This is a genomic window from Escherichia sp. E4702 (genome assembly GCF_963883545.1).
Taxonomy (GTDB): Bacteria; Pseudomonadota; Gammaproteobacteria; order Enterobacterales; family Enterobacteriaceae; genus Escherichia.
In genome coordinates, this window is the sequence record NZ_CAWORF010000017.1 from 113875 (window position 1) to 229217 (window position 115343).

The window sequence follows — 115343 nt, forward strand, 5'->3', positions numbered from 1 at the left end:
ACGATCACTTCGTGCCGTGGTGGGTAACTCTGGCGCGTCATAACCTGGAAAAAGAAGCGCCGAACGGCGTTGCTACTGAAATGCTCGACGAAGGTCTGGTGCGCGAAGATCTGACTGCACTGGATTTTGTCACCATCGATAGCGCCAGCACGGAAGATATGGATGACGCCCTCTTCGCGAAGGCGCTCCCGGATGACAAACTGCAACTGATCGTGGCGATTGCCGATCCAACCGCGTGGATTGCAGAAGGTAGTAAACTGGACAAAGCGGCAAAAGTTCGTGCATTCACCAACTATCTGCCAGGTTTCAACATCCCAATGCTGCCGCGTGAGCTTTCCGACGATCTCTGCTCACTGCGCGCCAATGAAGTTCGCCCGGTACTGGCGTGTCGGATGACGCTCTCCGCAGATGGCACCATTGAAGACAATATCGAGTTCTTTGCCGCAACCATCGAGTCCAAAGCGAAACTGGTTTATGACCAGGTTTCCGACTGGCTGGAAAACACCGGCGACTGGCAGCCAGAAAATGAGGCCATTGCCGAACAAATTCGCCTCCTGGCGCAAATTTGTCAGCGTCGCGGTGAGTGGCGCCATAACCATGCACTGGTGTTTAAAGATCGCCCGGATTACCGTTTTATTCTCGGTGAAAAAGGTGAAGTGCTGGATATCGTCGCCGAGCCTCGTCGCATTGCCAACCGTATTGTCGAAGAAGCGATGATCGCCGCTAACATTTGTGCGGCCCGCGTACTGCGCGATAAGCTCGGTTTTGGCATCTATAACGTGCATATGGGCTTTGATCCGGCAAATGCTGAAGCGCTGGCAGCATTGCTAAAAACGCACGGTCTGCATGTCGATGCTGAAGAAGTGCTCACGCTGGATGGTTTCTGCAAACTGCGTCGCGAACTGGATGCGCAACCGACCGGTTTCCTCGACAGCCGTATTCGTCGTTTCCAGTCCTTTGCCGAAATCAGCATTGAACCAGGCCCTCATTTTGGCCTCGGCCTGGAAGCGTATGCCACCTGGACCTCACCGATCCGTAAATATGGCGATATGATCAACCATCGTCTGCTAAAAGCGATCATTAAAGGCGAAACAGCGACGCGTCCGCAGGATGAAATCACCGTCCAAATGGCAGAGCGTCGTCGTCTCAACCGGATGGCGGAACGTGATGTCGGTGATTGGTTATACGCACGCTTCCTGAAAGACAAAGCCGGGACCGACACCCGTTTTGCGGCGGAAATTGTCGATATCAGCCGTGGCGGCATGCGTGTGCGTCTGGTTGATAACGGCGCTATCGCTTTTATTCCTGCGCCTTTCTTACACGCTGTGCGTGATGAACTGGTTTGCAGTCAGGAAAATGGCACCGTGCAAATTAAAGGTGAAACGGTTTACAAGGTAACCGATGTTATCGACGTCACTATTGCCGAAGTTCGTATGGAAACTCGCAGCATTATTGCTCGTCCGGTAGCGTAATATTCTTTTGCGGCCCATTCATTACGGATGGGCCGTTTACTTGACTCGTCTCCGCATTCATTTTTATCCCCCCAGATTTTTTTCACAGACTTTCGTTTGTAAACTGGCGTTTTTCCAAAACTGGATTACAAATAAATATATAAATAAAACAATACGTTTAGCCGTCGCTAATTTTATGTAATTCATGTTGGACCTTTCTTTTAATCGCGAACTCCGCTGTTAACCGGAAGACACGCTTCATGAAAACAGTTAGGGAGTCCACAACGTTGTACAACTTTCTCGGATCGCACAATCCATACTGGCGTTTATCGGAAAGCAGCGATGTTTTGCGCTTTTCCACCACCGAAACCACAGAACCTGAACGTACTTTGCAGTTATCTGCCGAACAGGCTGCTCGCATCAGGGAAATGACGGTCATCACTTCCAGCTTGATGATGAGTCTGACCGTCAATGAGAGCGATCTTTCTGTGCATCTGGTTGGACGAAAAATCAATAAGCGCGAATGGGGCGGCAACGCGTCTGCATGGCATGACACACTTGCAGTAGCCCGCGATTTATCGCATGGGCTTTCTTTTGCTGAACAGGTAGTGTCTGAAGCTCATTCCGCGATAGTCATTCTTGACAGCCGGGGAAATATCCAACGGTTTAACCGATTATGTGAAGAATACACAGGTTTCAAAGAGCACGATGTCATTGGGCAAAGCGTATTTAAGCTGTTTATGAGCCGTCGTGAAGCTGCAGCATCCAGCCGCAATAACCGCGGCTTTTTTCGCAGTGGTAACGCTTATGAAATTGAGCTCTGGATACCAACGCGCAAAGGTCAACGGCTATTTCTGTTTCGCAACAAATTTGTGCACAGCGGTAGCGGCAAAAATGAGATCTATTTAATCTGTTCCGGCACCGATATTACCGAAGAGCGTCGCGCCCAGGAACGACTTCGCATACTGGCAAATACCGACAGCATCACTGGACTACCGAATCGTAACGCCATGCAGGCGTTAATCGATCATGCCATTGATCAAGCTAACGACTGTAAGGTTGGTGTTGTATATCTTGATTTAGACAATTTTAAAAAGGTAAACGACGCTTACGGGCATTTATTTGGCGACCAGTTATTACGTGAGGTGTCACTGGCCATTTTAAGCTGCCTTGAACAGGATCAGGTGCTGGCGCGTCCTGGCGGGGATGAGTTTCTGGTACTGGCACCCAATACATCACAAAGCGCACTGGAAGCGATGGCATCGCGTATTTTAACCCGGCTTCGCCAACCCTTCCGCATTGGTTTAATTGAAGTCTATACTGGCTGTTCCGTCGGTATTTCACTTTCGCCACAACATGGTATGGACAGCGCAGCCATTATTCGCCATGCCGACACCGCAATGTACACCGCAAAAGAAGGTGGGCGCGGACAGTTCTGTGTTTTTTCGCCAGAAATGAACCAACGTGTTTTCGAATATCTTTGGCTTGATACCAACCTGCGTAAGGCGCTGGAAAACGATCAGTTAGTGATTCATTATCAACCGAAAATCACCTGGCGCGGTGAAGTTCGAAGCCTGGAAGCGTTGGTGCGCTGGCAGTCGCCTGAACGCGGACTCATTCCCCCGTTAGACTTTATTTCCTATGCCGAAGAGTCTGGGCTAATTGTTCCATTAGGACGTTGGGTGATTCTCGATGTGGTGCGTCAGGTGGCGAAATGGCGTGATAAAGGCATTAATCTGCGGGTAGCGGTGAACATCTCTGCTCGCCAGTTTGCCGATCAAACTCTTTTTACCGATCTGAAGCAGGTTCTTCAAGAACTGAATTTTGAATACTGCCCTATTGATATCGAGTTAACTGAAAGCTGTCTGATAGAAAATGATGAACTCGCCCTCTCCGTCATTCAGCAATTTAGTCAGTTAGGCGCGCAAGTGCATTTGGATGATTTTGGCACCGGCTACTCTTCGCTTTCGCAACTGGCCCGTTTTCCCATCGATGCGATTAAACTTGACCAGGCTTTTGTCCGTAATATTCACAAACAACCTGTCTCGCAGTCATTAGTGCGCGCGATTGTCGCCGTCGCACAGGCATTGAATCTGCAAGTCATCGCCGAGAGGCGTGGAAAGCACAAAAGAAGATGCCTTTTTAACCAAGAACGGCATCAATGAGAGGCAAGGATTTTTGTTTGCCAAACCAATGCCTGCTGTGGCCTTTGAACGTTGGTTTAAACGTTACCTGAAACGCTTATAAAGAGACGAATGTATATAATTAGCGATATATAATCTTATCACATATCATTTTCTCGAATGAAAATTGGCCTTTGCCACTATACGCTTCTCTTTTAGTGGCAATTTTTGCATTATTCATTTTTGCCTTTATTTGCCATAAGGATGCCCTCATGTCTGAATTTGATGCCCAGCGCGTTGCCGAACGTATTGATATTGTGTTAGATATCCTTGTGGCGGGCGATCACCACTCTGCGATCCATAATCTCGAGATACTAAAAGCAGAACTCTTGCGCCAGGTTGCTGCATCTACGCCAGACATCCCGAAGGCACCGTGGGAGATTTAACAGTCGTGCTTTCAGGCTTTCCATTTAGCAGAAAAGGATGCCAGGCGCGTCAGCTTTTTTATTAAATATTATAACGTTATAAGAATTACAGCGATGAATTCCCGACAACAAACAATTCTACAGATGGTCATTGACCAGGGTCAGGTTAGCGTAACCGAACTGGCAAAAGCCACGGGTGTTTCTGAAGTTACTATTCGCCAGGATCTCAACACCCTCGAAAAACTGAGTTATCTACGCCGCGCGCATGGTTTTGCAGTTTCGCTTGATAGCGATGATGTTGAAACCCGGATGATGAGTAATTATACGTTGAAGCGTGAACTTGCCGAGTTTGCGGCCTCTCTGGTTCAGTCAGGTGAAACTATCTTTATTGAAAATGGCAGCAGCAATGCCCTTCTGGCTCGCACGTTAGGCGAACAGAAGAAAGATGTTACCATCATTACGGTTAGCAGCTACATTGCGCATTTGTTGAAAGACGCGCCCTGTGAAGTCATTCTACTTGGTGGCGTGTACCAGAAAAAAAGCGAAAGCATGGTTGGCCCTCTGACACGTCAGTGTATCCAGCAGGTTCATTTCAGTAAGGCATTTATTGGTATTGATGGCTGGCAATCTGAAACTGGATTTACTGGACGCGATATGATGCGTACCGACGTAGTCAATGCAGTGTTGGAAAAAGAGTGCGAAGCAATCGTTCTGACGGACAGCTCAAAATTTGGTGCCGTACATTCTTACTCCATCGGCCCTGTTGAGAAAATCAAACGGGTCATTACCGACTCGAAGATACCTGCCAGCCACCTGTTGCATCTTGAGCATAATAGACTGACGGTTCACGTCATCAACAATTAATGTCCCCTCCTCTACGGATGATTTGCACTTTCGCAAATCATCCGCTCTAAGATGATTCCTGGTTGTTAATTAAGACTATTTACCTGTCCTTAAAACTTCAAAGTTGTAAACTTAACATTAGCGATATAACAGGAAGTGACTGTCACCTGCGTGATATAACCCTGCGCGAGAGGATTTCACGGAAAATAACTTTTTCAGAAAGCGTCTTAACTATTATAGTTAAAGAGAGCTTACTTCCGTGAATCATAAATTCAGGAGAGAGTATTATGTTTGTAACGAGCAAAAAAATGACCGCGGCTGTTCTGGCGATTACGCTGGCTATGTCTCTGAGTGCCTGTTCTAACTGGTCTAAACGAGATCGTAATACCGCAATCGGTGCGGGTGCAGGTGCTTTAGGTGGCGCAGTACTAACTGATGGCAGCACGCTGGGTACGTTAGGCGGTGCAGCAGTCGGTGGTATTATCGGTCACCAGGTCGGTAAATAATCGTAAATAAATGTCGATTAGCGACTCGCAATTATAATACGCTTAACTCTGTTCAGTACGAAATAACTGAATAATACACACAGTAAAATAAACGAAAGCCACGGAATATTTTCGTGGCTTTTTTTGTTAACCGCCTGCGAGTTTTACCTTCATGCCTTTCGCTTCGAGCATTGATTTTAATAAATCACGCTTATCACCCTGAATTTCGATAATTCCTTCTTTTACTGACCCTCCGCAGCCGCATTTTTTCTTCAGTTCTGCCGCTAGCTTTATCAGTTCAGCTTCATCGAGATCAACACCTGTAATCAGGCAAACACCCTTACCTTTGCGGCCGCTGGTTTGACGTTGAATACGCACAACGCCATCACCTTTAGGGCGTACAGGGGCTACTTTCGGTTCATCGATACGTCCAGTCTCCGTTGAATAGACCAGACGGCTGTTGGAATCACTCATTATGCACTCCGCTGTAACGAGGCGTTGATCGCTTTCAGCGTTTGCGCTGGATCCGCAGATTGCGTCACCGGGCGACCAATCACCATATAATCAACTCCAGCTGCCAGCGCCTGTTCTGGCGTCATAATACGGCGCTGGTCGCCAGCATCACTCCCCTGCGGACGAATACCCGGCGTAACCAGTTTGAAGTCCTGACCAAACGCTTGTTTAAAACGAACGGCTTCCTGGGCAGAACACACCACGCCATCAAGACCACATTTTTGTGTCAGCGCCGCCAGACGCTCTGCATAATCCGCAGGTGACAGTGTCACGTCGAGATCCGCCAGATCGCTTGATTCCATGCTAGTCAGCACAGTTACCGCTATTAACAACGGCGCGTCTTTGCCAAACGGAACCAGCGCCTCACGAGCAGCGGTCATCATACGCGCCCCGCCAGAGGCATGAACATTCACCATCCACACACCTAAGTCAGCCGCTGCGGCCACGGCGTGCGCTGCTGTGTTGGGAATGTCGTGAAATTTCAGGTCAAGGAAGATATCAAAACCACGCTCTTGCAGTTCACGGACAAACTGTGGCCCAAACAGCGTAAACATCTCTTTGCCAACTTTCAGACGACAATCGCGTGGGTCGATTTTGTCGACAAATGCCAGCGCAGCATCACGATTATTATAATCAAGGGCAACAACGACGGGAGAACGCGTAACAGCGCGGGAAGAAGATGAAGCAGTTAACGTCATGACCAGACCTTCTTGATGATGGGCACCGGAAGTGGCGCGAAAAAGGTAAACGGCGTGCATTCTACCCGTGGAAATAAAAAATTAACAGTTGCGATTTCTCCCCTGTCAGGCTTTTCCATGCAGGAGTTACCGAAGCACATTTGTTGATAACAACCATTAGTATGTTGTAACTAAAGTCGATTTTTTTTAAAACTACAGGCCATCCAGACCACGAATTGGTTTAATGGTCGACCAGGCCCGACAGGACGGACAATGCCAGTAGAGGGTATAAGCGGTAAAACCACACTTCTGGCAGCGATAACGCGGCTTACTGCGTACCTTCTCACCAACCATATCGCGCAACACCATCAGGCTCTCTTTTGCACGCCCTTCTTCCGCTTCATTGAGGTGGTAATCCATCAATTTGTGGAACACGCGCATGGTTGGGTGACGTTGCAACTGGCGCGTAATATAAACCTGAACTGCATCGCTCCCGTCACGCGATTCAATGATGTCTGCAAGCATCAGTTCAGCATCAGCACCCGTATTTTCTTCCACCGCTCGCTGGAGAAACTCTGCCCATTCGGCAGTTTTACCCAGTTGCTGATAGCAGGTTTGCAGCATTTCCAGCGTTTCGCTGACCAGTTCTCTGTCCTGAGAAATAACGCGTTGCAGGCTTTCGACGGCTTTGCCGTACTCGCCTTTGGCCATAAACACACGCCCCATCATGATGGATACGCGCGCGCTGTTTTTGTCGGCCGCCGCCCCTTTTTTCAGCAACGTCATGGCACGATCGAGATCGTCGCTGGCAATGTATTGAAGAGCTAATTCACAATAGAAATGAGCTATTTCGACCCGCTGTTTATCTTTACCCAGTTTAACCAAACGTTCGGCGACATCGATCGCCTTTTGCCATTCACTGGTGGCCTGGTAGATTTGCAGGAGTTGTTGCAAAGCGCCAACACGGAAGTCAGTTTCATCAGTCAATTGATTAAACATATCTTCCGCACGATCGTACAATCCGGCAGCCATGTAATCACGCCCCAGTTGCTGAATTGCCAACAGGCGCTGTTCATAGGTCAGCGAGGCGCTTTCCATTAAAGTTTGGTGGATGCGAATTGCGCGATCGACTTCGCCACGGGATCGGAACAAGTTTCCGAGCGTAAGGTGAGCTTCAACGGTGCCGGTATCCTCTTTGAGCATATCGAGGAACAGGTCCACCGCCTTATCTTGTTGATTGCTAAGCAGAAAGTTAACCCCCGCCACGTAATCACGTGACAGGCGATTGGCTTCATCTTGCTTGTTTTGTTGCGCACTTCTGCGGCCCATATACCAGCCATAGGCAGCGGCTACAGGCAAAAGCAGAAACAACAACTCCAGCATAGAAGGTTATTCCTTCGCCACTGACGCATGCGGCGCTACCGCCACATCAGTCGCGGGTGAAAGCTGGTTTTCCAGTCGCTTTATTTTACGTTCAGCACGCGCCAGAGAAACACGAACTCGCAGCCAGAACAGTCCGCAAATTAACCAACCGATAGCAAAGCCCGCAGCAAACAATACCGCCAGCAAAGTAGAGATACGATACTCCCCTTGCGCTAACAGATAGTTAAACGTCACCTGTTGATCGTTCTGCGCACCTAACGTGACCGAAATCACGAAAATCGCCAACACCAATAAGAAAATGAGTAAATATTTCACATTACTTCCCGTTATGTGGTTAGAGCGCATAAATTATGGTCAACTTACCGCAATAGCCCTTTAAAGTACCATTTTCACGCCGACTGCGAAATGGCAACTACGTGCATTGTTGGTGATTTAAGGGCGAAAATCAGAAAATCAACCAGCGTTAACTTTCTTCTTCTCGTTGCGCTATCTCACGATTTTCTTCCGGAGGTGGTGTTAATGGCCCACAAATTCGTTGTGCAAGCCAGGTTGCCACCGCCACCAGCGCCCACGAAATCAATGTAGCCACCACCAAATCACGCGGCCAATGCATCCCGAGCAGTAGGCGGCTTCCCATGACTCCCGTGGCCCAAACCAGCAAGAGTGCAATGGTGAAAGTTCGCCGACGCGGCCACAGTAACCCAACGGCCAGCAGCGCCCAACTGGCAGCAAACATCGTGTGACCGGAAGGAAAGGCAAAACCCGTCTCTTTCTGCCAGTGAGAGCGTAAATAGCCCGGTATATTATTTTCTGCAGCCAACTGTTCTTTCACTAAACTTCCGCGTTCCGCACGTTTTAAATTGTAGAACTCCTCAACCGGAATATGATGTGTTTTTTCCAGCCATATCACAAAGGGGCGCGGCTCCTGAACTTTATCTTTTATCCAGGATTTCACGCCTTGTCCAATGAGGATCGCCGCAGCCAGAATGGTAAACAGCATAATTGCGGCTTTGAGGCGAAAACGCAGACACCAGAGAAACCAAGCGAATAAAATCAGATGTGTAATGACGCCCCAAGGCTGAGTAACGGTTTCAGTGATCCAAAAGGCCGCTTTTAACAGCCAACTTTGATCTCCTGGTTGCCAACGCCAGCCAGAAATCCATACAGCTACCGGCATTACAAGTAATAGTGCAGCTCCCACTGCGGTACGTCTGGCAATCGAACGCATGACCTCTCCTTTTTATAATTCCCACAATCATAACTGAAAATGCCTGCTCCAGTAAAAATTGACAGATTTGTGCCATTCAGTGAACGATTGGCGCGTCGTGATTAGGAGAACCCCTTCGCGTTATGGCAAAATAAGCCAATACAGAACCAGCATTATCTGGAGAATTTCATGCAGCTTAAACGTGTGGCAGAAGCCAAACTGCCAACCCCCTGGGGCGATTTCCTGATGGTGGGATTTGAAGAACTGGCAACCGGACACGATCATGTCGCGTTAGTTTATGGCGACATTTCAGGACATACTCCTGTCCTGGCACGCGTCCATTCTGAGTGTCTGACCGGTGATGCCCTGTTCAGCTTGCGCTGCGATTGCGGCTTCCAGCTTGAAGCGGCACTGACGCATATTGCCGAAGAAGGCCGTGGTATTTTGCTGTACCACCGTCAGGAAGGACGTAACATCGGTTTGTTGAATAAAATCCGTGCTTATGCGTTACAGGATCAAGGTTACGATACTGTAGAGGCCAATCATCAGTTAGGTTTCGCCGCTGATGAACGTGATTTCACCCTCTGCGCCGACATGTTCAAGTTACTGGGCGTTAATGAAGTCCGTCTGTTAACCAACAACCCCAAAAAAGTCGAAATTCTGACCGAAGCAGGTATCAACATTGTTGAGCGCGTGCCGTTGATTGTTGGCCGTAACCCAAATAACGAACACTATCTCGATACTAAAGCCGAGAAAATGGGCCATTTGTTCAACAAATAACCCTGTTCGCTACAGACTTAATATATTTGCCGGATGATCCACATCCGGCAAATAAAGCTGAATTACTTCAACATATTACGAATGACATAATGCAAAATACCGTCGTTCTGGTAATAGGTTAATTCTGTTGCAGTGTCGATACGACAACGGCACGGCACAACGTCCTGCACACCATCAGCTCGCGTTAGTGTCACAGGAACCGTAGCGCCAGGTTGCAGATTTTGCAGATCGGCAATATCAATCTTCTCTTCCCCCGTCAGCCCTAACGATTTACGCGTCACACCTTGCGGGAACTCCAGCGGCAAAATACCCATGCCGATTAAATTCGAACGGTGAATACGTTCAAACGATTCTGCAATCACCACGCGAATACCGAGCAGACGCGGGCCTTTTGCCGCCCAGTCTCGACTCGAACCTGACCCATATTCTTTCCCGGCAATTACCGCCAGCGGTGTTTTCTCTTGCTGATAGCGCATCGCCGCATCATAAATAGAGATAACATCATTGCCTGGTAGATGGCGCGTCATCCCCCCTTCAACACCAGGCACCATTTCGTTACGAATGCGAATATTGGCGAACGTGCCGCGCATCATCACTTCATGGTTACCACGACGCGAACCGTAGGAGTTAAAATCTTTACGCTCAACACCACGACCTTGTAGATATCGACCCGCGGGGCTATCAGGCTTAATGCTGCCTGCCGGAGAGATATGGTCAGTGGTAACCGAATCACCCAGCATTGCCAGAATTCGCGCGCCGTGAATATCTTCCACTGGCGCAGGGGTTGCCTGCATTTCATCAAAGAAAGGCGATAAGCGAATGTAGGTCGAATCATCCTGCCATCCGTAGGTATCTGATCGTACAACCTTAATCTCCTTCCACTCCGCAGTCCCTTCGAAAACTTCCGCGTACTCCTTACGGAACATTTCAGTGGAGACTTGCGCAACAGCGCGAGCAATCTCTTGAGTCGATGGCCAGATATCTTTCAGATATACCGGATCGCCTTTACGATCATGGCCCAGAGGTTCGGAAGCCAGGTTGATATTCATATTGCCCGCCAGTGCATAGGCAACCACCAGCGGCGGCGAAGCCAACCAGTTGGTTTTAACCAGCGGATGAATACGTCCTTCAAAGTTACGGTTGCCAGACAGTACCGCGCCAACGGTTAAATCGCCCTTTTTGATCGCGGTTTCGATAGGATCGGGCAACGGACCAGAGTTACCAATACAGGTGGTACAACCATAGCCCACAAGGTTAAAGCCCAGTTCATCAAGATACGGCGTCAGTTTGGCTTTTGCCAGATAGTCAGAAACCACTTTCGAGCCTGGCGCGAGAGACGCTTTGACCCACGGTTGTCGTTTCAGCCCCAGGGTGACGGCTTTTTTCGCCAGTAATCCGGCCGCCATCAGCACGCTGGGGTTAGAGGTATTGGTACACGACGTTATCGCAGCAATAACCACTGCACCATCAGGCAACTGATACTGATGCCCGTTCATAACATAATCGACCGGCTGGCGATCTTTATGCGTGGCGTTGACTTCCAGTTCGTTACTGGCGGCAAAAGCTTTTGGCACATCAGGCAGCGCAACACGATCTTGTGGACGCTTTGGACCGGCAAGACTAGCGACTACGTCGTTCATATCCAATTCAAGCGTACTGGTAAACACCGGTTCATCACCTGCGTTCCGCCACATCCCCTGCGCTTTAGCATATTTCTCAACCAGTTCAACCTGGTCTTCACTACGGCCGCTTAACCGCATGTAATCGAGAGTGACAGCATCGATTGGGAAGAAGCCGCAGGTCGCACCATATTCCGGCGACATATTGGCAATGGTTGCACGATCCGCCAGTGGCAGTGAATCCAGACCATCACCGTAAAATTCGACGAATTTACCTACTACGCCATGTTTACGTAGCATCTGAGTAACGGTCAGCACCAGGTCGGTGGCGGTAATACCTTCACGCAGTTTACCGGTGAGTTTAAAGCCCACCACATCAGGAATAAGCATGGAAACTGGCTGACCTAACATCGCCGCTTCCGCTTCGATTCCACCAACGCCCCAGCCCAACACACCAAGACCGTTAATCATGGTCGTGTGCGAGTCGGTGCCGACGAGCGTATCCGGATAAGCAATCCATTCCCCCTCCTGCAATTCACTCCACACCGCTTTGCCGAGATATTCAAGGTTCACCTGGTGGCAAATCCCAGTGCCTGGTGGCACAACGCTAAAACGACTGAACGCCTGTTGCCCCCATTTCAGAAACACATAACGCTCGTGGTTGCGCTCCATTTCCAGGCGTACGTTTTCCTCAAATGCCTCATCATCGCCAAAGCGATCGACGGTAACCGAGTGGTCAATCACCAGATCGACCGGTGAGAGCGGATTCACCTTCGCGGTATCGCCACCGAGACGTTTTACTGCTTCCCGCATCGCCGCAAGATCAACAACAGCAGGTACGCCGGTAAAATCCTGCATCAGCACCCTGGCTGGACGGTAGGCAATTTCGCGATCGGCATGGGCATTTTTCAGCCATCCTGCCAGCGCATGAATATCTTCTTCGGTGACCGAATTGCCATCCTGCCAGCGCAGCAGGTTTTCGAGCAGAACTTTGAGTGACTTAGGCAGACGGGTGATATCGCCCAGTGATTTGGCAGCAAGCGGCAGGCTGTAGTAGTGGTAAGTTTTATCTTTGGCCTGCAACGTGTCCTTACTGGCTTCTCGTAGGGTTGACGACATAGCTCCTCCTTAATAACAGGGTTGCGATGCCCTGATTCTCTTCAGGGTGAATATTAAAGATAACACAAACACCGCGTAACGATTTGATAACAACCCAAATTGATAAAAGAGGAGAAACCTCGTGGCAAGGCAAAAGAAAACCCCGCCGCAGCGGGGTCAGGGATCAGTGAGTAACGATCCAGAGGAGTTCGGCCCAGAAGAGCATCGACAGAGAAAATGCGCCCATCCAGGACCAGTATTTCGTATTTGTAGTGATCATAGGCTACACCCTTAACTGTTATTACTTTATGTTGAGATAACTCAACCTGTTATTGCTGTGGTGTATTAAAAGCCGTTATATTCATTAAAATATTGGGTAACAAGAATGATGATAATTATTGTTTCTGCTGATCATCTTCAGCAAACATCTCTATAAAGGCTTGCTGTTGCGGTGTTAGTTTCCAGCTATGGGGTATAACGACTGAACAATCCCGTTTCGTTTCCGTTGCATTGTCATTCTGCTGACATAATGGTGACGGTTCCTGATGTTGCTCCTGAACGACCATAGTTATCCCCACACTTTCCAAATCAGCAGTGCGACAACCACCCAAAAGAGCGCAGAACCAAGAAATACCGCAAGCCAGGCTTTGCGTTTTAATTCAGGGTCCCGGCGGGGGGCCTGATTTCCAGAAGGCATTGCTAACCTCATATAATCGCCATCACTTATCAGCAAGACGCTAAACGATTGGTATAATTAATCAAATGATAGGACAAATCCTAATGAAACTTTAGTCAAAAATCCAGCGAATTTACGAATCGTTTCCAGTGAATAATTCAATCTTTTGACCTGAAATAGATATTTGAAGAGTGGAGTTTGCAACGCGGATAAATAGACACTACTTTATGCTCGATTTGCCATAAAAATTTTGTGGATATTTATATTGTGAGCGACTAACAAATAAAAAGGAATAGAGAATATATTCCGGCACCTTTGTCACATAAAAAGATGCCGGAAATAACGTGGGTAATTATTTTTCTGGCAATTTGATATCTTTGAACATGACTTCAATTTCTTCATTGGAACGCAGTGCAACGGCGGCATCAACGACGTCTCGCGTTAAATGCGGCGCAAAACGCTGAATGAAATCATACATATAGCTGCGTAAAAACGTACTACGGCGAAAACCAATTTTAGTTGTGCTGTGGCTGAAGATATCATGTGCATCGACACGCACCAGATCGGGGTCTGAAACCGGATCGACCGCCATGCTGGCAATGACCCCTACTCCCAGCCCAAGACGAACGTAGGTTTTAATGACGTCAGCATCAGTTGCTGTGAAGACAATTCGCGGCGTAAGCCCTGCGCGGTTAAAGGCTGTGTCCAGTTCGGAACGGCCGGTAAAGCCGAAGGTATACGTTACTAGCGGATACTGCGCCAGTTCCTCAATCGTGATTTCCTTTTTACCCGCCAGAGGATGATCCGGGGTTACCACAATAGCCCGGTTCCAGTGGTAGCACGGCAACATCACTAAATCTTCATATAAATGCAGGGCTTCCGTGGCAATTGCGAAATCAGCATTACCTTTAGAGACTGCATCAGCAATTTGTGTCGGAGAGCCCTGATGCATATGCAAAGAAACGCGAGGATAACGCTCGATAAAGCCTTTAATGACATTTGGCAGCGCATAACGAGCCTGAGTATGGGTAGTGGCAATATATAGCGAACCTTTATCAGGCCAGGTGTGTTCACCGGCTACCGATTTAATGGCGTCGACCTTTGACAACACTTCACGAGCAATACGAATAATTTCCTGCCCTGCGGGGGTTGACCTGCGTCAGGTGCTTACCGCTACGGGAAAAAATTTGAATGCCCAGTTCATCTTCCAACATTCTGACTTGCTTACTGATCCCGGGTTGTGATGTGTAAAGTCCTTCAGCCGTTGAGGAGACATTCAGGTTATGATTGACTACCTCAACAATATAGCGAAGTTGTTGTAATTTCATGTTAAACCATCCAATTAGACGCCATCAGAACATCGTTTTTTCGCCACACCTGGCGGGTGACTAATACGATTTAATAATAAAAAAAGTGATAACTATAACCACTATATCATTTATAGCTTTAGTGTATAGGTGTGTAGAAAAAATAATATGCAATGAAAAAGGGCCGCTTTTGCGACCCTTTGTTTATAAAAACCTGACAGACTTAAAGGTTATTTTTTCCCTTCAACCCATTTGCCATCAACATAAAATGCTGACCAGCCAGTTGCCTTTCCGTCTTTTTCCGAAGAGACATATTGCTGTTTGGTTTTACGGCTAAAGCGAACCATTGTCTTATTACCGTCTGGATCTTGCTGCGGAGCCTCCGCCAGATAACGCAGTTTTTCCGGCAGACGGTCGCGGAAGCGATAAAGCTCTTCAACCAGCGGCGCACGCGTTTCACGAGATTTCGGGAAGGTGTTGGCAGCCAGGAACACTCCAGCAGCGCCGTCACGCAGCACGAAATAAGCATCCGATTTTTCGCACGCTAATTCTGGCAGCGGAACCGGATCTTCTTTCGGTGGCGCCACTTCGCCGTTACGTAAAATCTTACGCGTGTTTTTACACTCTTCGTTGGTGCAGGCCATGTATTTACCGAAACGCCCCATTTTCAGGTGCATTTCAGAGCCACATTTTTCACACTCAACGATCGGGCCGTCATAACCTTTAATGCGGAATTCGCCCTCTTCAATCTCGTAACCATCGCAGGTTGGGTTATTACCACAAACATGCAACTTACGTTTTGGATCGATGAGATAGCTGTCCATCGCCGTGCCGCATTTCGGGCAACGACGTTTGGCGCGCAGGGCGTTAGTTTCAGCGTCTTCGCCTTCCAGTACGTTCAGTACTTCGTTTTCCGGCACCAGGTTAATGGTGGTTTTGCAACGCTCTTTCGGCGGCAGCGCATAGCCAGAACAGCCAAGGAATACCCCGGTGCTCGCTGTACGAATACCCATTTTGCGACCACAAGTCGGGCAGTCAATGCTGGTCAGAACCATCTGGTTCGGGCGCATACCGCCCTCTTCCGGATCTTTTTCCGCTTTATCAAGCTGCTGGGTGAAATCCGAGAAGAAGTGATCCAGTACGGCTTTCCATTCCGCTTCGTGATTTGCCACCTGGTCGAGACTGTTTTCCATCTGCGCTGTGAAGTCGTAATTCATTAATTCGCGGAAATTTTCTTCCAGGCGATCGGTTACGATTTCACCCATTTTTTCCGCATAGAATCGACGGTTTTCCACACGCACATAGCCACGATCCTGAATGGTCGAAATAATCGACGCATAGGTAGACGGACGACCAATACCGCGTTTTTCCAGTTCTTTAACCAGCGAGGCTTCGCTGAAACGGGCTGGCGGCTTGGTAAAGTGCTGTGCCGGAGTCAGTTCAACAAGCGACAGGGAGTCGCCTTTATCGACTGCCGGTAAAATACGATCTTCATCGCCTTTACGCAGCGCAGGCATTACTTTCGTCCAGCCATCAAAGCGCAGAATACGTCCGCGTGCTTTCAGGCGGAAATCACCTGCACCAACGGTCAGCGTGGTGGAATCATATTTCGCCGGGGTCATCTGACAGGCAACAAACTGACGCCAGATTAACTGGTAAAGTTTCTGTGCGTCCGCTTCCATATCCTTCAGCGATTCCGCCATCACATTGACGTCAGAAGGACGAATCGCTTCGTGCGCTTCCTGTGAGTTTTCTTTGCTGGCGTACTGATTCGGACTTTCTGGCAGATATTTATTACCAAAGTTATCGCTGATATAACCGCGAACCATATTTACCGCGTCCTGACTCAGGTTAGTGGAGTCGGTACGCATGTAAGTGATATAGCCTGCTTCATACAGACGCTGCGCCATCATCATGGTCTTTTTCACGCCAAAACCAAGACGGGTGCTGGCAGCCTGTTGCAGCGTAGAGGTAATAAAAGGAGCGCCAGGTTTACTGGTGGTCGGTTTGTCTTCACGTTCCAGCACGCTATAGCGCGCTTTTTCCAGCAGACTTACCGCAGCCTGAGTTTGTTCTTTATTGACCGGACGGAACGGTTTGTCATTCTGATGGGTCACCTGCAAAGCCAATGCCTCGCCGGATGGCGTGGTCGTGCTGGCATCCACTTCCCAGAACTCTTCCGGTACGAACGCTTTAATTTCACGCTCACGTTCAACCACCAGGCGGACCGCCACCGACTGCACACGCCCGGCAGACAGACCACGAGCAATTTTTTTCCACAGCAGCGGAGAAACCATATACCCCACCACGCGGTCCATAAAGCGACGCGCCTGCTGGGCATTAACACGATCGATATTCAGCTCACCTGGCTTGTTAAATGCCTGACGAATCGCGTTTTTCGTAATTTCGTTAAATACCACTCGGCTATAGCGCGCATCATCACCACCGATCACTTCCCGCAGGTGCCATGCAATGGCTTCCCCTTCGCGGTCAAGGTCGGTTGCGAGATAGATGTGGTCGGCTTTTTCAGCCAGTTGTTTCAGTTCAGAGACGACCTTCTCTTTACCTGGCAACACTTCATAGTGCGCCTCCCAATTGTGCCACGGGTCAACCCCCATACGGTTGACGAGAGCGCCACGTTCATCCTTTTTAGGCTTTTTAGCCGTCTTGGTGGAGGTAGAGTCGGCACTCTTTTTGGCAGCTGAGCCACTGGTCGGCAAATCGCGGATGTGACCGACGCTGGATTTCACCACGTAGTCACTACCCAGATACTTGTTGATCGTTTTGGCTTTTGCCGGGGACTCAACGATGACAAGAGCTTTACCCATATTCACCTTACCTAATTTGATTCTTCCAGGAATGCGTCGCACATTGATAAACCTTCCACTGGCAACGAGTTACCGATATGGACTCGCTCTCTGCGGATATCAACCCCTTGTCGTGACTCTGTTCACGATAATTCAGGTGACTGAGTTAACAGGTCTTGGCCTACAGGCGCTATAGCACGACGTAATTTTGGTCGAATGTCAAGCAAATCTATTGCCAGATTGACGAAAGCGTCACACTGTACCTGATAAAATCCGTTACGCAACTTTATTAGCATGCAAAATCCAAAGTTGCCAGTAAGGCGCTCTTGCCGTCAGCGTGGTATATTTGTCTGCAAGCCATGCCTGGCGTAGACTAATGTCCTTGTTTAAGGAGTAAATAATGAACAAAGAGACACAACCCATCGACCGCGAAACGCTGTTGAAAGAGGCTAACAAAATCATACGTGAGCATGAGGATACGCTCGCAGGGATTGAAGCCACCGGCGTCACGCAGCGTAATGGCGTGCTGGTGTTTAGCGGCGATTATTTTTTAGATGAACAAGGATTGCCGACAGCGAAAAGCACCGCGGTGTTTAATATGTTCAAACACCTGGCCCATGTACTCTCGGAAAAATACCATCTGGTCGATTAAAGATAAACGCGAGGTTTTACCCTCGCGTTTATCTTTTACATCAACGGTTTTTGCCCGCGTTGCCACCAGCGTAGCAACAACCGGTCGGCGCTCTCTGCCGCGCTGCCAGTGAATCGATCGATCAACCGTTTACGCTGCATATAGCGTACATTGACCACTTCACGACCTTCCATCAGGCTAAGGATCACTTCATCACTGGTGTTGATTTCGTCAACCAGCCCTTTCTCCACCGCCTGTTGTCCGTACCAGTGTTCACCGGTTGCCACCATTTCAATGTCCAGAGACGGACGCATACGCTTCACAAAATCTTTAAATAACTGATGCGTTTCGTTCAGTTCTTCGCGGAATTTCTCGCGCCCTTCTTCGGTGTTTTCACCCAGCACTGTCAGCGTGCGCTTATACTGCCCGGCAGTGTGCAGTTCGATATCAATATCTTTGCTTTTCAGGAAGCGGTTAAAGTTGGGCATTTGCGCCACAACACCAATAGAGCCAACAATTGCAAACGGCGCTGAAACAATTTTATCCGCCACACAGGCCATCATGTAACCGCCGCTGGCAGCCACTTTGTCTACCGTAACGGTTAAAGGAATATTTTTATCGCGCAGGCGCTGCAACTGTGAAGCCGCCAGGCCGTAACCATGTACCATGCCACCGGGGCTTTCCAGACGCAGAACGACCTGATCCTGCGGTTTAAATGCCGCGAGTACCGCAGTGACCTCTTCACGTAGCGCGTTCACTTCATGGGCGTCCATGCTGCCTTTGAAATCCAGCACCCAGACTCGAGGCTTGCTTTCGGCTGCCGCCTCGCCCAGTTTGGTTTTTGCTTTCGCTGCCTTCGCTTCTTGCTTGTGCTTTTTCTTCTGCGCTTTGTGCCACTGTTTTTGCTGATGTGGATCCATCAGCGCCGCAACCAGTTCTTCTTTCATCTCCTTATACTGTTCGCTGAGATTGTTGACCCGTAACTCGCCACGCTGGCGTTTATTACGTTGAGCAACATTGACAATAATGGCGGCAATAGCCGCAATCGCCACCACAACGGTGACGATTTTCGCCAAAAACAAACCATATTCAGACAACAATTCCACGAGTCCCACCTTGGTTAAACAACGCTTTGGCTCACAGTTTACAACAGGCATGTTAAGCCGTCTCGCAGAGATGTTATTGCAGCGAAAGTATGACAAAGTATTCATTTTACGGCGTTATCGCCCCAGGCTGATTGAAATGCCCTCCTGTTTCAGGCATAAAACCCCAAAGTCATAAAGTACACTGGCAGCGCGACTGTTGATGTCGTCGGGGAGTAGCCATGCATTACCAACCAAAACAAGATTTACTCAATGATCGTATTATCCTGGTGACAGGCGCCAGCGACGGCATTGGTCGTGAAGCCGCCTTAACTTATGCGCGCTATGGCGCGACGGTCATTCTGCTGGGCCGGAACGAAGAAAAATTACGTCAGGTGGCCCAGAGCATGTTCGAAGAGACAGGACGCCAGCCGCAATGGTTTCTTCTCGATTTGCTGACCTGTACGTCCGAAGACTGCCAACAACTGGCACAGCGTATTGCTGTTAATTACCCGCGTCTGGACGGCGTGCTGCATAACGCCGGATTGCTCGGCGATGTTTGCCCAATGCGCGAGCAAAATCCGCAGGTCTGGCAGGACGTCATGCAGGTCAACGTTAATGCCACCTTTATGCTCACCCAGGCACTGCTTCCTTTATTACTCAAATCTGACGCGGGTTCACTGGTCTTTACTTCATCAAGCGTTGGGCGTCAGGGGCGAGCCAACTGGGGCGCATATGCGGTGTCGAAATTTGCCACTGAAGGAATGATGCAAGTGCTGGCCGATGAATACCAGCAGCGCCTGCGTGTGAACTGTATTAACCCGGGTGGTACACGTACTGCAATGCGTGCCAGTGCTTTCCCCACCGAAGATCCACAGAAACTCAAAACACCCGCCGATATCATGCCACTCTATTTATGGCTGATGGGCGATGACAGCCGCCGTAAAACCGGCATGACCTTTGACGCCCAACCGGGCCGCAAACCAGGAATTTCCCAATGAGTGATGAACGCTACCAACAGCGTCAGCAGCGTGTTAAAGAGAAAGTTGATGCTCGCGTGGCGCAAGCGCAGGATGAGCGTGGCATTATCATCGTCTTTACCGGCAATGGAAAAGGCAAAACCACCGCGGCATTTGGTACCGCAACTCGCGCGGTTGGCCATGGCAAAAAAGTGGGGGTCGTGCAGTTTATTAAAGGTACCTGGCCTAACGGCGAGCGCAATTTGCTGGAGCCGCATGGCGTCGAGTTTCAGGTGATGGCAACGGGCTTTACCTGGGATACGCAAAATCGCGAGTCTGATACCGCCGCCTGCCGTGAAGTCTGGCAACATGCAAAGCGGATGCTGGCAGATTCCTCAGTGGATATGGTTTTGCTCGATGAGCTGACGTATATGGTGGCGTATGACTATTTGCCACTGGAAGAAGTGATGCAAGCCTTAAATGATCGTCCACATCAACAAACGGTGATTATTACGGGTCGTGGCTGTCATCGGGATATACTTGAACTGGCAGATACCGTCAGTGAATTACGCCCCGTCAAACATGCGTTTGATGCAGGTGTTAAGGCGCAAATCGGGATTGACTACTAAGTGAAAGCACCTCAAAAGATTGCCTCTTGAGGTGCTTTAATCATAATTATATTCAAGCGGCAATAGCGAAATTCAGAATTCGTTTAATCTCATTCAAATGTCCCGGATATGCTTCATGATTCTCAGCGTCAACATCTTCAATAAATAATATCAGTTCCGTAATTAGCACATTCGCATCTTCATAACTGATTCCGCTTAACTCTGGTGAGGTTTCAGTACCATAGTTAATCGTCAGATTGTTCATAACCGAGAGGATAAGGATAAAATATTTATGACAAACCTTGCATGTGGTTTTGTTGCCCAAGGTATTATACAGCATGTCGAGTAATGCCAGTATTCTACGATTTTGTACATCGTTCATAAAAAGCCTCCTATAACATTATTCCGCTAGCAATAAGTAGTTTTGCCAGCCCCTCAGACGCCTTTAATCCACTAATTACTTGTGCGCGTAATATTTCATTTAATCTTTTTTGTTCAGCAGCCGTACGTGTTTTATTAACGTATAAGCTTTTCAGATAATCACCCTTATCTATAAAGGCATTTAAAGCCTCAATCGCAGGCATGGCAGGTGCCGATGCCTGTAGTCTGGTTTCATTCACATTGATTACTGAACTTAGAAACTCCTTCCTGTTTTTCAGAGTGTTAAACTCTGTATTCTTAGAGTTTTTAGATGCCGTATTATAATAAAACATATTATCATGCACATTCGCAAAGGTATAATTTTCAATCTTATTGCTTTTTGTATAAATATCATTGCGCAAAACTGCCATGTTCTTTATAAGTCTTACCCAGTTTTCATCTACCGTTTTGCCTATTTTTCCAGAATTGACTTTAATTATATATAACTCATTGAAATAATTTACCAAATCTTTAACCGCTGCTGCAGATTGAGCTAAATCTTTGCTATGTGAAACACCAAGTAGTGTTTGTGCGTTGTTTGCGTGATCCAGAGCCTGTTTAAGTAATGCCACTTGCTGACTTTCCGTAGTTGCCATATCCTCTGTCAGAAGTTCCACATAAGCGCTCATGCTATTAATGACTTCCATTGAAGCCAGTAATTTTTCTTTCTCGAAAGGGACTAATTGTACTTGTTTTGTATTTGGCCCTGAACGCTGACATAATTTTCCGCCATTCCCATCACCGCCTATATCAATGGTATAATCAGGTCGCAGGGCACAATCCGGATTAGTCGCGTAGAAATTAACAAGGAAGTTTTCACGAGAAGCATAGTATTGTTTAAAGAAACTTGCATTCGCCGCTACTGCTTTGTTACCCGCAGTAATAACAGTTTCAGCTTGTTCGTTTTTCAATGCTTCAGTTGCACAACCTGAAAGCATTAACAGCGATAGAAATATTCCACTATATCTAATCATAACCCACCTCTTGACGTTGAGTTTATCTCAGATAATTAAATAGTAATGTGGCTATTTCCGGGTATTATTCATAAGCAAGTATGAAATTAAATTAAAATACTGCGACTATTTATCATGCTTCAAATGAAGAAAAGGCCCCGCAGGGCCTTTATTTTATACTTATCTTAAATTAACCGTTATTATTACGTCCGCCAGAACGGCGACCACCGCTCACCTGGCTATGACGTTTCACCGCACGACGAATCTGATTCGCCTTCATACGACGACGGTCTTTTTCTACAGCGACTTTAGAGCTGGTTTCTGGCGGCAGTTCCACCAGTTCACGCAGATAGTTAGTCTGGGCGAGATCCAGCTCTGTCCAGCCGCCGCGTGGCAGTCCTTTCGGCAGTGGAATATCACCGTAACGCACACGGATCAGGCGACTTACCTGCACACCAACCGCTTCCCAAAGACGACGAACCTCACGGTTACGACCTTCGGTCAGAGTCACGTTGTACCACTGGTTAATCCCTTCACCACCGCTGAACTTGATGGTTTTAAAGGCTGCCGGACCATCTTCCAGTTGCACGCCACGACTTAAATCACGCAGTTTCGCGTCGTCAACCTGACCAAATACACGCACGGCATATTCACGTTCAACTTCACGGCTGGGGTGCATTAAACGGTTTGCCAGTTCACCATCGGTGGTAAACAGCAACAGACCGCAGGTATTAACGTCCAGACGACCAACGGCAATCCAGCGCGCACCGCGCAGCTTCGGCAGACGATCAAACACGGTCGGACGCCCTTCCGGGTCATTACGTGTACACAACTCACCTTCTGGCTTGTAATAGGCCAGAACGCGACAAATTTGTTCAGCGGACTCACGTACCGAAATCAGATGACCATCGATACGGATTTTCAGCCCAGGGGTAACTTCAACGCGATCGCCGAGTTTAGCAATTTTGCCATCGACACTCACACGACCGGCTTCAATAATAGATTCGATTTCACGGCGAGAACCGTGGCCGGCACGCGCCAGCACTTTCTGTAACTTTTCGCTCATTGAGCTTCCTTTTGGTGTCGCCTTCCCAGGCGTCTGATATGCTTTTGTGCAACAATGAGTCAGAACTTACATCTGACTCACTGATAGTAAAGTCTGTTCGAACTCTTCAGGCCTTAAGTAAACGACTCGACGTTTATCGGCCTGGCTTTGAGGCGCAACATACTACACTATCTTTATGGTTAAAGCTTGTTTCGATTAACGTCGATTTGGTTACCAACCGCCTCCGCCACCAGCGCCAGAACCACCACCGGAATAGCTCCGCCCCAACAAACTGGTATAGGCCCCGCAACTCAGGTGCGTCTGTAATGAGAATAAAACGCCGTTACGGGCAATCTCTGGGGCGCAAATCGCCGAAGAAAGCGAAGGGGCAATGCGTAACGCCCATTCCCTCCCCAAATTTGCCGATATAGCCCAACCTAACAACGCGTAATCCAGTTTCCGTGTTTCCCCTTTCCGCCGCCGCCCACTGTGTGTTGCCGCCTCTTTACGCGCAAGATAGTTAACGATAGCTTCACCGTGGGCATAACGTTGCTGCCCAGTTTGAGTAAACTTTGGCAGAAAAATATACCCCATGCCAGTGAGATAACCGGTCAGGAAAACAGCGCTAAAATAACCCGCTGGCATATACCAGTAAAAGAATACATCTCCGACATTGATATAGAGAGAATAGAAGGCCACGCCTGAACAAATCAGTGGTAAAAACAAAGTGATGATTACACGATTAACGCAAGGCTTGTCATCATCGCGGGCAAACAAAAGCTCAAGGGAACAAAATAAAAAAGGAAGAAGCCAGCAGATCATAATAAACATATCGCCCACCAGACTCATTCCTGCACAACCTACGGGACTCAGGTTACCGTAGAGAATGACCGCCAATATCGCCATTCCGCCCCATTGCAAAAACGCATCAGGTCGGTAAAACGAAGACTTTTTACGCGGCAGATAAAATTTCTGCATCCGTAAAAATGCTCTGCGTAAGACTCTGTTGCGCCTCCCCGTAAGGACGACCTTATCGCCTTTACGAAATAGCGCTTCCAGTAATAACTGTTCGGTGGGCAGTAATACCGCATTATTTCTGGTCGCGCCTTCATTAACACGAATCAGGGTTTGCTGATTTTTGTCATACTGATCTTCCAGATGAATTTTTCCTTTCACAATCAGATTTACGATATCGGCACAAAAACCTTTATCGTCGTAAACCAGCTTCGCATCGAGACGTAACATACCGGGCGTGTAATCTGGCGGAATGACATCGGTTTCAATCACATCTACCGGCGTAAATTGCGGCCTGCGCCTCCAGAGATATAAACATCCACACGCCAGGAGCAAACACGGTAACCAAATGATAAGAGACGATGTTGAGGGCCCAAAAAGATGGCTAAAAATATTCGTCGTGTGTTGTGCCGGGGCATTATCCAGCAAGGCATGAGGCCAGCGGTAGAGAACCGTGAAGTCTTCACGATAAAACGGATTGCGGGATTCAATTCTTCCGTCCTCAAGGATAAGGCCATTTCGATATGTGTCGCCCTCATCTCCGGTAAAGAGATCGATTTCACTAAATGGATTACCCGCAATATTAGAGAACTTGAGTGAAAATCGGGTCTTATAGATTTCAAACGGCCAGTTGTTACCGGTCACGTTCCAGATTAGCAGGTCAGAATCACCCTCGCGCAGGAAAGCATTTTTAACCTGATAATGAATTTGATAATGATAGTCGCCTTGAGGCAAGAAACGTTGTTTATCGCCCACGACAATACTCATTAACCCGATATGCCAGTCAAGATGCCAGGGTTCAGGAACGCCGTCACGGGTAACGCCAACAATACGATAGTTCAGCAGTGCAGCGTCCCCATTAGACTGCATCCATAGTCGTGGTAAATCACGAGAAAATCCGTGCTTAATCTGCTGATTTCGCGCCTGAAAATAAATGTTCTCTTTGATGTCGAGCACCCCATCCGGTTGCAGAGTGGCTTCAACATCAAAGAGCGAGATCCCTTCTTCATATGAAGGGATCTCCGTGTTTTTCGCATAACTCAACGAAGAGAAAAAAAGCCCAACTATCAACAGCAAAATGCAGCGATATATCCCTGCCATAGTCTTCCATCCGTGGAACGCAATTTGTTATAAGAAAGGCTTCACATCACCCACGCCTTCACGCACCACGACCGGCGTATCATCGGTAAGATCAATGACCGTTGTCGGTTTCTGCCCGAGATAGCCACCGTGAATAATCAAATCCACCTGTTTTTCCAGACGGTCTTTAATTTCTTCCGGATCGGATTCGGTAAATTCGCTGCCCGGTAGCATCAACGAAGTGGAAAGCATCGGTTCGCCCAATACTTCAAGCAACGCCTGCGCAATCGGGTTTGAAGGCACACGCATCCCAATGGTTTTGCGTTTTTCCTGCAACAGACGGCGTGGCACTTCCTTCGTCCCCTTCAGGATGAAGGTATAGTTGCCCGGCGTGTTGTTTTTCATTAAACGAAACGCAACGTTATCCACGAATGAATAGGTCGAAAGTTCAGAAAGATCGCGACACATCAGGGTAAAGTTGTGACCGTCCGGCAGCTGGCGAATACGACAAATACGCTCCATCGCGTTTTTATCTTCAATTTTACAGCCGAGCGCATAGCCGGAATCAGTTGGATAAACAATCACCCCGCCTTTACGCACGATCTCCACCGCCTGGTTGATCAGACGTTGCTGCGGGTTATCAGGATGAATATAAAAAAACTGGCTCATAATTCCCTCTCTGTGGTGTTCTGCGGCTGTTCCCATAGCTGCCAGACGCCTTCAACGCCTGCGGGCAGCCAGAGTTTACGACCCAGTTCGATCCACGGGCATGGCTGATGAAAATCAGATCCTTGTGATGCCCATAAATGATGCTGACGCGCAAGTGTCGCCAGCTGGGTGCGTTCATTGGGCGATTGCTGGCACTGCGCGACTTCCATCGCGTCGCCGTGGTGTTCGGCAAAATGCGCAACCAATCTTTTCAGCCATTTAGCACTAAGATTGTACCGCCCAGGATGAGCTAGCACCGCCTTACCGCCAGAATGATGAATGACATCAATAGCTTGTTCTATTGTACACCACTGTGGCGGAACGTATCCGGTTTTCCCGCGCGCCAGATACTTTTTAAAGACATCCGCCATTGAACTGGCTTTGCCGCACTCCACCAGGAAACGCGCAAAATGACCGCGCGTCACCGCGCCGCCCTGCGCCAGTCGTTGCGCGCCTTCCAGCGCCCCTGGTATTTGCGCTTTTTCAAGTCTTTCGGCAATTAGCTGCGCCCGCTGATTGCGCCGTTCTGTCTGCTGCGCGAGGAACTCACACATTAGCGGATGAGTAATATCAATATTCAGCCCGACAATATGAATTTCATGATTTTCCCAGACCGTGGAAATTTCCACGCCGGGGATAAGATTCAGCGCCAGTCCCGAACGTGAAATTTCCTCTCTTGCTGGCGCGATTGCAGCTGTGGTGTCATGGTCGGTGATCGCCAGGGTGCCAACGCGCATCTCGACTGCACGGTGCACCAATGCTTCTGGCTTCAGGCAGCCATCGGAAGCTGTGGTGTGGCTGTGCAGGTCGTAAATCACTGCGTAATTCGTGTCGCTCAAGGCGCACTCCCGTTTTGGATAATGTTTTTGGCGCCGACATCATAACGGTTCTGGCAAATATTCTGAAATGAGCTGTTGACAATTAACCATTGAACTAGTTAACTAGTACGCAAGTTCACGTAAAAAGGGTATCGACAATGAAAGCGATTTTCGTACTGAAAGGTTGGTGGCGCACTTCCTGAAACGGGCAGTGTATTCACCATGCGTAAAGCAATCAGATACCCAGCCCGCCTTATAAGCGGGCTTTTTTTTGAACAAAATTAGAGAATAACAATGCAAACACAAAAACCAACTCTCGAATTGTTAACCTGCGAAGGCGCTTATCGCGATAATCCGACCGCGCTTTTTCACCAGTTGTGTGGGGATCGTCCGGCAACGCTGCTGCTGGAATCCGCAGATATCGACAGCAAAGATGATTTAAAAAGCCTGCTGCTGGTGGACAGTGCGCTGCGTATTACAGCTTTAGGTGACACTGTCACAATTAAAGCACTCTCACGCAATGGCGAAGCCCTGCTGACACTATTGGATAACGCCCTGCCTGCGGGTGTGGAAAATGAACAATCGCCAAACTGCCGAGTGCTGCGCTTCCCCCCTGTCAGTCCACTGCTGGATGAAGACGCTCGCTTATGCTCCCTTTCAGTTTTTGACGCTTTCCGCTTATTGCAGAGTCTGTTGAATGTACCGAAGGAAGAACGAGAAGCAATGTTCTTCGGCGGCCTGTTCTCTTATGACCTTGTTGCGGGGTTTGAAGATTTACCGCAATTGTCAGCGGAAAATAACTGCCCTGATTTCTGTTTTTATCTCGCTGAAACGCTGATGGTGATTGACCATCAGAAAAAAAGCACCCGCATTCAGGCCAGCCTGTTTGCTCCGAATGAAGAAGAAAAACAACGTCTCACTGCGCGCCTGAACGATCTTCGCCAGCAACTGACCGAAACCGCGCCACCGCTGCCGGTGGTTTCCGTGCCGCATATGCGTTGTGAATGTAACCAGAGCGATGAAGAGTTCGGTGGCGTAGTGCGTTTGTTGCAAAAAGCGATTCGCGCCGGAGAAATTTTCCAGGTGGTGCCATCTCGCCGTTTCTCGCTGCCCTGCCCTTCACCGCTGGCGGCCTATTACGTGCTGAAAAAGAGTAATCCCAGCCCGTACATGTTTTTTATGCAGGATAATGATTTCACCCTGTTTGGCGCGTCGCCGGAAAGCTCGCTCAAGTATGATGCCACCAGCCGCCAGATTGAGATCTACCCGATTGCCGGAACACGTCCACGCGGTCGTCGTGCCGATGGTTCACTGGACAGAGACCTCGACAGCCGCATCGAACTGGAAATGCGTACCGATCATAAAGAGCTTTCTGAACATCTGATGCTGGTGGATCTCGCCCGTAATGATCTGGCACGCATTTGCACCCCCGGCAGCCGCTACGTCGCCGACCTCACCAAAGTTGACCGTTACTCTTACGTGATGCACCTGGTCTCCCGCGTGGTCGGTGAGCTGCGCCACGATCTCGACGCCCTGCACGCTTACCGCGCCTGTATGAATATGGGGACGTTAAGTGGTGCGCCGAAAGTACGCGCTATGCAGTTAATTGCCGAGGCGGAAGGTCGTCGCCGCGGCAGCTACGGCGGCGCGGTAGGTTATTTCACCGCGCATGGCGATCTCGACACCTGCATTGTGATCCGCTCGGCGCTGGTGGAAAACGGTATCGCCACCGTGCAAGCCGGTGCTGGCGTAGTCCTTGATTCTGTTCCGCAGTCGGAAGCCGACGAAACCCGTAACAAAGCCCGCGCTGTACTGCGCGCTATTGCCACCGCGCATCATGCACAGGAGACTTTCTGATGGCTGACATTCTGCTGCTCGATAATATCGACTCTTTTACTTACAACCTGGCAGATCAGTTGCGCAGCAATGGGCATAACGTGGTGATTTACCGCAACCATATTCCGGCGCAGACCTTAATTGAACGTCTGGCGACCATGAGCAATCCGGTGCTGATGCTTTCTCCTGGCCCCGGTGTGCCGAGCGAAGCCGGTTGTATGCCAGAACTGCTTACCCGCTTGCGTGGCAAGCTGCCAATTATTGGCATTTGCCTCGGACATCAGGCGATTGTCGAAGCTTACGGGGGCTATGTCGGTCAGGCGGGCGAAATTCTTCACGGTAAAGCGTCGAGCATTGAACATGACGGTCAGGCGATGTTTGCCGGATTAACAAACCCATTGCCGGTGGCGCGTTATCACTCGCTGGTTGGCAGTAATATTCCGGCAGGTTTAACCATCAACGCCCATTTTAATGGCATGGTGATGGCGGTGCGTCACGATGCGGATCGCGTTTGCGGATTCCAGTTCCATCCGGAATCCATTCTCACTACCCAGGGCGCTCGCCTGCTGGAACAAACGCTGGCCTGGGCGCAGCAGAAACTAGAGCCAACCAACACGCTGCAACCGATTCTGGAAAAACTGTATCAGGCGCAGACGCTTAGCCAACAAGAAAGCCACCAGCTTTTTTCAGCGGTGGTGCGTGGCGAGCTGAAGCCAGAACAGCTCGCGGCGGCGCTGGTGAGCATGAAAATTCGCGGCGAGCACCCAAACGAAATCGCCGGAGCAGCAACCGCGCTACTGGAAAACGCCGCGCCGTTCCCACGCCCTGATTATCTGTTTGCCGATATCGTCGGCACCGGCGGTGACGGCAGTAACAGTATCAATATTTCTACCGCCAGTGCGTTTGTCGCCGCGGCCTGTGGGCTGAAAGTGGCGAAACACGGTAACCGCAGCGTCTCAAGTAAATCCGGCTCGTCGGATCTGCTGGCGGCGTTCGGTATTAATCTTGATATGAATGCCGATAAATCGCGCCAGGCGCTGGATGAGTTAGGTGTTTGTTTCCTCTTTGCGCCGAAGTATCACACCGGATTCCGCCACGCGATGCCGGTTCGCCAGCAACTGAAAACTCGCACCCTGTTCAACGTGCTGGGGCCACTGATTAACCCGGCGCATCCTCCACTGGCGTTAATTGGTGTCTACAGCCCGGAACTGGTGCTGCCGATTGCCGAAACCTTGCGCGTGCTGGGGTATCAACGCGCGGCGGTGGTGCACAGCGGCGGGATGGATGAAGTTTCCTTACACGCGCCGACCATTGTTGCCGAGCTGCACGATGGTGAAATTAAAAGCTATCAACTGACCGCTGAAGATTTTGGCCTGACGCCCTACCACCAGGAGCAACTGGCAGGCGGAACACCGGAAGAAAACCGTGACATTTTAACACGCTTGTTACAAGGTAAAGGCGACTCCGCCCATGAAGCAGCCGTCGCTGCGAACGTCGCCATGTTAATGCGCCTGCATGGCCATGAAGATCTGCAAGCCAATGCGCAAACCGTTCTTGAGGTACTGCGCAGTGGTTCCGCTTACGACAGAGTCACCGCACTGGCGGCACGAGGGTAAATGATGCAAACCGTTTTAGCGAAAATCGTCGCAGACAAGGCGATTTGGGTAGAAGCCCGCAAACAGCAGCAACCGCTGGCCAGTTTTCAGAATGAGGTTCAGCCGAGCACGCGACATTTTTATGATGCGCTACAGGGCGCGCGCACGGCGTTTATTCTGGAGTGCAAAAAAGCGTCGCCGTCAAAAGGCGTGATCCGTGATGATTTCGATCCGGCACGCATTGCCTCGATTTATAAACATTACGCTTCGGCAATTTCGGTGCTGACCGATGAGAAATATTTCCAGGGGAGCTTTGATTTCCTCCCCATCGTCAGCCAAATCGCCCCGCAGCCGATTTTATGTAAAGACTTTATTATCGACCCTTACCAGATCTATCTGGCGCGTTATTACCAGGCCGATGCCTGCTTATTAATGCTGTCGGTTCTGGACGATGAACAATATCGCCAGCTTGCAGCCGTCGCCCATAGTCTGAAGATGGGTGTGCTGACCGAAGTCAGTAATGAAGAGGAACTGGAGCGCGCCATTGCATTGGGGGCAAAGGTCGTTGGCATCAACAACCGCGATCTGCGTGATTTGTCGATTGATCTCAACCGTACCCGCGAGCTTGCGCCGAAACTGGGACACAACGTGACGGTAATCAGCGAATCCGGCATCAATACTTACGCTCAGGTACGCGAGTTAAGCCACTTCGCTAACGGCTTTTTAATTGGTTCGGCGTTGATGGCCCATGACGATTTGAACGCCGCCGTGTGTCGGGTGTTGCTGGGTGAGAATAAAGTGTGTGGCCTGACTCGCCCACAAGATGCCAGAGCCGCTTATGACGCGGGCGCGATTTACGGTGGATTGATATTTGTTACAACGTCACCGCGTTGCGTCAGCGTTGAACAGGCGCAGGAAGTGATGGCTGCGGCACCGTTGCAATACGTTGGCGTATTCCGCAATCACGATATTGCCGATGTGGTGGACAAAGCTAACGCGTTATCGCTGGCAGCAGTGCAACTGCATGGTAATGAAGATCAGCTGTATATCGATACGCTGCGTGACGTGCTGCCCGCTAACGTTGCCATCTGGAAAGCATTGAGCGTCGGTGAAACTCTTCCCGCGCGCGATTTTCAGCACGTTGATAAATATGTTTTCGACAACGGCCAGGGTGGAAGCGGGCAACGTTTCGACTGGTCACTGTTAAACGGTCAATCGCTTGGCAACGTCCTGCTGGCGGGGGGCTTAGGCGCAGATAACTGCGTGGAAGCGGCACAAACCGGCTGCGCCGGGCTTGATTTTAATTCTGCTGTAGAGTCGCAACCGGGCATTAAGGACGTACGCCTTTTGGCCTCGGTTTTCCAGACGCTGCGCGCATATTAAGGAAAGGAACAATGACAACATTACTTAACCCGTATTTTGGTGAGTTTGGCGGCATGTACGTGCCACAAATCCTGATGCCTGCTCTGCGCCAGCTGGAAGAAGCTTTTGTCAGCGCGCAAAAAGATCCTGAATTTCAGGCCCAGTTCAACGACCTGCTGAAAAACTATGCCGGGCGCCCAACCGCGCTGACCAAATGCCAGAACATTACGGCTGGCACGAACACCACGCTGTATCTGAAGCGCGAAGATTTGCTGCACGGCGGCGCGCATAAAACCAACCAGGTGCTCGGTCAGGCATTGCTGGCGAAGCGGATGGGTAAAACCGAAATCATCGCCGAAACCGGTGCCGGTCAACATGGCGTGGCGTCTGCCCTTGCCAGCGCCCTGCTCGGTCTGAAATGCCGTATTTATATGGGTGCCAAAGACGTGGAGCGCCAGTCGCCCAACGTTTTTCGTATGCGCTTAATGGGTGCGGAAGTGATCCCGGTGCATAGCGGCTCCGCGACGCTGAAAGATGCCTGTAACGAGGCTCTGCGCGACTGGTCCGGTAGTTATGAAACCGCGCACTATATGCTGGGTACCGCAGCTGGCCCGCATCCTTACCCGACCATTGTGCGTGAGTTTCAGCGGATGATTGGCGAAGAAACGAAAGCGCAGATTCTGGAAAGAGAAGGTCGTCTGCCGGATGCCGTTATCGCCTGTGTTGGCGGCGGTTCGAATGCCATCGGGATGTTTGCTGATTTCATCAACGAAACCAATGTCGGCCTGATTGGCGTAGAGCCAGGCGGTCACGGTATCGAAACCGGTGAGCACGGCGCACCATTAAAACATGGTCGCGTGGGCATTTATTTCGGTATGAAAGCGCCGATGATGCAAACCGAAGACGGGCAGATTGAAGAATCTTACTCCATCTCTGCCGGACTGGATTTCCCGTCCGTCGGCCCACAACACGCGTATCTCAACAGCATCGGTCGCGCTGATTATGTTTCAATTACCGATGATGAAGCACTGGAAGCCTTTAAAACGCTGTGCCTGCACGAAGGGATTATCCCGGCGCTGGAATCCTCCCACGCTCTGGCCCATGCGCTGAAAATGATGCGCGAAAACCCGGAAAAAGAGCAGCTACTGGTGGTTAACCTTTCCGGTCGCGGCGATAAAGACATCTTCACCGTTCACGATATTTTGAAAGCACGAGGGGAAATCTGATGGAACGCTACGAATCTCTGTCTGCCCAGTTGAAGGAACGCAAAGAAGGCGCATTTGTTCCTTTCGTCACACTCGGTGATCCGGGCATTGAGCAGTCGCTGAAAATTATCGATACGTTGATCGAAGCAGGTGCTGATGCTTTGGAGCTAGGCATCCCCTTCTCCGACCCACTGGCGGATGGCCCGACGATTCAAAACGCTACACTGCGTGCCTTTGCGGCGGGTGTGACCCCGGCGCAGTGCTTTGAGATGCTGGCACTGATTCGTCAAAAACATCCGACCATTCCTGTTGGCCTGCTGATGTACGCCAACCTGGTGTTTAACAAAGGCATTGATGAGTTTTACGCTCAATGTGAAAAAGTCGGCGTCGATTCGGTGCTGGTTGCCGACGTGCCAGTGGAAGAGTCCGCGCCCTTCCGCCAGGCCGCGTTGCGTCATAATGTCGCACCTATCTTTATCTGCCCGCCGAATGCTGATGATGATTTGCTGCGCCAGATTGCCTCTTACGGTCGTGGTTACACCTATTTACTGTCGCGTGCGGGCGTGACCGGAGCGGAAAACCGCGCGGCATTACCGCTCAATCATCTGGTCACGAAGCTGAAAGAATACAATGCTGCGCCTCCATTGCAGGGCTTTGGTATTTCCGCCCCAGATCAGGTAAAAGCAGCAATTGATGCAGGAGCTGCGGGCGCAATTTCTGGTTCTGCAATTGTTAAAATCATCGAGCAACATATTAATCAGCCAGAGAAAATGCTGGCGGCACTGAAAGCTTTTGTACAATCGATGAAAGCGGCGACGCGCAGTTAATACGAGACAAACCGCCAGAAAACATCTGGCGGTTTATTGACGGGCAAATAATTAAAAACGATAACCCGCAGAGAACATAAATACCCACGGATCAAGGCGGACATTGTCAGAGTAATGTCCTGCTGGCAGCACTGCGCCGTTGGATTTATATTTCACGTCGGTATCGATATCCATGTACCAAACCGACATATTCAGCAACCAGTCACGGTTGATGAGATAATCCACACCGACTTGTCCCGCCACGCCCCATGAATCCTTCAGACTAAGATCGGATAAGCCAAGACCTTCACCGGTGTCATTGAAGTCATTATTAAAAAAGGTGGTGTAGTTAATACCCGCACCAATGTAAGGACGGAATTTACTGCCGGAATCGCCAAAATACCATTGTGCCATCAGTGTTGGCGGTAAATGGTGGACTGTCGCAATATCTCCGGTTGTGGCTGTGCCAACCTTATGACGAAACGGAGATGCCGCCAGCAATTCCACACCAATGTTATCAGTCGCCATATAGGTGAAGGTCAGGCCCAGTTGGGTGTTATTGGTCACGCTAAAGCCACCCAGGCTTCCCAGAGTTCCATCTGCGCCTTCCGTTGGACGTACCGTTGCCGAACCTGCACGAATAAAGAACTCGCCTGCTTCGTGAGCATAGACGCTACCAGAGAGAAGTGTACTGACTGCCAATGCCGCCACTGTTAATTTTTTCATGTTCGCTCCGTCGTTATGGTTATAAAAACGTGACGAATATACCTACATTGGAGTAACAAATGATCCTACATAGATCACATTGCATTCGCTAAATGACCATTTATTGATCTGGATTAATTTAGAAGTTGTATCGCAAATCCTGGTTAACATGATTCAAATCAATTTGAATGCTTTCCATCTCCGAAAGTATTCTTTTGCTACCTTATTGGCCTTTTAAGCAGGCGGTAAGTTGCGGTATTTATGCAAACAGCCCTTCTGCTTGTCAGGAATTTGTCGTGTCTGGAGAAAGCAATGGATCCTGTGATCGCACCCACGCACGCTGTGGATTACCTGCGCTTTACAAAGATATGCTTTTCCATACAAGTCGTGATGCTGCCACTTAAGGGATAACCAGGGTACAATTGCCCGCTAATTAACACCTGCATAAAACTCAAGGAGAGTGCATGTCTATCACGGCGCAGTCCGTATACCGTGACACCGGAAATTTCTTCCGTAATCAATTTATGACCATTCTGTTGGTATCGTTGCTTTGTGCATTTATCACAGTGGTGTTAGGACATGTTTTCTCACCCAGTGACGCACAGCTTGCGCAGCTCAATGACGGCGCGCCCGTTAGTGGCGGCGGTGGGTTGTTCGATCTGGTGCAAAATATGTCCCCGGAACAGCAACAAATTTTGCTGCGTGCTTCCGCTGCGTCCACTTTTTCAGGATTAATCGGTAACGCCATACTCGCCGGAGGCGTAATATTAATCATCCAACTGGTGTCCGCGGGTCAGAGAGTCAGTGCGCTACGCGCTATTGGTGCCAGTGCGCCGATATTGCCAAAGTTATTTATTCTGATTTTTCTGACTACCCTTTTAGTACAGATTGGCATCATGCTGGTGGTCGTTCCGGGAATTTTAATGGCCATTTTACTGGCACTGGCGCCGGTGATGTTGGTGCAGGATAAAATGGGCGTTTTCGCCTCTATGCGCAGCAGTATGCGGCTGACATGGGCGAATATGCGTCTGGTGGCACCTGCAGTACTAAGCTGGTTACTGGCAAAAACACTGTTGCTGCTGTTTGCCTCTTCGTTTGCCGCATTAACCCCGGAAATTGGTGCCGTACTGGCGAATACCTTAAGCAACCTGATTTCAGCCGTATTGCTTATCTATCTGTTCCGCCTGTACATGTTGATTCGCCAATAACCTGAAGTATTTGATTACGGAATCGTAAAATGAAGCAGTTTCTTGATTTTTTACCGCTGGTTGTCTTCTTCGCGTTCTACAAAATTTATGACATCTATGCGGCAACTGCGGCGCTCATCGTCGCCACGGCGATTGTGCTTATTTATAGCTGGGTTCGCTTCCGGAAAGTTGAGAAGATGGCCCTGATCACCTTCGTTCTGGTGGTTGTTTTCGGTGGTCTGACGCTGTTCTTCCACAATGATGAGTTTATTAAATGGAAGGTCACTGTCATCTACGCTCTGTTTGCCGGTGCTTTGTTGGTTAGCCAATGGGTAATGAAAAAGCCGCTGATTCAGCGCATGCTGGGTAAAGAACTCACTCTACCGCAGCCGGTGTGGTCGAAACTGAATCTGGCCTGGGCAGTCTTCTTTATTCTTTGTGGGCTGGCGAATATCTACATCGCATTCTGGCTACCGCAAAATATTTGGGTCAACTTCAAAGTGTTCGGTCTGACCGCCCTCACCTTAATCTTCACACTGTTAAGCGGTATTTATATCTACCGCCATATGCCTCAGGAAGATAAATCATAATCTGTCTGCCGGCCCTTCGGGGCCGGCGCTGCATATCCTCTGTTCTCATTTGGAAAATCATAGTAGCATCGCGCCTGTGATTTTCCTTTTATGTCGGTTTTACCATGTCTACAACACCTAACGTCCCTCAGGGCGATCTTGTTTTACGTACTTTAGCCATGCCTGCCGATACCAATGCCAATGGCGATATCTTTGGTGGTTGGTTGATGTCGCAGATGGATATTGGCGGTGCCATTCTGGCAAAAGAAATTGCCCACGGTCGCGTCGTGACCGTGCGGGTTGAAGGAATGACTTTCTTACGACCAGTTGCGGTTGGTGATGTGGTGTGCTGCTATGCGCGCTGTCTCCAAAAAGGGACGACATCAGTCAGCATTAATATTGAAGTATGGGTGAAAAAAGTGGCGTCTGAGCCGATTGGGCAGCGCTATAAAGCGACGGAAGCGTTATTTAAGTATGTTGCCGTCGACCCTGAAGGAAAGCCTCGTGCCTTACCTGTAGAGTAATAGTCAAAAGCCTCCAGGTTGGAGGCTTTTGATTTTCAGGTTATTGAATTTCGGTGGTGCCGTTAATTTTAAACAGGATATTTACCACAATCCCACTTCCGGGTTTGCCCGGCTCATAACGCCATCTGCGCATCGCGTTTTTCACTTCGCGCTCAAACATGTTCGCCGGTTTGGCTGAAAGAATTTGTACGTTATCCACGCGACCATCCGGTGTGACGTCAAATTTAACTTTAACCTGCCCTTCAATGCGTAGTGCCTGCGCGCGCGCCGGATACTGCGGTTGATTACGGCTTAATGCCCGTGGACCAGACGCGACACTTGTGACCGGTTTGCTGGTTGCAGCCGTTGCCGTACTTGATGTCGGGCGAGCTGGTGCCGTATTTTCAAACGGTGACGCCGGACGTGACTCTACCGGTTTGACATCGCGTTTTGGCTGCTCCTGTACCTTTTTCACCGGCTTCGGTTTTGGCTTAGGTTTCGGCTTCGGCTTTTCAATGACTACCGGAGCTTCTTTTGGCGGTTCTGGTATCGGCTCAGGCTCCGGTTCTGGCTCCACCACTGGTTCCGGCGGCGGTTGAACGGCTTGTGGCGGCTCAAGTTCGGCCGGGGCAACCATGGTGACAGAAATCGGCTGCGCGGGCGCAGGTAGTTCAATAACCTGATGTACCGAGGTATAGAGTAGACCCGCCACAACAGCACCATGAATGCAGACCGAAAGTAACGTCGGCCAGGGGAAGCGGCGAGGTAAATCAAGGGTCATTGAAGTCATAATCGTTTCAGTAAAAAAACCAGGCCTCGATTTTAAATGCAAATAGCAATCATATTCAATAAGGCAAGGCGATCAGGATCAGTGAAAACGCAATTTTTGGCGCTTTTAACCTTACTTTTAGTGACGCCTTAACAAAGACATCATCTTTCCGTTGCAGATCTTCGCCCTTTCAAATAACGTACTTTATAACTTTTCCGAACAAGGAGTTGTGCCCGTGTTGTATGTTATTTACGCTCAAGACAAAGCCGATAGCCTCGAAAAGCGCCTTTCCGTTCGTCCGGCACATTTAGCGCGTTTGCAGTTACTGCATGATGAAGGGCGTCTGCTGACCGCCGGTCCAATGCCAGCGGTAGACAGTAACGATCCAGGCGCCGCAGGATTTACTGGCTCAACCGTTATTGCTGAATTTGAATCGCTGGAAGCAGCCCAGGCATGGGCAGATGCCGATCCGTACGTGGCAGCGGGAGTCTATGAGCACGTTTCCGTGAAACCCTTTAAGAAAGTGTTCTGAATATCAACATCCAGGGGCGCGGTGACAGAATCCGTGCTCTTGTTTTTTCTTTATATTTACCGATGCCCCCAATCCACCACCACAAACAGATAATAACTTTATCTGTATCTCCCTATATACCCTCGGCATCTCCGTCTAAAAATGACAAAATTTCTCTGTCTGACTCGGTTTTGAACAATCAAAACCTTTGATTGCTGCGGATAAAGTCATCTACTATGGTTTAACACATTCACGTGCCGCATGTTTTTCACATTCTGTACGCGTGAAGATAATTAAACAAAATTGTGGTTACAGAGGTATCAGTGAGTCACTGGGCTACATTCAAGCAAACAGCGGTAAATTTATGGGTGACCCTGCGGCACGATGTTATCGCGCTGGCGGTCCTTTCAAATGGATTGCTTATTTTTAAAACAATTTATGGCATGTCGGTCAATCTGCTCGATATTTTCCATATCCAGGCGTTTTCAGAACTTGACCTCTCCTTGCTGGCCAATGCGCCACTGTTTATGCTCGGCGTCTTTCTTGTTTTGAACTCGATCGGCTTGCTATTTCGGGCAAAGCTGGCATGGGCTATCAGTATCATTTTATTGGTGATAACGCTGATTTACACCCTGCACTTTTATCCCTGGCTTAAATTCAGCATTGGTTTTTGCATCTTTACCTTGATAATTTTGTTGGTGCTGCGTAAAGACTTCTCTCACAGTAGTGCTGCAGCCGGGACAATTTTTGCTTTTATTAGTTTTACGACGTTACTGTTTTACTCTACCTACGGCGCCCTTTATTTAAGCGAAGGTTTTAATCCGCGAATAGAGAGTCTAATGACCGCGTTCTATTTTTCGATAGAAACTATGTCAACCGTGGGCTACGGCGATATCGTCCCGGTTTCTGAATCAGCGCGCCTGTTTACTATTTCGGTCATTATTTCCGGTATTACTGTTTTTGCCACCTCCATGACCTCGATTTTCGGCCCGCTTATCCGCGGAGGATTCAATAAACTTGTGAAAGGAAACAATCATACAATGCGTCGTAAAGATCACTTTATTGTTTGCGGGCATTCCATTCTGGCAATCAACACGATTCTGCAACTGAATCAACGCGGACAAAACGTCACGGTTATCAGCAACCTGCCAGAGGATGACATAAAGCAGCTTGAACAAAGACTCGGTGACAATGCCGATGTTATCCCCGGTGACAGCAATGACAGTTCAGTACTAAAAAAAGCGGGAATTGATCACTGTCGGGCTATTCTGGCGTTAAGTGATAATGACGCCGATAATGCTTTTGTCGTTCTGTCGGCGAAAGATATGAGCAAAGATGTTAAAACCGTGCTTGCCGTTAGTGATAGCAAAAACCTGAATAAGATTAAGATGGTGCATCCGGATATTATTCTTTCACCGCAGCTATTTGGTAGCGAGATACTGGCGCGTATTCTCAATGGGGAAGAAATTAATAATGATATGCTCGTCTCGATGTTGCTGAACTCCGGGCATGGCATTTTCAGCGATAACAATGACGACGAAGCCAAAACTGACAACAATGAATCTGCGCAAAAATAGATTTTAACGGCGGAAAGATAATCTTAATGGGCACCGCGTTGGTGCCCAGAACATTTAGATATTGTAGATCGCAAACAATAACGAGTTTCGCTGTTTGTTTAGAAGGCACTTCCTGATGCTGTGGATACGCATATTTCGGCGTGACTGCCCCTCAAGCCAACGCGATTTCCGTCGGCTAGCCTGACGCTGCATGCGCCAGCGCCCCACTTCCGTTCTACTCCGCTTCATGTTAACTACTCTATGCAATAACAGAGCGGTCATTATACCCCCGGTCCCGACGCTGACCAGTGCTTTTACCGCGTTTTTATTTGCCAGATGAATCCATATGCGTAAACTCATAACAATGCGCTTTCAAAAGGATTTCTAATCTATGACAACCGTTTATACGTTGGTGAGTTGGTTGGCCATTCTGGGATACTGGTTGCTCATTGCAGGCGTAACTTTACGCATTCTAATGAAACGACGCGCAGTTCCCTCCGCCATGGCCTGGCTGTTGATCATTTACATTCTGCCATTGGTCGGAATTATTGCTTATCTGGCCGTTGGCGAACTCCATTTAGGCAAACGCCGTGCCGAACGCGCCAGAGCGATGTGGCCTTCCACGGCGAAATGGCTTAACGATCTTAAAGCCTGTAAGCATATTTTTGCTGAAGAAAATAGCAGCGTCGCTGGACCGTTATTTAAGCTCTGTGAGCGTCGTCAGGGGATCGCCGGGGTCAAGGGTAATCAACTGCAACTGATGACCGAGTCTGATGATGTGATGCAGGCGTTAATCCGCGACATTCAACTCGCTCGTCATAACATTGAGATGGTGTTTTATATCTGGCAACCAGGCGGTATGGCAGACCAGGTGGCAGAATCTTTGATGGCCGCAGCACGACGCGGTATTCATTGCCGATTAATGCTCGACTCTGCGGGGAGTGTTGCTTTTTTCCGTAGCCCGTGGCCAGAGTTAATGCGAAATGCCGGTATCGAAGTGGTCGAGTCCTTAAAGGTTAACCTGATGCGCGTATTCTTACGCCGCATGGACCTGCGCCAGCACCGCAAGATGATCATGATCGATAACTACATCGCCTACACCGGTAGCATGAATATGGTCGATCCGCGCTTCTTCAAACAGGATGCGGGCGTAGGACAATGGATTGATCTAATGGCTCGCATGGAAGGCCCTATCGCCACCGCGATGGGAATTATCTACTCTTGCGACTGGGAGATTGAGACGGGAAAACGTATTTTACCACCACCGCCTGATGTCAATATTATGCCGTTCGAGCAGGCCAGCGGTCATACGATTCATACCATCGCTTCCGGCCCTGGATTCCCGGAAGACCTGATCCACCAGGCTTTGCTGACTGCAGCTTATTCAGCTCGTGAATATTTAATCATGACGACGCCCTACTTCGTCCCCAGCGATGACTTACTTCACGCAATCTGCACGGCGGCGCAACGCGGGGTTGATGTCAGTATTATTTTGCCGAGGAAAAATGACTCAATGCTGGTAGGCTGGGCCAGTCGCGCATTCTTTACAGAACTACTTGCTGCTGGGGTTAAGATTTATCAGTTTGAAGGTGGGTTACTGCATACCAAGAGCGTGCTGGTCGATGGCGAATTAAGTCTGGTTGGCACCGTTAACCTCGACATGCGTAGTCTGTGGCTGAATTTTGAAATCACGCTGGCTATCGACGATAAAGGTTTTGGTGCCGATCTGGCTGCCGTTCAGGACGACTACATTTCTCGTTCGCGTCTGCTCGATGCGCGGCTGTGGTTAAAACGTCCACTCTGGCAACGTGTCGCCGAGCGACTGTTTTACTTCTTCAGCCCGTTGCTGTAAAACGTCGCCAACAGAGATTAAACAGGTAGTGACTATGGATATGGATTTAAACAATCGCCTGACTGAAGATGAAACGCTTGAGCAGGCCTACGATATTTTTCTCGAACTGGCCGCTGATAATCTCGATCCGGCTGATGTTCTGTTGTTCAATCTGCAGTTTGAAGAGCGCGGTGGTGCAGAGTTATTTGATCCGGCGGAAGACTGGCAGGAACATGTTGATTTCGACTTGAACCCGGACTTTTTTGCCGAAGTGGTGATTGGTCTGGCAGACAGTGAAGATGGCGAAATCAACGATATTTTCGCCCGTATTTTGTTATGCCGCGAAAAAGATCACAAACTTTGCCATATTATCTGGCGGGAATAAATAATCGCTTTTGGCGTGAAAAAGGGCTGACCACTGTCAGCCCTTTTTGTTTTTAAAGCGGATCGACTTTCAGGCAAGAAACGGCATGCCTGAAACTCCCCTCCAGCACAGGTCGTGTTTTGGCACACTCCGGACCGGCAATCGGGCAACGAGTGCGGAACACACAACCAGAAGGCGGGTTGATGGGCGACGGTAATTCCCCTTCCAGTAACTGGATAGATTTATTCCTCTCCAGATCAGGGTCTGGAATGGGGACTGCCGACATCAATGCTTTGGTATAGGGATGCAACGGATTGTGGTAGACCTCATCATACGTCCCCAACTCTACCGCATGGCCGAGATACATCACCAACACGCGATCGGAAATGTGTTTTACCACGGCCAGATCGTGAGCGATAAAAATTAATGACAATCCCATCTCACGTTGCAACTGCTGGAGTAAATTCACCACCTGCGCCTGGATTGACACGTCCAGCGCCGACACCGGTTCGTCACAGATAATCAGCTTCGGTTCAAGAATAAGTGCACGCGCAATCCCGATGCGCTGACACTGACCGCCGGAAAACTCATGCGGATAACGGTTAATCAGGTTAGGTAGCAAGCCGACTTTCATCATCATCACCTTCACGCGCTCGCGAACTTCCTGGCGTGACATTTTCGGATGATAGGTACGCAGCGGTTCAGCGATGATCTCGCCGATGGTCATACGCGGGTTTAGCGATGCCAACGGGTCCTGGAAAATCATCTGAATATCACTGCGAACGGCACGCCATTCATCGGGTTTCATGCCCAGCAACTCTTTACCTAACCAGGCAACATGACCGTCGGTAGCTTTGACCAAACCGATGATGGCACGGGCAAAGGTGGACTTTCCGCAACCTGATTCCCCTACGACGCCCAAGGTTTCCCCTTCATATAACCTGAGCGTCACACCATCAACGGCCTTAAGGGTTTTCGGCGGTTGCCAGAACCACTGTTTGCCATCTTTGATCTCAAAGTGCACTTTCAAATCGGCAATTTCAAGGAGGACTTTTCTTCCTTCGGTTACAGCATTCATAACAGCTCCTCCACCGGTTTAAAGCAGGCACGCAGTCGGCCTGGCGTGAACTCTTCCAGCGGCGGCGCGCTACTGCAAATCTCCATCGCATACGGACAACGCGGCTGGAACGGGCAACCTTTCGGCAAACGTAGCAGGTTTGGCGGGTTACCCGGGATGGTCAACATAGTTTCACCTTCCGCATCAAGACGCGGCACCGCATTGAGTAAACCGATAGAATAAGGATGAACGGGTTCATAAAAGACATCGCGCGCGTTGCCATATTCCATCGTGCGCCCAGCGTACATCACCAGAACTTTGTCACAGATCCCCGCAACCACACCGAGATCGTGGGTGATCATGATAATGGCAGTATTAAATTCCCGCTTCAGTTCATTCAATAGCGTCATGATCTGCGCCTGTACTGTCACGTCCAGCGCAGTAGTCGGTTCATCGGCAATCAGCAATTTAGGTCGACACAGCAACGCCATCGCAATCATCACACGCTGACGCATGCCGCCAGAAAACTCATGAGGGAACATCTTCATGCGCTTACGCGCTTCTGGCATTTTCACCGCATCGAGCATTCGTACCGATTCTTCAAACGCTTCGGCCTTGCCCATACCTTTATGCAGCATCAGCACTTCCATCAACTGCTCGCCGACGCGCATGTATGGATTTAACGAGGTCATCGGGTCCTGAAAAATCATCGAGATTTGTTCAGCGCGCAGTTTATTAAGTTCACGTTCTGGCAGATTGAGGATTTCGCGCCCATTAAAGGTTGCCGATCCACCAATGCGTCCGTTAGCCGCCAGCAGTCCCATTAAAGCAAACGCGGTTTGCGACTTACCGGAACCCGATTCGCCAACGATACCCAGCGTTTCCCCGGCACGCAGGGAAAAATTTAAATCATTGACCGCCGTGACGTCACCGTCCGGGGTACTAAATGTCACTCGCAAATCTTTCACGTTCAGCAGTGCGTCAGCCTGTTGCTGTGCGAGCGGCACGGTTGCAGTTTCAATTACGCTCATGGCTGCACTCCTTAACGATCTTTCGGGTCGAGGGCATCACGCAAGCCATCGCCGATAAAGTTGAAACAAAACAGTGTCACCACAAGGAAACCTGCCGGAAATAGCAGCAACCACGGAGAGACTTCCATCGAGTTCGCGCCATCACTGAGCAATGCGCCCCAACTACTTAATGGCTCTTGCGTACCCAGTCCCAGGAAGCTAAGAAAAGACTCAAAGAGGATCATGCTGGGTACCAGCAGAGAGGCATAGACCACCACCACACCAAGCACGTTCGGCACAATGTGGCGAATCACAATGCCAGGCGTAGATACACCGCCAACTTGTGCCGCCTCAATAAACTCTTTGCGCTTCAGACTAAGGGTTTGACCACGCACGATACGTGCCATGTCCAGCCAGGATACCATCCCAATCGCTACGAAAATCAGCAGGATGTTTTGACCGAAAAAAGTCACCAGCAAAATGACGAAGAACATGAACGGAAAGGAGTTGAGGATTTCCAGCAGGCGCATCATTACGGAATCCACCTTGCCGCCAAGATAACCGGAAAGTGAACCGTAAAGCGTTCCTACGACTACTGCCACCAACGCTGCAGCAACACCAACCATTAATGAGATGCGCCCACCAATGGCAACGCGCACCAGCAGATCGCGACCGGAAGAGTCGGTACCAAAGTAGTGACCAGATTCCATATCCGGGGCGCTGGACATCATCGCCCAGTCGGTGTCGTCATAGGCAAATTGCGAGAGCATCGGCGCCAGAATAACAAACAGTGCAATAAGCACCAGTACAATCAGACTGGCCACTGCTGCACGGTTATGCATAAAACGTCGACGTGCGTCCTGCCATAAACTGCGGCCTTCGACCTCCAGCTTTTCACTGAAATTCTCCAGCGTCTCGCTGTTTTTCTTACTTAACATCATCGCGAGCTCCAGTATCAGTAACGGATTTTCGGGTCGATAACCGCATATAGCACATCGACAATGGCATTGAACAAAATAGTTAAAGCACCAACCAGAATGGTCAGGCTTAACACCAATGAATAGTCACGGTTCAAGGCACCATTAACAAACAATTGTCCGATGCCCGGCAAACCGTAAATGGTTTCGATAACCATAGAACCGGTGATAATGCCAACAAATGCGGGTCCCATATAAGAAAGCACCGGTAGCAACGCGGGCTTTAATGCGTGGCGGAAAATAATGCGCCGCATGGGCAGACCTTTCGCGCGTGCGGTACGAATGAAGTTGGAGTGTAAAACTTCAATCATCGATCCACGGGTGATACGCGCAATACTGGCGATATAAGCCAGTGATAAGGCAACCATCGGCAGGATCATAAATTTCAACGCCCCACCATTCCAGCCACCGCCCGGTAGCCAATGCAAAATGATCGCGAATATCATGACTAATAATGGCGCAACGACAAAGCTTGGTATAACCACTCCCGTCATAGCCAATCCCATGACGGTATAGTCCCATTTGGTGTTTTGTTTTAATGCGGCAATAACGCCAGCACTAACGCCCAGTACCACTGCGAGGAAAAATGCAGCAGCTCCCAGTTTTGCTGAAACGGGAAAACTGGATGCGACCAGGTCATTGACCGAATAATCTTTATATTTAAATGAAGGACCGAAATCGCCATGAGCCAGTTGTTTCAGATAGCTGAAATACTGCGTCATGATGGGATCATTAAGATGATATTTCGCTTCAATATTGGCCATTACTTCTGGCGGTAATGTACGTTCGCCGGTAAAGGGACTTCCCGGCGCGAGGCGCATCATAAAGAACGAAATAGTAATAAGAATAAATAGCGTCGGAATCGCTTCCAGACAGCGACGTAGAATAAATTTTAACATTGCCGTACCTTCTGGCCTGTGCCTTCTGTAATGCGATAAAAAGCAGACACCGTGGAGCAGGATACACCTGCCCCACGCATTGCCATTAGTGCTTCACAATGTACATATTTCGGGTGTAGGTATTATCCAACGGATCTTTACCGGTATAACCCCCAACCCACGGTTTTACCAGACGCGCGTTCACGTAGTAATAAACCGGAACAATGGCCGAATCTTTATCCAACTGTTGCTCTGCTTTCGTGTACAGCGCCGTGCGCTGTGCCTCGTCTGTAGCTTTCAGGGTTTCCGCCATTATGCTGTCAAAGGCCGGACTCTTATAATGAGCGGTGTTCATCGAACTGTTCGACAACATGGTGTTCAGAAAGGAAGTTGGTTCATTATAGTCTGCACACCAGCCTGCACGGGCCACATCAAAAGTACCCTGGTGGCGGGTATCGAGGAATGTTTTCCATTCCTGGTTAACCAGTTTAACGTTCACGCCGATATTTTTCTTCCACAGTGAAGAGGCGGCAATCGCCAGCTTTTTATGCAGATCGGACGTGTTATATAACAGATTAATCGTTAGCGGTTTGTCTGCGGTATAGCCCGCTTCTGCCAGCAGTTTTTTCGCTTCTTCGTTACGTTTTTCCTGGCTCCAGCCAAACCATTCTGGTTGCGTCAGTTTTGCGCCATCGGTATATGGCGGTGTGTAACCATAGGCCGGCATATCGCCCTGCGCTTTGACTTTATTAACAATGATATCGCGATCCATGCCCAGTTTCAGTGCGGTACGCACACGCACATCATTGAATGGCGGTTTCTGGTTGTTAATCTCGTAATAGTAAGTGCACAGGTATGGATCAACGTGAACTTCGTTCGGGATTTCTTTTTTCAGTTTCTGGAACAGTTCGATCGGCATGTTGTTATAAGTCATATCGATTTCGCCGCTACGATAGCGGTTAACATCAGTGACTTCAGAAGCGATCGGTAAATAGGTCACCTGGTTAATTACCGTTTTAGCGTTATTCCAGTAAGTCGGGCTGCGCTCAAGAACGATACGTTCGTTAACAACCCAATCTTTTAATGTATAGGCGCCGTTAGTAACGATATTGCCTGGCTGGGTCCATTTTTCGCCAAATTTCTCAATAGCGGCTTTTGGCACCGGGGAAGTAGATGGGTGAACCAGTAACTTATAGAAGTACGGAACAGGTTCACTTAAGGTGACTTCTAATGTGTGGTCATCGAGGGCTTTAACACCGAGATCGGTAATTGGTTTCTTCCCCTCCAGTATTTCATCAATACCCGCAATATGCCCGTATTGTAAGTAGCTTGCGTAGGGGGAAGCGGTGTTCGGATCAACAGAACGTTGCCAGCTATACACAAAGTCTTGTGCCGTGACTGGCGTGCCGTCAGACCATTTCGCATCTTTACGCAGGTGGAACGTCCAGACTTTAGCGTCTTTGTTATCCCAGGATTCAGCCACGCCAGGGGCCGGATGACCATCAAGATCGCTAACCAGCAAACCTTCAAACAGGTCACGGCTGATATTAGACTCGGGAACCCCTTCAATTTTGTGCGGATCTAATGACTGAACTTCAGAACCATTGTTGCGTACCAGCGTTTGTTTTTCCGCTAGTGTGACTCCTGCGGGTACATCAGCTGCCAGTGCGATATTCCCTGCCATAAGCGCAGCCAGAACGCCTGCTGCCACTAAACTTCTCTTGGTGATGTTGGTCATTGTGTTTTGGACTCCCTCATTATAATTACTGGTTTTTACCAGCATGTGTAATCCCGGATTAGGATACCTGTACAGCTCGGAGACTTTTTGCTGCCAGGTTGCTTTATCGTTACTAATTGCTATCACCGACTTTATTTATTCTGGTGATTCAGATGACCACCTTATGTCGATTCTTACTGTGTCTCCCCTGTCGAGACACATTATTTTTTGCAGCGTCTTTTAATCGCAAATCATTCTCATTGCCAATAAAAATCGCCAAACGGTTGGCCGAAAAGTATCAAATGCCCTTCTTGCCCGCCAATACATTTTGCAAAATTGTTACGCAATTCTCTTTTCTAACCATACCAGTACGTATAGCCCTCGTTATCCAATCAATAAAATAATTTAAAAACAAAGAGATAGAAGTACAGGAAGCAATACTGACTTTTCCGGTTATAGTCCCGATAGAAATACGCACAATAATTTAACAATTGAATGCTATTTAGCACTTTTCTCTGCCAAAGGCAGTAGAATTACTAATATCATTTCAATTATTCTTCAGCAAGGCCCAGGATTATGATGTGATGAAAATAACATGATGATGCGGATCGCCAGATAAGGATAGTCTTATAACCATCTGTAAAATTGGAAAAAAATTATCTATTTCTTTTGTTAACTGCTTTGGGTTGCAGTAAAAATAATGATGAAAGAAACGGAGCATCATGACTCCGTTTCATATGAAAGGAATTAATTGAGCAGACCAGGGAAAATCCCTTTGATACCATTGACGATAAATTCAATCCCTAATGCCATTAGCAATAACCCCATAATCCGGGTAATGACGTTGATGCCAGTCTGACGCAGAACCCTCACCAGCCAGGGTGCCATGCGGAATAACCCCCAGCAACATAAAGCGAACAACGCGATTGCTACAAAAAAACCGAACAGATAACCAATGCTGTGATAACGCGTTCCCCATACGATGGTTGAACTGATTGCCCCTGGTCCTGCCATCAGAGGTAATGCGAGCGGTACAACGCCAATGCTTTCACGAATTGCGGTTTCTGATTTTTCTTGTTTGTTCTGTTTATCCTCGCCAAGCTTACCGCTGATCATCGACATTGCAATTGTCACGACCAGTATGCCGCCCGCGATGCGGAACGAATCAATAGATATTCCAAAAAGTTGCAGAATCGTGTCGCCGAGAAACAGTGCGATCCACAAAATAATGGCTACAGACAAGTTGGCGGTCAGATTTGTTTTGTTTCTCGCTGCCGCAGTCTGATAGCTGGTCATACTGATGAACACGGGGATGATCCCTACCGGGTTAACCAGCGCAAATAACCCGATGAAAAACTTAAAATAAACGGGAAAATCAAAAAGTGTCTGAATCACGGTTAGCTCCGAAGCAAAAGCCGGATAATGTTATCTTTAAACAAGGGTAAAAATACGTGCTGACAATACGCCTTTTGTCAGCATTTTTCACCTCCTAACTATCTAAAATTACTATCATTCATTATTGTTATCTAGTCGTACAAAACATGCTAAGGTAGCCAACAATTAATACTACAATTTATTAACTATTAGCTATTATGGCTAAAAGCGGAGCTGAAAGGTGTCAGCTTCGCGAAATCTTGATCTGGATCACTTAATCGGTACCCAGAAGTGAGTAATCTTGCTTACGCCACTTGGAAGTGACGCATTAGAGATTAATGACTCTAATGTTTAAACTCTTTTAGTAAATCACAGTGAGTGTGAGCACGAGTAAGATTTTGATTTTCAAAGGTTAAGCAAATCATCATCGCACTGACTATACTCTCGTATTCGAGCAGATGATTTACTAAAAAAGTTTAACATTATCAGGAGAGCATTATGGCTGTTACTAATGTCGCTGAACTTAACGCACTCGTAGAGCGTGTAAAAAAAGCCCAGCGTGAATATGCCAGTTTCACTCAAGAGCAAGTAGACAAAATCTTCCGCGCCGCCGCTCTGGCTGCCGCAGATGCTCGAATCCCACTCGCAAAAATGGCCGTTGCCGAATCCGGCATGGGTATCGTTGAAGATAAAGTGATCAAAAACCACTTTGCTTCTGAATATATCTATAACGCCTACAAAGATGAAAAGACCTGCGGTGTTCTGTCTGAAGACGACACTTTCGGTACCATCACTATCGCTGAACCAATCGGTATTATCTGCGGTATCGTTCCAACAACTAACCCGACTTCAACCGCTATCTTCAAATCTCTGATTAGCCTGAAGACCCGTAACGCCATCATTTTCTCACCACACCCGCGTGCTAAAGATGCAACCAACAAAGCTGCTGATATCGTTCTGCAGGCTGCTATTGCTGCTGGTGCACCAAAAGATCTGATTGGCTGGATCGATCAACCGTCTGTTGAACTCTCCAACGCACTGATGCACCACCCTGACATTAACCTGATCCTTGCGACCGGTGGTCCAGGCATGGTTAAAGCTGCATACAGCTCCGGTAAACCGGCGATCGGCGTAGGCGCAGGCAACACCCCAGTTGTTATTGATGAAACTGCTGATATCAAACGTGCAGTTGCATCCGTACTGATGTCCAAAACCTTCGACAACGGCGTAATCTGTGCTTCTGAACAGTCTGTTGTTGTTGTTGATTCTGTTTATGATGCTGTACGTGAGCGTTTTGCCACCCACGGCGGCTACATGCTGCAGGGCAAAGAGCTGAAAGCTGTTCAGGACGTTATCCTGAAAAATGGTGCGCTGAACGCAGCTATCGTTGGTCAGCCAGCTTATAAAATTGCTGAACTGGCAGGCTTCTCTGTACCAGAAAACACTAAGATTCTGATCGGTGAAGTGACTGTTGTTGATGAAAGCGAACCATTCGCTCATGAAAAACTGTCCCCGACTCTGGCAATGTACCGTGCGAAAGATTTTGAAGACGCGGTAGAGAAAGCAGAGAAACTGGTTGCTATGGGCGGTATCGGTCACACATCTTGCCTGTACACCGACCAGGATAACCAGCCGGCACGCGTTTCTTACTTCGGTCAGAAAATGAAAACTGCCCGTATCCTGATCAATACCCCGGCTTCTCAGGGCGGTATCGGTGACCTGTACAACTTCAAACTCGCGCCTTCCCTGACTCTGGGTTGTGGTTCCTGGGGTGGTAACTCCATCTCTGAAAACGTTGGTCCGAAACACCTGATCAACAAGAAAACCGTTGCTAAGCGAGCTGAAAACATGTTGTGGCACAAACTTCCGAAATCTATCTACTTCCGCCGTGGCTCTCTGCCAATCGCGCTGGATGAAGTGATTACTGATGGCCACAAACGTGCGCTCATCGTGACTGACCGCTTCCTGTTCAACAACGGCTATGCTGACCAGATCACTTCTGTACTGAAAGCAGCTGGCGTAGAAACTGAAGTGTTCTTCGAAGTTGAAGCTGACCCGACTCTGAGCATTGTTCGTAAAGGTGCAGAACTGGCGAACTCCTTCAAACCAGACGTGATTATCGCGCTGGGTGGTGGTTCCCCGATGGATGCTGCGAAAATCATGTGGGTTATGTACGAACATCCAGAAACTCATTTCGAAGAACTGGCGCTGCGCTTTATGGACATCCGTAAACGTATCTACAAGTTCCCGAAAATGGGCGTGAAAGCGAAAATGATCGCGGTCACCACAACTTCCGGTACCGGTTCTGAAGTTACACCGTTCGCGGTTGTAACCGATGACGCAACTGGCCAAAAATATCCGCTGGCAGACTATGCTCTGACCCCGGATATGGCGATTGTTGACGCCAACCTGGTTATGGATATGCCGAAGTCCCTGTGTGCTTTCGGTGGTCTGGACGCAGTAACTCACGCCATGGAAGCATATGTTTCTGTACTGGCTTCTGAGTTCTCTGATGGTCAGGCTCTGCAGGCGCTGAAACTGCTGAAAGAATATCTGCCAGCGTCCTACCACGAAGGGTCTAAAAACCCGGTAGCGCGTGAACGTGTTCACAGTGCGGCAACTATCGCAGGTATCGCGTTTGCTAACGCCTTCCTGGGTGTATGTCACTCAATGGCACATAAACTGGGCTCTCAGTTCCACATTCCGCATGGTCTGGCAAACGCCCTGCTGATTTGTAACGTTATCCGCTACAACGCGAATGACAACCCGACCAAGCAGACTGCATTCAGCCAGTACGACCGTCCACAAGCACGTCGTCGTTATGCTGAAATTGCAGACCATCTGGGTCTGAGCGCTCCGGGCGACCGTACTGCTGCTAAGATCGAGAAACTGCTGGCATGGCTGGAAACGCTGAAAGCTGAACTGGGTATTCCTAAATCTATCCGTGAAGCTGGCGTTCAGGAAGCAGACTTCCTGGCAAACGTTGATAAACTGTCTGAAGATGCATTCGATGACCAGTGCACCGGCGCTAACCCGCGTTATCCGCTGATCTCCGAGCTGAAACAGATCCTGCTGGACACCTACTACGGTCGTGATTACGTAGAAGGCGCAACCGTTGCTAAAGAAGCAGCTCCGGCTAAAGCAGAGAAAAAAGCGAAAAAATCCGCTTAATCGGTAGCTCTGTATAACATCATAAACGGTCCCATTCGGGGCCGTTTTTTTGTTTCAGACAAAGAACGGCTATGTAAAGTCAAATAATCCAGCTGTATTAATTCATCATGTTTGTATTGTCGGAAAACGAGCACAAAGCGAGATTGTCGACAAATAACTCTACCTCGTAGGTAATGAGGCATCGACGCACTAAAATCGTTCTGTGGTACGTTGAGTGATGATTAAGAATAGAGAAAGGATGATGACTCGGAAGAAGTTAGTAAAACGGACTGACAGGAGAAAAGCGCCCTATTCACCCTGTCAGTAAAGAAAAATTTATTAGTCGTGCCGATGATTGTCCTGAATCGCCGTCAAAAAGCCAATCTCTAACGCTTCTTTATAGTGTTTACGGCAAACCGAGACGTAACGCTCATTACCACCAATAACCACCTGCTCACCTTCGTTATAAGGTCTACCCGCCAGATCAAGACGTAGCACCATGCTTGCTTTGCGGCCACAAAAACAAATAGTTTTTAATTCGACCAGTTTGTCTGACCATGCCAGTAAGTATTGGCTACCAACAAACAATTCACCGCGAAAATCGGTACGCAAACCATAACAAAGTACGGGTATATCGAGTTGATCGACAACCTCCGATAATTCATATACTTGTTGTCTGGTTAAAAACTGGCATTCATCAACAAGTACGCAATGAATTGTCTGCTGTTCGTGTTCCGCACGAATCTCATCAAATAATGATGAATTTTGGTTAAATAATTTTGCAGGTGATGACAAACCTATACGCGAGCTGACTTTCCCTGCCCCGAAACGATCATCAATTTCCGCCGTATATACGACAGTGCGCATACCGCGTTCCTGGTAATTGTATGAAGATTGCAACAATGCCGTAGACTTACCCGCATTCATTGCGGAATAGTAGAAATATAGCTGCGCCATCAGCCACAGGCCCTCAATGATATGAAATAAAGTTGGCAGGAGTTTATCATAATTCGTCAGTTTTACAGCGTAACAGTGCGCACAGAAGTAGTATATTCGTCATCCATTACGAATGGCTGGCATAATCCTTCAGAGCTATCTTTACCACGGCCTTGCTTGTTATAAACGCGTAAATGACTCTTGGTAACTATTCACAATCTTTAACCTGTTGCGCACGTAATAACCCCTGTTGGCCTCCAGGAAAGAGCAATACGAAGTCCTTGCACTTATTGCGACTGTTCTACTTTTCATCATTCGCTTAATAGGGGATTTTCATAAACAGGGCTAATACCCAAGAGTGAAAAGGCTCCAGCGCATGTTAATCTCCACATAAAATGTGACATGAATCAGGAAGTTTTAACCTTAAGTGATGCGAAAGCATCGATGTAAATAGGGCTATATGCCACGTCATTTCTGGCTAATTTTATGAAAAGATATTTATTGTCGGTACGAAATAAAGAACATTTTTGAATTCCTTACATTCCTGGCTATTGCACAACTGAATTTAAGGCTCTATTATTACCTCAACAAACCACCCCAATATAAGTTTGAGATTACTACAATGAGCGAAGCACTTAAAATTCTGAACAACATCCGTACTCTTCGTGCGCAGGCAAGAGAATGTACACTTGAAACGCTGGAAGAAATGCTGGAAAAATTAGAAGTTGTCGTTAACGAACGTCGCGAAGAAGAAAGCGCAGCTGCTGCTGAAGTTGAAGAGCGTACTCGTAAACTGCAGCAATATCGTGAAATGCTGATCGCTGACGGTATTGACCCGAACGAACTGCTGAATAGCATTGCTGCTGTTAAATCTGGCACAAAAGCTAAACGCGCACAGCGTCCGGCTAAATATAGCTATGTTGACGAAAACGGCGAAACCAAAACCTGGACTGGCCAAGGCCGTACTCCAGCTGTAATCAAAAAAGCAATGGATGAGCAAGGTAAATCCCTCGACGATTTCCTGATCAAGCAATAATCTTTTCTTGATTCTGTTTGCTTAAAATCCCGCCATTGGCGGGATTTTTTATTGTCCGTTTTAAGACTCTCTGATAAGAATACGCTATAAAAAAACGGCATTGATCACTCAATGCCGTTTCGTAGAAAACATCGTGCTAGATGTTACTTCTTAATGCCTATCTCTTCTTCAAGCCAGGCTTTAAATTCAGTACCCAGAGTGTTGTGACGAATACCGTATTCAACGAAGGCCTGCATGTAACCTAATTTATTACCGCAGTCATGGCTCTTCCCTTTCATATGATAGGCTTCAACCGTTTCTTTTTCGATCAGCATATCAATCGCGTCGGTGAGCTGAATTTCATCACCTGCTCCCGGAGGGGTTTTTGCCAGCAGCGGCCAAATATCAGCACTGAGAACATAACGGCCGACAATAGCAAGATTAGACGGCGCTACATCTGCTTTCGGTTTTTCTACCACGCCGACCATCGGTACACTTTCGCCAGGCGCTAAATCCACACCTTTGCAATCCACAACACCATATGCCGTCACATCAGCAACAGGCTCCACCATTATCTGGCTGTGGCCAGTTTCATCAAAGCGACGAATCATCTCTGCAAGGTTATCCTGCGATAAATCGGATTCATATTCATCCAGAATAACGTCAGGCAAAATAACAGCCACAGGTTCATCACCAACTACCGGATGGGCACACAATACTGCGTGTCCCAAACCTTTCGCCAGTCCCTGACGAACTTGCATAATAGTCACGTGTGGTGGACAAATGGACTGCACTTCATCAAGCAACTGGCGTTTTACACGTTTTTCCAGCATTGCTTCCAGTTCAAAACTGGTATCGAAATGGTTTTCAATAGAGTTTTTAGATGAGTGAGTGACCAGCACAATTTCAGTAATGCCAGCCGCAATACATTCATTCACGACGTATTGAATTAATGGCTTATCGACAAGCGGCAGCATCTCTTTCGGGATAGCTTTCGTCGCCGGCAACATCCTGGTTCCTAATCCCGCAACGGGGATAACGGCTTTTTTGACTTTCGTATTAATGGCAGCCATTTAAATTCTCCTGGACTGTTCGTGTATTGAACGTGTTCATATTTCTGTGTCGCATCCCAGTATATCAGTACCCTGACGAGGCCTGGTTCTGAAAAGGAGGCGAGTTAACATAATTAAGACAATTACTTAAACGAATGGCGACGATAGTACCACCAGCCGACACCAGCGCGTAATGCAATTTTATCCCATATGATCGTTTGCTCATTCCGCAGACAACATCAAGCGCAGTCTTCCACCTGTTCCCCAAATTTGACATTGCCAGGCATCACATCGCTGGCTCAATTGATTCAAATAGGCGTTGCCTAATGTTCCTAACGGAACGCCATTACTGATTTGAATCTGGTGTTCACCAGCATTTAACGTTGCATTCAGACCAGCGGAAACCAAAATGAGATTTTTTAATTCACGATGATAATAGCCGACTAATAGCGGGAACTGACCAGGCAGATTGGCCTGCCGCAGTAAATGATTTACCTGCTTCAATAACGCACCCAACTCTGGCAAACGCTGATTTTGGTGGGCAATCTGTTCCTGTAATAACCCATTAAACAGCGCGCGTAATAACAAGGCGGCAAGGACACCATTATGTCCGGCGCGAGTTACATCGAGACAATAAAAAGCCAGATCGTTTTCCGAAAGAGCTGCAATATCAAGCACCAGCCCCGGTTTATCAACGGCCACCAGTTGGCGATAATTAACCCGGCAATGGGAAATCACCTGCTGAACCGGAGGTTGTAATTCTTGCAATAATTTAGCAGCCGCGGTGGGATTATCCACCATCGCATCCCAGTCGCGAAAAAGCCGTTCTTCTTCCTCTACACGCGAATTAAACATGCTGGGATAGAGACACGCAAAAACCATCTCGCGCAGACGGTTGAGATCTTTAACTGGTTTTAACAAAACATCTTCCACGCCCAGACGTAACGCTTTCGCGATATCTGCCATGTTTTCCGTAGCGGAAATCACCAGGACAGGTGTTTGGTCACCCCGGTTGCGAATATGTTCCAATAGTTTCAGGCCGTTCATTCTCGGCATTGCAATATCACATATCATTAGATCGGGTGTGAAACCGCCCAGTAGCTCAAGGGCATCCACCCCATCAGCCGCCAGTACCGTTGTCGCTCCCAATGAGGAAAACCACGAATCCAGAAGCGAGCGAAATACCGCCTCATCTTCAACTATGAGAATCTGTTTTCCGACCAATGGCTGCGTCATGTTCTCTCCCCTGACTGGCTTTATTCAATAGTGGCATGCTATTGCCATCAGTGCCTGTCAGAATTAACTTAAGTGTAGATAAAAAATCAGGTCAAAACGTTAGTTCGAACTAGCGGTAAAAGCTCATCCATTTTCTTCTCAACCGCCAATTGTCCTGCCGAAATGGCAGCCTGCGCACGATGAAAATCGAGCGTGGAAATCTGTGGGCAAACGGGTTGAATCAGAATATCAGGCGGGTCCCCTGCCATACGGTTTCTTTTAAGGCGGTTTTCCAATACCTGAATAGAGGTAGTCATAATCTCTGTTGCTGTCGGTGCCGTGACGCCTCGACGCGCAGTAATACTACTTAGCCGCTCTTTCAGCCGCGCATGCCAGGGTAGATCATCTTCACTCTCGCCATTTTCAGCACTGACATTAAATGAAAGAAGATCTTGCTGCATTAAGTGAGCGTCGTGCTGGAGATCAACCGCAATTACGATATCTGCGCCCAACGCACGAGTCAGAGAGATAGGAATGGGATTAACGACTGCGCCATCAACAAGCCAGTAGCCGTTATGCGCGACCGGTGCCATCAAGCCAGGAATACTGCAGGATGCACGAATAGCGAGATGGAGATCACCTTCGGTAAACCATAATTCGCGCCCTGTGCTTAGATTGGTGGCGACTGCAGCAAAGCGGCGTGAACAATTCTCGATTTCTGTTTCTGGCATTATTTCACGATACCGATTGAACACACGCTCGCCGCGCAGCAGTCCACCGCGCTGCCAGGAGAGGTCCATCAGTCGTAAAACATCCCAATAGCTAAAAGAGGTAACCCACTCTTCCAGCGCAGATAATCGATCACAGGCATAGGCTGCGCCTACCAGCGAACCAATTGAACATCCTGCGACGATATCAATTTCAATGCCCATTTTTTTAAGCGCGTTAATGACGCCAATATGCGACCATCCTCGTGCAGCACCGGATCCCAGTGCCAGCCCTATTTTTACTTTTCTCATTGTTCCTGAAAGCGTCCCCTGGAATGCAGCCGTAGCCACATCGCTACCGCTCGGTTAACATAGTGCTACTCCGGCGGTTAAAACGCCGTTATTGTTTCCAGGGAGATTATTTGTGTCTAAGCTTTGTCCCTGTGGTAGTGCTGTCGAGTATAGCCTATGTTGCCACCCTTATGTGTCTGGTGAAAAGGTTGCACCAGATCCCGAACGTCTTATGCGTTCGCGTTACTGCGCTTTTGTGATGCACGACGCAGATTATTTAATTAAAACCTGGCATCCATCCTGTGGCGCCTCGGTGTTACGTGCTGAATTAATTGCCGGATTTGCACATACCGAATGGTTAGGGTTGACCGTATTTGAACGTTCATATCACGAAGGTGACGACGTAGGTTATGTCAGTTTTGTCGCTCGTTTTACTGAGAAGGGTAAATCCGGGGCGATTATTGAGCGTTCGCGATTTTTGAAAGAAAACGGTCAATGGTACTATATTGATGGTACACGTCCGCAGTTTGGTCGCAACGATCCCTGCCCTTGTGGTTCAGGTAAAAAATTTAAAAAGTGCTGCGGCCAATAAAGGTTGACGGTACGGTTTAGCAAACACTCTCAACAAGGTTTTTCCAGCAATGCATTCACTCCAACGTAAAGTTCTGCGTACTATTTGCCCGGATCAAAAAGGTCTGATCGCACGTATTACTAATATTTGCTACAAGCACGAGTTAAATATCGTGCAGAACAATGAATTTGTTGACCACCGTACCGGGCGCTTTTTTATGCGCACGGAACTGGAGGGTATTTTTAATGATTCCACCCTGTTGGCGGATCTCGATAGCGCTTTGCCAGAAGGTTCGGTGCGTGAACTGAATCCCGCAGGTCGCCGCCGCATAGTCATTCTGGTGACCAAAGAAGCGCATTGCCTGGGCGATCTGCTGATGAAAGCCAACTACGGTGGACTGGATGTTGAAATCGCTGCGGTTATTGGTAACCACGAGACTTTACGTTCTCTGGTGGAACGTTTTGATATTCCGTTTGAATTGGTGAGCCATGAAGGGTTAAGCCGCAACGAGCACGATCAGAAGATGGCGGATGCCATTGAAGCGCATCAACCTGATTATGTGGTGCTGGCGAAATATATGCGGGTATTGACGCCGGAGTTTGTCGCTCGCTTCCCGAACAAAATCATCAACATTCACCATTCATTCCTGCCAGCGTTTATCGGCGCACGTCCCTATCATCAGGCTTATGAACGCGGCGTGAAGATTATTGGCGCAACAGCACACTATGTAAATGACAATCTGGATGAAGGTCCAATCATCATGCAGGATGTCATTCATGTGGATCACACCTACACTGCCGAAGACATGATGCGTGCAGGTCGTGATGTTGAGAAAAACGTATTAAGCCGCGCGCTTTACCAGGTTTTGGCACAGCGTGTATTTGTTTACGGTAACCGGACGATTATTCTTTAATCGCTGGCAAAATAGAACTGGTTGGCTTTAATCCGTTGCGGATGAAAATTACGCAACCAGTTCATTTTTCTCAACGTAACTCTTTACAGCGGCGTGTCATTTGATATGATGCGCCCCGCTTCCCAGTGAGGGAGTAGGCCAGTAAAAAGCATTACCCTGTGGTGGGGTTCCCGAGCGGCCAAAGGGAGCAGACTGTAAATCTGCCGTCATCGACTTCGAAGGTTCGAATCCTTCCCCCACCACCATCACTTTCAAAAATCCCTGAATTCCCTAACGAATCCACAATTGAATATTCTGCCCATGCGGGGAAGGATGAGAAGCTTCGACCAAGGTTCGACTCGAGCGTCAGCGAGAGAGCGTTGCCGCAGGCAACGACCCGAAGGGCGAAGCGCGCAGCGCTGAGTAATCCTTCCCCCACCACCATCTCTTAATTCGTTTCTCAATCAATCTATTTCTCCCCCATTCGCCGTAAAAACTGCTGCTGTAGCCTCAGCAAATCCGCTAACGTCAATAACTGATAATCCAGACCTTGCTGGCTGGCAATTTGCGCGATAATGCGGCTTAACGCTGGATAATGGCGATGATGCCAGTGAGGAAAAAGATGATGGGTAAGATGCAAATTAATTCCGCCCAGCCAGTAGCCAAGCCATGCAGGTTGCGGCGTCCAGTCAAAGGTAGTGGCGAAGGTATGCGCCAACCGGCCCACGGCCATTTTGCCCTCTTCTGGCGGCAATTGCGTATGCCCCTTCGCCCAGTGCGTTCCGATAATCAACATCACAAAGATCAATGACGCCAGCAGCTGGCTAAGCAGATAAGTCAGCAGGATGGTCATAAAACTAAAATCAGACAAAAGCCAGGGAAGTATCAGACACAGCGCGCAATGCGCCAGTTTCCCGGCTAAGAAATACCCCCAGCCAGCAAAACCCCTCAGGGCCAGATGCCGTGTTACCGGCGTATACCCGGCGCGATCGAGCCAGTCCACCACCCAGATATACCAGGGAAAGGTGAGCGCCGCGACCAGTGGCCAGTAGCGATGTTGCTGGCGCATAAAAGGTCGCCACCGCTGCCATGGAGTCTGGCGAAGAATGCCATTTTCTGCGGTATCCGGATCGTAAAATTCAATATTGGTAAAGCCGTGATGAAAGCGAACGTGGCGCACCCGCCAGCAGTCCGGATCAAGTCCCATCGGGAACGCAACCCACCGGTTAAGCCAGGCATTGGCCTTTTTACCACGCAAAAACGCATCATGCGAAGCGTCATGCACTACATTGACCGCTAACAGCATGGCGCAAATCATCATCGCCAGATACCACAACAAATACAGCCCCCACTGGCTTTGAGACAACGACAGTGAATAACAGAACAGACAGGTAATAATCAGTGCCGCCATTTTGGTGAATGCCCAGCCGTCGGCATAACGATGACCGCCTACTTTTGCGAGGTACGATTTCGTACCATTCTGTAACTGTTTGACCAGTTGCGGATCATCAGCAGGAAAAGTGATTAACCTGTCGGGATTAAACAGGTTCATAGCGTTTCCTTAGCGACTTACGTCCTACACCGATTAGGAATAACACGCAATGGGCCAGCAAAATGCCCGCTAATCCCTTCCAGAGCAGAGTGCTCCATGAACACATATAAAGAATAAAATAGAGCAGTGACAACGTCACAGAGCACCACAAAATCATTCCCCAACGCTGCCCGTCGCTCATGCCCCCCAGCGCAATGGAGCCTGCCACCAGCAGAACAAATAATACGGCTTGCTCACTGGTAATAAACTCGATGCCATAGCCATATTGTTGAATGTAGCCAAGCACCAACATAAACAGCAGGATCACCCCTGCCCCCACTGCCCACGCGGAACTTTGGTAGCGACGTTCAATCGCTTTGCCAAATGAGCGAAAGCCCATTAAGCGTAAAAATGGCAGGTTACTCTCGCGCATCGGGTTACAGGACAAGCGACTATTTTTTACGCCATAGGCCACGTCATGATCCGGCCCGGCGCTATAAGAACCGAAAATTTTATCCCACAACAGAAAGGTGCCGCCGTAATTGGTATCGGCATATTGCTTTTCATTCAGATGATGGACGCGATGATGCGAAGGCGTGATCAGCACTTTTTCCAGCCAGCCCAGTTTCGGCGTTAGCGCGTTATGGTTAAAAAATTGCCAACTATAGTGAATAATAGAAACTGCCAAAAAGACCTGTAACGGCACACCAAGCAGCGCCAGCAGCATAAAAAATGGAATTGAGGTTAACGAGGAATACCACGAGTTCCGCACGCCTAATGACAGGTTGTAGTGTTCACCCTGATGATGCACCACATGTACCGCCCACAGCGGGCGCATTTCGTGATGCCAGCGATGCAGCCAGTAAAAGCCAAAATCCCACGCAAGGATAGTAAACAGCCATAGCAGGATCACCGGTGCATTATCAAACAGCCCAAGGCTGAAGTGATTGACCACCTGGCCATAGCAGAGCACTTCCAGGCAGCGAAATAACCACAGCATCATATGACCGGAGTTGATATTAAAAATAACGTCCAGCCATTCCACTTTTTGCCGCCCGGTGAATTGCAACACGCCCGCTTCGGCTAACACCAACAGCACCATCAATATGATGGGAAACAGTAAATCACTCATATTGCGTCTTCCTTTTCTCGCATATTGCGCATATCCAACCGCAAATCGACGCCAGCAACGCGCCGCCTACTAAATCGATAAATAAATGTCTGCGTAATTGCAGAATCGAAAAGGCGATCGCTATCGCCCAGGCAACACTCATCAGCGTCAGCCAACGGTTCCCCTTTTTGGCAATCGCCCATACCGCCAACAGCGTGAGCGCCGCATGTAAAGAGGGAAAACAGTTCTGACTTGAGTCAATGGCGATCAGCCCGTTTAATGCACCCGTTGAGATCCCCGACTGCACAAACGGGGGATATTGCATAGTTGTGGGCCAGAGAAGATAAAACAAGCCAGCTACAAGTGCCGAAAGTTGCATTGCGCGGGCCAGCCAGCGCAGGTGGCAAAGTGGTGTGGATAAATAACCTAACGGCACAATTAAAAAAAAACGAGAGATACAGCCACACGGCAGAGGGTGAAAACGCAATCAGATTATCAATTACTGACGGCGTTAATTGATATCCCTGACCTTGCAGGTAGTCGCTAAAGTTATAGATAACCCCAACGGTTCCCCAGCCCAGCAGCATCTGTTTCAGGCGTAGTAGTAGATTGCTCATTCCCGCCCCCACTCACGCACAATTCGCCGCCGCTTGGCTGTAAAAGCAACTGGCACTGGTTGCGACTCAAGGAACCATATCAAGTGCTCCACTGCGATATTCTGGCGCATAAACAAAGCATTCAACGCTTCCCGGCACTGCTCCAGCATCCCCGGTTCGCAATCTGCTATTAGCGTTAGCTGTGCTGCCCCGGTTTGTAGCAGGCGATAATCAGCAGTTAACGGCAGCGTCATCGCCAGCACCCGACTACAGGCATCGGCAAAAACGGTCTGCATATCGCCAGATCTTGTCGGCAGTTGCAGTTGATCGTCCTGCCGCCCTTCGATACGCGCAATCGCCATTGCCGCACTGCCACAAGGGCATGGCTGTTCACTTGCCACCAGCACATCATCAAGTCGATAACGCACCACCGGCTGCGTGGTGCGGGTAAAGTCTGTGACGATCGGCACGAAACGGTGCTCATCCAGCCATTGCGGTTCAATGTGAACAAATTCTTCGTTGAGATGTAACGTGCCACACCGGCAGGTAGAGGCGAGAAAGCCTTCTGTCGCCTGATAAATCTCGCCCACATTGTTGAACACGCTTCGCAGTAATTCCCGATCCTGCGACTCCAGAACTTCCGCTACCGAGATCACTTTTTTGACCTTTAGCGTTAGCTCTCCGGCAATCACCGCCAGCGCCAGTGCGCGTAATACCTGAGCTGGCGCGACAATAATCGTCGGCGCTCGCTGTTCCAGTTGTTTGAGTTGCGCCTGAAATGGCGCCAGCAGATCGTAAAAGTCGAGACTTAACCAGCGGTTATTCACGCTTTGATAGAGGTTGTTGTCCGCGCGCAAAAACAGTGCCACCCGCTCTCTGGCAAATAAACCGTCGGGTAACACTTTTGCCAGCACACCGGCGGCCCAAATCTGTTGCTCGTGCGGGCTAACAACAAAAAGCCCACGACGCCCCGATGTACCTGATGAAAGCCCGACGCTGAACTTGCCCACGCTGGGTTTGAAATCACGACTCTGCTCACTGCGCATTGCACAGGCGAGAAGCTCGTCGCGCTTTAAACCCGCGGTATTCATCTCATCGAAGTGCGTCATCATTAACGCTTTGTCCATCAACGGCCACTGGTTAAAGGGCAAGGCCAGATAACGCTGAAACCACGGGCTTTTAGATAAGACATTTTGCCGGAACTGATGCAGCCTTTTTGCCTGCCAGTATTCCAGCGCCTGGCGATCGGTGAAATGCAGCCTGCGGGTACGGAAGTAGCGCCAGAGTAAAGCCAGCGGGATCATAAATCCCCCTCGTGGCACAAACGAATGTCCACTGCGCCGTTTTGCCAAAGCTGATGTAATTGCCCAAGCGTGCGGTAGTAGGCGCGGCTGTCGGACATAACCAGATGCGCCAGTGGTGAAGGCCCGCGCAGTTCGCGGTAGTTTGCAGGTGCCCAAGCGGCATCGCCAGCCAGTAAAGTCCAGCCATTGTCGGTCAACACAAATGCGCCAATATGTCCGGCAGCATGACCCGCAAGCGGCACGAGGATAATTTCGCCATTGCTTTCTGGCAGCAAATAGCCACTCTCAAACGGTGCCAGTTCAGGAGGCATATTCACCAATGCGAAACTTTCAATAAAACGCAGTGAAGAGTCAAAATTCTCCGGGATCAGCCCTGGCACAAAGGCCTGACGCAATGCGGCTATGCCACGCAGCGTTCTTACCTGCTGCCAACCTTCACCAGAACAGATACAGGCGACATCAGGGAAATCGCGCAGGCCAGCAATATGATCGGCGTGAAAATGCGACAGAATAATCGCATCAACATCTTTTGCCGCCAGTCCGTGTGCGGAAAGTTGCCGCACCAGCGCCTGTTGTGGATCGAAATAAACCGGCGTGACCTGGCGATAAAGACGAAATACGCCGGATTGCGTGTAGTGTTCGAACCACGATGAATAGCCGGTGTCCCACAGCCAGCGTTTATCCCCCACTTCCAGCAGCCTGGCGCGGGCGGGGAATTTACACACTTTCAGCCCTGCCCCTTTTAGCGCAATGCAGCCAATATGGGTACACCAGCCCGTTTCAAATGCGGTTATTTTTGCCATGTTCCCTCAGCCATTGTCCCGTGATTGCAATACCTTGCTCCATCGAAAAGCGCGGGTGATATCCCAACTCTGTAATGGCCTTTTGCGCACTCAGCGTCATATCAAAACAGAGTGTTCCGGCGCTGTAACGTGTGATAACAGGTTCCTGATTAACGCATTTCCCGTACAGCTCCAGGCCGCGCGCGACCAGAGAAAGCAATGGCCAGGGAACGGTAGCAATTTGGTAGCTCAATCCCAGTTGTTGGCGCAGCAAGGCGTCAAGCATTACAGATAATTTCTGCGGCTGATGATTGCTGATGTTGTAAATACTGCCCGAGCGTAAGCCTTCAACCTGTGTTGCCAGCTGCATGGCATACACCACATTTTGCACGAACGTGAGATCCAATAACGCTTCACCACCGCGTGGCAAACGTAAGCTGCCGCCCCCCTGTTGCAGTTGCTGCATCAGACGAGGAACAATCACCTGATCATGAGGACCAAACAAACCACGGGGACGCAAAAGAATAAACCTCGTGGCAGGATATTGCGCTACTGCCCCGGCAATAGCCTGCTCAGCGGCATATTTACTGCTGGCATAATGGCTGGAAAATGTTCGCGCAAGATAATTTTCTGGCAGGTCATAGTGATGTTGAAAATCAAAGTAAACTGCAGGCGTGGAGATATGGATAAACCGGGGAATGTTCAGCCTGCCTGCCGCCTGTGCCAAAGTGTAGGTCGCTTTGACATTGGCAAGCCAGAATGCCGTTTTGTCTCCCCAGGGCGAAGACTTTGCCGCACAGTGCCAGACGGCATCGCAGCCTTCCATCAACCGGGCGCAGTCATCCTCAGTTGCCTCGGTTAAATCGAGAGCCACAAACTGTGCACCTGCGCTTACGAGAACTTTGCCAACCTCGCGATTTCGCCCTGTTGCCACAACCGAAACACCCGATTGCAACAAATATTGCACAGCATTTCGCCCCAGGCCGCTGGTCGCCCCCGTCACGAGAATTTTCACGGTAAAAGCACCATGCCTGCCAGCGTTAACCCCGCCGCCGTGCCAATCAACAGCGCAGGTTTATCCGCAGTAAAACGACCGCTAATTACCGCTTCATGCAGCGCTGTGGGTATAGACGCAGCAACCTGATTGCCGTAGAAGCGGTAGACATCAATAAGCGCAGATTCCGGCACTCGCAGCCGTTTACGCATATGTTCAAGGGAAAGATGACTAGCCTGATGCGGAACGACCGTACCGATATCAGCCAGTTGCAGACCGCTTTTTTGCAGTAAGCGCGAAAAATAATCTTCAATAAGTGAAGAGGCAAAACGAAACAGCGGTTTCCCCTGCATATGAAAAAGGAAGTCGCTATCACTGACGCCTGAACGAGGATTACACCGCGTGCCGCCAGCGCGAATTTCACACAGCTCGTTACCTTCGGGATACATTTCGATCAGGCTGGCGATAATCCCGCTGCGACCATCGCCCCGCTCGACAATCGCACACGCCGCGCCATCACCAAAAATGAGTGACGACTCTTCATGATCCCAGTCGATACCACGTGAAGCAATATCTGCCGAGACGATGGCAATGCGCCGATATGCTCCACAGTTTAATAATCCGGCAGCAACTTCCAGAGCGGAAATAAAGCTGACACAGCTACTGTTGATATCAAATCCGGCAACGCCTGCGGGCATAGCAGCGGCTTTAAGAATATGAATTGCGCTACAGGGTAATGCCTGTACGGCAATGGCTGACGCACAAATTAACAGATCAATATCAGAAGGTTTTAAGGCAGCCGATGCTAACGCATTATGCAAAGCCTCTGCCGCCAGTTCGGCCTGGCTGGCGTCGTTGCTGGCAAAATAGCGCCAGCAAATGCCGGAACGTCGCTCAACGTAGCCCGCAGGTTTATTTAACTGAACATCCAGTTGTTGAGAGGTAATTTTATCAGGGGGTAAGGCGATCCCCGTGGCGATTATTTTTAATGCCGCAGAGATCGTCGATTGATTAGGTTGATCCACGGTCAGTGCTCCTTCACTGCTCCATAGGTGGGCCAATCATATCGATGAGGTTCGTTTCTCTACAATCTGAAATATCGACAATGTGTAACTGATGATTTCAGCAGGCTGACAACGTGCGTTACGTTATGCCGGATGCGGCGTGAACGCCTTATCCGGCATACATACCACGTAATATCAATGAGTTGCATGACTCTGTAGGCCTGATAAGCGCAGCGCATCAGGCACTATGTCGTGCTTAGTGACGAGCGCGCACCAGCTGATACTTACGTGTCAGATACTCCACCGGTACGCTCCAGATGTGTACCAGACGCGAGAACGGGAACAGCAGGAATAACGTCATCCCCAGCACCAGGTGCAGACGGAAGATAAACGCCACACCATCAAGGTGTTGAGAAGCACCACCGTGGAAGGTCACTACCGACTGCGCCCAGCCAACCAGTTTCATCATCTCGCTACCGTCCATATGCTGGGCGGAGAACGGAATGGTCAACAGGCCCAGCGCGCACTGGATAACGAGCAGCGACAGGATCAGGATATCCGCTCCGGTAGTGGTTGCACGCACGCGTGGGCTGAACAGGCGACGCTTCAGCAACAGCACGCCACCAATCAGACACAGCACGCCGCTGGCACCACCAGCAAACATCGCCATTTTTTGTTTCACTTCAATCGGCAGCCAGGCTTCATACATCCAGTGCGGCGTCAACATACCGAAGAAGTGACCGACAAAAATCCCCAGAATCCCGATATGGAACAGGTTCGACGCCAGGTTCATTCCTTTACGGTCCAGCATCTGGCTGGATGCCGCGCGCCAGGTGTACTGCCCGTAGTCATAGCGCAGCCAACTACCAATCAGGAAGACCGCCCCGGCAATGTACGGGTAGATATCAAAGAAGAACATATTCAGGAATTGCATTAGTGCTGTCCTCCGGTGGTGATATTCAGATATTGCGGCGCGACGGCACCGGCAAAGCGACGCTGATGAGCAGTGATTGCTGAATCACCACAGCCTTTGTCTGCAAAGAACTTAACCTGCTCTTCTTCCCAGACAGCATCCAGCGCCTGCGGCGTATCGTCGCGCGCTTCATCGGCAATTTTTTCCGCCACTTTGTCGCTGTCGATAGCGGTATTCGCCAGTTTCAGCAGCAGGTCAAACAGCACAGCATAACGGCTTTCACGCTGTTGCAAACGCGCGCTCAGCAATGCCAGAATCGGCGCAATGTCTTTCAAACCCTCCACGGCTTCGCTTTGCGGCAGCTGCGCCAGGTATTCCAGATACAGCGGCAGATGGTCCGGCAATTCGCGGCTGTTTAACTGCAAGCCGTGCTGCTCGTACTGCGCCAACAGGTCAACCATTGCCTGACCACGATCGCGGGATTCACCGTGAACATGTTCGAATAGCAACAGTGACGTGGCGCGACCACGGTCGAACAGTTCGCTATACTGCGCCTGGGCATCCAGCGGATCCATCGCCGTTAAATCGCGCAGGAAAATGCCCAGCGCATGGGCATCTTCTTTCGACAAATTTTCCGACGCGGCAATCGCCTCGAACATCTCCTGTTGATGCTGCCATAAGGCAGCATCCGGATATTCAAGGAGACGCGATACAATCACGAGTTCGATCATGGATGCGGCTCCGTTTTGCTGGTCACATCGATGGCATCGATACGACGGCTGTTGAACAGATTGAACTTGGTATCTGAACCGTGGCAGCCGTCACCAAAGGTAAAGCCGCAGCCATTTTTCTCCGGGAAGGCTTCCCGCGCCAGTTCACGATGACTGCTCGGCACCACAAAACGATCTTCGTAGTTAGCAATCGCCAGATAACGATACATTTCCTGCGCCTGGGCTTCGGTCAGACCGACCTCTTCCAGCGCACGGGTATCAACTTTACCGTCAACGGTTTCAGCACGTTTGTAATGACGCATTGCCAGCATGCGTTTCAGCGCACGCAGTACCGGTTGGGTGTCGCCTGCGGTCAGCAGGTTCGCCAGATACTGTACCGGGATACGCAGGCTTTCGACGTCTGGCAAAATACCGTTGCTGCCCAACTCGCCAGCGTCTGCTGCAGACTGAATCGGAGACAGAGGCGGCACGTACCAGACCATCGGCAGTGTGCGATATTCCGGATGCAGCGGCAGCGCCAGTTTCCATTCCATCGCCATTTTATAAACCGGCGACTGCTGCGCAGCTTCAATAACGCTCAGCGGGATACCGTCTTTAATCGCCTGCTCGATGACCTTCGGATCGTTCGGATCGAGGAACACGTCCAGCTGACGCTGGTAGAGATCTTTTTCGTTCTCGGTGCTGGCCGCACGTTCAATGGCGTCCGCATCGTACAGCAGCACGCCGAGATAACGGATACGACCGACACAGGTTTCTGAACACACCGTCGGCTGACCGGCTTCAATACGCGGATAGCAGAAGATGCACTTCTCAGACTTACCGCTCTTCCAGTTGAAGTAGATTTTTTTGTATGGACATCCGGTGATGCACATACGCCAGCCACGGCATTTATCCTGGTCGATCAGGACGATGCCATCTTCTTCACGCTTGTAAATCGCACCGCTCGGGCAGGTCGCCACACATGCCGGGTTCAGGCAGTGTTCGCACAGGCGCGGCAAATACATCATGAAGGTGTTTTCGAACTGGCTATACATCGCCTTCTGGATGTTGTCGAAGTTCTTGTCTTTCGCCAGCTTGTCAAACTCACCGCCCAGGTCATCTTCCCAGTTCGGCCCTTTTTCGATTTTCGCCATCCGTTCGCCGGTAATCAGCGAACGCGGACGGGCAATCGGCTGCGATTTGCTGCCTTCCGGCGCGGTATGCAGGTTCTGATAATCAAAATCGAACGGCTCGTAATAATCGTCGATACCCGGCAAATGCGGGTTAGCAAAGATTTTACCCAGCAGCATGGCGCGGTTACCCATGCGCGGTTGCAGTTTGCCGTTGATTTTACGGATCCAGCCGCCTTTGTATTTTTCCTGGTTTTCCCAGTCGGTCGGGAAGCCCTGGCCCGGCTTGGTTTCCACGTTGTTGAACCACGCGTATTCCACGCCTTCGCGGCTGGTCCAGACGTTTTTACAGGTAACTGAACAGGTGTGGCAGCCGATGCACTTATCGAGATTCAGCACCATGCCGACTTGTGAACGAATTTTCATTTTACGCTCTCCTGTACCTGGTCATTGCCTTCGCCATCTAACCAGTCAATGTTCTTCATCTTACGCACTACAACAAACTCATCGCGGTTAGAACCTACAGTGCCGTAGTAGTTAAAGCCGTATGCCAGATGGGCATAGCCGCCGATCATATGCGTCGGTTTCGGCGTGATACGGGTGACCGAGTTATGGATACCACCACGCTGTTGGGTAATTTCCGAACCAGGCAGGTTAACGATACGTTCCTGCGCGTGGTACATCATGGTCATCCCTGCCGGAACACGCTGGCTGACAACCGCACGTGCAGTCAGAGCACCGTTGCTGTTGAAGACTTCAATCCAGTCGTTATCGGCGATACCCAGATCTTTGGCATCGGCTTCACTCAACCAGACCACCGGACCACCGCGACCCAGAGTCAGCATCAGCAGGTTGTCGCTGTAGGTGGAGTGGATACCCCACTTCTGGTGCGGCGTCAGGAAGTTGAGCGCTTTTTCCGGGTTGCCGTTGGATTTCTGCCCCATCACTTCTTTCACCGAACGGGTGTCGATCGGCGGACGATAAACCAGCAGGCTTTCACCGAAATCACGCATCCACTGGTGATCCTGATACAGCTGCTGACGACCAGAGAGCGTACGCCACGGGATCAGCTCGTGAACGTTGGTGTAACCGGCGTTGTAAGAAACGTGTTCATCTTCAAGGCCAGACCAGGTCGGGCTGGAGATGATTTTGCGCGGCTGTGCCTGAATATCGCGGAAGCGGATCTTCTCGTCTTCTTTATTCAGCGCCAGATGCGTATGGTCACGACCGGTAAACTCGCTCAGGGCAGACCAGGCTTTCACGGCTACCTGACCGTTGGTTTCCGGTGCCAACGTCAGGATCATCTCTGCCGCATCAATGGCGCTGTTGAGCATCGGCTGGCCTTTCGCCGGGCCTTCCGCTTTGGTGTAGTTGAGCTTACGCAGTAGATCCATCTCGCTCTGGGTGTTCCAGGCAATCCCTTTACCACCGTTACCGATTTTCTCCATCAACGGACCGATAGAGGTAAAGCGTTCGTAAGTTGCCGGATAATCGCGCTCTACGACCATAATGTGCGGTGCGGTTTTACCCGGGATCAGGTCGCATTCGCCTTTTTTCCAGTCTTTCACATCCAACGGCTGCGCCAGTTCAGCGGCAGAGTCGTGCTGGATAGGCAGCGTGACGATGTCGGTTTCTTTACCCAGATGACCGACGCACACTTCGGAGAATTTCCTGGCGATAGCTTTGTAGATTTCCCAGTCGCTTTTCGCTTCCCAGGCCGGATCGACTGCCGCAGACAGCGGGTGAATAAACGGATGCATATCCGAAGTATTCATGTCGTCTTTTTCATACCAGGTCGCCGTCGGCAAAATGATGTCGGAATAGAGACAGGTGCTCGACAGACGGAAGTCCAGCGTCACCACCAGATCCAACTTGCCTTCCAGACCGTTGTCCTGCCAGTCCACTTCTTCCGGCTTCACGCCGCCCTGTTGCCCCAGGTCTTTGCCCTGGATACCGTGTTCTGTCCCCAGCAGGTACTTGAGCATAAACTCATGACCTTTACCGGAAGAACCGAGCAGGTTAGAACGCCAGATGAACAGGTTACGCGGGTGGTTTTTACCGTTTTCTGGTTGTTCTGCCGCAAAACGGATGGAACCGTCTTTCAGGGATTTCACGGTGTAATCTACCGGATTCATCCCGGCTTTTTCTGCTTCGCCAGCGATAGTCAGCGGGTTAGTGCCTAACTGCGGCGCAGACGGCAGCCAGCCCATGCGTTCTGCACGAACGTTGAAGTCGATCAGGTGTCCGGTATAGCGGGATTTATCCGCCATCGGCGACAGCAGTTCTTCCGCAGTCACGGTTTCATAACGCCACTGGCTGGAGTGGTTATAGAAATAAGAGGTGCTGTTCATGTGACGCGCCGGACGCTGCCAGTCAAGGGCAAACGCCAGCGGCTGCCAGCCGGTTTGCGGACGCAGTTTTTCCTGACCTACATAGTGCGCCCAGCCGCCCCCGCTCTGACCGACACAACCGCAGAAAATCAGCATGTTGATCAGACCACGGTAGTTCATGTCCAGGTGATACCAGTGGTTCAGACCCGCACCGACGATAATCATCGAACGACCGTGCGTCTTGTCAGCGTTATCGGCAAATTCACGGGCGATGCGGATAATCTGACTGCGAGAAACACCGGTAATCAGCTCAGCCCAGGCCGGGGTGTAAGCTTTCACATCGTCATAGCTGGTTGCACAGTTAACGTCGTTCAGGCCACGTTCCAGACCGTAGTTTGCCAGCGTCAGATCATAAACGGTGGTCACCAGGGCGGTGCTGCCGTCAGCCAGTTGCAGGCGTTTCACCGGCAGTTTGTGTAGCAGAATGTTTTCCAGTTCTACTTTGTTGAAGTGTTCCGTGCCGTCGCCACCAAAGTACGGGAAGCCCACTTCAGCGATCTCATCCTGGCTACCCAGCAGGCTCAGTTGCAGCTCGGTTTCTTCGCCAGTTTTGCCGTCGCGCTGTTCAAGATTCCATTTGCCCTTCTCGCCCCAGCGGAAGCCAATAGAACCGTTCGGCGCAACCATTTCGCCATTGGTATTAAAGGCGACAGTTTTCCATTCCGGATTGTTTTCCTGGCCCAGCGCATCCACCAGATCGGCAGCGCGCAGCATACGACCCGCGGCGTAGTAACCGTCGCGTTCTTCCAGCATCACCAGCATCGGCATGTCGGTGTAGCGACGCACATAGTCGGTGAAATACTGGCTTGGGTTGTCGAGGTGGAATTCACGCAGCATTACGTGGCCCATCGCCAGCGCCATTGCCGCATCGGTGCCCTGTTTCGGTGCCAGCCACAGATCGCACAGTTTGGCGATTTCAGCATAGTCCGGCGTGACAGCAACAGTTTTGGTGCCTTTGTAACGCACTTCAGTAAAGAAGTGAGCATCCGGGGTACGCGTCTGCGGCACGTTTGAACCCCAGGCGATGATGTAGCTGGAGTTGTACCAATCAGCGGATTCCGGAACGTCAGTTTGCTCGCCCCAGGTTTGCGGAGACGCAGGAGGCAGGTCGCAGTACCAGTCGTAGAAGCTCAAGCAAGTACCGCCAATCAGCGAGAGATAGCGCGCACCCGATGCGTAAGAAACCATCGACATTGCCGGAATTGGCGAGAAACCAGCGACACGGTCCGGGCCGTAGTTTTTGATGGTGTAAACGTTAGAGGCGGCGATCAGTTCGTTCACTTCCTGCCAGGAAGAACGAACAAAACCACCGCGTCCACGCGCCTGCTTAAAGCTTTTCGCTTTATCGGCGTCTTCAATGATAGAAGCCCATGCCTCAACCGGATCGCTATGCAGCGCCTTCGCTTCACGCCACATTTTCATCAGGCGTTTGCGCATCATTGGGTATTTCAGGCGGTTGGCGCTATAGAGATACCAGGAGTAGCTGGCACCGCGCGGGCAGCCGCGAGGTTCATGGTTTGGCAGGTCCGGGCGAGTACGCGGATAGTCAGTCTGCTGGGTTTCCCAGGTCACCAGACCGTTTTTAACGTAGATTTTCCAGCTACAGGAGCCGGTGCAGTTTACCCCGTGGGTAGAGCGGACGATTTTGTCATGCTGCCAACGCTGGCGATATCCATCCTCCCAGTCACGGTTGGTATTGAGAAGCTGGCCATGCCCATCGGCAAAGGTTTCGCCCTTCTGCTTGAAGTAGCGAAACCGGTCCAGGAATTTACTCATCGGTTTTCTCCTGTGGGAGCCTATCGGCTCTCTGATAAATCGACATTGCTAATGTTTAAAGGCAAGGTAACGCTCTGAAACAACGTGGGAATTGATAACGATCAAGAGTGATGGGGATGAAAAATAAAGTAAATTCCTAAGATACTCCTTAAGGGTAATTAAGGGTTTATATCTAACAGACTGTAAAATAATGGTTTTTATGCTATCTCACATTTATACACTTCGGATTTTTATACAGGTGGGTATTAAGGAGTATCCCCCATGGATGACATATTAATGGTGCTTAATTGACGCAATTGAAAATAATTATCGCCCTCAAAGTATGTTGTAACTAAATGACAAATAAAAAAAGCGCGACATTACGCCGCGCAAAGGATAATCAAATATTACGATTTATTTTTTAGAATGCCGACCGTATACCGCCCAGGTAATCACCACGCAGGCGATATAGAAAATCAAAAATACTTTCATTGCACCGACTGGCGAACCCGTTAATGCCAGTGAGCTACCAAACGCTTTCGGGATAAAGAAGCCACCGATAGCGCCAATCGCAGAGATGAAACCCAGCGCCGCAGCAGTGTCGGTTGCCGCTTCACGCATGGCACGTTCGTCAGAACCGCCTTCTGCTTTCACGCGATCCATCGTCAGTTTACGGAAGATCACGGAAATCATCTGGAAGGTGGAGCCGCTACCCAGCCCTGCGGTCAGGAACAGTGCCAGGAAGACTGCAAAGAACGCCATAAAGCTTCCGCCCTGCCCGTCAGTCGGTAAGGTGAGGAACAGCAAGCCACTGAAAATCGCCATCAGCACGAAGTTCACCAGCGTGACACGGGTACCGCCAAGACGGTCAGACAATGCACCACCAGCAGAACGCGCCAGTGCGCCAATAAACGGTCCGAAGAAGGCGTAGTGCAGAATCTGCACGTCCGGGAACTGCGTTTTGGACAGCATGGCAAAGCCCGCAGAGAAACCGATGAAGGAGCCGAAGGTTGCCAGATACAGCAGGCTCATAATCCACAGATGCCCACGTTTGAGTACCGGTAACTGCTCCTTGATGGAGGCTTTCGAGGTAGCAAGGTCGTTCATGCCAAACCACGCCGCGATGGTGAAGATGGCGAGGAACGGCACCCATACCCAGGACGCGTTCGCCAGATACAGCTCGGTGCCATCAGGCTGTGTTACACCCTGGCTACCAAATGCAGCAAAAATTGACAGTGATACCACCAGCGGAGCAACCAGCTGCATGACGCTGACACCCATGTTGCCCAGACCACCATTCAGGCCCAGCGCGCCACCCTGCTTCTGCTTCGGAAAGAAGAAGCTGATGTTTGCCATACTGGAGGCGAAGTTCGCGCCAGCAAAGCCGCACAGCAGAGAGATGATGATGAAGACGCTATATGGCGTAGTGGTATCCTGAACGGCAAAACCCAGCCAGACGCAAGGAATAATCAGAATACCGGTGCTGAATGCCGTCCAGCGACGACCACCGAAGATTGGAACCATAAAGGAGTATGGAACACGTAATAATGCGCCAGAAACTGAAGGTAGCGCAGTCAGCATAAATAGCTGATCGGTCGTAAAATTAAAGCCGACTTTCGGTAGGTTCACCGCAACGGCACTGAATAACATCCATACGCAAAACGCCAGAAGCAGGCAGGGAACAGAAATCCACAGGTTACGGCTGGCGATGCGTTGACCGCGTTGTTGCCAGAACGCAGGATCTTCCGGTCGCCAATCTGTAATGACTGCTCCAGTAGCCCTTTCGGGGGCGGATGAGTGACTCATAGACACCTCTGATACTCGTTTCGATGTCTGCCACCTTAGTGTCTGTAGCCAAAGGCAATTTGATGTAAATCAAACGACAATATAACTTTATCTATCATTGATATTTATCATTACCCATAGTGAGTACAGAGATTTCATAAAAATTTTGAGATTTTTCACGACACTGTAAAATCCCTACCCTTGCTGACGTAAAGCGACTAACCACACGGCAAATAAGGAGTAACTCTTTCCGGGTATGGGTATACTTCAGCCAATAGCCGAGAATACTGCCATTCCAGAATGTATCGTCAGATTCATTAAGGTTATTGCTCATTCAAAGCCTGAAGGAAGAGGTTTATATGCTTAAACGTTGTCTCTCTCCGCTCACCCTGGTTAATCAGGTTGCGCTGATTGTTTTGCTTTCTACCGCCATTGGACTGGCGGGGATGGCAGTTTCTGGCTGGCTGGTGCAAGGCGTTCAGGGCAGCGCCCATGCGATCAACAAAGCGGGATCGCTGCGCATGCAAAGTTACCGTCTGCTGGCGGCTGTGCCATTAAGCGAGAATGACAAGCCCTTAATCAAAGAGATGGAACAAACGGCATTTAGCACCGAGTTAACTCGTGCGGCAGAACGAGACGGGCAACTGGCGCAATTACAGGGGCTACAGGATTACTGGCGCAATGAATTGATTCCTGCGCTGTTGCGTGCACAAAACCGCGAAACGGTGTCGGCAGACGTCAGCCAGTTTGTTGCCGGGCTTGATAAGCTGGTATCTGGTTTTGACCGCACCACCGAAACGCGTATTGAGACAGTTGTGCTGGTCCACCGGGTAATGGCGGTCTTTATGGCGCTTTTACTGGTGTTTACCATTATCTGGCTGCGAGCACGTTTGCTTCAACCGTGGCGACAATTACTGGCAATGGCCAGCGCCGTCAGTCATCGCGATTTTAGTAAGAGAGCGAATATCAGCGGACGCAACGAGATGGCGATGTTGGGGACTGCACTGAACAATATGTCTGCTGAACTGGCGGAAAGTTATGCCGTGCTTGAGCAGCGGGTACAGGAGAAAACTGCCGGACTGGAGCATAAAAATCAGATTCTCTCTTTTTTGTGGCAGGCCAACCGCCGTTTGCATTCCCGCGCTCCGCTGTGTGAACGCCTGTCGCCTGTGCTTAACGGTCTGCAAAATTTAACCTTGTTGCGTGATATCGAACTACGGGTATATGACACGGAAGATGAAGAGAACCATCAGGAGTTCACCTGTCAGCCAGATATGACTTGCGATGATAAAGGCTGCCATCTCTGCCCACGCGGCGTTTTACCCGTTGGCGATCGCGGCACTACGTTGAAATGGCGGTTAGCGGATTCTCATATGCAGTATGGTATTTTGCTGGCTACCCTGCCGCAGGGGCGTCATCTTAGCCATGATCAACAACAACTGGTGGATACCCTGGTTGAACAGCTCACCGCCACGCTGGCGTTGGATCGCCATCAGGAGCGCCAGCAGCAGTTGATCGTGATGGAAGAGCGTGCCACCATTGCGCGCGAACTGCATGATTCTATTGCTCAATCGCTCTCTTGCATGAAAATGCAGGTAAGTTGTTTACAGATGCAAGGCGACGCGCTGCCAGAAAGCAGCCGCGAACTGTTAAGCCAGATCCGTAACGAACTGAATGCGTCCTGGGCGCAGTTGCGTGAGTTACTCACCACATTTCGTTTACAGCTCACCGAACCAGGATTACGTCCCGCACTGGAGGCGAGCTGCGAAGAGTACAGCGCCAAATTTGGCTTCCCGGTGAAGCTGAATTACCAATTGCCGCCACGTCTGGTGCCTTCACATCAGGCAATCCATCTGTTGCAAATTGCCCGTGAGGCATTAAGTAACGCCCTCAAACATTCGCAAGCAAGTGAGGTGGTGGTTACGGTGGCGCAAAACGATAATCAGGTAAAACTGACCGTTCAGGATAATGGCTGCGGCGTGCCTGAAAATGCCATCCGCAGCAATCACTACGGCATGATAATTATGCGTGACCGTGCGCAAAGTTTACGTGGCGACTGCCGCGTCCGCCGTCGTGAATCAGGTGGCACTGAAGTGGTCGTCACCTTTATTCCCGAAAAAACTTTCACAGACGTCCAAGGAGATACCCATGAGTAATCAGGAACCGGCTACTATCCTGCTGATCGACGATCATCCGATGCTGCGAACTGGCGTGAAACAGCTTATCAGTATGGCACCGGATATCACGGTGGTTGGCGAAGCGAGTAATGGCGAACAGGGTATTGAACTGGCGGAATCTCTTGATCCCGATCTGATCCTGTTAGATCTCAATATGCCCGGCATGAACGGTCTGGAAACGCTGGATAAACTGCGCGAAAAGTCCCTCTCCGGCCGCATTGTGGTGTTCAGCGTCTCTAACCATGAAGAGGACGTGGTAACCGCATTGAAACGTGGTGCAGATGGCTATCTGTTAAAAGATATGGAGCCGGAAGATTTACTGAAAGCATTGCATCAGGCTGCCGCTGGCGAAATGGTCTTAAGCGAAGCGTTGACCCCTGTTCTGGCCGCCAGCCTGCGCGCTAACCGCGCTACGACTGAGCGTGATGTTAACCAGTTAACACCACGTGAACGCGACATTCTAAAACTAATAGCCCAGGGCTTACCGAATAAGATGATTGCCCGTCGCCTGGACATCACTGAAAGCACGGTTAAAGTGCATGTGAAACACATGCTGAAAAAAATGAAGCTCAAATCTCGTGTAGAAGCTGCGGTATGGGTGCATCAGGAACGTATTTTCTGATTACGGTTCCCAGATCGGTTCGTCGTTCGACATTGCGTCGAAAGGTTCGGCAAGCGTTAGCGTGATCTCATTGGAGGAGACACGCTGCCCCTGGTTATCCTCCACCACTACCGACAATCGCCATTGATTGCTCGCCCCTTCCCCACTTTGCCAGTCCGGCATGATCAACGTCCAGCCATCCGCACTATTGGCTGTCGCTCCCGATGTCAGACTTAACATCTGCGTATCTCCCTGCCAGATCAATTGCCGAATACCGTAATGACTACGAATTTGTAATTTCAGTGGCACGGTTTCACCAGGTTTAAGATCCCAGGGCGGCGTCGCCAGAAACACCGTTAAGGTTTTACGCTGCCGATACTCAATAGTCGGCAGATTATTTCGCTGCGGATTGTCATAGCGACTGCCGCGTAGCGACTGGCTTTCAGCAACTTCGCCAGCAGAAAGCTGTTTGTTGAGCGGCACGCCAAAACGGTAGTTAATATTCAGTCCGAGGTTATTTTGCCTTTCTCCACTTTCCCCCTGTTTATGCAGGGCGGTTACTGTAACGAGTGGGACCGGTGTGTAATTTAGTCCAAGACTCAAGGCGACGGGATTGTGATAACCCGTGCCGGTGTTAAACAAATCAACACTCTGACCAAAATATTGTTCGAGGCTAACGCTGGTGTTGATATGCTGGTAAAACGGCATCCGCATCCGGGCCGTCAAGTCGTAACCACGCGCCATTCGTTGCTCGAGCGTGGCGGTCTGTTCACGCCAGGAGGCAAAAGGCTGATAATAATTTGCAGACAGGCGCAGATATTCGCCCCAGGCTTCAGCGCCAAATCCAGCACGCTGGAGATTTTCGTCCAGCAAGTTGTCATAAAAGGTATTGTATCCCAGCAACCAGTTACCACGCGCCCAGCGTTGGCCTGCGCCAAGGTTACTGACCAGACCATCATCCTGCTGAGTGAGCCCAATCTGGCTCCATGTAAGATAACGTTCGTTATCCTGTAGCGGTACAAACCAGCTCCCCCGGCTACCGGTAAAATGCCCTTCGTTATCCACTTTGACGTCGACACTGGCGTTCCCCCACGGCGATAGCCAGGATTCCACGTGCTGATTGACCTGCTGGCTAAGCGCATCGCGGACTTTTCCCAACGCAAAAGCTCTCGCCTGCTCGCCAGTGTCCTGACCTTTATCAGTCATACTGGTTTCACCAAAATCTTTCACAATTTCAGCAAAATGTTTTTCACCGTCATGATTTTCCGCTGCCATTCCTAAGTCAGGCAGACCGTCACTGTCGTTATCAAAAGGATTTGCCGCTTGCTGTTTAAAAGAGGACTGTGCGCCAGCTATACCGCCTGCCAGCAGCAAGAGTAAACAAATTGCGATAATGCGGGGGACGAAACGGCTCAAAACGTCAGTAATTTCCAATAAAAATGAACAGCTACAGCTTTATAGAATAACGATTACTGGTAATTTTTCTTGTACTTTTGCATGCTTATGACAAATCCTAAAAAATGTGACGGATTGGTCAGACAGCACACAAGCTGTAAGATAGAAACTGAACATCTAATTCCCTGAATACAGGAGTAAATAATGCAAAGAATCGTGATCGTTGCCAATGGCGCACCCTACGGGAGCGAATCCTTATTTAACAGCCTGCGGCTGGCCATTGCGCTACGAGAGCAGGAAAGCTACCTGGATCTGCGTCTATTCCTGATGTCTGATGCGGTCACTGCCGGATTGCGCGGACAAAAACCTGGGGAAGGCTATAACATTCAGCAAATGCTGGAGATCCTCACGGCGCAAAATGTGCCAGTGAAATTGTGCAAAACCTGCACCGATGGTCGTGGCATCAGCACACTTCCACTGATTGATGGAGTGGAAATTGGTACTCTGGTAGAACTGGCGCAATGGACGCTGCTTGCCGATAAAGTGCTCACATTTTAACTTCAGTATGGGGCGCTCAAGATAATAGAGATGCCCCACTGCTAAAAGGTTTTATCGGGCAAACCCGGGCCGTAACACACCATCCGGGAAATTTTCCGCCAGAAGTTTTTTCACCGACACCAGTAAATCACTCAGCCCGTCATCCTGCATCCCCAGTTTGTTAAGCGCTTGTTCCAGGGAAAACAAGTACTGTGCGTTGGTTCCTAATGGCCCACTCGCCGCAGCAATCAACGGGGCAATCACCTGAGCGCGGGTATCGGATTCATACTCAGGATGACGCGGGTCCATAATGAACACCAGCGCATTGACGGTGCGGCCATCGTCAAGATGAAGCTGACACCAGGACGGCAGATAGCAGCCAGTAATCATCTCACGCTTCCACAGTAAGGTCAGCTCCTGCTCCAGGGACTCTTCCGGCAGACGATACGCAACGCCCGTGGTACGCCCGCCCTCTTTCAGTGCAAGCATCCTCCCCGGCTGGTGCGCAGTCCCCCGCCCGGCAGTAAGCCGCAAACAGAAAGCACGATGCCACCCAACCAGCGTACCGGTGCACGACTCGGTAAACTCCAGTGCCGGATTCCACATTAATGATCCATAGCCGAAGATCCACACCGGTCCCTCATCAGGTCGACAAGACAGCGTCGCCGCCAGCGAGGCCGCCCGTTGTTCTGCCGACCATAAGAGTGATTCTTCAATGGCACCAAATGCCGTTTTACAATCGGCATTCATCAAGAAATCACGCGTTATCACCTTACACCTCCGCCACTGCATACTTCCCTGCGACAACTTTTTGGTGTCTTCCGGACATTTTTACTGCTCATTTTGAAACCACTATTGGGACAATATGCAATCCACAGACCACTTGCAAGGCAACACCGCACGAATAGCTTTAACTCGCCGCTGAGTTTTACGATTTTTTATGCCATTTATCATCATCGCCTTTGGCATATTCATGTTTCACCGCAGCCCAGGCCACTTTATGCGCTGTCTCTTCGCGACTGGCATCATCACGCCGGTCTTCTTTATCTTTATATTGCTCCCAGGCGCTGTTGAATGCTTCTTTGTAGATATCCTGGGCATGAGTGGGTAAAACGTGTTTTACGCTTTCCGGCAGGTCGCTTTTCGTTTTATACGGCATTGTTGACTCCTTTATTAAAATTGAACATTAAGTGTGGTCAACAATATCCCCTCTTGCCAAAACATAAGAACTCTCACATCAGACTATTCTCAAGAGACGCTAATACAAACATTGTCTAAACGCGTAGCTTTTTTTTATGCTCCGAAGAGTAAAAAATCGACAGAGGGGTAAAATTTCGTAAAATGTTACCGATATCCTGACACTTTCTGTTATTTTTCCTGCCTATTTATTACATTTCCGACAAATTCATCTGCAAAGGATAACCATAATGACAAATGCTCACGAGGCGGTAAAAACCCGCCACAAGGAGACTTCGCTTATTTTCCCGGTTCTGGCGCTGGTAGTGCTGTCCCTGTGGGGAAGCAGCCAAACACTACCAGTGGTTATTGGCATCAACCTTCTTGCTCTTATTGGTATTTTAAGCAGTGCTTTTAGTGTTGTCCGTCATGCGGACGTACTAGCCCATCGTCTGGGTGAACCTTACGGTTCGCTTATTCTTAGCCTTTCCGTCGTTATTCTTGAAGTCAGTTTGATTTCAGCCTTAATGGCGACCGGCGATGCAGCGCCGACGTTAATGCGAGATACGCTCTATTCAATCATTATGATTGTTACCGGCGGGCTGGTTGGTTTTTCATTACTGCTGGGTGGACGTAAATTTGCTACCCAATATATGAATCTGTTTGGTATTAAACAGTATTTAATTGCCTTGTTCCCATTAGCCATAATCGTGCTGGTATTTCCGATGGCGCTGCCTGCGGCGAACTTTTCGACCGGTCAGGCGTTACTTGTGGCATTAATTTCCGCAGCGATGTACGGCGTATTTTTGCTGATTCAAACCAAAACGCATCAAAGCCTGTTTGTCTATGAGCATGAAGATGACAGCGATGATGACGATCCGCATCATGGCAAACCGTCTGCTCATAGCAGCCTGTGGCATGCCATCTGGTTAATTATCCATCTAATTGCCGTTATTGCGGTCACCAAAATGAACGCCAGCCCGCTGGAAACATTGCTCACCAGCATGAATGCGCCGGTGGCCTTTACCGGTTTCCTGGTAGCGCTATTGATTCTGTCGCCGGAAGGTTTAGGCGCGTTAAAAGCAGTTTTAAGCAACCAGGTCCAGCGCGCGATGAATCTGTTCTTTGGTTCGGTATTGGCGACGATTTCGCTTACCGTACCTGTCGTAACGCTTATCGCCTTTATGACGGGTAATGAATTGCAGTTTGCTCTGGGCGCACCAGAGATGGTGGTAATGGTAGCCTCTTTAGTACTGTGCCATATTTCATTTTCGACTGGCCGTACCAACGTGCTCAACGGCGCGGCGCATCTGGCACTGTTTGCAGCTTATTTAATGACAATATTTGCCTGACATTTATATCTCCTCCGATGGCGGAAATCGGAGGAGAATTTTTACTCCCTCATACAGAGAACCATATTAGGCCAAATACTGGCGAATATCGGAAGGTGCATAATTTTTATCCCACAGCGCCTTCATCATCAACATGTAAGGCTCAACATAAGTGAAAAAAGCCTGATAGCTTTCGCAAAAATAGTTGAGTTCAGGAATGCCGCTTCGGGAAATCGCAATACGATCTTTTGGGCAACCACCGAGACAAGCAAATTTTACATTACAACTCGTACATTCTGCTGCAAGTGGCTGTTTACACTGTTCAATCATTTGATTCTTTGCTCCTTTCCGTGTTGTGGTCGTTCGGCGGCTGTTACTCGACAAAAATTTCGAATTAGCAGAATGTTCACTCTGGGATGAAACAGCATTCATTTTTGACGTGAACGCACTAACATCAAATGATGTAAAAGGACAGGTCGGCACAGGTAATCCACACCACGACGCAAAAGCGTGTTCAAAAATAGGAATTTTAATCGTTCCAATATCCAGACGTACCCAGGTGTAGAAAATTGTTTTCAAAAAAGTCCCCAATGCGGCCGGAGCAAGGCTTCGCGCGTTCAAACCACCTTGCACAAGCGGTTCAAGCAAGGGAATAAACTGCATATCACGACTGCCAAGATTTTTAAGATAGTGATAGATCCGCAACGGTTGTTGACTATTGATAGAGTCAATGACTGTCAGAGTATTAAATTCAACATCATGTTTTTGCAGTAATCTCACAGCCTCTTCAATCGATCGAATAGCTGGTTTGTCAGAAATCGTTTCGCAGAAATCATCGTGCAACGGGGGAACGACATTCACCGAAAGGCGAATAATAAACTGATTCTTCTTGAAGAACTCGCACCAACTATCATCTAACAGGATACCGTTGATTAACACAGTATTGATAATATTCTTACCTTGCGCAATTTGCTGTTGTAGCTTAATGACGCGTTTAAAGAAATTAAATCCGCCCATCGTTAGTTCACGAGTCTGCCAGGAAAAAGTCACATTGCTAGTTTCATGAGCATCAACTTGTTGACGTATAAATAACTGCAACGTTTCATCGTCTGAATCACACATTGTAAATTCAGTGTTGGATTGGATCTTATCGAAATAGCATTGCGAACAACGTAAATTGCAGGTTCTACTGGCACATTTAATTATCATTTTTACTGCCCTATCCGTTTATTAACGATTAAAAAATGATGCAAGCCATAAAATGAATTGCATCATGAAAAATTATTTCATATTAGTTACTAGCGTTGACCCGCATTTCATTAATCTGTGCAGGAATTATTTTGTGTCCTGATTTCAGATAATCAATCACGACATCAGACATATTATGTCCGGCACGAACTTGCACATTCTTTCCATCTTTAAATGCCAGAAAACCATCCCCTCCCAAAGCAAGGAATGTCGTCGTTGCAATATGGTAAGTCTCCGTATCAACAACATCTTTGCCGTTGATTGTGAAGGACTCTATGCGCTGTCCTACAGGTTTCTGCGGCATATAATGCATTTCAGCACCCTTTGACATTTGTAGTATGCCATTAGTAAGTGATGCCCCATGTTCCATTAGATTACGCAGATCTTTGCCACTGAGATCCATTTCGGTAAGCTCATTCTTAAAGGGGAATGTGCTGGTAATATCACCAAAGGTAATGGAGCCAGCGTTGATATCAGCCCTTAAACTGCCGGAGTTGATCAGCGCAATCTGTGCATTCGGTGCAGCAACAAGCATTGCATCAGTAAATAAGTTTCCAAGCTGTGATGATTCACCATAGGCTCGGGTTAACATAATTGGTGATTCACCTACCGGCTGGCGCACAATATCCGCAAGTTTTTTATTCCAGCCGTCGATAGCTTTCTGTGTTGTTGGATCAGGTTTCCATTCGTCAGCATAAAGTGTTTTCAGCTCGAAGCTTTTCACTTCATGGGTTCGGGCAACAGGGTCAACGTTGAGCACCAATTTACCTACATCAATACCACCGCTGTCAGTAGAAAGAATTAAGGTGTTTCCTACTTTGATAGGTTCTGGTGTTCCTACATGAGCGTGTCCGGTAATGAGGATATCCAGTCCTTTGACTTTGCTTGCAGTCTGAATATCTTTATCCAACGCGCGCCTGACATCGGTGTTACCAATACTGGACTGACGTGCAGGAACGCCTTCATGCATGAGTGCGACAGTAATGTCAACTTTCCCCCGCAGTTCATCCAGATAATGTTGCAGATATTTCACCTCATCGCGAGCCTCAATTCCCTGATTCTTGAGAGTAGCCGCTGATTTATCAAAGCGATTGTTGTTATCGTTATCGAGTCCCTGAATTGAGAGTTCTGAAATCGTGTCATTAAACGCATACACGCCGTGCAATCCAATAACACCAATCTTTACACCGTCCTTTTCCAGAATGGTATACGGTTTGTTCCAGAACGGTATCTCACTGTCCTTATGGAATACATTTCCCAACAAAACGGGGAAATTCGCTTTACTTAACTGTCTGAGAAGATTGTCCCAGCCATGGTCAAATTCATGATTTCCGATGGATACCACATCAATAGGCATGGTATTCATAATGTCAATTATTGCCTGTCCCTTAGTCAGACTACTAATATAGGGCCCGGTAAAATAGTCACCTGCATCAAAATAAAAGGTGGCTTTATTTCTAGCTTTTTCTTGTTTTACTAATGTTGTTATATTGGCAAATCCACCTATTGCTCGTTTACCGTCTGCAACATACGGAAGTTTGTATGTATCAACATGAGCATGGAGATCATTGGTATAAATAATAGTAACATCTTTTGCACAGAGCCAGGACGGTAGTGTCAGCAAAATACTCGCGGCAATATGTTTTATTTTCATAAATTATCCATTTTCAAAGTCATTTTGTTTAAAATGCGTAACCGACAGTTAAATAATATGCCCAGCCCGTTGAATCTATCGTAGTCATTTCTCCTTTACTGTTAAAAGCATTACTTCCCTCATCAAATTGCCCGCCATGATAAAAATAACGAAGAGTTGCACCATAACTCCAGTGTGCATATACAAGACTAAGTACATGAGTGGAGACTATCGAGCTATTTGTACGGGAATAAAATTGTTGCTTACCACCTGATTTTTCTTTTAAATCCGAGCCAAAATCAAAATTAGTAAAACCGACATAATTTAATTTACCGCCCAAAACGGTAGTAATCGGAACAACATATTTTACTTTAACCCGATATCCATCCCACTCATTCGCATTAGCAGCATTATAATTATTCCCTTGATATTTAGCATAGATGTTTGCAGACAACGTCATCGGCAGTCCTGTATCAATATCCGTCCCTAGCCCCATATACCAGGTACTCTGGCGTTGCCCCTCATTCGTTCCCGCATCGTAGATATAGTTATTAGCAAAATACCATTCTTTAAATGGACCAAAACTTAAGTCTAACCCCGTTAATTTGTCGATACTAAAACGCGGTTCAATTTCCATAAAAAATGGTGAGCCATTATCCCAAATACCAATATCATTATCATTTCCTAAACCAAAAAATTTAGGCAAATCCGCATAGCCATAGAAATCAAACCAGTCAACATGAGCCCATGCGCGATACTCTGGATACAAATCCGATCTTTTTTGTGGACCAAAGCGAGTGGAATTGCTTCCTACTATATTAATACTTTGATGCCACCAACCCGACAGATATTCATTATCTCCAGAATCAGCAAATGTTACTATGGGCAACAATATAAATACGCCTGGCAAAAGATATTTTATTTTTTGCATAAGTGTAACTCCTTCCACTGAGGTTATTAAAAAATACATTCCTGTAATAAATAACGCACGTCATTATCTGTGATTTTTTCTATAAATATGATTAAGATATATTAATATCTCAATCATAATTGATGTCACTGCCAATTCATTGAGCCTATTTAGCCGCGCTCACATCGACTACTCTCATTTCGAGATCAGGTGTTAACGGACTATGTGCCTTAATATAATCAATAATTGACTCTGCAGATGTAGTACTGCTAATAGTTTTGACATTCGTGCCTTTTAAGAATGCTTCAAATCCATCGCCACCTGTCGCACAAAATGAGTGTGTAACGACCCGATAAGTTTTGGTTGGATCTACAGGTTGATTATTAATAGTGAATTTAATAATTCTCTGGCCTAAAGGTTTTTTACTATCGTATTCGACATGAACGTTTTTTGACACTTGCAAAATCCCATTAGTGAGATTAGTTGCATGAACCATTAAATCAATGAGTTCTTGCCCGGTGAGATCCATCTCAACAAGTTCATTATTAAATGGGAAGGTAGTAATTACATCACCATATTTTAAATTCCCTTGAGGAAAATCAGCACGCAACCCGCCGCTGTTTTGTAATCCCATAATTGCGTCTGGTGCTTTAGCCATCATGGCATCGAGGACCAAATTACCAACAGGCGATGATTCACCATAAGAACGAGTGAATGGTGCCGTTGTTGTCCCAATAACTTGCTCAGTGATACTTTTCAGCTTGGCATTCCATTTATCAATTCTGGCCTGGACTTTTGGATCAGCTTTATATTCGTCAGCAAATACAGTGATTAATTTACCGTCATAGCCATCAATCTTTTTAGTCTTAGGGTTAAAATCCAATGTTAATTTACCAATATCAGTACCATACGCATCTGTTGAAACAATAAGCGTATCATTAACTCTAATTGGCTCTGGCGTACCAACATGAGCATGTCCTGTGATTAACACATCAATACCCTCAAATTTCTTTGCGGTATCGATATCGGCTTGCAGCATCCTGGCGACATCTTTATTTCCGTAGCTTGATTGACGAGCAGGCGTCCCCTCGTGGATAAGCAGTACGATGATATCAACCTTACCCTTTAATGCATCAAGCCCTTTTTGAATATAAGGAACTTCATCGCGGGCTTCTGAACCGGCGTAAGCCTTAGCCGCAACGGTATCATAAAATGCAAATTTTTGGTGTATCCCAATTACACCAATTTTTGTGCCATTTCTTTCAACAATCGTCCAGGGTTTATTCCAAACAGGTTTGTTACTATTGGAATAAAAAACATTACCCAGCAAAACTGGGAAATTCGCTTTTGATAACTGCTTAACCATATTATCGACACCATGGTCAAATTCGTGGTTCCCCACCGACACCGCATCAAAAGGCATTGTGTTCATGATGTCAATAATGGCTTCACCTTTGGTCAGGGAGCTTATATATGGCCCGGTGAAGTAATCCCCCGCATCAAAGAAAAATACATCTTTACTTTTTTTCCTGGCATCATTAACTATAGTTGCAATATTAGCAAAACCGCCCACCGCGCGTTCCTTGTCGACAAAGGGGAGCTTTCCTGGAGAAACATGAGCATGTAAATCGTTTGTATAATATATAGTCACATCCTTCGCATTAATTGGCAAAACTAACGTTGCGGATAAACTTAATGCAAGCAGACGAAACTTTGTTTTTATCTTCATAACCAGCCCTTTTTGTTATATAAAAATGAAGTATGTTATTCAAGGTTTTATATGGATATACGGCCTTTTTATTTTCAAATATAAATCAATTATTGCTATTAGAATTCGCAATATCTGTAACTCGTTTAGTCATATCAGGTATGACAATATCATGTTCTTTAAAATAAGTTATCAATGAACCAGAATTAGAGCTTCCAGGTATCGTTTTACGATTCTTTCCCGAGACAAAAGCCTGATAACCATCCCCTCCACTGGCACAAAAAGAGTTTGTGACAACACGATACGTTTTGCTATCTTGAATCGATTGCCCATCAATAGTAAATGAAACGATTCTTTCATTTAATGGCTTTTTACTGTTGTAGGTTACCTTTACATTTTTAGAAACTTGTAAAGCACCGTTCGTAAGATTAGTTGCATGAGTCATAAGTGATATTAAGTCCTTACCCGTTAGATCCATCTCAACTAATTCATCATTAAATGGGTAAGTGCTGATTACATCACCAACCGTAATGTCTCCTTTAGGTATATCTGCGCGAAGACCACCACTATTCTGGAAACCTACAACGGCATCCGTTGATTGTGCCATTGATGCATCAAGCATCAAATTTCCAAGCGGAGATGATTCCCCATAAGAGCGGGTTAGTACATTCGCTGAGTGACCAATGACCTGACTGGTGATTGTTTTAAGTTTTTGTTCCCATTTGTCAATTTCTTTTTGTACGCCAGGATCAGGCTTATATTGGTCGGAAAAAAGCGTAATTAATCTACCATTATAACTTTCAATTTTTTTCGTTTCGGGGTTAAAGTTAAGCACTAATTTACCTAAATCGGTTGCATAGGCATCGGTTGAGACGATTAAAGTATTATTAGCTTTAATTGGTACAGGTGTGCCAACATGTGCATGACCGGTGATGAGTATATCTATGCCATCAACTTTTTTCGCGGTATCAATATCAGCCTGGAGTAAACGGGAAACATCATTATTACTAAAGCTAGATTGTCTACCTGGAACTCCTTCGTGGGCAAGCAATACTATTAGATCGACATTTTTTGTTTTTAATTCTGAAATAGATTGTCTTAACTCTGGTATTTCATCCCGGGCTTCAACATCTTCAATCATTTTTGCTGCAATGGTATCGTAAAAAGCAAACCGACTATGCATACCAATAACGCCGATTTTTAAATTATTTTTTTCAATGATAGTCCACGGCTTATCAATGACGCGCTTATCACTATTTTTATAATAAACATTATTCAACAACACAGGAAAATTAGTAATTTTAGCCAATTGAGCAACCATGTTAGGTGTACCATGATCAAATTCATGATTACCCACAGAGACAGCATCATAGGGCATGGTATTTAAGATATCAACTATAGCTTCGCCTTTTGTCAATATACTAATATATGGTCCTGTAAAGTAATCCCCGGCATCAAAAAAGAAAACATTTTTGTCGTTTTGTTTTGCTTGATTGACAATACCAGCAATAGTTGCAAATCCTCCGACAGGACGACTTTTATCCACAACTGTATTAACCCATGGATTAACATGAGCATGTAGATCGTTAGTATAAAAAAGAGTAATTTCTTCTGCGAATAGGCTTTGTGCAAACAATAGAGAAGACATTACTGGCAATAGTATTTTTTTACACATTATAGGCACCATTTTATTTAAAATAAAAACTATTCACCGCCTTTCCTGAAGGTAGTTTATAGATAATAATAAATTTAGTTAAAGATCACATCTAAAGGCAATAAATGCCCTGTGAATCTTGCTCCTATGAATTAACAAATACAGTAATGTAAAACACACTACGTCAAACGTATTTATTTCTTCACATCAACACCACGTATACAATTAATTTGTTCATTCCTGATGGTCAGTCCCCCCCTTACTGAATTGGCTAACTGGCACAAACTCATAGACCAGCAATACAGTCAAATCAACTTTACCTTTTAGTTCGTCGATATAATGTTGTGGGGATTTAATTTCATCCCTACTTTAAATGCCTACATGTGTTGTGGAATAAACAGCATCCTTAAATACAAACATGCAGTGCAAAATTATTGCACTGTTCTTCACTCCATCTTTCTCAATAATGGCATAAGGTTTATCCATCAATGTTCTATTACTATTCTGATAAAATACCTTTCCCAGTACAGCATGGGGTTTTACCTGTTCAAGCTGTAATAATGTATTATAGTAGACATGACTGAATTCATGATTTCACATTGTAACGGTGTAAAATGACACAGTATTCATGAGATCAATACTAGTACCCACCTTTTGTAAGACTACTAATACATGGTCCAGTAAAATACCCTCCTGGTATAAAAAACATACTGCTTTACCTTTTACTTATCCTGTTTTACCTGAGTAGCGATATTTACCCAGCCCCCAATGTCTCCTTTAGCATCAGCAAGTCATAGAGTTTTATAATGTTCCACGTGTGCATGGAGAGCATTAGCATAAATAATCGATACATCTTTGGCAGAGGTCAAAATTGTAATAGCAACAGGATATCCTCAGTAATTATTTGTATCTTCATAACCCGTTCCGTTCAGTTATATTAACGTTTGTTACTTTACGTTTTTAATGGTTACTTTATGTGAATCTGCTCACACAACTTGACAAGAGTTATAGGGCAGAATTAGCAACCACTTAAAATCGTTGGTGACCTATGTCGACGCTATTTACAATTAATACCTGCAAAACGTTTGGTTGTCGCAATTTAGGATTACCAACATCTGCTGATTACAGCTGGCCTGATTACAGGTTAGGGTATCCTGCATTGCACTGTCAGGCATGTGGAAGTTATCCCCCCCTGTTTGATGGACAACAATTTCGTGACTGGCTATCAGCGTACTTAACCGCATACGCCTGTGAAAGAGGTCTTTTTTGCCCTGTATGTTATTGCAAAGAGATTATTTGCTATGGTCATAATCCACAAGGGACACAGCGCGTTCAGTGTCGCGTCTGCAAAAAAGTCTGGACACCAAAACAGCTTCTACAAAAAGAAATAACACCACCAGAACAAATTGAAACGGTTCCTCTTATTGTGCCATTTCAAGGGAGAAGCTCGGAGCAGAAACTATATGTTCTACTCAGCGTTGATAGTGTTCGAGGTAATATTCTTCATATCTCCACTAATTTTACTCAGCACCAGACAGGGGAATCTTTACGTTATCGCTGGAAAGGGTATGTTGAACCCGATTTATTTCATAGTGACATCGTACAACGCATTGATATGCGAGAAAAACAATTTCTTAACCGAAGCCAGTTCGATGAAATTCAGTATGGGAGTGCTGAGCTCAAACGCAATGTCAGAGGTACGGTTCTACGTCCTGTTATCGCTGTACACGGACATTTCCGTTTACTGAATATCCTCTATCCTGAAGTTAAGATAAATATCATTTCACATGAATGCTTTCTAAGAGGCGCAGCCATTACCGCATGGTCCAAACAATTTCGTCAACGCCAGGGTGAGCTTTGGTTTATAGAAGAGGAAATAAATGACAGTGACACGAATACACCGTGGCATTTTCAGGGGGTAACGTACCATGGCTGGTGGAAAAATCAGTGGCAGCTATGGGAACAAGATAAAAATCGTAAAATGGCCTGCTCATTAACCGGTGGGGATAACAATAATGCTAAGACGCTCTCTTTAGCAGCCAGCAGACACTTTATCTATTGGTTATATAAACAAACAACTTTTACTCACAGTGCTCGGCTATCCGCCGGTCATGTAACGCAGATACTACTTTCCCTGGCACAAGACTATAACGGTAAACTTACTGTAACGAGTTCTGGTGAGTAATATTCTGCCACATCTTCTCTGCGATAAAATTCCGGCCCATATCCATTCATGGAAAGAGAACCCCCCCGCACGTTGAGAGGTCAAACCTGACAACAGAACGGGGGCTAATCTTGAACCATTAACAATTCAAGAATAGCCGCAAAATGTTGTCATTACAACAAGGCGGCTATATGACGCTCGCGCAGTTTGCCATGATTTTCTGGCACGACCTGGCAGCACCGATCCTGGCGGGAATTATTACCGCAGCGATTGTTGGCTGGTGGCGTAGCCGGAAGTAAGGTGAAAACGGGCGTCAGGCTGCCGTGATGGCAATATGCGCCCGAAACCGGCCGCAGGGGTAACAGCCTGCGGCCTTTTTTGTCTTCTTTGACCATGAAAAAAGCCCTACCGTAGAACGATAAGGCTTTTGTTTTCAAAGCAGAAAAGATTACTTGCTGGTATCCAGCTCTTCGAAACCTTTAACCAGATCATCAATCGCTTTCATCTGCTTGAGGAACGGCTCCAGTTTAGCCAGCGGCAGCGCGGATGGACCGTCACATTTCGCATGTTCCGGATCCGGATGCGCTTCAATAAACAGACCAGCCAAACCTACAGCCATACCGGCACGTGCCAGTTCGGCAACCTGGGCGCGGCGACCACCAGAAGCTGCACCAAACGGATCGCGGCATTGCAGTGCGTGGGTAACGTCGAAAATTACCGGGGAGTTGCCAGAGACTTTCTTCATTATGCTGAAGCCCAGCATATCAACGACCAGGTTGTCGTAACCGAAGTTAGCGCCACGGTCACAAAGAATCACTTTATCGTTGCCGCCTTCTTTGAATTTATCAACGATATTACCCATCTGGCCTGGGCTCACGAACTGTGGTTTCTTGACGTTAATTACCGCGCCAGTTTTCGCCATCGCCTCCACCAGGTCAGTCTGGCGAGCAAGAAACGCTGGCAACTGAATAACATCTACCACATCAGCAACAGGCTGTGCCTGGCTTGGCTCGTGAACGTCAGTGATAATTTTTACGCCAAATGTCTGTTTCAGTTCCTGGAAGATTTTCATCCCTTCTTCCAGTCCTGGTCCACGATAAGAGTGGATGGAGGAACGGTTGGCTTTGTCAAAAGAGGCTTTGAACACGTAAGGGATACCCAGTTTCTGGGTTACGGTTACGTAGTGTTCGCAAATGCGCATCGCCAGATCGCGAGATTCCAGCACGTTCATACCACCAAACAGCACGAACGGCAGGTCATTTGCTACGTTGATGTCGCCAATGCTAACCACTTTTTGTTTCATAGGATCGCCTTAATCTTAAGTAAAGTGTCGATTAATTAATGCAGCACAATATGTTTATGCGCGATGTTGTTAATTTGCGCACGTATCATTTCGCTGATCGGGTCTTCCGGACACTGTTCAACGAAATAATTTAAATCATTCAACGCAACGTGTTCGCAATCCAGTTGCGCGTAAATCAACCCACGATCGCGAATTTCATACGGATCTTCCGGGTTAAATTGTAATAAGGCCTCGCTGGTGCGTAACGCCAGTTCCATCTGATTTTCTTCCATCAGCGACGCTTTCAGCGTATCCAACAGTTTACGGATAACCTCAATGTTATCGGCTTCATCCAGGTCTTCATAAAACAGTTCCGCAGACGGGCTGATATTTCCCTTTAACCACACATCCAGCATATGTTCGCTTAATGATTCACCGTTAAAAGGGTTAATCAGCCAGATTTCTCCGTCCGGGCATTCTATGCGCAATATAAGCTGCGTCGGGAATATCACCGGCAATAGCGGCAAATCGAGACGATTAGCAACCCACAATAAAACGGCGCCTAACGATACCGCACTGCCCTGCCGATTTTTTAGCACTTGATCAAGCCATAATGCATCGGAAAGACGATAAACACCACGTGAGGCTTTAAACCCCCATTCGCCGTAAAACAGCGCGATTAATTTTTCTAGCTGCTCTTCTAATGGCAGAAGCTGGCTAATTTCTTCCTTCGCCAGACTAACGAGACGCTCCAGTTCGTCGTAAACATCTTGCGAGGGAAAATCGCGGCGGATTGCTTCGCAAGCCAGGATCATGCCTTCGCACAGCGGCGCTTTATTAAATTCGAAATCAGCTAACGATCTCATGACTTACCCCAGTAACGGTACTTTTGTGGTGGCGAGTTTAATGATGATGTACAGCACCACCAGCGCCAGCGGGAAGGCAATAATGCGCGCCTGCTGACTGTGCATCCGACGATAATCGAGTGCAATAAAACCCAAAACGATATAAATGATAACTCCAAACAGCTTTTCAGTCAGCCATTCAGCCTGCCCGGAAAATGGCAGGATGTGCGCTTTAGCCATCAGCGCGATGCCGCTAAGCAATAACACCGTGTCGACAACCGGCGGCACAATGCGCGTCCAACGAGCGAATGCCAGTGGATGCTCCTGGTAACGTAGCCAGAATCGTAGGGTTAAGAGCCCAACAGAAAGCGCGATGCTAATGAGATGAACGCTAAGCAGCGTAGTAAAGCTTATCATCGATAATAGCGACCGAGCGTTACGCGCTCGTTATCACCATAGTCCCGACAGGTTTCGACTTCATAATATCCCGCGTGGATAAATGCCTGTCGCACAGCTTCGCCCTGCTGCCAGCCATGTTCCAGAAGCAGAAAGCCGCCGGATACCAGCGCGTTACGCGACTGTTCGATGATATGCACGATGTCTGCCATTCCGCTGTCTGCCGCAACCAGCGCAGTGAGTGGCTCAAAGCGGACATCGCCTTGTTGAAGATGTGGATCCTGCTCGTCGATATACGGTGGATTGCTGACAATCATCGTAAACTGCTGCCCGGCTAGCGCGCTAAACCAGTCGCTTTGCAGGATGTGGATATTTTTGATCGCCAGATGCTGGGCATTACGTTGTGCCAGGGCGACAGCATCGGGCATACGATCTACAGCGGTAATTTCGCAGTCTGGCCGCTCGCTGGCCAACGCCAGCGCAATCGCCCCGGTGCCAGTTCCAAGATCGAGAATGCGGCAAGGTTGTTCAGGCAATCGCGCCAGTGCCTGTTCCACCAGACATTCTGTATCCGGGCGCGGAATTAAGGTCGCTGGCGAAACAAATAACGGCAACGACCAGAATTCACGCACACCGGTTAAATGAGCAATAGGTTCACCGGCACGACGACGAGCTAAAAGCGCGTCGAGTTGCTCACATTGCTCTTCAGTCAACTGCGTTTCACCAAAGGCGAGAATATAAGTGCGCCCCTTGCCGGTAACATGCTCCAGCAGGATTTCAGCATCGCGCCTCGGGCTTTCGCTCGCCTGAAGTTGGCTTATTGCTTCACGTAACCAGTGTTGATATTCCATTATTCCTGCTCGGACAACGCCGCCAGTTGGTCGGCCTGATGTTCCTGGACGATCGGTTCTATCAGCATATCCAGTTTACCTTCCATTACTTCATCCAGACGGTAGAGCGTCAGGTTGATGCGGTGATCGGTAACACGCCCCTGCGGGAAGTTATAGGTACGGTTACGATCGCTGCGATCGCCGCTACCCAGCAAGTTGCGACGGGTGGAAGCCTCTGCCTGCTGGCGTTTTGCCATTTCCGCCGCATGGATACGAGCACCAAGCACTGAAAGTGCCTTCGCTTTGTTTTTATGCTGCGAACGTTCGTCCTGACATTCAACAACAATACCGGTCGGCAAGTGGGTAATACGAATTGCCGAATCGGTGGTGTTGACGTGCTGACCACCTGCGCCTGAGGAACGGAAAGTATCGATACGCAAATCTGCCGGGTTAATATCCGGCAGTTCCGCTTCCGGCAGCTCCGGCATTACCGCTACGGTACAAGCGGAAGTATGAATACGCCCTTGCGATTCCGTCGCAGGAACACGCTGCACGCGATGACCGCCAGATTCGAATTTCAAACGACCATACACACCATCACCGCTAATTTTGGCGATGATCTCTTTATAACCGCCATGTTCACCCTCGCTGGCGCTCATGATTTCTACACGCCAGCGGCGGGCCTCTGCGTAGCGACTGTACATACGGAACAGATCGCCAGCGAACAGCGCCGCTTCGTCGCCGCCGGTTCCGGCACGCACTTCGAGGAATGCATTGCGTTCATCATCGGGATCTTTTGGCAGCAAAAGAACCTGTAACTGTTGCTCCAGTTGCTCGCTTTTTTCTTTAGCTTCACGCAGCTCGTCCTGCGCCATCTCGCGCATTTCCGGATCGTCGAGCATCATCTGCGCGGTTTCGATATCTTCCTGAACCTGTTGCCAGTCGGTGAAACAGCGCGAAACATCACTTAACTGCGCATATTCACGAGATAATGCGCGAAAACGTTCCTGGTCGGCGATGGTTTGCGCATCACCCAGCAGTGCCTGAACTTCTTCATGGCGTTCATGCAGGGCTTCCAGTTTGGCAACGATAGAAGGCTTCATAGGCGTAAATGCACCCTGTAAAAAAGAAAATGATGTACTGCTACTCCAGCCCGAGGCTGTCGCGCAGAATATTCAGGCGTTCGTTATCCCCGTCACGGGCGGCCTGTTGAAGTGATTTCGTTGGCGCATGGATCAGGCGGTTAGTCAGTTTCCATGCCAGATCCTGCATTATGGCTTGCGCGTCGCCGCCCTGCTCAAGAGCGGCTAATGCTTTGGCGGTTAACTCATCGCGAACTTGTTCAGCCTGGCTGCGATAATCGCGAATGGTTTCGCTGGCGCTTTGTGCGCGTAGCCACGCCATAAATTCGCTGGTTTCCTGAGCAACGATAGTTTCCGCCTCAACTGCGGCGGCTTTACGTTGCGCCAGGTTGTGCGAAATAATGCTTTGCAGATCATCAACGCTGTAAAGGTAGGCATTCGCCAGTTTGCCAACTTCTGGCTCAACATCGCGTGGAACGGCAATATCGACCAGCAACATCGGTTGGTTGCGACGACTTTTTAATGCGCGCTCCACCATGCCTTTACCGATAATCGGCAGCGGACTAGCGGTGGAACTGATGATGATATCGGCTTCGCACAGACGCTCGTCGATATCGCTCAGGGCAATCACTTCCGCGCCGACTTCATCTGCCAGAATTTGGGCTCGTTCGCGAGTACGGTTGGCGATAATCATCTTCTGTACTTTGTGTTCGCGCAGATGACGCGCCACCAGCTCGATGGTTTCGCCCGCGCCAACCAGCAATACGGTCACCGTAGAGAGCGATTCAAAGATCTGCCGCGCCAGCGTACAAGCCGCAAATGCAACAGATACCGCACTGGCGCCAATATCCGTTTCAGTGCGAACGCGTTTCGCCACGGAGAAAGATTTCTGGAACATACGCTCCAGTTCGCTGGCCTTCATATGGCCTTTTTGTGAATCGGCAAAGGCTTTTTTTACCTGACCGAGGATTTGCGGCTCGCCCAATACCAGTGAATCAAGACCACTGGCAACGCGCATTAAATGGCTGACCGCATCGTTATCCTGATGCCAGTAGAGGCTATTACGCAGATCTTCTTCGTTGAGATTATGGTAATCGCACAACCAGCGAATGAGCGCCTCTTGCAGGTTATCCTGCTCTTCAACGCTAAGATAAAGTTCTGTGCGGTTACACGTCGACAGCACCACGCCGCCCTGCACCATCGGCTGCGCGAGCAGGCTGTCCAGCGCCTGATCGAGCTTGTCCGGCGAAAACGATACACGTTCTCGCAGCGATACAGGTGCCGTTTTATGGTTGATACCGAGTGCTAAAAGGGTCATGTCTGCGGGAAATAATACCAACGTTGATATGGTTAGTCTGCTCGCATCATACAGGATGCGCGGGATCAATAAAAGAGAGCGCCCCCTTTTGGAGTAATTGTCTAAACCCGTTAGATTCTGGCAATTAAGACAACTTGAACATAGACGATGGCTGACGGTAACGCTAGCATTAAGGGTTATAACTGCAACGTATCTCAAGGACTTGTCATTATTATGCCCCTGCCCGATTTTCGCTTTATCCGCCTGCTACCGCTGGCTGCTCTCGTGCTCACGGCCTGTTCCGTTACGACGCCTAAAGGTCCAGGCAAAAGCCCGGACTCGCCACAGTGGCGTCAGCATCAGCAAGACGTGCGTAATCTTAATCAGTATCAGACACGCGGTGCGTTTGCCTATATTTCTGACCAACAAAAAGTGTATGCCCGTTTCTTCTGGCAGCAAACTGGCCAGGATCGCTACCGTCTGCTGCTGACTAACCCATTGGGCAGCACGGAACTGGAGTTGAATGCCCAGCCGGGTAATGTGCAGTTAGTGGACAATAAAGGCCAGCGTTACACCGCCGATGACGCCGAAGAGATGATTGGCAAATTGACCGGAATGCCTATTCCACTCAACAGTTTGCGCCAGTGGATTTTAGGTTTGCCAGGTGATGCAACCGACTACAAACTGGACGACCAGTACCGCCTGAGCGAAATTACCTATAGTCAGAACGGTAAAAAATGGAAAGTGGTATATGGCGGTTATGACACCAAAACGCAACCTGCGATGCCTGCCAACATGGAACTCACCGAAGGCGGTCAACGCATCAAGTTAAAAATGGATAACTGGATAGTGAAATAATGCGGACTCAGTGGCCCTCTCCGGCAAAGCTTAATCTGTTTTTATACATTACCGGTCAGCGTGCGGACGGCTACCACACGCTGCAAACGCTGTTTCAGTTTCTGGATTACGGCGACACTATCAGCATTGAACTTCGCAACGATGGGGAAATCCGCCTGTTAACGCCAGTTGAAGGTGTGGAACACGAAGATAACCTGATTGTTCGCGCGGCACGGTTGTTGATGAAAACAGCCGCCGCCAGTGGGCGTCTTCCGAAAGGAAGTGGGGCAGATATCAGCATTGACAAGCGTTTGCCTATGGGCGGTGGTCTGGGCGGTGGTTCATCCAATGCCGCAACAGTTCTGGTAGCTTTAAATCATCTGTGGCAATGCGGACTGAGTGTTGATGAGTTGGCAGAAATCGGTCTGACGCTGGGCGCAGATGTTCCGGTTTTTGTCCGTGGTCATGCTGCTTTTGCCGAAGGGGTCGGTGAAATATTAACGCCGGTGAATCCACCAGAGAAATGGTATCTGGTTGCGCACCCTGGCGTGAGTATTCCTACGCCAATGATTTTTAAAGATCCCGAACTCCCGCGCAACACGGCGAAAAGGTCAATAGAAACGTTGCTAAAATGTGAATTCAGCAATGATTGCGAGGTTATCGCAAGAAAACGTTTTCGCGAGGTTGATGCGGTGCTTTCCTGGCTGTTAGAATACGCCCCGTCGCGCCTGACTGGGACAGGGGCCTGTGTCTTTGCTGAATTTGATACAGAGTCTGAAGCCCGCCAGGTGCTAGAGCAAGCCCCGGAATGGCTCAATGGCTTTGTGGCGAAAGGTGTTAATCTTTCCCCATTGCACAGAGCCATGCTTTAAGCCGGGCAAGCTGAGTTTCGGTGACAACGTCACCTTGTTCCAGACGTTGCATCGCGCTCTTTAATACACCGCCTGGAAAGAATATTGCCTGGCCCGCACAGTTTTCGGCAGATTCTTTCCACCAATGGACGCATGCCTGAGGTTCTTCTCGTGCCTGATATGAAGCTTTTTGCTGGTAACGCCACCCCGGAACTAGCACAACGTATTGCCAACCGCCTGTACACTTCACTCGGCGACGCCGCTGTAGGTCGCTTTAGCGACGGCGAAGTCAGCGTACAAATTAACGAAAATGTACGCGGTGGTGATATTTTCATCATCCAGTCCACTTGTGCCCCTACTAACGACAACCTGATGGAATTAGTCGTGATGGTTGATGCCCTGCGTCGTGCTTCCGCAGGTCGTATCACCGCTGTTATCCCCTACTTTGGCTATGCGCGCCAGGACCGTCGCGTCCGTTCCGCTCGTGTACCAATCACTGCGAAAGTGGTTGCAGACTTCCTCTCCAGCGTCGGTGTTGACCGTGTGCTGACAGTGGATCTGCACGCTGAACAGATTCAGGGTTTCTTCGACGTTCCGGTTGATAACGTATTTGGTAGCCCGATCCTGCTGGAAGACATGCTGCAGCTGAATCTGGATAACCCGATTGTGGTTTCCCCGGACATCGGCGGCGTTGTGCGTGCCCGCGCTATCGCTAAGCTGCTGAACGATACCGATATGGCAATCATCGACAAACGTCGTCCGCGTGCGAACGTTTCCCAGGTGATGCATATCATCGGTGACGTTGCAGGTCGTGACTGCGTACTGGTCGATGATATGATCGACACTGGCGGTACGCTGTGTAAAGCTGCTGAAGCTCTGAAAGAACGTGGTGCTAAGCGTGTATTTGCGTACGCGACTCACCCGATCTTCTCTGGCAACGCGGCGAACAACCTGCGTAACTCTGTAATTGATGAAGTCGTTGTCTGCGATACCATTCCGCTGAGCGATGAAATCAAATCACTGCCGAACGTGCGTACTCTGACCCTGTCAGGTATGCTGGCCGAAGCGATTCGTCGTATCAGCAACGAAGAATCGATCTCTGCCATGTTCGAACATTAATCGAACCCGGCTCAAAGACCCGCTGCGGCGGGTTTTTTTGTCTGTAATATCCATTTGTATGACCTATGCCTCCTTCACCTGCCATTTAGTTGACAGATGATGCGCTCACGGATGAAACATTATTGTGAACAAAATATTTTCCTCACATGTGATGCCTTTCCGCGCTCTGATCGACGCTTGCTGGAAAGAAAAATACACTGCCGCACGGTTTACCCGTGACCTGATTGCCGGGATAACCGTTGGGATTATTGCTATTCCTCTGGCGATGGCGTTGGCAATTGGCAGTGGTGTGGCTCCTCAATACGGTTTATATACTGCTGCCGTTGCGGGGATTGTCATAGCTCTGACGGGTGGGTCGCGCTTTAGCGTTTCCGGTCCGACTGCAGCATTTGTAGTAATTCTCTATCCCGTTTCGCAACAGTTTGGACTGGCAGGCCTGCTGGTTGCGACGTTGTTGTCGGGGATCTTTTTGATCCTGATGGGCCTGGCGCGCTTTGGTCGTCTGATTGAATATATTCCGGTTTCCGTCACATTAGGTTTTACCTCGGGTATCGGGATCACCATCGGTACCATGCAGATTAAAGATTTTCTCGGTCTGCAAATGGCTCATGTCCCGGAACATTATCTACAAAAAGTCGGCGCATTATTTATGGCGCTGCCGACCATTAATGTGGGTGATGCTGCTATTGGTATCGTGACGCTTGGCATTCTGATTTTCTGGCCACGTTTGGGTATTCGTTTACCTGGTCACCTTCCGGCCTTGCTGGCTGGTTGCGCGGTGATGGGGATTGTTAACCTGCTTGGCGGACATGTTGCTACCATCGGGTCGCAATTCCACTACGTTCTGGCCGATGGTTCTCAGGGTAACGGTATTCCGCAACTGCTGCCGCAACTGGTGCTGCCGTGGGATCTGCCTAATTCAGAATTCACACTAACCTGGGATTCTATTCGCACTCTGCTGCCTGCGGCATTCTCGATGGCAATGCTCGGGGCGATCGAATCTCTGCTCTGCGCCGTGGTACTGGATGGTATGACCGGGACTAAGCACAAGGCGAATAGTGAACTGGTCGGTCAGGGGCTGGGGAATATCATCGCTCCATTCTTTGGTGGTATTACCGCTACTGCTGCCATCGCGCGTTCTGCCGCTAACGTCCGTGCCGGGGCAACTTCCCCTATCTCGGCGGTGATCCACTCTATTCTGGTTATTCTCGCCCTGCTGGTACTGGCACCACTGCTCTCCTGGCTGCCGCTTTCCGCTATGGCAGCCCTGCTGTTGATGGTGGCGTGGAACATGAGTGAAGCGCACAAAGTGGTCGACTTGCTGCGTCATGCGCCGAAAGATGACATCATCGTCATGCTGCTGTGTATGTCACTGACCGTGCTGTTTGATATGGTTATTGCCATCAGCGTGGGGATTGTTCTGGCATCGTTGCTGTTTATGCGCCGTATCGCCCGTATGACTCGTCTGGCGCCGGTGGCAGTAGACGTTCCTGATGATGTGCTGGTCTTGCGTGTTATTGGCCCGCTGTTTTTCGCGGCGGCTGAAGGTCTGTTCACCGACCTGGAATCACGTCTGGAAGGAAAACGGATTGTTATTCTGAAGTGGGATGCCGTTCCGGTGCTTGATGCTGGTGGTCTTGATGCGTTCCAGCGTTTTGTGAAGCGCCTGCCTGAAGGGTGTGAACTGCGCGTGTGTAACGTGGAATTCCAGCCTCTGCGTACAATGGCCCGATCCGGTATTCAACCGATTCCGGGACGTCTGGCGTTCTTCCCGAATCGCAGCGCAGCAATGGCGGATTTATAAGTACGAGATTGACCAGTCAGCGCAAACTGACTGGTCAGCAAACTGCATTATTTGTTAGCTATGACGGCGATTATCGCTACGGCGGCAACGTTTGTCATAGTGGCGAACCCACCAGTAACGGTCGCACACCTGTTCATGCCCGCCAACACGGGCACCCGCCAGCCAGAGAATGGCACCGACGAAAATACTTAGCACTGCACCGTGTGCGAAATACTGGGGCATATCAAACTGTGGTAATTGGTTGAGGATTGAATACCCCACGCCGACCACCATCACTACCAGACCCAACCCCATAAGCACGTTACCGAGTAACGAAGCGTTTTTGCGTTTCATGTGTCACCTCCGGAACTTTCTGGGTTGTAACAGGGAATACCCCTCTTCCTTATGTGTAAAGTATAGACAACACCCTGTGGCTTATGTGCGGGCGTGATCACAATTACAACCCTTATTTCAACAAAACTTTACAAATAACCGTCTGAACACCTTGACTTTCTAATAGTCGACACTGGCAATTATTATGTTATCTGCGTTTAACACGCTGTTTTTTGTCAAGCGGGGCCGCAACCAGTAAACTACGCGCCAGTTATGTACTCACTCAGGACAAAAAAACGTGACGATTAAATTGATTGTCGGCCTGGCGAACCCCGGCGCTGAATACGCCGCAACGCGACATAATGCTGGCGCCTGGTTCGTTGACTTACTGGCGGAGCGTTTACGCGCTCCCCTGCGCGAAGAGGCTAAATTCTTTGGTTATACCTCGCGAGTTACCCTCGGAGGCGAAGATGTCCGCCTGTTAGTCCCGACTACATTTATGAATCTCAGCGGCAAAGCCGTCGCAGCGATGGCCAGTTTTTTCCGCATTAATCCGGACGAAATTCTGGTGGCTCACGACGAACTGGATCTGCCTCCGGGCGTCGCCAAATTTAAATTGGGCGGTGGCCACGGTGGTCACAATGGACTGAAAGACATCATCAGTAAATTGGGTAATAACCCTAACTTTCACCGTTTACGCATCGGAATCGGTCATCCGGGCGATAAAAACAAAGTTGTCGGGTTTGTGTTAGGCAAACCACCTGTTAGTGAACAGAAGTTAATTGATGAAGCCATCGACGAAGCGGCGCGTTGTACTGAAATGTGGTTTACAGATGGTTTGACCAAAGCAACGAACCGATTGCACGCCTTTAAAGCGCAATAAGTCGTTGTCTGCGGCATTTTTGCCGAGTGCCGTGTATAATAGGCAAAGTTATTTCCATTTCTGCAATCTGTTTGTGATAACAGGTTGATTATTAAGATATTAAGGTGATTTAAATCATGGGATTCAAATGCGGTATCGTCGGTTTGCCCAACGTCGGGAAATCTACCCTGTTCAACGCGCTGACCAAAGCCGGTATTGAAGCGGCCAACTTTCCATTCTGTACCATCGAGCCGAACACAGGCGTCGTACCAATGCCTGACCCTCGCCTGGATCAACTGGCTGAAATCGTAAAACCGCAGCGTACGCTTCCCACGACCATGGAATTTGTCGATATCGCCGGTCTGGTAAAAGGCGCGTCGAAAGGTGAAGGTTTGGGTAACCAGTTCCTGACTAACATTCGTGAAACCGAAGCGATCGGCCACGTTGTTCGCTGCTTTGAGAATGACAATATCATTCACGTTTCCGGCAAAGTTAACCCGGCGGACGATATTGAAGTTATCAACACCGAACTGGCGCTGGCGGATCTCGACACCTGCGAACGTGCGATTCACCGCGTACAGAAGAAAGCCAAAGGTGGCGATAAAGACGCGAAAGCCGAGCTGGCAGTACTGGAAAAATGCCTGCCACAGCTGGAAAACGCAGGCATGCTGCGCGCGCTGGATTTAAGCGCTGAAGAGAAAGCGGCGATTCGTTACCTGAGCTTCCTGACGCTGAAACCAACGATGTACATCGCCAACGTCAACGAAGACGGTTTTGAAAACAACCCGTATCTTGACCAGGTGCGTGAAATTGCGGCGAAAGAAGGTTCTATCGTGGTTCCGGTTTGTGCTGCTGTTGAAGCAGACATTGCAGAACTGGATGACGAAGAACGTGACGAGTTTATGCAGGAACTGGGACTGGAAGAACCGGGCCTGAACCGTGTGATCCGTGCAGGTTATAAACTGCTGAACCTGCAAACTTACTTCACCGCTGGGGTGAAAGAAGTGCGCGCATGGACCATTCCGGTTGGTGCAACTGCGCCACAGGCTGCTGGCAAAATCCACACCGATTTTGAAAAAGGCTTTATCCGCGCACAAACCATCTCGTTTGAAGATTTCATCACTTACAAAGGTGAACAAGGTGCGAAAGAAGCGGGCAAAATGCGTGCAGAAGGTAAAGACTACATCGTTAAAGATGGCGATGTGATGAACTTCCTGTTCAACGTCTAATTCCGCGTAATATCCTGGCGGTTAATCACGAGCCATTATGTGAGTCGCACATAATGGCTTTTTTACGCCTGCTACGCTGCTTCTTTCAATTCTGAGTTACCGAAACTCATAATCAGACTCCTGGCAATATTAACAATGCGGCTTTTATGTGATAACAATCACAGTGCATTAACCGTTCAAGAGTTTGTCATGAAAAAAACATTTACCTTCAGTCTGTTAGCAATTGTCTTCGCAAGCCTGTTAAGTGCTTGTGTTCCTCACCATCATCACCGCCACAACGATGGCCCGCGTGGTCCTGCGGCTTCCGGTAAGCCAATGCCACCTTCAAATGGTGGGCCAAATCATGGCAGTCATGGTCGCTATTAATTAGCAAGTCATACGCGGGAGAGTGCCTACTTTCCCGCTATCCACGACGCTTAAACTGACTTGCATCAATGCCGTATTGCTTCATTTTTCGCCACAGCGTAGTGCGACCTATCCCGAGTAAAACCGACATTTCCTGAATACGTCCACCAGTCACCTGGGCCGCGTTAATAATCGCCTCTTTTTCAACCTCCGCGAATGACAGACTGGTAGAAAGGCGTGTAGCGCTGGCATCATCTGTCGCCTGTTCAGTAAACAGGTGTTCCGGCAAATCACTGACACGAATGCGTCCGTTTTCGCTACTCAGCGCAAGATTCTCGATGACGCTGTAAAGTTCAAAATCATTGCCGGGCCATGCGCAAGAAACCAGGCGAGTAAGCGCATCGTCATCAATTTTCAGACGCGTAGAGAAGCGTTTTTCAAGACTGCGCAATTTGTTATTCACCAGCGCCGGAATACTGTCGCGCCGCATCCGCAAAGGCGGGATGGTAATTTCAAATGCATGAAGCGCGTAATAAAGCTGACGACTAAAGCGATTTTGCTCCACCAGCATCGCCAGATCCGCTGTTGTAGTGGCAATCACTTTGACATCAATAGGTATTAAACGCCGCGCATCCAGTCTTGTGATGACGCCTTGTTTGATAACCTGGAGCAACGCAGACTGTAACTCTGCCGCCAGATATTCAATCTTTTCAAGGAACAACGTGCCACCATGTGCCAGTTCCAGCCGACTCAGACGACCATTTTCATTCTCCGTTCGATCGCCACCAATAAATTCTTCCGCCAGCGCCGCATCGCCATATAACTCGCAATTAACCGCGATATAGGGACCCGCCGCACGCTCGCTTTCATTGTGAATGGCCTGGCTTAACAGTGCTTTGCCAACGCCTTCTTCTCCACAGAGTAGCACCGGGAAACTGCTGCGCGCCGCCTGGCGGCCAAAATGGATCAACCGGCGGGTTTGCGGATCGTCCTGTGGCATATGAGCGAAGGTATGGCTGACTTTTCCTAATTGACTGGTCATCAACTGCCGCATCTGTTCTACCGGATGGAGCAACAGAATAAAGCTGGTCCCTTGCGTTTCAATTATCGGTTTAAGGGTAATGACCGCATCAATAAACTGGTGCTGACTTTCAAAAGTCGCTTCCACATGTTTGAGGGGATGAGCTTGCTTTATTGCCTGTTGCAATACGGTTGGTAGCGTTAATAGCTCAGTGATCGCCCTTCCCTGACTTGCCGTCGCGTCCAGACACAAAACACGCGCCGCCTGGGCATTGATAAATTGCAAATTACCCTGCTCATCCCAGCTAATCACGCCATCGTCCATACTTTCCAGCAAGGCGTTAAGCTGATTTAAATGCCGATTTGTTTCAGCCAGTAAACTGTCTGTCAGCAGTAAATTTCCTACCTCGCGCGCAATTGCCAGCGTCAACGGCAAATCGCTGCGGTGGTTTGCTCAACCGGACACGCCAGCGCTATCGTTCCCGTTAATCGGCCCTTGCTGTCAAACAGTGGCGTTGCACAAAATGCCCAATCCCACAGCGCCTGCTTGAAATGTTGATCGGCCATCGTTTTCACTGCCTGACCGGAGATAGCCGCTAACGATAGCGCACAAGTACCAATAATTCCCTCTGCGCAATACGTGCCGTCATTGAATCCCAGGACACTAAGCTGGTGCAGCGTTTGCGGATCACCATAACGACTAAGGATGCAGGCGGTTTCATCAAGGATGAACAGTCCACACGCCCGCGATTCCATATATTCCCAGGCATCTTCCAGTGCCGCTTGCCCGAGTGCCAGCATCGCTTCCTTACGCCGATAGATAGAAGCAAATGTCACGCCCCGAGCCTGATGCGGTACGCTCCATGACTCCCGTTTCATCAGCTTGCGGCATCGCTCCCAGGATGCTGCTATCAAGGGTGATACGCTCTGTTGCTGGTTGTAAAAACCGTCATTCATATTTGCTGCCCTTATGACAAAAAGGTGTTCCGCATCGCAAATTTACTTATCCAGATTCGGCATGGTTCCGTTATGGAACATTTATTAAAGCATATGTTTCATTATGAAACATAATTTGGGTTAATTTTCTTTTCTCCCGCCTGATGCACAATGGATTTACCGGCAGTCAGTGGTCGCCGTGTCGTTGAACATCATCCATGCCCTACCCTAATTGCTGGAGCAAAATAATGAAAAAATTGATCAATGATGTGCAAGACGTACTGAACGAACAACTGGCGGGACTGGCGAAAGCGTATCCTTCGCTGGCACTGCATCAGGATCCGGTGTATGTCACCCGAGCCGATGCGCCAATTGCAGGAAAAGTGGCGTTATTGTCGGGCGGCGGCAGCGGACACGAACCAATGCACTGTGGTTATATTGGCCAGGGTATGCTCTCGGGGGCGTGTCCGGGCGAAATTTTCACCTCACCGACGCCCGATAAAATTTTTGAATGTGCCATGCAAATCGATGGTGGCGAAGGTGTACTGCTGATTATCAAAAATTATACCGGCGATATTCTTAACTTCGAAACAGCGACCGAATTACTGCACGATAGCGGCGTAAAAGTGACCACCGTGGTCATTGATGACGACGTTGCAGTAAAAGACAGTCTTTATACCGCCGGGCGGCGCGGCGTTGCCAATACAGTATTAATTGAAAAAATTGTTGGCGCAGCGGCAGAACGCGGCGACTCGCTGGAGGCTTGTGCACAACTGGGGCGTAAGTTGAACAATCAGGGCCACTCTATTGGTATCGCCCTCGGTGCCTGTACCGTCCCTGCTGCAGGCAAACCTTCTTTTACGCTGGCAGATAATGAAATGGAATTTGGTGTCGGCATTCATGGTGAGCCGGGTATTGACCGCCGCCCCTTCTCCTCTCTTGATCAAACTGTCGATGAAATGTTCGACACGCTGCTGGAAAATGGCACATACCACCGCACGCTGCGCTTCTGGGATTATAGACAAGGTAGCTGGCAGGAAGAGACGCAAACTAAACAACCGCTTCAGTCTGGCGATCGAGTGATTGCGCTGGTCAACAATCTTGGCGCGACACCGCTTTCTGAACTGTATGGCGTCTATAACCGCCTGACCACGCGTTGCCAGCAAGCTGGCTTGACTATCGAGCGTAATTTAATCGGCGCATATTGCACCTCACTGGACATGACCGGTTTTTCCATCACCTTACTGAAAGTTGATGACGAAACGCTGGCGTTATGGGACGCCCCGGTCCACACCCCGGCGCTTAACTGGGGTAAATAAGGAGATAACCATGTCACTGAGCAGAACTCAAATTGTTACCTGGCTCACTCGCTGTGGAGAAATTTTCAGCAAAGAGAGCGATTATCTTACCGGGCTGGATCGTGAAATCGGTGACGCTGACCACGGGCTGAATATGAATCGTGGCTTTAGCAAAGTGGTGGAAAAACTCCCTGCCATCGCGGATAAAGACATCGGTTTCATTCTCAAGAATACCGGCATGACGTTGCTTTCCAGCGTCGGCGGTGCCAGCGGCCCACTGTTCGGTACGTTCTTTATCCGTGCGGCACAGGCAACTCAGGCACGTCAAAGCCTGACGTTGATAGAGCTTTATCAGATGTTCCGTGATGGCGCAGACGGCGTAATCAGTCGGGGGAAAGCAGAACCAGGCGATAAAACCATGTGCGATGTCTGGGGGCCAGTGGTTGAGTCGTTACGCCAGTCCAGTGAGCAAAACCTTTCTGTTCCGGCGGCGCTCGAAGCCGCCAGTAGCGTCGCGGAATCCGCCGCACAAAGCACGATTACGATGCAAGCCCGCAAAGGCCGCGCCAGTTATCTCGGTGAACGCAGTATTGGTCACCAGGATCCTGGTGCAACCTCCGTGATGTTTATGATGCAAATGTTGGCGTTAGCCGCAAAAGAGTAAGGAATTGGTGATGGTAAACCTGGTCATAGTTTCACATAGCGCCCGACTGGGAGAAGGTGTCGGTGAATTAGCTCGCCAGATGTTAATGGGCGATAGTTGTAAAATCGCCATTGCCGCAGGAATTGACGATCCACAGAATCCCATCGGTACAGATGCCGTCAAAGTGATGGAAGCCATCGAATCCGTTGCCGATGCCGACCATGTGTTGGTCATGATGGATATGGGGAGTGCGTTATTGAGTGCAGAAACCGCACTGGAATTGCTGGCGCCAGAGATCGCCGCGAGAGTACGTTTGTGCGCTGCACCGTTGGTCGAAGGAACGTTAGCGGCCGCCGTCAGCGCAGCCTCGGGGGCGGATATCGACAAAGTCATCCATGACGCCATGCATGCGCTGGAAGCCAAACGAGAACAACTGGGTTTACCATCATCCGCCACTGTAATCTCCGACATATGCCCCTCGCACGATGAAGAAGCCCGTTCTCTGGCAGTGGTGATCAAAAACCGTAACGGACTCCACGTCCGTCCAGCCTCCCGACTGGTCTATACCTTATCGACATTTAATGCAGACATGTTGTTGGAGAAAAACGGTAAGTGCGTAACACCGGAGAGTATTAACCAGATTGCGCTGTTACAAGTCCGCTGTAACGATACGCTGCGCCTGATTGCAAAAGGGCCAGAGGCTGAAGAGGCGTTGGTCGCTTTTCGCCAGTTGGCTGAAGATAACTTTGGTGAAATGGAAGAGATAGCACCGCCAACTCTGCGTCCAGTTCCGCCTGTCACAGGAAAAGCCTTTTATTATCAACCGGTTTTATGCACAGTACAGGCGAAATCATCACTGAGCGTGGAAGAAGAACAGGAACGGTTACGCCAGGCAATTGACTTCACGTTGTTAGATCTGATGACGTTAACGGCAAAGGCAGAAGCAAGCGGGCGCGACGATATCGCAGCAATTTTTTCCGGCCACCATACACTATTAGACGATCCTGAACTGCGGGTAGCGGCAAGCGAACTCCTTCATCATGAACATTGCACGGCGGAGTATGCCTGGCAGCAGGTTCTTAAAGAACTTAGCCAGCAATACCAGCAGATTGATGATGAATATTTGCAGGCTCGCTATATTGATGTGGACGATCTTCTGCATCGCACCCTGCTCCACCTGACACAGACAAAAGAAGAACTCCCTCAATTTAGCGCGCCAACCATTTTACTGGCGGAGAACATTTATCCCTCCACGGTACTTCAACTGGATCCGACAGTCGTTAAGGGCATCTGCCTTAGTGCCGGAAGTCCGGTATCCCACAGCGCTCTAATTGCCCGTGAACTGGGTATTGGCTGGATTTGTCAGCAGGGAGAGAAGCTGTATTCGATTCAACCTGAAGAGACGCTAACGCTGGATGTAAAAGCACAACGCTTCAGGCATCAGTGTTAAATTAGATTTGTCTGTCAGTTCGCAGAAAAAGATTTCAATCATGCTCTTACGGCGATCCTGAACTAAGGTTTTCTGATACTTGAATACCGTTTTGTTCGGTATCGCCAAAGGAGAATGATTGATGAAACCACTTGTCCCTCGTCGCTCGCAGAAAGTGGCGTTAATACCTGCTGCCGTATTATTGTGTGCCACCGCGCTATCTGCACAGGCAGAAGAAACACCGGTGACGCCACAATCGCCTGATATTTTGTTAGGCCCTCTGTTTAACGATGTGCAAAACGCCAAACTTTTTCCTGATCAAAAAACTTTTGCCGATGCCATTCCTAACAGCGATCCATTAATGATCCTCGCAGACTACCGGATGCAGCAGAATCAGAGCGGGTTCGATCTGCGCCATTTCGTTAACGTCAATTTCACCCTGCCGAAAGAGGGAGAAAAATATGTGCCTCCAAAGGGGCAGTCACTGCGCGAACACATTGACGGACTTTGGCCGGTGTTAACCCGTTCTACCGAAAGTACCGAACAATGGGATTCTCTGTTGCCGTTGCCGAAACCCTATGTCGTGCCGGGAGGTCGTTTTCGCGAAGTGTATTACTGGGACAGTTACTTCACCATGCTGGGGCTTGCCGAAAGCGGTCACTGGGATAAAGTGGCGGACATGGTGGCAAACTTTGGTCATGAAATAGATACTTATGGGCATATTCCAAACGGTAACCGCAGCTATTATTTGAGCCGATCGCAGCCGCCCTTTTTTGCCTTGATGGTAGAGTTACTCGCGCAACATGAAGGTGACGACGCGTTGAAACAATATCTGCCGCAACTGCAAAAAGAGTATGCGTACTGGATGGACGGTATTGAAAACCTGCAGGCCGGACAACAGGAAAAGCGCGTTGTTAAACTCAAGGATGGCACTATTCTTAACCGCTATTGGGATGACCACGATACGCCACGCCCGGAGTCGTGGGTAGAAGATATTGCCACCGCCAAAAGTAATCCGAACCGCCCTGCCACTGAAATTTACCGCGATCTGCGTTCTGCCGCCGCGTCTGGCTGGGATTTCAGTTCACGCTGGATGGACAACCCGCAGCAGTTAAATACGTTACGCACCACCAGCATCGTACCGGTCGATCTCAATAGTCTGATGTATAAAATGGAGAAAATCCTCTCCCGCGCCAGTAAAGCAGCCGGGGATAACGCGATGGCCAGCCAATATGAAACACTCGCCGATGCCCGTCAGAAAGGGATCGAAAAATACCTGTGGAACGATCAACATGGCTGGTATGCCGACTACGACCTGAAGAGCGATAAAGTGCGCAATCAGTTAACTGCCGCCGCCCTGTTCCCGCTTTATGTCAATGCAGCAGCAAAAGATCGCGCGATCAAAATGGCTACCGCCACTAAAACACATCTGTTGCAACCAGGCGGACTTAACACCACATCGGTGAAAAGTGGACAGCAATGGGATGCGCCAAATGGCTGGGCTCCGCTGCAATGGGTGGCGACAGAAGGGTTGCAAAACTACGGGCAGAACGAGGTGGCGATGGACATTAGCTGGCACTTCCTGACCAATGTTCAGCACACTTATGACCGGGAGAAGAAGCTGGTCGAGAAATATGATGTCAGTACCACCGGAACAGGTGGTGGCGGTGGCGAATACCCGTTGCAGGATGGCTTTGGCTGGACCAATGGCGTCACGCTGAAAATGCTCGATTTGATCTGCCCGAAAGAGCAACCGTGTGACAACGTTCCGGCAACGCGTCCGACCAGTAAATCAACCACACCGCCGGTTAAACAAAAAGAGGCGGAACCTACGTCTTAACTTTGCTGTATATCGGGCAATGCCATTGTGCGCATAAAATTGGCATTGCTCTTTTTTTCCACGAAAAACCAAACATCGATTATTATACGGTCTATGTCTTAATTTTCTTATATCAGAGAAGATATTAATTTTACATTATCAATTTATTAATCATTACTCTTCTATTTATATTTTTCCGCCACTCACGCATTCTCCCTGACAATTTTCTTGTTGAACAAAGCGTTGTTTAGCAAATAAGCAGATCATTCTGTTTCTTTAGACAAATCTTGACATCAAACATGATCTTTATCGATATATATGTAAATATATAGCGGTTTTAATTGTCAGGATATTACTTATGTCACTAACCAGACGGATGTTTACGCAGGCTCTTGCGTCTACCTTGTTCCTGCATCATCTGCCGTCCTTTGCACAATCAGTTAAATTCTGGGCCTCATTGACGCTTCCTGAAGCCAAAAAAATTACGCGTATTGTCAGTGCCGGTGCGCCTGCCGATCTGCTTTTGCTGGCTGTCGCGCCAGAAAAACTGGTCGGTTTTTCTTCTTTTGACTTTGCTCGCGAGGCGGCAATTCCATTAACTCCGGCAATACGTCATTTACCTAAACTTGGACGACTCGCCGGACGCGCCAGTTCGCTTTCAATGGAAGGGCTTATGGCATTGCAGCCCGATTTGGTCGTTGATTGCGGCAATACGGATGAAACCTGGATCTCCCAGGCACGGCAGGTTAGCGAACAGACACAAATACCCTGGTTATTGCTTAATGGGAAACTGGAGCAATCGGCAGAACAGTTAACAACGCTTGGCAAAACGTTAGGCGAAGAGCACCGCGCCGCAGAACAAGCCAATCTCGCCAGCCGCTTCGTTGGTGAAGCTCAGGCATTCGCCACCTCACCCGCCGCTAACCTCCGCTTTTATGCTGCGCGCGGTCCCCGAGGGCTGGAAACGGGCTTACAGGGTTCGTTGCATACCGAGGCGGCGGAATTATTAGGTTTGCACAACGTCGCGCAAATAGCCGATCGCCACGGCCTGGCACAGGTTTCCATGGAAAATCTACTGCGCTGGCAGCCGGATATTATTCTGGTTCAGGATGCTGTGACTGCAAACTTTATCCGTAACGATCCTCTCTGGCAGGGCGTAAATGCCGTTGCGGAACATCGCATCCTGTTTTTGAGTGGCTTGCCTTTCGGCTGGCTGGATGCCCCGCCGGGAATCAACCGTCTTCTGGGATTGCGCAGACTCCACGCCTGGCTGGATCCCGCAGTCAACAGCCAGTTTAAAAACGATATGCAACGTTACGCTCAACTGTTCTGGCATTGCCCATTAAGTGACGCCGACTATCAAAAAATGGTGGCGAGCTAATGAGAACCGCGAACGGATGTATTCTGCTGCTGGCAGCTATCAGTATCACTTTTGCCGCCGTAAATGGGGCTTATCATCTCGATATGCAGCAACTGCTGGCGCTAATTCTTCGTCAAGAAGATATTCCTGTGCAGGAACAAATTGTCTTCTGGCAAATCCGCGTGCCGCGCATTCTGGCGGCGTTGTTACTGGGCGCTGCGCTGGCAGGCGCCGGAACCACCTATCAGGGGATGTTTCGTAATCCCTTAGTTTCACCGGATATTTTAGGCGTCTCCGCCGGTGCCGGACTTGGTGCCTGCGCTGCAATCCTGTGGGGATTATCGATAGCTTACATCCAACTCTATGCATTTTGCGGCGGTCTGCTGGTGGTCGCAGGCGTCTGGCTGATTACATGTCGGGTGACTCGTCACGATCCGGTGCTCACGCTGGTGCTGGTCGGCATTGCGTTAGGAACGCTGTGTGGAGCGGGGATATCGCTAATTAAAACGCTGGCCGATCCCTATACCCAGTTGCCCTCGATTACCTTCTGGCTACTCGGTGGCCTGTCTACGGTAACCTTACGCGACCTTTACTACGCGGCACCGCTCATTCTGGCTGGCACCGTTCCTCTGCTATTCCTCCGCTGGCGCATGAATTTACTCACGCTTTCTGATGACGAAGCCCGTTCGCTGGGGCTGAATGTTGCGCGTCTGCGATTAGGATTGATTGTCTGCGCCACACTAATCACCGCCAGCACGGTAGCAATAGCGGGCATTATTGGTTGGGTTGGTCTGGTCGTTCCGCACATTGCCCGCTTGTTGACCGGTCATAACCATCAGCAACAGTTGCCCATGGCAATGTGTACTGGCGCGATTCTGCTCCTGCTTACCGATACGCTGGCGCGCAGCATTGGGACAACAGAAATCCCGCTCGGCATTCTGACCGCTTTTGTTGGCGCACCGTTTTTCCTGCTTTTGTTGTTACGCGGAGGTCGCCAGTGACTTTGCTTGCCGTCCGTCATGCGTCTCTGGGTTACTCCCGCCATCCGGTGCTAAGTGACGTTTCCTTCGCCCTGTCGCAAGGAACAATTTGTTGTCTGCTTGGCGCCAATGGTTGCGGCAAAACCACACTCATGCGCTCCATTCTTGGCGTTATTCCGTTATTAAAGGGCGAGATCTTACTGGATAGCATCCCTGTTCAGACACTTAACCATCGCCAGCGCGCGCAAGCAATTGCCTGGGTGCCGCAGGCGCACGACGGTATTTTTGCTTTCAGTGTGCTGGATATGGTGTTGATGGGCCTGGCCCCCACCATGGGCGCTTTTTCCGTTCCCGGTAAGCAAGAACGCCTGAAAGCAACGGAACAACTGGAAAAGCTGGGTATTTTGCATCTGGCGACAAGACGCTGGAATACCCTTAGCGGCGGTGAACGCCAGCTGGCTTTAATCGCCCGTGCACTCGTCCAACAACCGCGCTTGTTGTTACTGGATGAGCCCGCCTCCAGCCTCGATTTCGGTCATCAGATCCAACTTCTGGACACGCTGGCGCAGCTAAAAAATAACGGCATGACAATGTTAATGTCGACTCACCATCCGCTCCATGCCAACGCCATTGCCGACAGCATTATCCAGGTAGAGCCAGATGGACGAGTAACACAAGGCTTACCGACCGAACAGTTAACAACGAACAAACTGGCGGCCCTGTATCGGGTTTCTGCCGACCAAATTCATCATCACCTCTCTGCAATTAGCCGCTAAGGAACAATCATGCTCATTGATGATATTGATTTTGCAGACCTTTATCTGCAGCAACTCAAACTGGCTCACCGCACAGAAAAAACGCCCGATCACTGGGACCAACGGGCGGAGAAAATGGCTGAAAATTGTGCCTCGCCAACGGACAGCTACCTGCAACAACTGATCGCTAAAATTGACCTGCAAGGCGCGCAGACCTTATTCGATATGGGCTGCGGACCAGGTACCGTATCGCTGGCGCTGGCTGACAAACTCACTACGGTTTATGGCGTTGATTACAGTCAGGGGATGCTGAACGTTGCCGCCCGCCGCGCCGCCGCACTGAAGGCTGACAATGTCCACTGGATCCAGCGCGCCTGGGAAGAGGACTGGAGTGACCTGCCACGCTGCGATATTGCCGTGGCTTCCCGATCCACACTGGTGGCAGATATGCGCCAGGCAATGAGCAAACTGAATAATCAGGCACGGCTGCGCGTCTACACCACCCATCTGGTCAGTACCTCGTTCGTCTCCCCGGCCATTCAGCGGGCGGCAGGTCGGGAAGTGATCGAATTACCCAACTATATCTTTGCGCTCAACGTCCTGTATCAAATGGGAATTTATGCTCACGTCGATTTTATCCGTGGACAAAATTGCCAACAGGATAACAGCACCTGGGAACGTTTTGAGCAGAATGTCAGCTGGAGTCTTGGCGCGCTTAACGACGATGAGCGTGAACGGTTATATCGCTGGTATCAACAACAAGATGCTCGTGCCCTCGCCCCTGCCAGCCGCGACTGGGCGCTCATCTGGTGGGATAGCGTGCCGCCGGAGGCACTGCGATGATCTTCATTTCTCAGGCACAAATCGATGCGTTACTTCTGGAAGATATCCAGGGCGGTGACCTGACCACGCGGGCATTAAATATTGGACACCAGCCTGGCTATATTGCGTTTTTTCACCGCCAGGGCGGCTGCGTCAGCGGCGTTTCTCTCGCGTGTAAGATGTTAACCACGCTGGGGTTAACCATTGATGACGCGGTCAGCGACGGTTCACAAGCGGATGCAGGTCAGCGGCTGATCCATGCCCACGGCGACGCTGCAGCACTTCATCAGGGATGGAA

General features: G+C 49.1%; 105 protein-coding genes, 1 tRNA gene, 1 other RNA gene, 6 pseudogenes and 1 other annotated feature (2 of these 114 only partly in view). Of the genes and pseudogenes, 51 read left to right on the top strand and 62 right to left on the bottom strand.

The window, feature by feature from the left end:
* Nucleotides 1-1472, top strand: partial view of an exoribonuclease II gene (locus AACU94_RS09890; RefSeq protein WP_135486190.1) — the 3' portion only. 463 nt of this gene lie to the left of the window's left edge; 1472 of the gene's 1935 nt are visible here — the last part of the coding sequence; the start codon falls outside the window, past its left edge; its stop codon occupies nt 1470-1472.
* 63 nt (nt 1473-1535) lie between these two features.
* Here AACU94_RS09890 and AACU94_RS09895 read toward each other — a convergent pair whose 3' ends face one another.
* Nucleotides 1536-1658 (bottom strand): hypothetical protein, encoded by a 123-nt coding sequence (locus AACU94_RS09895; RefSeq protein ID WP_130208829.1) that lies wholly within the window; start codon nt 1656-1658, stop codon nt 1536-1538.
* 53 nt (nt 1659-1711) lie between these two features.
* Here AACU94_RS09895 and pdeR point away from each other — a divergent pair.
* Nucleotides 1712-3698, top strand: a pseudogene (gene pdeR, locus AACU94_RS09900) (cyclic di-GMP phosphodiesterase).
* Between the two features lie 44 nt (nt 3699-3742).
* Here the strand turns inward: pdeR and AACU94_RS24720 are convergent.
* A complete protein-coding gene (locus tag AACU94_RS24720; protein WP_445236446.1) occupies nt 3743-3808 on the bottom strand; it encodes a hypothetical protein in 66 nt (21 codons plus the stop codon).
* Nucleotides 3809-3846: 38 nt separating this feature from the next.
* On the opposite strand from AACU94_RS24720, the gene AACU94_RS09905 reads away from it, so the two are divergent.
* From AACU94_RS09905 to osmB, 3 genes are all read left to right on the top strand, one after another.
* Nucleotides 3847-4020, top strand: coding sequence for a YciZ family protein (locus AACU94_RS09905; protein WP_130208833.1), 174 nt, complete (start codon nt 3847-3849; stop codon nt 4018-4020).
* 93 nt (nt 4021-4113) lie between these two features.
* Entirely contained in the window at nt 4114-4863 is a 750-nt protein-coding gene (yciT, locus tag AACU94_RS09910; RefSeq protein WP_135489370.1) for a DNA-binding transcriptional regulator YciT, read from the top strand.
* A 266-nt stretch (nt 4864-5129) separates the two neighbouring features.
* Nucleotides 5130-5348, top strand: coding sequence for an osmotically-inducible lipoprotein OsmB (osmB, locus tag AACU94_RS09915; RefSeq protein WP_000498252.1), 219 nt, complete (start codon nt 5130-5132; stop codon nt 5346-5348).
* Nucleotides 5349-5474: 126 nt separating this feature from the next.
* Here the strand turns inward: osmB and yciH are convergent, their stop codons facing one another.
* The 5 genes from yciH to pgpB form a co-directional block, all read right to left on the bottom strand.
* Nucleotides 5475-5801 carry a stress response translation initiation inhibitor YciH gene (gene yciH / locus AACU94_RS09920; protein ID WP_064527234.1) on the bottom strand — a complete coding sequence of 109 codons (327 nt, stop codon included), beginning with the start codon at nt 5799-5801 and terminating at the stop codon, nt 5475-5477.
* Nucleotides 5801-6538 carry an orotidine-5'-phosphate decarboxylase gene (gene pyrF, locus AACU94_RS09925; RefSeq protein WP_135489371.1) on the bottom strand — a complete coding sequence of 246 codons (738 nt, stop codon included), beginning with the start codon at nt 6536-6538 and terminating at the stop codon, nt 5801-5803. Before pyrF ends, yciH begins: the two co-directional genes overlap by 1 nt.
* 192 nt (nt 6539-6730) lie before the next feature.
* Nucleotides 6731-7900, bottom strand: coding sequence for a lipopolysaccharide assembly protein LapB (lapB, locus tag AACU94_RS09930; RefSeq protein ID WP_135404299.1), 1170 nt, complete (start codon nt 7898-7900; stop codon nt 6731-6733).
* A gap of 6 nt (nt 7901-7906) precedes the next feature.
* Nucleotides 7907-8215 carry a lipopolysaccharide assembly protein LapA gene (lapA, locus tag AACU94_RS09935; protein ID WP_130208843.1) on the bottom strand — a complete coding sequence of 103 codons (309 nt, stop codon included), beginning with the start codon at nt 8213-8215 and terminating at the stop codon, nt 7907-7909.
* 148 nt (nt 8216-8363) lie between these two features.
* Nucleotides 8364-9128 (bottom strand): phosphatidylglycerophosphatase B, encoded by a 765-nt coding sequence (pgpB, locus tag AACU94_RS09940; protein ID WP_135489372.1) that lies wholly within the window; start codon nt 9126-9128, stop codon nt 8364-8366.
* A 168-nt stretch (nt 9129-9296) separates the two neighbouring features.
* Here pgpB and ribA point away from each other — a divergent pair, with 168 nt between their 5' ends.
* Nucleotides 9297-9887: a GTP cyclohydrolase II gene (ribA, locus tag AACU94_RS09945; RefSeq protein ID WP_130208847.1), complete on the top strand. Its 591-nt coding sequence runs from the start codon at nt 9297-9299 to the stop codon at nt 9885-9887.
* Nucleotides 9888-9949: 62 nt separating this feature from the next.
* Here the strand turns inward: ribA and acnA are convergent, their stop codons facing one another.
* From acnA to topA, 6 genes and pseudogenes are all read right to left on the bottom strand, one after another.
* Nucleotides 9950-12625, bottom strand: coding sequence for an aconitate hydratase AcnA (gene acnA, locus AACU94_RS09950; RefSeq protein WP_135486192.1), 2676 nt, complete (start codon nt 12623-12625; stop codon nt 9950-9952).
* 163 nt (nt 12626-12788) lie between these two features.
* On the bottom strand, nt 12789-12884 hold the full coding sequence (gene ymiC, locus AACU94_RS09955) for a small membrane protein YmiC (protein WP_130208851.1): 96 nt from the start codon (nt 12882-12884) through the stop codon (nt 12789-12791).
* A gap of 115 nt (nt 12885-12999) precedes the next feature.
* Nucleotides 13000-13170 (bottom strand): hypothetical protein, encoded by a 171-nt coding sequence (locus AACU94_RS09960; protein WP_130208853.1) that lies wholly within the window; start codon nt 13168-13170, stop codon nt 13000-13002.
* Between the two features lie 2 nt (nt 13171-13172).
* Nucleotides 13173-13313, bottom strand: coding sequence for a YmiA family putative membrane protein (locus AACU94_RS09965; protein WP_214251104.1), 141 nt, complete (start codon nt 13311-13313; stop codon nt 13173-13175).
* Nucleotides 13314-13632: 319 nt separating this feature from the next.
* A pseudogene (gene cysB / locus AACU94_RS09970) lies at nt 13633-14608 on the bottom strand (HTH-type transcriptional regulator CysB).
* A gap of 209 nt (nt 14609-14817) precedes the next feature.
* On the bottom strand, nt 14818-17415 hold the full coding sequence (gene topA, locus AACU94_RS09975; RefSeq protein WP_130208855.1) for a type I DNA topoisomerase: 2598 nt from the start codon (nt 17413-17415) through the stop codon (nt 14818-14820).
* Nucleotides 17416-17794: 379 nt separating this feature from the next.
* Between topA and AACU94_RS09980 the strand changes: the two genes are divergently transcribed.
* Nucleotides 17795-18046, top strand: a complete 252-nt coding sequence (locus AACU94_RS09980) for a YciN family protein (RefSeq protein WP_130208857.1) — start codon at nt 17795-17797, stop codon at nt 18044-18046.
* A gap of 35 nt (nt 18047-18081) precedes the next feature.
* Here AACU94_RS09980 and sohB read toward each other — a convergent pair whose 3' ends face one another.
* Nucleotides 18082-19131, bottom strand: a complete 1050-nt coding sequence (gene sohB, locus AACU94_RS09985) for a protease SohB (RefSeq protein WP_135489373.1) — start codon at nt 19129-19131, stop codon at nt 18082-18084.
* Nucleotides 19132-19349: 218 nt separating this feature from the next.
* On the opposite strand from sohB, the gene AACU94_RS09990 reads away from it, so the two are divergent.
* Both AACU94_RS09990 and cobO read left to right on the top strand, forming a co-directional pair.
* A complete protein-coding gene (locus tag AACU94_RS09990) occupies nt 19350-20108 on the top strand; it encodes a YciK family oxidoreductase (protein WP_130222779.1) in 759 nt (252 codons plus the stop codon).
* A complete protein-coding gene (gene cobO, locus AACU94_RS09995; RefSeq protein WP_130258922.1) occupies nt 20105-20695 on the top strand; it encodes a cob(I)yrinic acid a,c-diamide adenosyltransferase in 591 nt (196 codons plus the stop codon). The genes AACU94_RS09990 and cobO overlap by 4 nt, the downstream gene beginning before the upstream one ends.
* Before the next feature lie 52 nt (nt 20696-20747).
* On the opposite strand, the gene AACU94_RS10000 is transcribed toward cobO, so the two are convergent.
* From AACU94_RS10000 to rnm, 6 genes are all read right to left on the bottom strand, one after another.
* The gene (locus AACU94_RS10000) at nt 20748-21056 is read right to left on the bottom strand and encodes a hypothetical protein (RefSeq protein WP_130216042.1); all 309 of its coding nucleotides are present in this window, start codon (nt 21054-21056) and stop codon (nt 20748-20750) included.
* Nucleotides 21057-21066: 10 nt separating this feature from the next.
* On the bottom strand, nt 21067-22068 hold the full coding sequence (locus tag AACU94_RS10005; protein ID WP_130258920.1) for a hypothetical protein: 1002 nt from the start codon (nt 22066-22068) through the stop codon (nt 21067-21069).
* A gap of 169 nt (nt 22069-22237) precedes the next feature.
* Complete coding sequence (gene rluB, locus AACU94_RS10010) at nt 22238-23113, bottom strand: 23S rRNA pseudouridine(2605) synthase RluB (protein ID WP_001291217.1); 876 nt, start codon at nt 23111-23113, stop codon at nt 22238-22240.
* Nucleotides 23114-23323: 210 nt separating this feature from the next.
* Entirely contained in the window at nt 23324-25207 is a 1884-nt protein-coding gene (locus AACU94_RS10015) for a DUF2207 domain-containing protein (protein WP_135489374.1), read from the bottom strand.
* Between the two features lie 27 nt (nt 25208-25234).
* On the bottom strand, nt 25235-25855 hold the full coding sequence (locus AACU94_RS10020; protein ID WP_001516499.1) for an L-threonylcarbamoyladenylate synthase: 621 nt from the start codon (nt 25853-25855) through the stop codon (nt 25235-25237).
* A complete protein-coding gene (gene rnm, locus AACU94_RS10025; RefSeq protein WP_135489375.1) occupies nt 25852-26733 on the bottom strand; it encodes an RNase RNM in 882 nt (293 codons plus the stop codon). Before rnm ends, AACU94_RS10020 begins: the two co-directional genes overlap by 4 nt.
* A 137-nt stretch (nt 26734-26870) precedes the next feature.
* Here rnm and trpL point away from each other — a divergent pair, with 137 nt between their 5' ends.
* From trpL to trpA, 6 genes are all read left to right on the top strand, one after another.
* The gene (gene trpL, locus AACU94_RS10030) at nt 26871-26915 is read left to right on the top strand and encodes a trp operon leader peptide (RefSeq protein WP_001700591.1); all 45 of its coding nucleotides are present in this window, start codon (nt 26871-26873) and stop codon (nt 26913-26915) included.
* Nucleotides 26892-26985, top strand: a sequence feature (Trp leader region). (Overlaps the previous gene by 24 nt.)
* A gap of 21 nt (nt 26986-27006) precedes the next feature.
* Nucleotides 27007-28569: an anthranilate synthase component I gene (gene trpE, locus AACU94_RS10035; RefSeq protein ID WP_135489376.1), complete on the top strand. Its 1563-nt coding sequence runs from the start codon at nt 27007-27009 to the stop codon at nt 28567-28569.
* Complete coding sequence (gene trpD, locus AACU94_RS10040; protein WP_135489377.1) at nt 28569-30164, top strand: bifunctional anthranilate synthase glutamate amidotransferase component TrpG/anthranilate phosphoribosyltransferase TrpD; 1596 nt, start codon at nt 28569-28571, stop codon at nt 30162-30164. Before trpE ends, trpD begins: the two co-directional genes overlap by 1 nt.
* The gene (gene trpCF / locus AACU94_RS10045; RefSeq protein WP_205713094.1) at nt 30165-31526 is read left to right on the top strand and encodes a bifunctional indole-3-glycerol-phosphate synthase TrpC/phosphoribosylanthranilate isomerase TrpF; all 1362 of its coding nucleotides are present in this window, start codon (nt 30165-30167) and stop codon (nt 31524-31526) included.
* Between the two features lie 11 nt (nt 31527-31537).
* Complete coding sequence (gene trpB / locus AACU94_RS10050) at nt 31538-32731, top strand: tryptophan synthase subunit beta (protein WP_130258918.1); 1194 nt, start codon at nt 31538-31540, stop codon at nt 32729-32731.
* Entirely contained in the window at nt 32731-33537 is an 807-nt protein-coding gene (gene trpA / locus AACU94_RS10055) for a tryptophan synthase subunit alpha (protein ID WP_135489378.1), read from the top strand. Before trpB ends, trpA begins: the two co-directional genes overlap by 1 nt.
* A 51-nt stretch (nt 33538-33588) precedes the next feature.
* On the opposite strand, the gene ompW is transcribed toward trpA, so the two are convergent.
* Complete coding sequence (gene ompW / locus AACU94_RS10060) at nt 33589-34242, bottom strand: outer membrane protein OmpW (protein WP_130216030.1); 654 nt, start codon at nt 34240-34242, stop codon at nt 33589-33591.
* Nucleotides 34243-34466: 224 nt separating this feature from the next.
* On the opposite strand from ompW, the pseudogene AACU94_RS10065 reads away from it, so the two are divergent.
* The 4 genes and pseudogenes from AACU94_RS10065 to yciA form a co-directional block, all read left to right on the top strand.
* Nucleotides 34467-34625, top strand: a pseudogene (locus tag AACU94_RS10065) (YkgJ family cysteine cluster protein); the annotation flags it as partial.
* A gap of 60 nt (nt 34626-34685) precedes the next feature.
* A complete protein-coding gene (locus AACU94_RS10070) occupies nt 34686-35429 on the top strand; it encodes a YciC family protein (RefSeq protein ID WP_130208877.1) in 744 nt (247 codons plus the stop codon).
* Between the two features lie 29 nt (nt 35430-35458).
* On the top strand, nt 35459-35998 hold the full coding sequence (locus tag AACU94_RS10075) for a septation protein A (protein ID WP_000808667.1): 540 nt from the start codon (nt 35459-35461) through the stop codon (nt 35996-35998).
* A 104-nt stretch (nt 35999-36102) separates the two neighbouring features.
* A complete protein-coding gene (gene yciA / locus AACU94_RS10080) occupies nt 36103-36501 on the top strand; it encodes an acyl-CoA thioester hydrolase YciA (RefSeq protein ID WP_130208879.1) in 399 nt (132 codons plus the stop codon).
* Between the two features lie 40 nt (nt 36502-36541).
* Here yciA and tonB read toward each other — a convergent pair whose 3' ends face one another.
* Entirely contained in the window at nt 36542-37261 is a 720-nt protein-coding gene (gene tonB / locus AACU94_RS10085) for a TonB system transport protein TonB (protein ID WP_064528843.1), read from the bottom strand.
* Between the two features lie 223 nt (nt 37262-37484).
* On the opposite strand from tonB, the gene AACU94_RS10090 reads away from it, so the two are divergent.
* Together AACU94_RS10090 and kch are read left to right on the top strand one after the other, a co-directional pair.
* Nucleotides 37485-37781, top strand: coding sequence for a YciI family protein (locus tag AACU94_RS10090; RefSeq protein ID WP_000967595.1), 297 nt, complete (start codon nt 37485-37487; stop codon nt 37779-37781).
* A gap of 302 nt (nt 37782-38083) precedes the next feature.
* On the top strand, nt 38084-39337 hold the full coding sequence (kch, locus tag AACU94_RS10095; RefSeq protein WP_135489379.1) for a voltage-gated potassium channel protein: 1254 nt from the start codon (nt 38084-38086) through the stop codon (nt 39335-39337).
* Nucleotides 39338-39391: 54 nt separating this feature from the next.
* On the opposite strand, the gene AACU94_RS10100 is transcribed toward kch, so the two are convergent.
* Nucleotides 39392-39565 (bottom strand): YciY family protein, encoded by a 174-nt coding sequence (locus AACU94_RS10100; protein ID WP_122983112.1) that lies wholly within the window; start codon nt 39563-39565, stop codon nt 39392-39394.
* Between the two features lie 142 nt (nt 39566-39707).
* Here AACU94_RS10100 and cls point away from each other — a divergent pair, with 142 nt between their 5' ends.
* On the top strand, nt 39708-41168 hold the full coding sequence (gene cls, locus AACU94_RS10105; RefSeq protein ID WP_130208884.1) for a cardiolipin synthase: 1461 nt from the start codon (nt 39708-39710) through the stop codon (nt 41166-41168).
* 34 nt (nt 41169-41202) lie between these two features.
* Nucleotides 41203-41532: an HI1450 family dsDNA-mimic protein gene (locus tag AACU94_RS10110; RefSeq protein WP_000366958.1), complete on the top strand. Its 330-nt coding sequence runs from the start codon at nt 41203-41205 to the stop codon at nt 41530-41532.
* Nucleotides 41533-41584: 52 nt separating this feature from the next.
* Here the strand turns inward: AACU94_RS10110 and oppF are convergent, their stop codons facing one another.
* The 6 genes from oppF to ychE form a co-directional block, all read right to left on the bottom strand.
* On the bottom strand, nt 41585-42589 hold the full coding sequence (gene oppF, locus AACU94_RS10115; protein ID WP_130216026.1) for a murein tripeptide/oligopeptide ABC transporter ATP-binding protein OppF: 1005 nt from the start codon (nt 42587-42589) through the stop codon (nt 41585-41587).
* The gene (oppD, locus tag AACU94_RS10120) at nt 42586-43599 is read right to left on the bottom strand and encodes a murein tripeptide/oligopeptide ABC transporter ATP-binding protein OppD (protein WP_130208888.1); all 1014 of its coding nucleotides are present in this window, start codon (nt 43597-43599) and stop codon (nt 42586-42588) included. Before oppD ends, oppF begins: the two co-directional genes overlap by 4 nt.
* An 11-nt stretch (nt 43600-43610) precedes the next feature.
* Nucleotides 43611-44519, bottom strand: a complete 909-nt coding sequence (gene oppC / locus AACU94_RS10125; RefSeq protein ID WP_000979659.1) for an oligopeptide ABC transporter permease OppC — start codon at nt 44517-44519, stop codon at nt 43611-43613.
* A gap of 14 nt (nt 44520-44533) precedes the next feature.
* Entirely contained in the window at nt 44534-45454 is a 921-nt protein-coding gene (gene oppB / locus AACU94_RS10130; protein ID WP_001516507.1) for an oligopeptide ABC transporter permease OppB, read from the bottom strand.
* A gap of 85 nt (nt 45455-45539) precedes the next feature.
* A complete protein-coding gene (gene oppA, locus AACU94_RS10135) occupies nt 45540-47171 on the bottom strand; it encodes an oligopeptide ABC transporter substrate-binding protein OppA (protein ID WP_130216024.1) in 1632 nt (543 codons plus the stop codon).
* 726 nt (nt 47172-47897) lie between these two features.
* Complete coding sequence (ychE, locus tag AACU94_RS10140) at nt 47898-48545, bottom strand: NAAT family transporter YchE (protein WP_000616766.1); 648 nt, start codon at nt 48543-48545, stop codon at nt 47898-47900.
* Nucleotides 48546-49022: 477 nt separating this feature from the next.
* Between ychE and adhE the strand changes: the two genes are divergently transcribed.
* Nucleotides 49023-51695, top strand: coding sequence for a bifunctional acetaldehyde-CoA/alcohol dehydrogenase (adhE, locus tag AACU94_RS10145; protein WP_130216022.1), 2673 nt, complete (start codon nt 49023-49025; stop codon nt 51693-51695).
* A gap of 318 nt (nt 51696-52013) precedes the next feature.
* Here adhE and tdk read toward each other — a convergent pair whose 3' ends face one another.
* A complete protein-coding gene (gene tdk / locus AACU94_RS10150; protein WP_135489380.1) occupies nt 52014-52631 on the bottom strand; it encodes a thymidine kinase in 618 nt (205 codons plus the stop codon).
* 601 nt (nt 52632-53232) lie between these two features.
* Here tdk and hns point away from each other — a divergent pair.
* On the top strand, nt 53233-53646 hold the full coding sequence (gene hns / locus AACU94_RS10155; RefSeq protein ID WP_105289150.1) for a histone-like nucleoid-structuring protein H-NS: 414 nt from the start codon (nt 53233-53235) through the stop codon (nt 53644-53646).
* A gap of 143 nt (nt 53647-53789) precedes the next feature.
* On the opposite strand, the gene galU is transcribed toward hns, so the two are convergent.
* The 3 genes from galU to rssA all read right to left on the bottom strand — a co-directional run bounded on the left by galU (nt 53790) and on the right by rssA (nt 56911).
* Nucleotides 53790-54698, bottom strand: a complete 909-nt coding sequence (gene galU, locus AACU94_RS10160) for a UTP--glucose-1-phosphate uridylyltransferase GalU (RefSeq protein ID WP_130208896.1) — start codon at nt 54696-54698, stop codon at nt 53790-53792.
* A gap of 201 nt (nt 54699-54899) precedes the next feature.
* Nucleotides 54900-55913, bottom strand: a complete 1014-nt coding sequence (gene rssB / locus AACU94_RS10165) for a two-component system response regulator RssB (protein ID WP_130216020.1) — start codon at nt 55911-55913, stop codon at nt 54900-54902.
* 86 nt (nt 55914-55999) lie between these two features.
* The gene (gene rssA / locus AACU94_RS10170; protein WP_130216018.1) at nt 56000-56911 is read right to left on the bottom strand and encodes a patatin-like phospholipase RssA; all 912 of its coding nucleotides are present in this window, start codon (nt 56909-56911) and stop codon (nt 56000-56002) included.
* A gap of 112 nt (nt 56912-57023) precedes the next feature.
* Between rssA and AACU94_RS10175 the strand changes: the two genes are divergently transcribed.
* The 4 genes from AACU94_RS10175 (at nt 57024) to AACU94_RS10190 (ending at nt 58797) form a co-directional block, all read left to right on the top strand.
* A complete protein-coding gene (locus tag AACU94_RS10175; RefSeq protein WP_130208902.1) occupies nt 57024-57482 on the top strand; it encodes a YchJ family protein in 459 nt (152 codons plus the stop codon).
* Between the two features lie 49 nt (nt 57483-57531).
* Nucleotides 57532-58374: a formyltetrahydrofolate deformylase gene (gene purU / locus AACU94_RS10180; protein ID WP_130208904.1), complete on the top strand. Its 843-nt coding sequence runs from the start codon at nt 57532-57534 to the stop codon at nt 58372-58374.
* A 160-nt stretch (nt 58375-58534) separates the two neighbouring features.
* Nucleotides 58535-58619 (top strand) — tRNA-Tyr (locus AACU94_RS10185).
* 46 nt (nt 58620-58665) lie between these two features.
* Nucleotides 58666-58797: non-coding RNA, RtT sRNA (locus AACU94_RS10190), on the top strand.
* A 25-nt stretch (nt 58798-58822) separates the two neighbouring features.
* Here the strand turns inward: AACU94_RS10190 and AACU94_RS10195 are convergent.
* The 12 genes and pseudogenes from AACU94_RS10195 to narK all read right to left on the bottom strand — a co-directional run bounded on the left by AACU94_RS10195 (nt 58823) and on the right by narK (nt 74379).
* The gene (locus tag AACU94_RS10195) at nt 58823-59905 is read right to left on the bottom strand and encodes a fatty acid desaturase family protein (protein WP_135489381.1); all 1083 of its coding nucleotides are present in this window, start codon (nt 59903-59905) and stop codon (nt 58823-58825) included.
* Nucleotides 59892-61016 (bottom strand): sterol desaturase family protein, encoded by a 1125-nt coding sequence (locus AACU94_RS10200; protein WP_135489382.1) that lies wholly within the window; start codon nt 61014-61016, stop codon nt 59892-59894. Before AACU94_RS10200 ends, AACU94_RS10195 begins: the two co-directional genes overlap by 14 nt.
* A pseudogene (locus AACU94_RS10205) lies at nt 61009-61612 on the bottom strand (phosphatase PAP2 family protein). The gene AACU94_RS10200 and the pseudogene AACU94_RS10205 overlap by 8 nt, the downstream one beginning before the upstream one ends.
* Complete coding sequence (locus AACU94_RS10210; protein ID WP_135404283.1) at nt 61609-62895, bottom strand: F390 synthetase-related protein; 1287 nt, start codon at nt 62893-62895, stop codon at nt 61609-61611. Before AACU94_RS10210 ends, AACU94_RS10205 begins: the two are co-directional and overlap by 4 nt.
* Entirely contained in the window at nt 62892-63698 is an 807-nt protein-coding gene (locus AACU94_RS10215; protein ID WP_135489383.1) for an MBL fold metallo-hydrolase, read from the bottom strand. Before AACU94_RS10215 ends, AACU94_RS10210 begins: the two co-directional genes overlap by 4 nt.
* Nucleotides 63676-64692, bottom strand: a complete 1017-nt coding sequence (locus AACU94_RS10220; RefSeq protein WP_135489384.1) for an NAD-dependent epimerase/dehydratase family protein — start codon at nt 64690-64692, stop codon at nt 63676-63678. The genes AACU94_RS10215 and AACU94_RS10220 overlap by 23 nt, the downstream gene beginning before the upstream one ends.
* On the bottom strand, nt 64689-65696 hold the full coding sequence (locus AACU94_RS10225; protein ID WP_135489385.1) for a 3-oxoacyl-[acyl-carrier-protein] synthase III C-terminal domain-containing protein: 1008 nt from the start codon (nt 65694-65696) through the stop codon (nt 64689-64691). The genes AACU94_RS10220 and AACU94_RS10225 overlap by 4 nt, the downstream gene beginning before the upstream one ends.
* 235 nt (nt 65697-65931) lie before the next feature.
* Entirely contained in the window at nt 65932-66609 is a 678-nt protein-coding gene (narI, locus tag AACU94_RS10230) for a respiratory nitrate reductase subunit gamma (RefSeq protein ID WP_001160110.1), read from the bottom strand.
* Nucleotides 66609-67319, bottom strand: coding sequence for a nitrate reductase molybdenum cofactor assembly chaperone (gene narJ, locus AACU94_RS10235; RefSeq protein ID WP_000571678.1), 711 nt, complete (start codon nt 67317-67319; stop codon nt 66609-66611). The genes narI and narJ overlap by 1 nt, the downstream gene beginning before the upstream one ends.
* On the bottom strand, nt 67316-68854 hold the full coding sequence (gene narH / locus AACU94_RS10240; RefSeq protein ID WP_046082940.1) for a nitrate reductase subunit beta: 1539 nt from the start codon (nt 68852-68854) through the stop codon (nt 67316-67318). Before narH ends, narJ begins: the two co-directional genes overlap by 4 nt.
* The gene (locus AACU94_RS10245; RefSeq protein ID WP_135489386.1) at nt 68851-72594 is read right to left on the bottom strand and encodes a nitrate reductase subunit alpha; all 3744 of its coding nucleotides are present in this window, start codon (nt 72592-72594) and stop codon (nt 68851-68853) included. Before AACU94_RS10245 ends, narH begins: the two co-directional genes overlap by 4 nt.
* 393 nt (nt 72595-72987) lie before the next feature.
* Nucleotides 72988-74379 carry a nitrate transporter NarK gene (gene narK, locus AACU94_RS10250; RefSeq protein ID WP_135489387.1) on the bottom strand — a complete coding sequence of 464 codons (1392 nt, stop codon included), beginning with the start codon at nt 74377-74379 and terminating at the stop codon, nt 72988-72990.
* 338 nt (nt 74380-74717) lie between these two features.
* Between narK and narX the strand changes: the two genes are divergently transcribed.
* Both narX and narL read left to right on the top strand, forming a co-directional pair.
* Nucleotides 74718-76514 (top strand): nitrate/nitrite two-component system sensor histidine kinase NarX, encoded by a 1797-nt coding sequence (gene narX / locus AACU94_RS10255; RefSeq protein ID WP_130222809.1) that lies wholly within the window; start codon nt 74718-74720, stop codon nt 76512-76514.
* The gene (gene narL, locus AACU94_RS10260) at nt 76507-77157 is read left to right on the top strand and encodes a two-component system response regulator NarL (protein ID WP_000070491.1); all 651 of its coding nucleotides are present in this window, start codon (nt 76507-76509) and stop codon (nt 77155-77157) included. Before narX ends, narL begins: the two co-directional genes overlap by 8 nt.
* Here narL and AACU94_RS10265 read toward each other — a convergent pair whose 3' ends face one another.
* Nucleotides 77158-78552 (bottom strand): YchO/YchP family invasin, encoded by a 1395-nt coding sequence (locus tag AACU94_RS10265; protein WP_135489388.1) that lies wholly within the window; start codon nt 78550-78552, stop codon nt 77158-77160.
* Nucleotides 78553-78735: 183 nt separating this feature from the next.
* On the opposite strand from AACU94_RS10265, the gene ychN reads away from it, so the two are divergent.
* Nucleotides 78736-79089, top strand: coding sequence for a DsrE/F sulfur relay family protein YchN (ychN, locus tag AACU94_RS10270; protein WP_064528737.1), 354 nt, complete (start codon nt 78736-78738; stop codon nt 79087-79089).
* A gap of 51 nt (nt 79090-79140) precedes the next feature.
* Here ychN and chaC read toward each other — a convergent pair whose 3' ends face one another.
* Nucleotides 79141-79839: a glutathione-specific gamma-glutamylcyclotransferase gene (gene chaC, locus AACU94_RS10275; RefSeq protein ID WP_135486218.1), complete on the bottom strand. Its 699-nt coding sequence runs from the start codon at nt 79837-79839 to the stop codon at nt 79141-79143.
* A gap of 157 nt (nt 79840-79996) precedes the next feature.
* The gene (gene chaB, locus AACU94_RS10280; RefSeq protein ID WP_130216000.1) at nt 79997-80227 is read right to left on the bottom strand and encodes a putative cation transport regulator ChaB; all 231 of its coding nucleotides are present in this window, start codon (nt 80225-80227) and stop codon (nt 79997-79999) included.
* A gap of 268 nt (nt 80228-80495) precedes the next feature.
* Between chaB and chaA the strand changes: the two genes are divergently transcribed.
* A complete protein-coding gene (gene chaA / locus AACU94_RS10285) occupies nt 80496-81596 on the top strand; it encodes a sodium-potassium/proton antiporter ChaA (protein ID WP_064528732.1) in 1101 nt (366 codons plus the stop codon).
* Between the two features lie 66 nt (nt 81597-81662).
* On the opposite strand, the gene AACU94_RS10290 is transcribed toward chaA, so the two are convergent.
* The 6 genes and pseudogenes from AACU94_RS10290 to AACU94_RS10315 form a co-directional block, all read right to left on the bottom strand.
* Nucleotides 81663-82784, bottom strand: coding sequence for a radical SAM protein (locus AACU94_RS10290; RefSeq protein ID WP_135489389.1), 1122 nt, complete (start codon nt 82782-82784; stop codon nt 81663-81665).
* An 82-nt stretch (nt 82785-82866) separates the two neighbouring features.
* Entirely contained in the window at nt 82867-84477 is a 1611-nt protein-coding gene (locus AACU94_RS10295; protein WP_135489390.1) for a bifunctional metallophosphatase/5'-nucleotidase, read from the bottom strand.
* A gap of 28 nt (nt 84478-84505) precedes the next feature.
* A complete protein-coding gene (locus tag AACU94_RS10300; protein ID WP_135489391.1) occupies nt 84506-85387 on the bottom strand; it encodes a nucleoside-specific channel-forming protein Tsx in 882 nt (293 codons plus the stop codon).
* 145 nt (nt 85388-85532) lie between these two features.
* Complete coding sequence (locus tag AACU94_RS10305; RefSeq protein ID WP_135489392.1) at nt 85533-87095, bottom strand: bifunctional metallophosphatase/5'-nucleotidase; 1563 nt, start codon at nt 87093-87095, stop codon at nt 85533-85535.
* Nucleotides 87096-87180: 85 nt separating this feature from the next.
* Nucleotides 87181-88722: a bifunctional metallophosphatase/5'-nucleotidase gene (locus tag AACU94_RS10310; RefSeq protein ID WP_445298350.1), complete on the bottom strand. Its 1542-nt coding sequence runs from the start codon at nt 88720-88722 to the stop codon at nt 87181-87183.
* Nucleotides 88723-88974: 252 nt separating this feature from the next.
* A pseudogene (locus AACU94_RS10315) lies at nt 88975-89644 on the bottom strand (bifunctional metallophosphatase/5'-nucleotidase); the annotation flags it as partial.
* Nucleotides 89645-89776: 132 nt separating this feature from the next.
* Between AACU94_RS10315 and AACU94_RS10320 the strand changes: the two are divergent.
* Together AACU94_RS10320 and AACU94_RS10325 are read left to right on the top strand one after the other, a co-directional pair.
* A complete protein-coding gene (locus AACU94_RS10320) occupies nt 89777-90913 on the top strand; it encodes a cytoplasmic protein (RefSeq protein WP_135489394.1) in 1137 nt (378 codons plus the stop codon).
* A 170-nt stretch (nt 90914-91083) separates the two neighbouring features.
* Nucleotides 91084-91191, top strand: coding sequence for a type I toxin-antitoxin system toxin Ldr family protein (locus AACU94_RS10325; protein WP_130216147.1), 108 nt, complete (start codon nt 91084-91086; stop codon nt 91189-91191).
* Nucleotides 91192-91340: 149 nt separating this feature from the next.
* Here AACU94_RS10325 and kdsA read toward each other — a convergent pair whose 3' ends face one another.
* From kdsA to hemA, 6 genes are read right to left on the bottom strand one after another with little or no spacing between them, the layout of a single operon-like run.
* Nucleotides 91341-92195, bottom strand: coding sequence for a 3-deoxy-8-phosphooctulonate synthase (gene kdsA / locus AACU94_RS10330; RefSeq protein ID WP_000811058.1), 855 nt, complete (start codon nt 92193-92195; stop codon nt 91341-91343).
* Between the two features lie 35 nt (nt 92196-92230).
* Nucleotides 92231-93040, bottom strand: coding sequence for an invasion regulator SirB1 (gene sirB1 / locus AACU94_RS10335; protein WP_001764444.1), 810 nt, complete (start codon nt 93038-93040; stop codon nt 92231-92233).
* 3 nt (nt 93041-93043) lie between these two features.
* Entirely contained in the window at nt 93044-93436 is a 393-nt protein-coding gene (gene sirB2 / locus AACU94_RS10340) for an invasion regulator SirB2 (RefSeq protein WP_021580704.1), read from the bottom strand.
* Complete coding sequence (prmC, locus tag AACU94_RS10345) at nt 93433-94266, bottom strand: peptide chain release factor N(5)-glutamine methyltransferase (RefSeq protein ID WP_135489395.1); 834 nt, start codon at nt 94264-94266, stop codon at nt 93433-93435. Before prmC ends, sirB2 begins: the two co-directional genes overlap by 4 nt.
* Entirely contained in the window at nt 94266-95348 is a 1083-nt protein-coding gene (prfA, locus tag AACU94_RS10350) for a peptide chain release factor 1 (RefSeq protein ID WP_130205673.1), read from the bottom strand. The genes prmC and prfA overlap by 1 nt, the downstream gene beginning before the upstream one ends.
* A gap of 40 nt (nt 95349-95388) precedes the next feature.
* Entirely contained in the window at nt 95389-96645 is a 1257-nt protein-coding gene (gene hemA / locus AACU94_RS10355) for a glutamyl-tRNA reductase (RefSeq protein ID WP_130205671.1), read from the bottom strand.
* Nucleotides 96646-96858: 213 nt separating this feature from the next.
* Here hemA and lolB point away from each other — a divergent pair, with 213 nt between their 5' ends.
* The 4 genes from lolB (at nt 96859) to dauA (ending at nt 101235) form a co-directional block, all read left to right on the top strand.
* Entirely contained in the window at nt 96859-97482 is a 624-nt protein-coding gene (gene lolB, locus AACU94_RS10360; RefSeq protein ID WP_130205669.1) for a lipoprotein insertase outer membrane protein LolB, read from the top strand.
* Nucleotides 97482-98333 (top strand): 4-(cytidine 5'-diphospho)-2-C-methyl-D-erythritol kinase, encoded by an 852-nt coding sequence (gene ispE / locus AACU94_RS10365; protein ID WP_135489396.1) that lies wholly within the window; start codon nt 97482-97484, stop codon nt 98331-98333. The genes lolB and ispE overlap by 1 nt, the downstream gene beginning before the upstream one ends.
* 150 nt (nt 98334-98483) lie before the next feature.
* On the top strand, nt 98484-99431 hold the full coding sequence (gene prs, locus AACU94_RS10370) for a ribose-phosphate diphosphokinase (protein ID WP_001298109.1): 948 nt from the start codon (nt 98484-98486) through the stop codon (nt 99429-99431).
* Nucleotides 99432-99555: 124 nt separating this feature from the next.
* Nucleotides 99556-101235 carry a C4-dicarboxylic acid transporter DauA gene (gene dauA, locus AACU94_RS10375; protein WP_130205665.1) on the top strand — a complete coding sequence of 560 codons (1680 nt, stop codon included), beginning with the start codon at nt 99556-99558 and terminating at the stop codon, nt 101233-101235.
* Nucleotides 101236-101289: 54 nt separating this feature from the next.
* Here the strand turns inward: dauA and ychH are convergent, their stop codons facing one another.
* A complete protein-coding gene (gene ychH / locus AACU94_RS10380; RefSeq protein WP_064528711.1) occupies nt 101290-101568 on the bottom strand; it encodes a stress-induced protein YchH in 279 nt (92 codons plus the stop codon).
* A gap of 277 nt (nt 101569-101845) precedes the next feature.
* Between ychH and pth the strand changes: the two genes are divergently transcribed.
* From pth to AACU94_RS10395, 3 genes are all read left to right on the top strand, one after another.
* On the top strand, nt 101846-102430 hold the full coding sequence (gene pth / locus AACU94_RS10385; protein ID WP_000152933.1) for an aminoacyl-tRNA hydrolase: 585 nt from the start codon (nt 101846-101848) through the stop codon (nt 102428-102430).
* A gap of 116 nt (nt 102431-102546) precedes the next feature.
* Nucleotides 102547-103638 (top strand): redox-regulated ATPase YchF, encoded by a 1092-nt coding sequence (gene ychF / locus AACU94_RS10390; protein WP_064528709.1) that lies wholly within the window; start codon nt 102547-102549, stop codon nt 103636-103638.
* Nucleotides 103639-103827: 189 nt separating this feature from the next.
* On the top strand, nt 103828-104004 hold the full coding sequence (locus AACU94_RS10395; protein WP_165383448.1) for a hypothetical protein: 177 nt from the start codon (nt 103828-103830) through the stop codon (nt 104002-104004).
* A gap of 37 nt (nt 104005-104041) precedes the next feature.
* Here AACU94_RS10395 and dhaR read toward each other — a convergent pair.
* Nucleotides 104042-105960 (bottom strand): annotated as a pseudogene (gene dhaR, locus AACU94_RS10400) (dihydroxyacetone kinase operon transcriptional regulator DhaR).
* A 227-nt stretch (nt 105961-106187) separates the two neighbouring features.
* Here dhaR and dhaK point away from each other — a divergent pair.
* From dhaK to modD, 9 genes are all read left to right on the top strand, one after another.
* Nucleotides 106188-107258, top strand: coding sequence for a dihydroxyacetone kinase subunit DhaK (gene dhaK / locus AACU94_RS10405; protein WP_130215987.1), 1071 nt, complete (start codon nt 106188-106190; stop codon nt 107256-107258).
* A 10-nt stretch (nt 107259-107268) separates the two neighbouring features.
* On the top strand, nt 107269-107901 hold the full coding sequence (gene dhaL / locus AACU94_RS10410; protein ID WP_130205657.1) for a dihydroxyacetone kinase subunit DhaL: 633 nt from the start codon (nt 107269-107271) through the stop codon (nt 107899-107901).
* Nucleotides 107902-107911: 10 nt separating this feature from the next.
* Nucleotides 107912-109330: a dihydroxyacetone kinase phosphoryl donor subunit DhaM gene (gene dhaM, locus AACU94_RS10415; RefSeq protein ID WP_135489397.1), complete on the top strand. Its 1419-nt coding sequence runs from the start codon at nt 107912-107914 to the stop codon at nt 109328-109330.
* 121 nt (nt 109331-109451) lie between these two features.
* Entirely contained in the window at nt 109452-111149 is a 1698-nt protein-coding gene (locus tag AACU94_RS10420; protein ID WP_135489398.1) for an alpha,alpha-trehalase, read from the top strand.
* Nucleotides 111150-111486: 337 nt separating this feature from the next.
* Nucleotides 111487-112509 (top strand): iron ABC transporter substrate-binding protein, encoded by a 1023-nt coding sequence (locus AACU94_RS10425; protein ID WP_130215981.1) that lies wholly within the window; start codon nt 111487-111489, stop codon nt 112507-112509.
* Nucleotides 112509-113489 carry a FecCD family ABC transporter permease gene (locus AACU94_RS10430; RefSeq protein ID WP_135384646.1) on the top strand — a complete coding sequence of 327 codons (981 nt, stop codon included), beginning with the start codon at nt 112509-112511 and terminating at the stop codon, nt 113487-113489. The genes AACU94_RS10425 and AACU94_RS10430 overlap by 1 nt, the downstream gene beginning before the upstream one ends.
* The gene (locus tag AACU94_RS10435; protein WP_130258892.1) at nt 113486-114244 is read left to right on the top strand and encodes an ABC transporter ATP-binding protein; all 759 of its coding nucleotides are present in this window, start codon (nt 113486-113488) and stop codon (nt 114242-114244) included. Before AACU94_RS10430 ends, AACU94_RS10435 begins: the two co-directional genes overlap by 4 nt.
* A 9-nt stretch (nt 114245-114253) precedes the next feature.
* Entirely contained in the window at nt 114254-115066 is an 813-nt protein-coding gene (locus AACU94_RS10440) for a class I SAM-dependent methyltransferase (RefSeq protein WP_130222835.1), read from the top strand.
* Nucleotides 115063-115343 carry the beginning of a ModD protein gene (gene modD / locus AACU94_RS10445; RefSeq protein WP_130222837.1) on the top strand. Its footprint extends 574 nt past the window's final position, so 281 of the gene's 855 nt are visible here — the first part of the coding sequence; its start codon is at nt 115063-115065; the stop codon falls past the right edge of the window. The genes AACU94_RS10440 and modD overlap by 4 nt, the downstream gene beginning before the upstream one ends.

Coding starts and splice junctions, on each gene's coding strand:
- AACU94_RS09895 (WP_130208829.1), bottom strand. CDS start 1,658: ATGAATTACATAAAATTAGCGACGGCTAAACGTATTGTTTTATTTATA.
- AACU94_RS09905 (WP_130208833.1), top strand. CDS start 3,847: ATGTCTGAATTTGATGCCCAGCGCGTTGCCGAACGTATTGATATTGTG.
- yciT (WP_135489370.1), top strand. CDS start 4,114: ATGAATTCCCGACAACAAACAATTCTACAGATGGTCATTGACCAGGGT.
- osmB (WP_000498252.1), top strand. CDS start 5,130: ATGTTTGTAACGAGCAAAAAAATGACCGCGGCTGTTCTGGCGATTACG.
- yciH (WP_064527234.1), bottom strand. CDS start 5,801: ATGAGTGATTCCAACAGCCGTCTGGTCTATTCAACGGAGACTGGACGT.
- pyrF (WP_135489371.1), bottom strand. CDS start 6,538: ATGACGTTAACTGCTTCATCTTCTTCCCGCGCTGTTACGCGTTCTCCC.
- lapB (WP_135404299.1), bottom strand. CDS start 7,900: ATGCTGGAGTTGTTGTTTCTGCTTTTGCCTGTAGCCGCTGCCTATGGC.
- pgpB (WP_135489372.1), bottom strand. CDS start 9,128: ATGCGTTCGATTGCCAGACGTACCGCAGTGGGAGCTGCACTATTACTT.
- ribA (WP_130208847.1), top strand. CDS start 9,297: ATGCAGCTTAAACGTGTGGCAGAAGCCAAACTGCCAACCCCCTGGGGC.
- acnA (WP_135486192.1), bottom strand. CDS start 12,625: ATGTCGTCAACCCTACGAGAAGCCAGTAAGGACACGTTGCAGGCCAAA.
- ymiC (WP_130208851.1), bottom strand. CDS start 12,884: ATGATCACTACAAATACGAAATACTGGTCCTGGATGGGCGCATTTTCT.
- AACU94_RS09960 (WP_130208853.1), bottom strand. CDS start 13,170: ATGGTCGTTCAGGAGCAACATCAGGAACCGTCACCATTATGTCAGCAG.
- AACU94_RS09965 (WP_214251104.1), bottom strand. CDS start 13,313: ATGAGGTTAGCAATGCCTTCTGGAAATCAGGCCCCCCGCCGGGACCCT.
- topA (WP_130208855.1), bottom strand. CDS start 17,415: ATGGGTAAAGCTCTTGTCATCGTTGAGTCCCCGGCAAAAGCCAAAACG.
- AACU94_RS09980 (WP_130208857.1), top strand. CDS start 17,795: ATGAACAAAGAGACACAACCCATCGACCGCGAAACGCTGTTGAAAGAG.
- AACU94_RS09990 (WP_130222779.1), top strand. CDS start 19,350: ATGCATTACCAACCAAAACAAGATTTACTCAATGATCGTATTATCCTG.
- cobO (WP_130258922.1), top strand. CDS start 20,105: ATGAGTGATGAACGCTACCAACAGCGTCAGCAGCGTGTTAAAGAGAAA.
- AACU94_RS10000 (WP_130216042.1), bottom strand. CDS start 21,056: ATGAACGATGTACAAAATCGTAGAATACTGGCATTACTCGACATGCTG.
- AACU94_RS10005 (WP_130258920.1), bottom strand. CDS start 22,068: ATGATTAGATATAGTGGAATATTTCTATCGCTGTTAATGCTTTCAGGT.
- rluB (WP_001291217.1), bottom strand. CDS start 23,113: ATGAGCGAAAAGTTACAGAAAGTGCTGGCGCGTGCCGGCCACGGTTCT.
- AACU94_RS10015 (WP_135489374.1), bottom strand. CDS start 25,207: ATGGCAGGGATATATCGCTGCATTTTGCTGTTGATAGTTGGGCTTTTT.
- AACU94_RS10020 (WP_001516499.1), bottom strand. CDS start 25,855: ATGAGCCAGTTTTTTTATATTCATCCTGATAACCCGCAGCAACGTCTG.
- trpE (WP_135489376.1), top strand. CDS start 27,007: ATGCAAACACAAAAACCAACTCTCGAATTGTTAACCTGCGAAGGCGCT.
- trpD (WP_135489377.1), top strand. CDS start 28,569: ATGGCTGACATTCTGCTGCTCGATAATATCGACTCTTTTACTTACAAC.
- trpCF (WP_205713094.1), top strand. CDS start 30,165: ATGATGCAAACCGTTTTAGCGAAAATCGTCGCAGACAAGGCGATTTGG.
- trpB (WP_130258918.1), top strand. CDS start 31,538: ATGACAACATTACTTAACCCGTATTTTGGTGAGTTTGGCGGCATGTAC.
- trpA (WP_135489378.1), top strand. CDS start 32,731: ATGGAACGCTACGAATCTCTGTCTGCCCAGTTGAAGGAACGCAAAGAA.
- ompW (WP_130216030.1), bottom strand. CDS start 34,242: ATGAAAAAATTAACAGTGGCGGCATTGGCAGTCAGTACACTTCTCTCT.
- AACU94_RS10070 (WP_130208877.1), top strand. CDS start 34,686: ATGTCTATCACGGCGCAGTCCGTATACCGTGACACCGGAAATTTCTTC.
- AACU94_RS10075 (WP_000808667.1), top strand. CDS start 35,459: ATGAAGCAGTTTCTTGATTTTTTACCGCTGGTTGTCTTCTTCGCGTTC.
- yciA (WP_130208879.1), top strand. CDS start 36,103: ATGTCTACAACACCTAACGTCCCTCAGGGCGATCTTGTTTTACGTACT.
- tonB (WP_064528843.1), bottom strand. CDS start 37,261: ATGACCCTTGATTTACCTCGCCGCTTCCCCTGGCCGACGTTACTTTCG.
- AACU94_RS10100 (WP_122983112.1), bottom strand. CDS start 39,565: ATGAAGCGGAGTAGAACGGAAGTGGGGCGCTGGCGCATGCAGCGTCAG.
- cls (WP_130208884.1), top strand. CDS start 39,708: ATGACAACCGTTTATACGTTGGTGAGTTGGTTGGCCATTCTGGGATAC.
- AACU94_RS10110 (WP_000366958.1), top strand. CDS start 41,203: ATGGATATGGATTTAAACAATCGCCTGACTGAAGATGAAACGCTTGAG.
- oppF (WP_130216026.1), bottom strand. CDS start 42,589: ATGAATGCTGTAACCGAAGGAAGAAAAGTCCTCCTTGAAATTGCCGAT.
- oppD (WP_130208888.1), bottom strand. CDS start 43,599: ATGAGCGTAATTGAAACTGCAACCGTGCCGCTCGCACAGCAACAGGCT.
- oppC (WP_000979659.1), bottom strand. CDS start 44,519: ATGATGTTAAGTAAGAAAAACAGCGAGACGCTGGAGAATTTCAGTGAA.
- oppB (WP_001516507.1), bottom strand. CDS start 45,454: ATGTTAAAATTTATTCTACGTCGCTGTCTGGAAGCGATTCCGACGCTA.
- oppA (WP_130216024.1), bottom strand. CDS start 47,171: ATGACCAACATCACCAAGAGAAGTTTAGTGGCAGCAGGCGTTCTGGCT.
- adhE (WP_130216022.1), top strand. CDS start 49,023: ATGGCTGTTACTAATGTCGCTGAACTTAACGCACTCGTAGAGCGTGTA.
- tdk (WP_135489380.1), bottom strand. CDS start 52,631: ATGGCGCAGCTATATTTCTACTATTCCGCAATGAATGCGGGTAAGTCT.
- hns (WP_105289150.1), top strand. CDS start 53,233: ATGAGCGAAGCACTTAAAATTCTGAACAACATCCGTACTCTTCGTGCG.
- galU (WP_130208896.1), bottom strand. CDS start 54,698: ATGGCTGCCATTAATACGAAAGTCAAAAAAGCCGTTATCCCCGTTGCG.
- rssB (WP_130216020.1), bottom strand. CDS start 55,913: ATGACGCAGCCATTGGTCGGAAAACAGATTCTCATAGTTGAAGATGAG.
- rssA (WP_130216018.1), bottom strand. CDS start 56,911: ATGAGAAAAGTAAAAATAGGGCTGGCACTGGGATCCGGTGCTGCACGA.
- purU (WP_130208904.1), top strand. CDS start 57,532: ATGCATTCACTCCAACGTAAAGTTCTGCGTACTATTTGCCCGGATCAA.
- AACU94_RS10195 (WP_135489381.1), bottom strand. CDS start 59,905: ATGAACCTGTTTAATCCCGACAGGTTAATCACTTTTCCTGCTGATGAT.
- AACU94_RS10200 (WP_135489382.1), bottom strand. CDS start 61,016: ATGAGTGATTTACTGTTTCCCATCATATTGATGGTGCTGTTGGTGTTA.
- AACU94_RS10210 (WP_135404283.1), bottom strand. CDS start 62,895: ATGATCCCGCTGGCTTTACTCTGGCGCTACTTCCGTACCCGCAGGCTG.
- AACU94_RS10215 (WP_135489383.1), bottom strand. CDS start 63,698: ATGGCAAAAATAACCGCATTTGAAACGGGCTGGTGTACCCATATTGGC.
- narI (WP_001160110.1), bottom strand. CDS start 66,609: ATGCAATTCCTGAATATGTTCTTCTTTGATATCTACCCGTACATTGCC.
- narJ (WP_000571678.1), bottom strand. CDS start 67,319: ATGATCGAACTCGTGATTGTATCGCGTCTCCTTGAATATCCGGATGCT.
- narH (WP_046082940.1), bottom strand. CDS start 68,854: ATGAAAATTCGTTCACAAGTCGGCATGGTGCTGAATCTCGATAAGTGC.
- AACU94_RS10245 (WP_135489386.1), bottom strand. CDS start 72,594: ATGAGTAAATTCCTGGACCGGTTTCGCTACTTCAAGCAGAAGGGCGAA.
- narK (WP_135489387.1), bottom strand. CDS start 74,379: ATGAGTCACTCATCCGCCCCCGAAAGGGCTACTGGAGCAGTCATTACA.
- narX (WP_130222809.1), top strand. CDS start 74,718: ATGCTTAAACGTTGTCTCTCTCCGCTCACCCTGGTTAATCAGGTTGCG.
- narL (WP_000070491.1), top strand. CDS start 76,507: ATGAGTAATCAGGAACCGGCTACTATCCTGCTGATCGACGATCATCCG.
- ychN (WP_064528737.1), top strand. CDS start 78,736: ATGCAAAGAATCGTGATCGTTGCCAATGGCGCACCCTACGGGAGCGAA.
- chaB (WP_130216000.1), bottom strand. CDS start 80,227: ATGCCGTATAAAACGAAAAGCGACCTGCCGGAAAGCGTAAAACACGTT.
- chaA (WP_064528732.1), top strand. CDS start 80,496: ATGACAAATGCTCACGAGGCGGTAAAAACCCGCCACAAGGAGACTTCG.
- AACU94_RS10290 (WP_135489389.1), bottom strand. CDS start 82,784: ATGATAATTAAATGTGCCAGTAGAACCTGCAATTTACGTTGTTCGCAA.
- AACU94_RS10295 (WP_135489390.1), bottom strand. CDS start 84,477: ATGAAAATAAAACATATTGCCGCGAGTATTTTGCTGACACTACCGTCC.
- AACU94_RS10300 (WP_135489391.1), bottom strand. CDS start 85,387: ATGCAAAAAATAAAATATCTTTTGCCAGGCGTATTTATATTGTTGCCC.
- AACU94_RS10305 (WP_135489392.1), bottom strand. CDS start 87,095: ATGAAGATAAAAACAAAGTTTCGTCTGCTTGCATTAAGTTTATCCGCA.
- AACU94_RS10310 (WP_445298350.1), bottom strand. CDS start 88,722: ATGTCTTCTCTATTGTTTGCACAAAGCCTATTCGCAGAAGAAATTACT.
- AACU94_RS10320 (WP_135489394.1), top strand. CDS start 89,777: ATGTCGACGCTATTTACAATTAATACCTGCAAAACGTTTGGTTGTCGC.
- AACU94_RS10325 (WP_130216147.1), top strand. CDS start 91,084: ATGACGCTCGCGCAGTTTGCCATGATTTTCTGGCACGACCTGGCAGCA.
- kdsA (WP_000811058.1), bottom strand. CDS start 92,195: ATGAAACAAAAAGTGGTTAGCATTGGCGACATCAACGTAGCAAATGAC.
- sirB1 (WP_001764444.1), bottom strand. CDS start 93,040: ATGAGATCGTTAGCTGATTTCGAATTTAATAAAGCGCCGCTGTGCGAA.
- sirB2 (WP_021580704.1), bottom strand. CDS start 93,436: ATGATAAGCTTTACTACGCTGCTTAGCGTTCATCTCATTAGCATCGCG.
- prmC (WP_135489395.1), bottom strand. CDS start 94,266: ATGGAATATCAACACTGGTTACGTGAAGCAATAAGCCAACTTCAGGCG.
- prfA (WP_130205673.1), bottom strand. CDS start 95,348: ATGAAGCCTTCTATCGTTGCCAAACTGGAAGCCCTGCATGAACGCCAT.
- hemA (WP_130205671.1), bottom strand. CDS start 96,645: ATGACCCTTTTAGCACTCGGTATCAACCATAAAACGGCACCTGTATCG.
- lolB (WP_130205669.1), top strand. CDS start 96,859: ATGCCCCTGCCCGATTTTCGCTTTATCCGCCTGCTACCGCTGGCTGCT.
- ispE (WP_135489396.1), top strand. CDS start 97,482: ATGCGGACTCAGTGGCCCTCTCCGGCAAAGCTTAATCTGTTTTTATAC.
- ychH (WP_064528711.1), bottom strand. CDS start 101,568: ATGAAACGCAAAAACGCTTCGTTACTCGGTAACGTGCTTATGGGGTTG.
- ychF (WP_064528709.1), top strand. CDS start 102,547: ATGGGATTCAAATGCGGTATCGTCGGTTTGCCCAACGTCGGGAAATCT.
- AACU94_RS10395 (WP_165383448.1), top strand. CDS start 103,828: ATGAAAAAAACATTTACCTTCAGTCTGTTAGCAATTGTCTTCGCAAGC.
- dhaK (WP_130215987.1), top strand. CDS start 106,188: ATGAAAAAATTGATCAATGATGTGCAAGACGTACTGAACGAACAACTG.
- dhaL (WP_130205657.1), top strand. CDS start 107,269: ATGTCACTGAGCAGAACTCAAATTGTTACCTGGCTCACTCGCTGTGGA.
- dhaM (WP_135489397.1), top strand. CDS start 107,912: ATGGTAAACCTGGTCATAGTTTCACATAGCGCCCGACTGGGAGAAGGT.
- AACU94_RS10420 (WP_135489398.1), top strand. CDS start 109,452: ATGAAACCACTTGTCCCTCGTCGCTCGCAGAAAGTGGCGTTAATACCT.
- AACU94_RS10425 (WP_130215981.1), top strand. CDS start 111,487: ATGTCACTAACCAGACGGATGTTTACGCAGGCTCTTGCGTCTACCTTG.
- AACU94_RS10430 (WP_135384646.1), top strand. CDS start 112,509: ATGAGAACCGCGAACGGATGTATTCTGCTGCTGGCAGCTATCAGTATC.
- AACU94_RS10440 (WP_130222835.1), top strand. CDS start 114,254: ATGCTCATTGATGATATTGATTTTGCAGACCTTTATCTGCAGCAACTC.